Genomic DNA, 113,196 nt, shown 5'->3' on the forward strand with positions numbered 1-113,196 from the left:
GCCCCCCCCCCATCCCCGCACCCCACCCCGCCCCCCCGCCGCCGCTGCCCCCGGCGGTGGCCGCCGCCACCGTCCCCTGTGCGGGCGTCCCCATCGCGGCGATCACGCCGGCCGAGGGCGCGGCCGCGGTCGTCCGGCTCGCGGCGCAGGGCGCGGCCGCCGATGTGCACCTGTGCAACGCGTACACGCTCGCCCTCGCCGACACCGACCCGGAGCTGCACCGGCTCCTTCGCGCGGCCACCCTCAACCTGCCCGACGGACAAGGCGTGGTGTGGGCGAACCGGCTGCTGCACCGCGACCGCACGCTGCCCCGCGCGCGCGTCTACGGGCCCGACCTCTTCCTCGACGTCTTCGCCACGGGCCAGGCGGTGGGCCTTCGCCACTACCTCCTCGGCTCGACCCGAGAGGTCCTCGACGCCCTCACCGCGGAGCTGAAGGCGCGCTGTCCGCGCGCACGGATCGTCGGCACCGAGGCCCCGCCCTTCCGCGACCTCACCGACGAGGAACGTGCCGCGCAGAGCGCCCGTATCGCCGCGTCCGGCGCCCAGATCGTGTGGCTCGGCCTCGGCACCCCCAAGCAGGACCACGAGGCCGCCCGCCTCGCCGCACTGCACCCCGCCGTCTACGTCGCGGTCGGCGCCGCCTTCGACTTCGTCTCCGGGAACAAGCCGCAGGCGCCCGGGTGGATGCAACGCACCGGCCTGGAGTGGCTGTTCCGCCTGTGCAGCGAGCCGCGGCGGCTGTGGCGGCGGGTGCTGTGGGGGCATCCGCGGTTCCTGCTGGCGACATTCCGTACCCCGAGGAAGGGCCACCGGCCATGACCACGCTTCTGCACCGCACCCGCCGCGCCGTCCAGCGCTTCGGCATCGACATCTGCCGCTACCCCGGCAGCTGGTCGGGTCCTCAACTCGTGCAGCTCCTGCGCCGCTTCGAGATCGACACCGTGCTCGACGTCGGCGCCCACGCGGGCGGCTACGGCTCCATGCTGCGCGCGGCCGGTTTCGACGGCCGCATCGTGTCCTTCGAGCCGCTCACCGGACCGCGCACCGATCTCCTCGCCGCCTCCCAGGAGGACGACCGCTGGACGGTACTGCCGTACGCACTGGGGGACACCGACGGCACCACGGTCATGAACGTGGCGGGCAACTCCGGCGCCTCCAGCTCCGTCCTGCCGATGCTTCCGCGTCACCGCAACGCCGCCCCGCACGCCGCGTACACCGGCCGCCAGAACGCGGAGGTCCGGCGCCTGGACGGCCTGTGGGAACAGGTCACGGCCCCCGGCGAGCGGATCTTCCTCAAGCTGGACGTCCAGGGCTTCGAGGCCCATGTCCTGCGCGGTCTCGGCGATATCGCCGACGAGATCGCCGGCCTCCAGCTGGAAACCTCCCTCGTCCCGCTGTACGAGGGCGGCCTGCTCTTCAACGACGCGCTCGCGCACGCCCAGAAGAAGTTCGGCATGACCCTGATGTCGGTCGTCCCGGGCTTCACCGATCCGGCGAGCGGGCAGATGCTGCAGTGCGATCTGGTGCTCTTCAAGGAGCAGGAGGAGCGGTGAGGACCCCGCGGACCGCGGGAAGCCGCACCCGCAGGGTCGCGCTCGTCCTGCCGTATCTGACCGCATACCGCTTGCCGTTCCTGGCGCAACTGCGCCAGGAACTGTCCGCTGCGGAAGTCGAGTTGACCGTCGCGCACGGCCGCCCCACGGGATACGGGGCCACGCGCGGTGACGAGCTGGTGCTGCCCGGCGCCGCGCCGCTGCGGCAGCGGGTCCTGCGGGCCGCCGGGCGCGAACTGGTCTGGCACCAGGGTCTGGGCGGGCTCGTCCGAGGACATGACGCCGTTGTCCTTCCCCAGGCTCTCAACAACCTGCGCGTCTATCCGCTGCTCGCGCGCCGGCGGATTCCGGTCGGCCTGTGGGGCCACGGCCACACACATGTGTCGGCGCACGGCCGGGCCGAGCAGCGGGCGAAGGCCGCACTGACCCGCCGGGCCGACTGGTTCTTCGCGTACACGGAGGCCGGCGCCACATACGCGCGCGGGGCGGGCCTTGCGGCCGAGCGCATCACCGTCGTGCAGAACGCCTTGGACAGTACGACACTGGCGACCGCGCGGGACGCGGTCGGCGAAGGCGAGGTGCGGGAGCTGCGCGAGCGGTACGGGCTGCAGCCCGGGCGCACGGCTCTCTACATCGGCGCGGTCGACGAACTCAAGCGGATCCCCTTCCTGTTGGCGTGTGCCGAGGAGATCGCCGCACGGGTCCCCGGCTTCCGGCTCGTCGTCGCCGGGGACGGTCGGCAGCGGGACCTGGTGGAGTCCTCGCCGGTGGCCGTGTACGTCGGACCGGCGGACCCGGCACAGAAGGCCCGGCTCGGCGCGCTCGCGGACGTGATGCTCGTACCGGGGGCGGTCGGGCTCTGCGCCGTCGACTCCTTCGCCCTGCGCACCCCGCTGGTCACCACGCCCTGGCCGTATCACGGGCCGGAGTTCGGCTATCTGGAGCACGGCCGCAACGCCCTGGTCGTCCCCGACACCGCGTACGCCGAACAGGTCGCCGAACTCCTCGCCCGTCCCCGTCAGTTGGCCGCGCTGCGCCGAGCCTGCCGCTGCGACGCCCCCCGCTACACGACCGAGGGCATGGCCGCCCGTTTCGCCACCGGAATCGACGGGCTCCTGTCCGTCGGCCCAGGTCGCCGGGCCCGGAAAGCCGCCCCCGTCGACGGCCCGTGAAGAGGTGCTCGTACCGGAACAGTCGAGGGAGGCACACGTGCGGAGTGACGGAAGCACCTATGCGGAGTGAGGCAGGAGCACATGCGGAGTGAGGCAAGCACGAGAAGGCTGAAGCTGCTGCGCCGGATCGGCATCGCCGCCGGCGTCGTCCTGCTGGCCGTCGCCGGTGCGGGATGGCTGCTGTACGCCAAGCTGGACAGCAACATCCGCACCGACGAGGCCACCGACCGCGCGCTGCGCGCCGATCACGGATCGCGGCCGCACAAGCAGGTCGGCAAGGCGCAGAACATCCTGCTCATGGGCACCGACAGCCAGGCAGGCTGGGGTTCGACCCGCGCCGACACCACGATCCTGCTGCACTTGTCGGCGGACCGCCGCAGCGCCTCGATGACCAGCGTCCCGCGGGACCTCATGGTGGACATCCCGGCCTGTCTGACGCCCGAAGGCAACCGCACCGACGCCGAGTTCGCGCAGTTCAACTGGGCCTACGAGCGGGCCGGCGCGGGCTGCACGATCCGTACCTTCGAGAAGCTCAGCGGGGTGCGGGTCGACCACCATCTGGTCGTGGACTTCAGCGGGTTCATGGATGTGGTGGACGCGGTCGGGGGCGTCGAGGTGGATGTGCCGGAGACCATCAGCGAGCCCGAGTACGGCATCACGCTCAAGCCCGGGCGGCAGCTGGTGAAGGGCAGGGACGCGCTGGTGTTCGTGCGGACCCGGCTCGGTGTCAGCGACGGCAGCGATCTGCAGCGCATCGAGCGGCAGAAGGACTTTCTGCGCAACCTGGCCCAGAAGGTCGCGGCCGCGGGCACGCTCACCAGCCCCACGAAGGTCTATCCGGTGCTGGACGCGGTCACCGGCTCGCTCACCGCGGACTCCGGCATGGACTCACCCGCCGAGCTGTACTCACTGCTCAGCAGCGCACGGAATCTGCCACCGAGCGCCTTCAGAACCGTGACGCTGCCCACCACGGAACACCCGGACTACATCGGCCGCTACGAGCTGGTCGAGGACGAGGCCCGCGCCCTGTTCAAGGCCCTGCGCGCGGACAAGCCGCTGCCGGAGCACCTCTACAACGCGTACGACAAGGACGGCCGACGCGAGCGGCCCTACTTCGAGAAGTCGTAGTCGACCACTGATGCACGGCCGAGGAGAACGCTCGTGACCACCGCCGCCCCATCCCGCCCTGTCCCGACGACCCTGGTAGGACAGGACAGTTCGCGCCGAGAGCGCCGCCGCGTCGCGGGGTATGGGGTCACCGCCGGGGCCCTGATCCTCGCTTTTGTCTTCTCCCGGTTCACCGTCGACGATGCCTTCATCTCCTGGCGGTACGGGCAGACACTGGCCGAGAGCGGGGTATGGAACTGGAACGGGCCAGGCGCTCCGCTCGTCGAGGCCTACACCAACCCGCTCTTCACCGGCCTGTCTGTTCTTCCCGCGCTGCTCGGCCTGCCGCCTGAGCTGTTCTTCAAACTTGTTGCGGCTGGGCTGCTGATCGCCTACGCCCTGGTAGTACGGCGCTTGGGGCTGCCGCGCCCGCAGACCCTCGCGTTGTACGCACTTGCCGCACTCAACCCCGTATTCCACATCCACCTCTTCGGTGGTCTGGAAACGGCCTCGTTCGCGCTGCTGGTCGCCCTGCTCTTCGGCCTCGTGTACCGCCGGGGCTCGCTCGGGATCGTGGGGCACATGGCCGCGCTGGCCGTCGCACTCACCCGGCCCGAAGGCATGGTGTACGCGGCGGTGGCGGAGCTGTGGGCGCTCGGCGTGAGCCGTAGGCGGCGGGACGCCTACGGTGCCGCGCTCGTCGCGGTGATCCTCGCGGGGTACTGGGGAGCCAGAGCCTGGTACTTCGGCCGGTTCTTCCCGAACACCTTCTACGTGAAGTCCACGGGCAAGGACAACTGGATCGATGCCGTCAGGGCTCTGCCGTCCTGGGCGCTCGTCGCCGCCGCACTCGCGGTGTGCGTCATGGTCGTCCTGGCGCGTCCGCTCCTCGGCGGGCGAGGGTCCGGCAAGGCCGGGCGTCTCAGGGTGCGCTGTACACCGCAGGCGATGCAGAACGCCGTTCCGCTGCTCCTCGCGATGCTCTCCGCCGCTGTGGTCCTGGCCGTCTACCAGACGTCCTCCCTGGTGATGAACTACGCCGGTCGCGCCGGCTGGCAGGTGATGTTCCCCGTTGCCCTGGTCCTGCTGTGCAGACCCTTGCGACGCGGGTCCGCGACCCGACCGTTCGTATGCGCCGCGGCTCTCGCCGTCGCTCTGGAAGTCCTCACCGCCGGCGCGGGAACCGTGACACGGATGGCGGCCCTGGGGCTGATCGGCGCAGCGACCTGGCTGCTCGTCCGCCGGGTCCGTCGCCTCGGCCCCGGCATGCTGCTCGCCGTGGCCTGCACGGTGGCGCTCGCGGTCTCCGCCACGGCTCCCACCGAGCTGACATGGGCGTCGAGTTACCGCTATCGGCTCGAGAACGCCCATGGGGCCCTGGGCCGCGCTCTCGCGGCCGAGCCCTCCCTCTCCGGGACGCTGGCCGTGGGCGATGCCGGACTGCTGCCGCTGTGCCTGCGCGGCAACCAACAGGTCGTGGACCTCCTGGGGTTGGCGAATCCCCACCTCGACGGACGTCCCGCGCACCGTGCTCTGACATCCGTCGTGCTGTTCGCGCGCCCCGAAGACCCGGACGGCTGGCGCGCGGTTCATCCCGGCGCCCGGCCGTTCGTCGCCGCGGCCCAGGGCACGGACTACCACTCGGCCGGGCTTGTGCCGATCCAGCAAGGGGCCTGGTTCGACGTACGGGTGCGCCAGGACCTGGCGCCCGTCCTGCGGCAGCGGCTGCCCGAGGTGACCGAACGGGCCGCCGCCGAGAACCTGCGCTCCGACCTTGCGGTCCTCAGGTCGCACCTGCTGGATCTTCCGTACCTGCGGTCGGGGCAGTGCGGGCCGCGGTAGCCGGCCTTCGGCGGGGGAGCGTTACCTGACTCGGACCCGAGTGGAGCCCGACGCCTATGACAACGACGGCCGTCGCGAGCGGCGGTACCCGGAGAGGTCCTGAGCCGGGCGGGCCCCAGGCAGCGAAGCCGTGCTCCGCGTGCTCAGCGCCTGTACGAGGACCGGGACGCCGAGCGCCACCGGCACCCACGCGACGACCCACAGACGGTCGAGCTCCTCGAGCAGGGGGTGAGCGAAGGCGGTACCGAGTCCGGTGAGGCCGGTGGCCAGGGCGATCGGCAGCAGCTGGGGGCGGTGGTGCCACAGGGTCCACAGGCACAGACCCAGCAAGAGGGCGAAGCCGACGTTGTAGTGGAACCAGGTCGGCCAGTACGTCACTTCGAGTGTCAGAATCCCGCGGACTGGATCGGGGACGTCGGGACGGATGAAGTGGCGAGTGAGTGTGTCCTGCACGGTCTCGCTCGCTGCCGGAAGACCGAGCAGCGCGGTCACGGCCCCGATCCACAGGGCAGCCCCCGCCGATGCGAGGGTCAGTGCCGTCCACGCACGGTGCCGTTCGCTGGTCCGGGTCGTCAGCGCGAAGCGCCGTGGGACGTGCCGTGCCGTGCGCCATGCGTACAACGCGCTCGCGGCGGCCAGCGTCACCGCGAGCAGCAAGGCCGTCGAGTACTTGGTCAGCGCCAGGACAAGAAGCCCGCCCAGAAGCATCCCGAGCCCGGCCTTGCGCCGCCCGGCGAGCACGTACACCGAGCCGATGCCGCAGAGCAGCAGGCACGGGGTGACGAGGCTGTCGGCGAGCGCCCGGGTACCCCAGTAGCCGAGGCCGCCGGTCAGGAGCACGGCCTCGCCCGCGAGGGACGGCAGGCGGCTCAGCCCGCTGACGCGCAGCAACGTGTAGGTGAGGAGGCCGGAGGCCGCTGTCAGCAGGAAGGACAGCATCCAGAGGCCCTTGAGTGCCCCGAACACCGCGATGAAAGGTGCCGCGAGCAGCGGATAGCCGGGCCGGGTGTCGAAGATCCGCTCGTAGCGGGGGTGGTCGGGTTCGATGCCTCGCGGGTTGGCGGCAAGGCAGGCCGTGAGGTCGGGCCGGGAGGCGCAGTAGGCGTCCCGCGACTTCAACTGTGCTTCCTGCCGGGGGAGCCCGAGGAGCTCGAAGGCGGCCCGGCTGTAGCGGTAGCTGTCGTTGTTGAAGCCCCAGCTCTGCTGGGCGTTCGTGCTGTGGAAGCCGGTGAGGAGCAGGGCCAGGAGAAGGGGCGCGGCAAGGCGGCGGGCCGTGCTCATCATGCCTGCCCCAGGGGGGAGGGTCGGGCCGCGCGGACCCATGGAGCGGGTGGGGCCGCGATCCCCAGGTGCGGCGCGAGGATGTGGCGTAGGACGTGCGTCTCCGTGAGGTGCTCGCGTACCCAGGCGCGCCCTCGTGCCCCCCGCGCGAGCAGCTCCTCGGGCTCCTCCGCCAGCAACTGCCGTACGGTGTCGGCCGCTTCCTCCGGGGTGTCGGCCAGGTGCAGCCCGTCCTCGGGACCCGGCAGCCAGTCGAGACCGGGCTGGCGCGAGGTCACGTGGACGCGGCCCGCGCACAGGGAGATGGCCAGGCGGTCGGAGGCGTAGCCGGTGTAGCTGCGGTAGCGGGTCCAGCCCGTGGTCACCAACCCCCGTCGCATCGCGTCGAGTTGCTCGGTGAACGGCACGGGACCACGCGCGTACGGGCCCCGCCAGCCGCGCCCGTGCACGGCGAGTTCACAGCCATCGAGCCGGGCGAGCTGCCGTACGAGGGCGACGCGTTCACCGTCGTCGGGCAGCAGCTGGACGCCGCAGAAGGTGCGCCGGGTGCCCAGAAAGGTGACCTGTGACGAGACCGGCCCAGGATCCTGCCGGTCCGCGCAGAACCGTGCGGGCGCCGCGTTCGGGAGGTAGTGCACCGGCACACCCGTGGCGTCGTGCAGCATCTGCTGCTGCCGGCCGGCGGCCACGCTGAACACCGCTCCGGCGCGCCGCATCCACCGCAGATTGCTCTTCCGCAGCGGCTTGAAGAGCCCGCCCCACGCATCGCCGTCCCAGACGACCACTGGGGGGTCGCCGAGCACGCGGAGCGTCTCGTCGACCTGCCGGGAGGACCACGGGCGTGACTGCGGCGACAGCACGAGGACCAACGAGGGACGTTCCTCCCGCGCAAGGCGGCGCAGATCCAGGGGTGTCACGGCCGGGGCGAGAGAGCGATGCCGTACGAGTCCTTCGGCGGTGAGGGCGGCGAAGGCCCGGGCGAAGGAGCCGTCCGGGCCGTCGTCGCGTACGTCATTGCTGAGCTGAAGCACCAGCGGCGGTGCGGTCATCGGGCTTCCTCCACGGCGGGCAGGCGGAGCGTGCGGGCGAACCAGTCGGTGTACGCCCGGGCGGTGTCGTCCAGGCAGAAGTGGGTGCGCACACGTCTGCGGCCGAACTCGCCGAGTTCCCGCCGGTGTTCCTCGTCGAGCGCGAGCCGGAGCATCGCCTCGGCGATCAGGTCGGGGCGGTCGACGTCCACGAGGTGACCGGCCCGGTCGACCACCCAGGGCACGGCCCCGCTGCTGCGGCCCGCCACCACGGGGATGCCGAGGGCCATCGCCTCCGCGCAGATCATGGAGAAGGACTCGACCCGGGACGGGTGCACGAGGACATGCGCCTCGGCCGCGAGCCGTTCGAGCATGGCGGCGTGCGGCAGCCGGCCGGCGAACTCCACCCCGGCGGCGAACCCGCGGGCCCGCGCCCATGTCGCGGCCGGTCCGTCCGGTTCGTGTCCCGCCCCGAACATGACGAGACGGGCCGAGGGCAGCTGCTCGTGCACGAGATCGAACGCCCCCAGCGCGGCCGCGGTGTTCTTCCAGCGTCCCCAGCCCTGGGACGCGGTCGCGAACACTGGCGCCGTGCCGGGCTCGGGGGCCCGGGCCGAGGGAAGGGCGTCGGCGCGTACGGCGTTGGGGATGACCTCGATCGGGTGGCGGACGCCGAGGAACCGACGGAAGTGGGCGGCGGTGTAAGGGCTGTTGGCGCTCACGGCGGTCGCCCGCCATGTCGCGGGCACGGCCATCGTGTGCCGCCACCAGCGGTAGGCGCTGCGCATCTCCCAGGCGTACCGCCAGGGGGTGTCCCGTGCGGTGACGCAGGTCGGGTGTCCCGAGGCGAGGGCGCCCAGGGCGAATTCGTACGTCCAGTGCGCGCTGACCACGTCGACCGGCTGCTTCCGCAGCGCCGCGGCGAGCCCTTGGCGCTCTGCGCGGAACATGTCACGGGCGCGGCCACGCTCCCGCATCGGCACGACGACGAGGCGCAACGACCCGTCTCCGTACGTGCGTTGCTCGCCCACCTGAGAGCTGAGCGCCACGACGGTGACGTCATGCCCCTGCTCCCACCAGGTGCGCGCCAGCCAGCCGGTGGAAGGCCCGGGGTACACGTCGGGGAGGTCCGGAGGCAGGGCCTGCCGGAGCGGGCCGAGATCCACGGGTCCGGTCATGCCGATACGCATACGGCCTCCTCGGTGGGCCCGGCGGCGCGGAACGCTCCGCGGGCCCGTACGGCTCGGACGGCGGGCACCTGCCGTGCGAAGCACCCGCAGAGGGCGGCGACGGCGAGGACGGCCGCCGTGGACAGACAGGCGCGGACGAACTGGTCGCTCAGGCCGGTCGGAGCGGGCCCGAGGTGTGCGGCCCCGCGTCCGGCCGCGAACAGCGCGAGGCCGAGCGAGGCGTGCACCAGATGCGCGCGGAGCAGCGGGCCGGCGGCGAGCACCGATGCCAGCTGCCAACGGCGCAGTTGGACCGCGTGGCCCACCACGGGAGCCGCGGTGGCCAGCGCGAGGACCGTGAGGCTGCGGGTGGCGGCCGCCGCGACGACCGCCGCACCGGTCGCGGCGATCACGGCGGACTGCGAGACGAGGGAGGCGCGCGCCGCGTGGCGGATCTGGTCGAGCGAGTTCCCGGTGGAACACAGCAGGGCGCAGGCCGCGCCGAGCGCGAGCGCCGGGAGCAGCGCGGCCGCACCGTCCCAGCCGGGTCCGAGCAGCACGAGCAGCCAGTCGGGGCCGGTGGCGGCCACGGCACCGAAGCCGACGAAGGCCGCACCGGACGTCACGCACAGCAGATCGCTCGCGGCCCGGCGCGGCAGCACCCCGCCGTCGCGCACGCGGGCCTGCGCCAGCTCGGGTGCGCTCGCGCGCTGCACCCCTTGGGCCAGCGCGGTGAGCGGGATGCCGGTGGCGAGCGAGGCCCGCGAGAACCAGCCCGCGGCCACCGGCCCGAACAGAGCCCCGGCGCACCACAAGGGCGCGTTGTTGGTGGCCGACTGCACCATTCCGTATCCGGCGAAGAAGCCCGACTGGCCGAGCAGTTCGCGTACCGGTACGGGGGGTCCGGCGGGCAGCGCCCGCAGCGCCCCGGAGAGGACCACTCCGACGATCGCGGTCAGCGAGGCGACGGGTGCTGCCGCCACCAGGCCCCAGGGGCTCCAGCCGGCGGCGAGCAGTGCGATGCCGGCCGCGCAGCCGAGCACCTGCCCGGCGACTTCGAGGAGCGCCGCCTCCCGAGCCCGCCCCGCCCGCCTCAGGGCGGCGAGCAGGGCGCCGCCGAGCGGCTGCAACAGCAGTTGTACGCCGAGGAGTTGGACGAGGCGTGCAGTCTCCGCGTCGGTGAGGGGTGCGAGCGCCCAAGCAGCCCCCTGTACGACCGTCGCGCAGCCCGTGCCGGTGACCACGCCCGTGGTGAGTGCGCTGCGCACCAGCGGTCGCGTCAGGTGCTCGGCCCGCAGCAGACACGTGGCGAGGCCCGCATTGGCGACATGGCCGAAGAGGGCACCGACCGTGCAGGCCAGCGCGTACCGGCCGAAGGCCCCGGGGTCGACCAGCCGGGCCGTGGCGGCCGTATAGCCGAGCAGGACGACGACCGATGCCAGGGATCCGCCCGCCGACCAGGCGAAGCCGCCCAGGACGCGGCGGCTCATGCCGGCTGGGGCGCCCGCGCCGCGGTGTCCATGGCAGCGATGGCCTGCCATGGATCGGCCGGGGGTGCGGGCACGTCGAGGTACGAACTGAACATGTGGAGCAGTGCGTTGAGGTTGGTCAGCCGGCTGCGCACCCAGTCGTGCCCGGCGACCCCGGCCGTGTGCAGCTCGGCGGGGTCGGCCCGCAGCAGCTCGGTGACCCGTGCGACGGCTTGCGCGGGGGTGCCGACGAGGTGCAGTCCGCACTCGGGGCCGGGCAGCCATGACGTCTCCGCGGGCCGCGCGGCCACATGGGGGCGGCCCGCGAACATGCTGATCGGCAGGCGGTTGGAGAAGAAGCCCGCGTAGCCCCGGTAGTGGTCCCAGCCGACGCTCATCCGGGCCCCGCGCAGCGCACGGATCTGATCGTCGAAGCGCAGCGGACCGAGAGCCCCGGGCCCGCGCCAGCCGCTGCCATATGTGGCGAACCGGCAGCCGGGCAGCCGCCGCAGGGAGCGCACGAGGCGGTCGCGCTGCCGAGCGCCGTCGACGCGCTCGAGAAGGCCGAGGCGCAGATACCGGCCGCCGATGTGCAGGACGTCGTCCTCCGCGTGCTCCGGACCGGGCACGGGATCGTCGGTCCACAAACGTCCCGGGACCGTCTGAGCGATGTAGCGCACGGGCCGGCGGGTGTACCGGCCGAAGAGGCGGGCCTGCGCGCCGACGGCCACGCTGAACACCGCGTCCGCATGCCCCAGCCACGCGGCCAGCGACCGCGTCACCGGTTTGTGCCCGCCCCACGCGTCTCCCTCCCACAGCACCACCGTGGGCGAGCCGAGGCGCCGCAGCAGCGCCGCGACCTCCTCGCCGGTCCAGGGGAAGCGGCTGGGCGACTGCACGAACAGCAGGTCGGGGCGGGCCTCTTCGGCGATCCGCAGCATCTCGGCGTCGGCCTCTTCCCGTCCCGCGTTCAGCAGGGCGAGAGGCGCGAGTGGCACATGCGTGAGCAGGCCGTCGGCGGCCAGGGCGCGGAAGGCCTCGCAGAAGCTGAGGTGGACGTCCGGACGGGTGTCGTTGGTGAGGTGCAGGACGGTGGGGGGTGCCATGGCTCGCCTCGTGACGGTACGGATCTGCGACGGCCGGATCAGGCCTGTGCCTGTGGCGTCAGCGCGCCGTTCGCGGGAGCGGGCACCCGGCCGGCCAGTTCCGCGTCCGTCATGATCCCCGCCAGTTCCGGGGTGAGCACGGCCGGCTTCCAGCCCAGCTCGCGCTCGGCCTTGGAGGCGTCGCCGATCAGGTCCGGCACCTCGGCGGGCCGCAAGTACCGCTCGTCGAAGCGGACATGGCGCTCCCAGTCGAGGCCCGCGTGCTCGAAGCAGAACGTCAGGAAATCGCGGACGCTGTAACTGGTGCCGGTGGCGACCACGTAGTCGTCCGGGGTGTCCGTCTGCAGCATCCGCCACATGGCGTCCACGTACTCGGGCGCGTAGCCCCAGTCGCGGCGGGCCTCCAGGTTGCCCAGGTGCAGCAGCTCCTGCTCACCGCGCGCGATCCGGGCCGCGGCCCGGGCGATCTTGCGGGTCACGAAGGTCTCGCCGCGGCGCGGTGACTCGTGGTTGAAGAGGATCCCGTTGACCGCGTGGATCCCGTACGCCTCGCGGTAGTTGCGAGTGATCCAGTACGCGTACACCTTGGCCGCCGCGTAAGGCGAGCGCGGGTGGAAGGGCGTCGACTCCGACTGCGGGGGCGCCGTGATGCCGTACATCTCGGAACTGGACGCCTGGTAGAAGCGGCACGGCAGACCGGTCATCCGGATCGCTTCCAGGAGCCGGGTGGTGCCCAACCCCGTGGTCGTCCCCGTGAATTCGGGCTCGTCGAAGGAGACCCGCACATGCGACTGGGCGGCCAGGTGGTAGACCTCGTCGGGCTGGATCTGCTCCAGGAGCGTGGTGATACGGGAGCCGTCGGCGAGGTCGCCGTAGTGCAGCCGGAGCCGGGCGTCGCTCTCGTGCGGGTCCTGGTAGAGGTGCTCGATCCGGGTGGTCGAGAAGGTCGAGGAGCGGCGGATGAGGCCGTGCACCTCGTAGCCCTTCTCCAGGAGCAGTTCGGCCAGATACGAGCCGTCCTGGCCGGTGATTCCGGTGATCAGCGCGATACGGGACATGGGAGCTCCAGGGGCGGATCGGCGGGGCGGGGGAGTGCGGACCGCGCGGGACGCTGCCGTCCGCGGTCCTCGGACGGCGGGCGGCAGACGAGCACCGTCCAGATGACGACGGCGAACAGGACGCGGTCGGAGAGGCCGTTGAGGTTGCGCAGTGGTGACTCGGTGGCGCACTCCACGAGCAGCATCGCCACGAGAGCCGCGGAAAGCCCCTTGGTGGCCGCGGCCGTCCGGCGGGCCTGCACGATCAGAGCCGCCACGAGGGCGCACAGACCGAGGAGCCCGAACACACCGGCGGCACCCATGGTGTGCAGGAACTGGTTGTGCGCCTGGCCGATCCAGTGGTCGGCCGTGCCGAAGAGCTGGGTGCGGTGTTCAGGATCGAAGAGGCTGGGCCCGTATCCGAACAACGGCGCCTCGCGGAACTCTTCCCAGGCCAGCCGCCAGGCCAGGCCACGGGCTTGGTGCGCGGCGTCCTGCACGCCGGAGACGGCCGTGATCATCCGCAGGTGCAGCCAGGGCAAAAGCAGCAGGAGGGGGGCCGCGACCGATCCGAGGACGAGCAGCGTGCGCTTGGCCGGCCTGAGCCGCGGGCCCGTGTGCAGCAGGAGCACAGCGGCCGAGGCCAGCCAGGCCGTCCGTGACTGGGTGAGCACGAGGGCGGACAGGGCGGCGGCGGCGTGGAGGGGCCAGACCCTGGTGCGGGCGACCGCGCAGAGCTCCAGGGCGAGTGCGGCGGCCGCCAGCGGCCCGAGCACATTGGGGTTTCCGGACAGCCCCATGAACTGGCCCCAGCCCGTGCCCAGATAGTCGCGGGTGGTCGCGCCGCCCGGCGCGAGGAAGGTCCAGTCGGCCGGCATGACCGCGATGGACAGCAGCGATCCCCAGATGAAGCACCGCAGGATGACGCGCAGTTGGCCGAGCAGCCGGGGGAAGGACTGCTGCGAGCCCGTATAGAGCGCGGCGAGCAGCAGCACACCGAAGAGGTCCATCGGATCCATGGAGCCGTGCTCGCTCAGCGCCGCGGAAACGATCCCCGCCGCGACGAACAGCGCGGTGGCCAGGGCCACCTGGCCGGCCGGCCTCTGGACGCCCGGCTCGGGGAGCGCCGGAGCCGCCGACCGCAGCCGTCGTACCACCGGCCCGAGCAGCAGGGCCGCGGCGATCAGCAGGGTGGCGCCGGCCAGGGTCTGGGAGAGCAGCAGTTCGCTGCCCGACAGATACGCCTCGCGGTGCCGCTGCACCTGGCCGTGGTACCCGTGCGGCAGAAACGGCGCCACCGCCGTCGTACCGAGTCCGAACACCCACAGCAGGGTGCGCCCGTCCAGGCTCACCGCCCCATCCCCGCCCGCACCGCCGTCATCACATACGGCGACACCATCAGGACCGGCGCCCGCCGCCCCGCGTGCCGCAGGCAGTACACCCACCAGGCACGCGGCGGCAGTTCGCGGACCGATGTCACGCGCCGCAGCGCCTCGCGCACGCCGATGCCCGGCTCGCGGGAGCCGGTGCGCGGCGGGTTGCGGGGGCAGCGGCCCACGTGGCGGGGTGCGACCAGTGCCGGGACGCCGGCCTTGCGCGCGCGAAAGCCGTGGTCGTAGTCGCCCATCCCGTGGGGGAAACGCTTGTCGACGTCGCCGACGCGGTCCCGTGCCGCGCGCGGGATCAGGACGACATTGCCGTTGTACGTGTCGCAGGGTTCGAGCCGTCCGGTCGGCTCGACCAGCTCCAGCTGCCGGCCCCGGCGCCCGGAGTACGTGGTCGCGGCGCCGTCGTGCACGGCGCCCACCACGATGGCCTCCGGCTCCTTCTCGGCGGCCGCCAGGAGGTCGGCGAGCGCGTCGTCGTCGAGTACGACGTCGTCGTTGAGCCACAGCTGGTGCGTGAAGGCCGGGCCGCCCGCGGCCCGGCTGTTGCGGCTGGCGATCCGCATTCCGTGGCCCCAGAACACGCTGTCGTCGGCGTCCATGACGTGCACGTCCGGGTGCGCGCGCCGTACCGCCTGGCCGGTGCCGTCCGTGCTGCCCGCGTCGACCAGGAAGACCTGCACGTCCGTGCCGGGCGGAAGCCCGCGCTGCCGCTTCAGGGCGGCGAGGGCCGACAGGGTTGTCGTACAGCGGTTGTGACTGGTCATCAGAACGGCCACCAGCGGTTGCACCACTAGAGCTCCTCGGGTAGGGCGCTACCGGGAGAATGCCGCATACATGACTAATCTCATGGTTGGGACATACCGGGACGATCCGATAGGACGCATAGCGTGCAACTCCCTCGCAGCGCCCGAGTGCACCTCGCCGGCCACCGTGGACTCGTCGGGTCCGCGCTCGTCAGGCATTTCAGATCCGAGGGGTTCGAGGACCTGATGCTGTACGGATCCGACCGGGTCGACCTGCGCGAGCGGGACGCCGTGCGCAGGCTCTACGCCGATCAGCGGCCCCGTGTCGTGGTGCTCGCCGCGGCCCGCGTCGGCGGGATCGCCGCCAACTCCGCCCGGCCGGTGGACTTCCTCAGCGACAACCTGCGCATCCAGGTCAATGTCCTGGACGCCGCCCGCGAGTTCGGCGTCGAGCGGCTGCTCTTCCTCGGCTCCAGCTGCATCTACCCCAAGCTCGCCCCGCAGCCGATCCCCGAATCGGCCCTGCTCACGGGCGCTCTGGAGCCCACCAACGACGCGTACGCCATCGCCAAGATCGCCGGCCTGCTGCACGTCCAGGCGATGCGCCGGCAGTACGGACTTCCGTACATCTCGGCGATGCCGACCAACCTCTACGGGCCGAACGACAACCTCGACCTCGCCACGAGCCATGTCCTGCCGGCGATGCTGCAGCGCACCCATGAGGCGCATACGCGAGGGGACGCGACGCTCACGCACTGGGGCAGCGGCACCCCCCGCCGCGAGTTCCTGCACGTGGACGATCTGGCGCGGGCCTGTCTGTTCCTCCTGGAGAACTACGACGGTGACGCGCCGGTGAACGTCGGCTGCGGCGAGGACGTCGAACTGCGCGAACTCGCCGAGCTGATCGCCGAGACCGTCGGCTACCGCGGCGCCGTCGCGTGGGACACCACGCGGCCCGACGGCACGCCCCGCAAGCTGCTCGACACCTCCGTGATCAACGCACTCGGCTGGAAGCCCGAGATCGCCCTGCGCGACGGTGTGCGCCGCACCTACGACTGGCTGCGCACCCGCCTCTGACCTCGCCGCACCCGCCTCGACCTCGCGGCACCCGGCTGCGACGCCCCAGACACCGCCCGTCCTGCGCCTCGTCCCCCACCTGCAAGGAGCACCCCCGTGGACCTCCGCGGATTCTTGAAGATCGTCGCCAGACGGTGGCCCGTCGCCGTCACGGTCGTAGTCCTCGGCATCGCGGCCGGCTGGGCCGCCACCGCCGTCTCGACCCCGGTCTACGAAGCGCGTACGCAACTGTTCGTCGCGACCCGGCACGGCGGTGAGGACACCGCCCAGCTCAACCAGGGGCAGACCTTCTCGCAGGCCCGGGTCCAGTCGTACGCCGCGATCGTGGCGACCGACCAGGTCACCGAGTCCGTGGTGCGCAAGCTGCGGCTCGACATGGAGCCACGGCAGCTGGCCGAGCGGATCAAGGCGGAGGCCCCGCTCAACACGGTGCTCATCAACATCACGGTCTCCGACACGGAGCCGGAGCGCGCGGCGCAGATCGCCGACTCGGTCGCGGGCCGCTTCGCGCAGGTCGTCGAACAGCTGGAGAGCCCGCGCGGCGCCGCGGCCGCCGGTCCGGCCCGGGTGGGCGAGGCCGGCTACCCGCCGGTGGCCGCCGCCCCGCAGGCGCCCGTCCACCTCGGGGTGACCGAGCACGCCTCCGTGCCCGCCGCACCCGTCTCGCCGCACGCCCTGCTCAACCTGGCCGCCGGTCTGCTCGCCGGTCTGCTCGGCGCCGGGGCGCTCGTCGTCCTGCTCGAGACGCTCGACACCACGCTCAAGCACCACACGGACCTCGCCGAACTGACCGGTCACGCCGTACTCGGCACGATCCCCTTCGACCGCGAGGCCCCTCAGCACCCCCTGGCCAACTCGGACTCCGGTCACTCCGCCCGCGCCGAGGCCTTCCGCCGGCTGCGCACCAACCTGCAGTTCACGCAGGTGGACGACCCGCCCAAGGTGCTCGTCGTGACCAGCTCGCTGCCGGGTGAGGGCAAGACCAACACGGCGGCCAACCTGGCGCTCGCGCTCACCGAGGCCGGAGTGCGCACCTGCCTGGTCGACGCCGATCTGCGGCGCCCCTGCGTCGCGAAGACCTTCGGTCTCGTCCAGGACGCGGGTCTGACCACCGTGCTCATCGGGCGGGCCGGTATCGACGACGTGATGCAGCAGGGGCCCGGCGGGCTCTCGGTCCTGACGGGCGGCGCCGTACCGCCCAACCCGACCGAGCTGCTCGCCTCGACCCGTATGAGCGACGTCCTCGAGGAACTCGCGGACCGCTACGAGGCCGTGATCGTCGACACCGCCCCGCTGCTCCCGGTCGCCGACACGGTCGGTCTCGCGCCGCTCGCCGACGGCACCCTGCTCGTCGTACGCGCCGCGAAGACCACCCGCGACCAGATCAAGAGCGCCGCCGACGCGCTGCGCACAGTGGGGGTGCGCACGCTCGGGACGGTCTTCTCGATGACCCCGACCGCCAAGTCCAAGGGGTACGGGAGTTACGGGAGTTACGGCGACGCGGAGCCCCCGGTCACCGGCCGCCACCGGATGCCCACACCGCGGACCATCCGTGAGCGCAGCGGTGTGGCCCTGTCGTATCTCGCGGGTGAGAAGTGACCGGCGCTCGCGGGCGAGAAGTGACCGGCGGGCCGCTGTGGCACGGTTGAGGGTGCTGTTCGTCTGTACGGGGAACATCCACCGGTCCGTGCTCGCGGAGCGGCTGTTGGCGAAGTGGGCCCCGGACGCCGAGGTGTCCAGCGCGGGGACGCAGGCGCGGCACCTGGAGGGCATGGACGCCGCCACCCGGTCCGTGCTCGCCGGGCTCGGCGGCGAGGCCGGGGCCTTCGCCTCGCGGCCGCTGACCGCCGAGCTGGCCGGTGCCTCGGATCTGGTGCTCGGCATGGAGCGCGAGCACCGCGAGGCCGCCGTACGGCTCGAACCAAGGGCCATGCGCCGGTGCTTCACGCTCAAGGAGTTCCTGCGGCTTGCCGCCGACCTCGACGGTGCGGGAGCGACCCCGCAGGAGACCGTCGCCAAGGTCGCGGCGCTGCGCGGCCGGGTCGCCCCGGCCTCGCTGCGGGCCGACGCGATCCCCGATCCATGGGGTCAGGGCTATGACGTCCTGCGGGACTGTGCGGCCGGGATCGACGAGGCCGTACGGGACCTGAGTGACGTCCTGGGTGTGAGAGGCGGTGTCCTGGGCCGGGAGGTGAGATAAGCGCACAATAAAGTTGAGCGTGCTCCACTCAGGTCTGTTGCGTTAGCCCGACTGCCGTGTCATCCTTGAGCCAGTTCCACTCAAGTCGTATGGAGGATTCGAAATGGCACGTGCGGTCGGCATCGACCTGGGCACGACTAACTCTGTCGTCAGCGTTCTTGAAGGCGGCGAGCCCACCGTCATCACCAACGCCGAGGGCGCCAGGACCACGCCGTCCGTCGTCGCCTTCGCCAAGAACGGCGAGGTGCTCGTCGGCGAGGTCGCCAAGCGCCAGGCAGTGACCAACGTGGACCGGACCATCCGTTCGGTGAAGCGCCACATGGGCACGGACTGGAAGATCGAGCTCGACGGCAAGCCCTTCAACCCCCAGCAGATCAGCGCCTTCGTGCTGCAGAAGCTGAAGCGGGACGCCGAGGCCTACCTGGGCGAGAAGGTCACGGACGCGGTCATCACCGTGCCCGCGTACTTCAACGACTCCGAGCGCCAGGCGACGAAGGAGGCCGGCGAGATCGCGGGTCTCAACGTTCTGCGTATCGTCAACGAGCCGACGGCCGCCGCCCTGGCCTACGGTCTCGACAAGGACGACCAGACCATTCTCGTCTTCGACCTCGGTGGCGGCACCTTCGACGTCTCGCTGCTCGAGATCGGCGACGGCGTCGTCGAGGTGAAGGCCACCAACGGTGACAACCACCTCGGTGGTGACGACTGGGACCAGCGCGTCGTCGACTACCTGGTGAAGCAGTTCAACAACGGTCACGGTGTGGACCTCGGCAAGGACAAGATGGCGCTCCAGCGCCTGCGCGAGGCCGCCGAGAAGGCGAAGATCGAGCTCTCGTCCTCGACCGAGACCACGATCAACCTGCCGTACATCACGGCCTCCGCCGAGGGCCCGCTGCACCTGGACGAGAAGCTCACGCGCGCCCAGTTCCAGCAGCTCACGTCCGACCTGCTCGAGCGCTGCAAGACCCCGTTCCACAACGTGATCAAGGACGCCGGCATCCAGCTGTCCGAGATCGACCACGTGGTGCTGGTCGGTGGCTCCACCCGTATGCCCGCCGTGGCCGAGCTCGTCAAGGAGCTGACCGGTGGCAAGGACGCCAACAAGGGTGTGAACCCGGACGAGGTCGTCGCCATCGGCGCCGCCCTGCAGGCCGGTGTGCTCAAGGGTGAGGTCAAGGACGTCCTGCTCCTCGACGTGACCCCGCTGTCGCTTGGTATCGAGACCAAGGGCGGCATCATGACCAAGCTCATCGAGCGCAACACCACGATCCCGACCAAGCGGTCCGAGATCTTCACGACGGCCGAGGACAACCAGCCGTCGGTGCAGATCCAGGTCTACCAGGGCGAGCGCGAGATCGCGGCGTACAACAAGAAGCTCGGGATGTTCGAGCTGACCGGTCTGCCGCCGGCCCCGCGTGGTGTCCCGCAGATCGAGGTCTCCTTCGACATCGACGCCAACGGCATCATGCACGTGACCGCGAAGGACCTCGGCACGGGCAAGGAGCAGAAGATGACCGTCACCGGCGGCTCCTCGCTGCCGAAGGACGAGGTCGACCGCATGCGCCAGGAGGCCGAGCAGTACGCGGACGAGGACCAGCGCCGCAAGGAGGCCGCCGAGTCCCGTAACCAGGGCGAGCAGCTCGTCTACCAGACCGAGAAGTTCCTCAAGGACAACGAGGAGAAGGTCCCGGGCGAGGTGAAGACCGAGGTCGAGGAGGCGCTCACCGAGCTGAAGGAGAAGCTCAAGGGCGACGACTCCGCCGAGATCCGCACCGCGACCGAGAAGGTCCAGGTCGTCGCGCAGAAGCTGGGCCAGGCGATGTACGCCGACGCCCAGGCCGCGCAGGCCGCGGGTGGCGAGGCTCCGCAGGACCAGCCCGGTGAGGCCAAGGCCGACGACGACGTCGTGGACGCCGAGATCGTCGATGACGAGAAGACGGACTTCGACAAGAAGGACGGTGCCGCGTGACCGAGGAGACCCCCGGGTTCGACGAGCAGAACGAGCCCACTGACGTCTCCGAAGGCACCGCACCCGAGGCCGCCGAGCCGAAGGCCGCCCCCTCTCCCGAGAAGGAGGGGGCGGCCCCGGCCGGGGACGCGACAGTGGCTCTCACGGCCCAGCTCGACCAGGTCCGTACCGCGCTCGGTGAGCGCACCGCGGACCTCCAGCGACTGCAGGCCGAGTACCAGAACTACCGCCGCCGTGTGGAGCGGGACCGTGTCCAGGTCAAGGAGCTCGCCGTCGCGAAGCTGCTGACCGAGATGCTCCCGACCCTCGACGACATCGGCCGCGCCCGTGAACACGGCGAGCTGGTGGGCGGGTTCAAGTCGGTGGCCGAATCCCTGGAGACGGTCGCCGCGAAGATGGGTCTGCAGCAGTTCGGCAAGGAGGGCGAGCCCTTCGACCCGACGATCCACGAAGCTCTCATGCACAGTTACGCGCCGGACGTCACCGAGACGACCTGCGTTGCGATCCTGCAGCCCGGGTATCGCATCGGTGAGCGCACCATCCGCCCCGCGCGGGTGGCCGTGGCCGAGCCGCAGCCGGGTGCGCAGACCGTCAAGGAAGCCGATGCCGAAGAGGCGTCCGCCGCTTCCGCCGACGACAGCAAGGAGAGCGGTGGCCCGGACGAGGGCTGACGCGGACGGATCCATCGGTATACGTGAGGAGGGACGCCGGGGATGAGCACCAAGGACTTCATCGAGAAGGACTACTACAAGGTCCTCGGCGTCCCCAAGGACGCCACCGAGGCCGAGATCAAGAAGGCGTACCGCAAGCTCGCCCGCGAGTTCCACCCGGACGCCAACAAGGGCAACGCCAAGGCGGAGGAGCGCTTCAAGGAGATCTCCGAGGCGAATGACATCCTCGGCGACCCGAAGAAGCGCAAGGAGTACGACGAGGCGCGTGCCCTGTTCGGCAACGGAGGCTTCCGTGCCGGACCCGGCGCGGGCGGCACCGGCTCCTTCAACTTCGACCTGGGCGACCTCTTCGGAGGCGGCGCCCAGGGCCAGGGCGGCAGCGGCACGTTCGGCGGCGGCGGACTCGGGGACGTCTTCGGCGGACTGTTCAACCGGGGCGGCACGGGCGGTACGCGTACGCAGCCGCGCCGCGGCCAGGACATCGAGTCCGAGGTGACGCTCAGCTTCACCGAGGCCGTGGACGGCGCGACCGTTCCGCTGCGGATGTCCTCGCAGCAGCCCTGCAAGGCCTGTTCGGGCACCGGCGACAAGAACGGCACGCCCCGCGTGTGCCCGACCTGCGTCGGCACCGGTCAGGTCTCGCGCGGCGGCGGTGGCGGTTTCTCGCTCACCGACCCGTGCGTGGACTGCAAGGGCCGGGGCCTCATCGCCCAGGACCCGTGCGAGGTCTGCAAGGGTTCGGGCCGCGCCAAGTCCTCGCGCACCATGCAGGTGCGGATCCCCGCGGGCGTCTCGGACGGCCAGCGGATCCGGCTGCGCGGCAAGGGCGCACCCGGTGAACGGGGCGGTCCCGCGGGCGACTTGTACGTGGTCGTGCACGTGGACAAGCACCCCGTCTTCGGGCGCAGGGACGACAACCTCACGGTGACCGTCCCGGTGTCCTTCACCGAGGCGACGCTCGGCGGCGAGATCAGGGTCCCGACCCTGGGCGGCCCGCCGGTCAAGCTGAAGCTGCCCCCGGGCACCCCCAACGGCCGCACCATGCGCGCCCGCGGGAAGGGTGCGGTCCGCAAGGACGGCACCCGCGGCGATCTCCTCGTCACCGTGGAAGTCGCCGTACCCGCCGATCTGACCGACACCGCCCGTGAAGCCCTCGAGGCCTACGCGAAGGCGACTGAGGGGCACGATCCCCGGGCAGAACTGTTCCAGGCCGCGAAGGGAGCATGAAATGGAAGGCCGGCCAGGGCGCAGTCGCAATCCGTACGAACTGACCGAAGAGACACCGGTGTACGTGATCTCGGTCGCGGCCCAGCTCTCCGGTCTCCACCCGCAGACCCTGAGGCAGTACGACCGCCTCGGTCTGGTGTCCCCGGACCGCACGGCGGGCCGGGGCCGGCGTTACTCGGCCCGCGACATCGATCTGCTCCGCCAGGTGCAGGCGCTGTCGCAGGACGAGGGCATCAACCTGGCCGGTATCAAGCGCATCATCGAGCTGGAGAACCAGGTCGCAGCCCTCCAGGCCCGCGTGGCCGAGCTCTCCGCCGCGCTGGAAGGGGCCGCCGCCACGATGCAGCAACGTGAGGCGGCGGTGCATGCCTCGTACCGCCGCGATCTCGTGCCGTATCAGGAGGTCCAGCAGACCTCGGCGCTGGTGGTGTGGCGGCCGAAGCGGTCGTCGGACTGACCTGCGTCGCTTGCGGGGCAACCCGCTTGCGGGTCGACTCGCTCGTGGGGCAACTCGCTTTCAGGGCCGGGAGGTTGATGCCTCCCGGCCCTTCGCGTCGCCTGCCGCGTGCGGCCGGCCGAATCCCGTACGACCCGTCGTGCCGGGCACCCGCAGGAACCTAGAATTCCGGGCGGGGGCCGTGTCCACGGCCGGACGGACGGGGGCTCGGGTGGAGTTTCGGCTGCTGGGTGCGGTGCAGGCGTGGACGGATGCCGGCCCGGTCGAGCTGGGGCCCGCCCGGCAGCAGACGGTGCTCGCCGCGCTGCTCGTGCACGCCAACAGCCCTGTTTCGGTAGAGCAGTTGGTGGACCGCGTATGGGGCGAGAGGCCGCCTTCGCGTGCCACGCACACCCTGTACAGCTATGTGTCCCGGCTGCGCCGCCTGCTGCCGGAGGCGATCAACCGGGGTCCGGGCGGCGGTTACGTACTGACCGCCGACGAGGCGCGGATCGACGTGCACCGGTTCCGCCGGCTTCTGGGGCAGGCCAGGGAAGCCGAGGACGAGGCGCGGGCGGTGGCGCTGTTCCAGGAGGCGCTCGCGCTGTGGCGGGCGGAGCCGTTCGCCGGCGCCGACACCCCGTGGTTCAACGCCGTCCGCGAGACGCTCCGCAAGGAGCGGTGGGCCGCCGAACTGGACTGCACCGACCGGCGTCTGCGCCTCGGACAGCATGCCGAGCTCCTCTCCGTGCTCGCCGAACGCAGCACCCTGCACCGTCTGGACGAGCGGCTGGCCGCCCAGTACATGCTCGCCCTGTACCGCTGCGGCCGGCAGGCCGATGCGCTGGCCCACTACCGGAGCGTGCGCGGGGTCCTGGCCGGCGAACTCGGCATCGATCCGGGCCAGGACCTGCGCCGTCTGCACCAGGCCATCCTCGACGGTGGTGCGGAGCTCGGCGCGCCGGCCGCACGGACCCCGGCCGTCCCGCAGCCGTCCGCGGCGGCCTGGGTGGTGCAGAGCCAACTCCCGCCGGCCCCGCCCGATTTCGCCGGCCGTGACGGCCTCGTGGACCGCTTGGAGGGGCTCCTTGCGTCGCCCGCGACCGTACCCGTCGTCGTGTCCGGATCGCCGGGGGTGGGGAAGTCCGCGCTGGCCGTCCACCTCGGCCACCGGCTGCGGCCGCTCTTCCCCGACGGCCAGTGGTACGTACGGCTCCTGGGCACCACCGAACGGCCGCGGGATCCCGCCGAGGTGCTCTCCGGACTGCTGCGCGCCTGCGGCCTCGACGCGGACGCGATCCCGGAGACCCTCGACGACCGCGCGGCCGCGTTCCGCAGCAGGGTGGCCGACCGCAGGGTCCTGCTGATCCTCGACGACGCGGCCGACGCCGAGCAGGTACGGCCGCTGCTGCCGGGTACGGCGGGGGTCTCGGTGCTGGTGACGAGCAGGCCCGACATGCGAGGGCTGACCGCCAGCCACGGTGCCCACCCGGTGCCGCTGACGGTGCTCGAACAGGCCGAGGCGCAGGACCTGTTGGCGGGTGTGCTCGGTGAGCAGCGGGTGGCGGCGGAGCCTCAGGACGCCGCGCGGCTCGCCGAGCTGTGCGCCCGGCTGCCGCTCGCGCTGCGGATCGCCGCCGCCAACCTCGCTGCCAGGCCCGGCACTTCACTGGCCGCTTACGCTCAGGAGCTGTCCGAGGGGAGCCGTCGCCTGGCGAGGCTCTCCATCGCCGGTGACCGCCAGGCCGCCGTCCGTACCGCCTTCGACCACTCGCACGCCGCCCTGGCCAAGGGCGTGGCGCGGCTGTTCGCCCTCCTCGGGCTGCACCCGGGACCGGACTTCACCGCGGAGGCGGCCGCGGCCCTGTCCGGCGTCCCGGAGTCCGAGGCCGAGCAGCTCCTCGACGAACTCGCCACCGCCGGCCTCGTACAGCGCACCGCCACGGACCGGTTCCAGTTCCACGATCTGCTGCGCCTGTACGCGCAGGAGCTGGCCGAGGCCGACCCGGACCGTGCGGCTGCCTGGGAGCGCCTGTGCGCCTGGTACCTCGCGACGGCGGACGCGGCCACCGCGTTCGGCTACGTCGGGTCCGTCCAACTGCCCCGTACCCGTACGGAATCCGACCGCTTCGCCGACCGGCACCAGGCGCTCGCGTGGCTGGAGGGCGAACGCGCCCACCTCGTCGCGGTCATCACCCGCGCCGCCGAGTCCGGTCCGTATCCGATCGCCTGGCAGCTGGCCGACCAGCTGCGTCCGTACTTCTACCGCCGCAGGCACTACCCCGAGTGGGAGTCGGCCATGACGGCGGGGCTGCGCGCGGCACGGCGGCAGGATGACGCGGCGGCCCAGGCGGCGATGCACCACGGCTTCTTCCTGATGCGCCAGCACGCCGGGCACATCCAGGAGGCACTCGAAGCCGTGCACCTCGCCCTGAAGGGCTACCGGCGCGCCGGATTCGCGCCCGGCGAAACCGCCATCCTGACCAACCTTGCCCTGCACTACGGACAGCGTGGCCAGATGCGCCGCGCGCTCGTCTGGCAGGAGCAGGCCACCGCCCTCGCCCGCCCCCGGGGCCGGGCGATCTCGCTGGGGCGTGGGCTCAACATGGCGGGGCTGATCCACACCTACCTCGGCGAGTTCGACCTCGCGCTCGCGCGTACGACCGAGTCGATCGAGACCATGCGGTCGGCCGGGCAGGAGTCCCTCCTGATCAGCCCGTTCATCAACCGCGCCATCGCGCGGCACGGCCTCGGGCAGTACGAGGAGGCGCTGGCCGATATCACCGAGGCGCTGCGGCTGTGCGAGGAGCATCAGCAGCGGCACAGCGTGGCCGGCGCGCGTGAGGTCCTCGCGCGCATCCACCGCGACACCGGCCGGACCGACCTCGCCCGGACAGGCGCGGAAGCCGCTCTGGCCGTCGCCCGTGAAACCGGCGATCCGTCCAACCTGTCCGACTGCCTGACGACCCTCGCCGGGCTGCTCCTCCTGCACGGCCGCCCCGACACGGCCCGGGCGCACCTGACGGAGGCCCTCCACCTCACCCGCCGCTGCGACGCCCGCCACCAGCAGGCCGAGGTGCACATCGGCCTCGCCCACGTCCACCGTGACCTCGGCGACGCACCCCTCGCCACGGACCACGCGGAACTCGCGCTCGCCATCGCCCGGGAACTCGAGCTGCGCCCGACCGAGCTTCGGGCCCTGGCGGTGCTCGGGGCGGTGGGGTGGGTGACGGGCGACGTACAGGAGCCGACGGGTGGCGCTCAGGAGCGCGCGCGGAGATAGCCCGAGTGCGCCACCTGGCCGAGGAAGGTGAACCGGGTCTCCCCGGCCATGTGCTTCTCGAACGCTTCCTTGATCCCGGCCCACTTGGGGTGCCCGAAGTCGTCGAGTACGACGATCCCGCCGGGCGCGACGATCTGCTCGGCCCACTCCAGGTCGGCGGCGACCCCCTCGGCGGAGTGGTCACCGTCCACGATGATCAGGCCGTACGCGCGGTCGGAGACCTTGGCGCGCACCTCGGGGTCCTCGGAGAACCCTTGCTGGACACGGGCGGTGGCGCCGACGAGCTGCAGATTGGTGCGTACGGCGGCACCGTTCACGGGCGCGCCGGAGGCGTCGCCGCCCATGGTGGCGCCGGGTTGCAGCTGTGTTCCCGCCAGCGGATCGACGATGGTCAACTCCGGGGTGCGGCCGGTACGTTGCATCATCCTGCTGAGCCCGGCGCTGAACATGCCGTACAGCGTCCCGATCTCCAGGAACTCGTCATTGGGCGGGTCGAGCAGGGGTACGGCGGAGAGCTTGCCCACGATGTTCATCGTGCCGCCCGCGATCCGCCCGACACCGAGCGCCTCAAGCGCGATGAGCAGCCGGAACGCCTGCGCCGCGGTCCGCTCGGCGGCCTCGCGGTCGGCCCCTGTCACCTCGCTCAACTCACCGATGGTCCGGTTGAGATGAGGCGCGGAGGGCAGCCGGGAGGCCCCGCGCCCGGTGCCGTCGAAGAACAGCTCGAGCGGCCGCTGCCGGTTCCGCAACTGCTTGAGCTCCTGCTGCGTCACCTCGCCCCGCCCGGACTCCTCGATGAGCCGCCGCACCTGGCGCTCCACGCGCTGGTCGATGAGCTGGGCGATGGGCCGCAGGGCACGTCTGCCGGCCTTGCTGGTGATGAGCGCTCGCATGCTCGGGAACTTAGGGCTGCGCCTTCTGTCCCACAACCAATGCGATTTTCCGTACGGGCAAACCACGCATGGCAGTTGAGCGACGGAAGGGGGCGGTCCTTTTGTGGGAGGCACCCGTGATGTTCCGGTTCTCGTGGACGGATCGGCCCCTGTTGGGCTTGTCTGCTCTTTGTGGGGGAGGTGGGGGGATGGGTCAGGCGGCGTCAGTTCTACGTCGAGCCCCGGGATAATGGCTGCGGAGCACTGGACTTGGGGGTAGGGCGGTGGCCGAAGGCGATACGCATCGGCATGACGTACATGACGTAGAGGAATTGTGCGACGCCGGAGAGAAGGCCTATCAGGCGGCGCTGCAAGCCGGGCGGATCTCGCGGTCCAGGGTGACGGATGCGCGCTGCCTGGTCGAGTTGGGCCTCTTGCACCCGGATCCGTCGGACATGGAGTGGCTGCTGCCCACGAGTCCCGGTGTGGTAGTCGCTCGTTTGCTGCGGGAATTCGAGTCAGAGCTGGGGGAGATACGACGACGGTCGGGTGCACTGGCCGGAGTGGCTGAGCGATTTGCCGTACCCAGGGCCGTGAACGCTTCTCCGAGTGCGGCACTCAGAGTGCTCGAAGGCATGCCGCGCATCAACCTCGCCATCGACGAGGCGACAGCCGCCTGTGCCGCAGAGCTGCGCGCCATGCAGCCGTCCGGCATCCGTTCGGAGCGGGAGCTGAGCGGGGCGCTGCCGCGGGCGCTGGACCTGCAGGAGCGAGGGGTGCGCACCCGCAGCCTGTACACCCATGTCGCCCGGCACGGGCAGGGATTGCAGACCTACCTGGAACAACTCGAGGAGTCGGTGGAGGTCCGCACCCTCGACGAGGTGGGTGAACGTCTGCTGATCTTCGATCGAGCCGTGGCGTTCATTCCGGCCAGTCCGGACCGCTCGGTAGCGCTGGAGTTGAGGCATCCTGCCCTGATCGACTATCTGGTCGGAGTGTTCGACAGATTCTGGCACCGGGCCGTTCCGCTCACCGAGCACGTGCCTTCCACCAGTGTCGTCGAGGGCGTCAGTCACCGCGAACACGCCATCGCGGCCCTTCTCGCCGAGGGATATACCGATGCGGTCATCGCGGAGCGGCTCGGCATCAACGTCCGCACGTGCAGGCACCACATCGGCCGGCTCTCCGAGACGCTGGGCTGTACGACCCGCACCCAACTAGGCGTCCGTATCGCCCAGACCGGCCTGCACGTGCCGCCGGCCTAAGCGTCCTGTTCCAGGATTCCTGACTTCGCGATCAGATAGCCGAGTTGAGCCCGGCTGCCGCTGCCGAGGGAAGCGGCGATCTTGGCGATGTGGGCCCGGCAGGTGCGGACGTTCATGCCGAGTCGGCGGGCTATGGCTTCGTCTACGTGGCCCTCCACGAGAAGCTTGGCTATCGAGCGCTGCACGCCCGTGACGCCGTGGTGTTCGGCCTGGTAGTGGACTTCCTCCGACCAGTCGGTGCCGAGCAGCCAGAACTGCTCGAACACTCCGACCAGATAGCTGACCAGCCCTTCATGGCGCAGCTCGAGGGCCACCCGGCGGTCGCTCCGGGCGGGTACGAAGGCCACCTTGCGATCCACCAGGATCAACCGGTCGACGATCTCCTCGAGCGTGCGCACCTCGAGTCCGTACGGCCCCACGCGCTCGACGTATCCGATGGTGGCCGAATGATGTCGGGCGGTGTGCTGGTACAGCGTTCGCATGCGTACCTTGCGCTCGATCAGGGGCGCGACCCGACGCAGCCCTTCCTCCAGAACCTCGGGGGTACGTCCGCTTCCGGGCTGTATGGCGAGCAGTTCCTCGGTGCACTCGTCCATCGCACGGTCGAGTGCGGCGTTGATGGCCGTGAATCCGTCAAGCACCGTGATCGAGTGATCTGCCGTCGGTGCCGGCGTGGTGATCGTCATAAATGGCTCGAACGCGTCGGCGAGGGAGCTGGCTTGCTGTCTACGCTCGTGGATCTCCCGTTCCAGCGGGTGAATCAGCTGGTTCAGCGCGACCGACGGGGGAACCGGCCAGAGCCATTCAGTGTCCTCGGAATCGGGGCGCAACAGCGCCAGACGAAGCAGGCATGGCACATGTTGCACAGCAGATCGCCTGATGCGCCCCGCACGCAGCGCCTGGGCGTACAGGTCTTTGCCATTGGTGCACAGATCGGCACCGGTGCACGGCTCTTCTTCGCTCCCATGCCTTCCTGAATCGTCCCGCTTTAGCGTCATTTCCACCCCCCTCAGGGTCCTGAATTACAGGAACATGATGCCTGTATCTGCTGGTGGAAGGGTTCTGTCTGAGCCATCGTCTTAAACGCAGGAGTCAAGGAGTTTGATCAAACGAGGTGGAGAAACGGCCATGACCAGGATGGTTCGTGCACTCAGCGCTCTGGCCATCGCGGCGGCAGCCGCCCTCGGTGTGCTTGTCGCCAATGGTGAGCCGACGTGGGGCAGCGCTCCCGCGGGCAACGCCGCCGTCGGCGAACCGACGTGGGGCAGCGCGCCTGCAGGCAGCGTGCTCGCGGGTGAGCCGACGTGGGGCTTCGCCTCCCCGAGCGGGCGCGCATGACCACCCCTCCGGACGACAGAACCTTCCGACGCGAAATGGCCACCGCCTACCGCTCGGGCTGGCACTTCATCGATCTCGTCACGGCCATCCCCCGCCCTGGCGACTCGCTGATGGTCACCCTGTTCGGCGAACCCGTGGTGGTCGTGCGCGACGACGAGGACGACGACGTCCGGGCCTACCGGTGCTTGCGCCGGCCCCGTGGCGCGCCGCAGCCCGTGCGGTGTGCGGTGCGCTACGGAATGATCTTCGTCAATCTCGATCAGCGCGACCATCAACTGGTCGAACCCGAACCAATTTCCGCCACCCCCCGCAGTGCCTGACGCGATCCCCCGTCGTCAAACATCGCTCAGGCGCTTCCCCCCGCAGCGGCGTCACCGTGGACCTGAACACGGTGGCGCCGCTGTGTTTTTGCCTTGCGTGCCGCCGGGATTGCGCCCCGTGTGCCGCCGGGATTGCGCCTCGCGTGCCGCTCCGCTTCCGCCTCGCGCGCCCGCGGCCGGCTTCAGTCTCGCCGTACGGCGATGACCGTGGACGCGTACGGAGTGGTCAGCACCTCGGTCGCGGTGAGCGCCGGGTGCGTCAGGTAGAAGAGGCGCAGCTCATCCGTCTCGCCCTCGAAGCGCGGCGGCCAGTCGGCACAGGGCGTGAAGTCGTCGAGGATCAGGATGCCGCCGGGGGCCAGAAGGTCGACGACAAGGCCGGGGTCGTCCCGTTTGCCGCCGCCGTCGCAGAAGAAGACGTCGAACGGGGCGTGCGGGCCGAGCAGGCGCCAGTCACCGGCGAGCACCGTCACGTTCGGGTCGTCCGCGAAGGCATCGCGTGCGTGGACGGCCAGGGCCGTCTCGCGCTCCACCGTGACCAGGCGCGCCTGCGCGCCGAGACCGCTGTGCAGCCACGCCGTACCCACGCCCGCGCCCGTGCCGCTCTCGGCGAGGACCCCCTGCGGCTTCGCCGCGGCGGCCGAAGCGAGCAGGCGGCCGACCTCGCGGGTGCAGCTCTTCGCGAAGCCGGACGCCGCCGCGAAACGCTCCGCCGCCGCCACGCGCTCCGGCACGGGGCGGACCTTCGGCGCCGGCCCCGGGCGCGCCCCCACCGTCAGGCCCGCCCCATCGCCCGGGACAGCGCCACCTCGATCAGCACCCGGTCCGGGTTCGGTGCCGGCATCCGCGTGTAGCGCTCCGCGTACCGCTGGACCGCGTCCGCTATCCGCTCCGCGTCGGTACGGATGTACGCGATGCCCTCCAGCGTGGCCCAGCGGCCGCCGTCCACCTGGCACAGCGCCACCCGCGCCCCGGCCGGGCCCGCCGCGAGGATGTTCCCGACCTTGGCGCTGGACTTGTTGGTGATCACGCGGGCGACCCCGGCGTCAGGGTCGTACGTCACGCCGACCGGCACCACGTGCGGGGTGCCGTCGGGGCGCAGCGTCGTCAGGGTGCACATGTGCCGCTCGCGCCAGAAGCTGAGATAGGCGGCGTCGGGGTTGTGCGGATCGATGGCCATGAATCGGGAACTTAAGGCATGGGCATGACCCGCCGACCTCCGGGTGCCCTCCGGGTGCCCTGTGACGGGCTCAGCGCGCTCCAGCGGGCCTCGCCCGGGCCCTACCCGGGCTTCCGCCCCCACCTTGAGCGGAATAGACTCAACTTTGTGTACGTTGGATGAGTCAGAGTCCGACCCCGAGACAGAGACCAGACGCACCAGGAGGAACACCACACGTGGACGCCGAGCTGACCAACAGGAGCCGGGACGCGATCAATGCGGCCACCAGCCGCGCCGTGTCCGCCGGGCACCCCGATCTGACCCCCGCGCACTTGCTGCTCGCACTCCTCGAGGGTCAGGACAACGAGAACATCACCGACCTGCTCGCGGCCGTCGACGCCGACCAGGTCGCCGTACGGACCGGAGCCGAGCGCGCGCTCAGCGCCCTGCCCAGCGTGACCGGTTCGACGGTCTCGCCGCCGCAGCCCAACCGCGACATGCTCGCCGTGGTCGCGGAGGCCGCGAAACAGGCCAAGGAGCTGGACGACGAGTACCTGTCGACCGAGCACCTGCTGATCGGGATCGCCGAGAAGGGCGGCCAGGCCGGGGCCGTACTGTCCAAGGAGGGCGCCACCGCCAAGCGCCTGCTCGACGCTTTTCAGAAGACGAGGGGTGCGCGTCGCGTGACCACAGCTGATCCCGAAGGCTCGTACAAGGCACTGGAGAAGTTCGGGACCGACTTCACCGCCGCCGCGCGCGAGGGCAAGCTCGACCCGGTCATCGGCCGTGACCAGGAGATCCGACGCGTGGTGCAGGTCCTGAGCCGCCGTACCAAGAACAACCCCGTGCTCATCGGTGAGCCCGGCGTCGGCAAGACCGCCGTCGTCGAGGGCCTGGCCCAGCGCATCGTGAAGGGCGACGTCCCCGAGAGTCTCAGGGACAAGCGCCTGGTCTCCCTCGACCTCGGCGCGATGGTCGCGGGCGCCAAGTACCGCGGTGAGTTCGAGGAGCGGCTCAAGACCGTGCTCTCCGAGATCAAGGAGAGCGACGGGCAGATCATCACGTTCATCGACGAGCTGCACACCGTCGTCGGCGCGGGCGCCGGCGGCGACTCCGCCATGGACGCGGGCAACATGCTCAAGCCCATGCTCGCCCGCGGTGAGCTGCGCATGGTCGGCGCGACCACCCTCGACGAGTACCGCGAGCGCATCGAGAAGGACCCCGCCCTGGAGCGCCGTTTCCAGCAGGTCCTGGTCGCCGAGCCGTCCGTCGAGGACACCATCGCGATCCTGCGCGGACTCAAGGGCCGTTACGAGGCCCACCACAAGGTCGTCATCGCGGACGCCGCACTCGTGGCCGCGGCCACGCTCTCCGACCGCTACATCACCTCGCGCTTCCTGCCCGACAAGGCCATCGACCTCGTCGACGAGGCCGCGTCCCGGCTCCGTATGGAGATCGACTCCTCGCCCGTGGAGATCGACGAACTCCAGCGCGCCGTCGACCGGTTGCGGATGGAGGAGCTCGCGCTCGACAAGGAGACGGACCCCGCATCCCAGCAGCGCCTCGAGAAGCTGCGCCGCGACCTCGCCGACAAGGAGGAGGAGCTGCGCGGCCTGACCGCGCGCTGGGAGAAGGAGAAGACCTCCCTCAACCGCGTCGGTGAGCTCAAGGAGAAGCTGGACGCCCTGCGCGGCCAGGCCGAACGCGCCCAGCGCGACGGCGACTTCGACACCGCCTCCAAGCTCCTGTACGGCGAGATCCCCACCCTGGAGCGGGAGTTGGCCGAGGCCTCCGAGGCCGAGCAGGAGGTCACCAAGGACACGATGGTCAAGGAGGAGGTCGGCCCCGACGACATCGCGGACGTGGTCGGCTCCTGGACCGGCATCCCGGCGGGCCGCCTCCTCGAAGGCGAGACGCAGAAGCTCCTGCGCATGGAGCAGGAGCTGGGCAAGCGGCTGATCGGCCAGAGCGAGGCCGTACAGGCGGTCTCCGACGCCGTACGCCGCACCCGCGCCGGAATCGCCGACCCCGACCGACCCACCGGATCGTTCCTGTTCCTCGGTCCGACCGGTGTGGGCAAGACCGAGCTGGCGAAGGCGCTTGCGGACTTCCTCTTCGACGACGAGCGGGCGATGGTCCGTATCGACATGTCGGAGTACGGCGAGAAGCACAGCGTCGCCCGGCTCGTGGGTGCGCCTCCCGGCTACGTCGGATACGAGGAGGGCGGACAGCTGACGGAAGCGGTACGCCGGCGTCCGTACTCCGTCGTGCTGCTCGACGAGGTCGAGAAGGCGCATCCGGAGGTCTTCGACGTCCTGCTCCAGGTGCTCGACGACGGGCGCCTGACCGACGGGCAGGGCCGCACAGTCGACTTCCGCAACACGATCCTGGTGCTCACCTCGAACCTCGGCAGCCAGTATCTGGTCGAGCCGCTGACGTCCGAGGAGGAGAAGAAGCAGCAGGTCCTGGAGGTCGTACGGTCGTCCTTCAAGCCGGAGTTCCTGAACCGGCTCGACGATCTCGTGGTCTTCTCGGCCCTGACCAAGGACGAGCTCGCGCACATCGCCGAGCTGCAGATCGGCCGCCTCGCCAAGCGCCTGGCCGAGCGGCAGCTCACGCTCGACGTCACGCCCGCCGCGCTCGCGTGGCTGGCCGACGAGGGCAACGACCCGGCGTACGGCGCGCGCCCGCTGCGCCGCCTCATCCAGACCGCGATCGGCGACCGGCTCGCGAAGGAGATCCTCGCGGGCGAGGTCAAGGACGGGGACACGGTGCGGGTGGACCTCGCGGGTGACGGCCTACTGGTGGGCCCGGCGACGTAATACGTTTTGCGATACGCTGTCTCCATGGGAACGCTCAACGTCCGTACGGACGAGGCCATGGAGACAGCCATAAGGGAACTTGCCGAGGAGTACGGCTCGCGTACCGAGGCCGTGCGTTACGCGCTGCTGCGTACGTACAAGGAGAAGCTGCTCGCGCGGGCCAAGGCGGACGCCGAACGGCTGGCGGCTGATCCGGACGATCAGGCGGAGATGCTCGCGATCCAACGGTTCATGGGGGTCACCGAGTGATCTTCCGGGGGGCGGTTTACGAGCTCAAGGCCCTGCCTGGCACGCAGGGCCACGAGCAACAGGGCCCGCGTTACGCGGTCGTCATCCAGTCCGACCGCTTCGCGACGAGCACGATCACCGTGGCCCTCACTTCGACAAGTGCGGGCCACGCGGTCTACCGGCCCGAGATCGAACTGGACGGCAAGACCACGCGCATCCTGACCGACCAGATCCACACCGTCGCGCCCGCTCGGCTCGGCGACTTCACGGGCGGGCTCGAAGGGCACGAGCTCGCGGATCTCGACCGCGCCCTGATGCTGAAGCTCAGGCTGTTCTGAGCCGACCCGCCGGTCCGTACCCAGCTCACCGCGTCCGCCCGCAGCGGAACCCCCGGACCCGCCCGGGGCGGGCCTTTACAAGCCCCGCCCGGCATGGGAGAGGATGGGCCAATCCGTACGAAGGGAAATACACGGTGAGCATCGACCCGTCCTCGATTCCGAACTTCGGGGGCCAGCCCAAGCAGCAGCAGGGCCAAGGACCGGCGGGCGCCGTCGTCCCGGACCAGGACCTCGTCAAGCAGCTTCTGGACCAGATGGAGCTCAAGCACGGCGTGGACGAAGAGGGTGACCTCGTCGCGCCGTGGGAGGAGTTCCGTACGTACTTCATGTTCCGCGGCGAAGGCGACCAGGCCGTCTTCTCCGTGCGTACGTTCTACGACCGTCCGCACCCCATCGAGTCCAAGACCCAGATCCTCGACGCGATCGACGACTGGAACCGCCGCACCCTGTGGCCCAAGGTCTACAGCCACACCCACGAGGACGAGGACGGCACCGCCACCCTCCGCCTCATCGGTGAGGCCCAGACCCTGATCGGCACCGGCGTGCTCCTCGAGCACTTCGTGTCGTCCACGGTCAGCTGGGTGCGCGCCGCGATCGAGTTCGACCGCTGGTTGGTCGAGCACCTCGGCCTGGTCGAGGAAGTCGACTCGGCGGAGAAGCCCGAAGACGACGCGTAGCGCTCAGAGCGGCGTCTTGGCCACGGCCACGAGATACGCCCCATAGCCCATCGAGAGCCCGGCCAGGGCCGCGATCACCACGGTCGCGTGCCAGGGCCGGGCTTTCGCCGTACGGGCCAGGGCGCGGGCGAGCGGGATCAGGAGCGGGAACGCGGGCAGCAGGAAACGGGCCTTGGACTCGAAGAATCCCGAGCCGCCCACCACGATCAGCAGCAGCACCCCGCTGTACGCGATGAGCGCGAGCGGCGCCCGGTCCGCGACGAGCAGCGCGAAGAGCAGCACGCCGGCGGCCACGATCACCAGCGTCATCGGGAACACGAAGCGCTCCCCGTCGACCAGCATGTGCCGCGTGAACCGCAGGGACGCGAGCCCGAGGTCGAAGCGCGAACCCCAGCCGTCCTGCACCCCGAAGTACCCGCCGAGCAGGTCGCCCTCGCGCCGGCCGACCCAGAGCACGTAGGCGCACCAGCCGGTGGGCGCGAGCAGCGCGCCGAGCCAGAGGCGCGGACGCCTCTGCGCCCGACCCCGTCCCTGCCGTCCCCGTCCCCATCCCCGTCCCCGCCCCCGTCCCCGTCCCCATCCTCGTCCTCGTACGACCTCGAAGGCCGCCGCCAGGATCACCGCCGCGGCGACCGCGAACCCGTTGGGCCGGGAAAGCCCGGCGAGCGAGGCCAGGGCGCCGGCCCACACCCACCGGCCGGTCAGGAGCGCGTACAGGGACCAGGCCGCGCAGGCCGTGAGCACCGGTTCGGTGTACGCCATCGACAGCACGACCGAGTGCGGCAGCAGACCCCACAGGACCACCAGGAGCGTGGCGGTGCGCCGGTCGTACAGGTGCGCGCCGATCGCGTAGATCCCCCAGGCCGCGAGCGCGGCGGCGAGCCAGGCCACGAGGATGCCGGCCGCGGGGGTGCTCACGGGGAGCACGGTGGCGGCCGCGCGGATCAGGCCCGGATACAGCGGGAAGAAGGCCAGGTCGCTGTGGACGACGTCCGGGCCGAAGTGCAGGGTGCGGCCGTAGCCGTGGGCCGCGATGCCGGTGTACCAGCGGGCGTCCCACGAGGCGCCGAGCAGCGCGAACGTGTCCTGTCCGGTGCGCCGGGCGACCGCCGCGAGCACGGCGACACCGGCGCACCGCGCGGCGGCGAACGCCCCGAGCGCGACGACCGGCGCGGGCAGGCGCGCGACTCGGCCGCTGAGCTGCGGCCAGGCGAGGGTCTGAGTCACATGCGTACGATGCGCCGTTTGTCCCGATTATTCGCCTGCACGCGCCCGGACGGCCCCCAATCCGTTACCAGGACTTCAGCCGCTGTACGGCCTCTTCGAGGACCTCGGTCTTCTTGCAGAAGGCGAAGCGCACCAGCGAGCGCCCGGCCTCCTTGTCGTCGTAGAACACCGAGGTCGGGATCGCGACGACGCCCGCGCGCTCGGGCAGCGCGAGGCAGAACTCCACGCCGTCGCGGGCGCCGAGCGGGGTGATGTCGGTGGTGATGAAGTACGTGCCGGCCGGGCGGTAGACCTTGAAGCCCACGTCCTCCAGACCGGCCGCGAGCAGGTCGCGCTTGGCGCGCAGTTCGTCGCGCAGGCCCTCGAAGTACGCGGCGGGCAGGGCGAGGCCTTCGGCGATCGCGTACTGGAAGGGGCCGGAGGCCACGTACGTGAGGAACTGCTTGGCCGTACGGACCGCCGTGACCAGCTCGGGCGTGGCGGTGATCCAGCCGACCTTCCAGCCGGTGAACGAGAGGCTCTTGCCCGAGGACGAGATGGTGACCGTGCGCTCGCGCATCCCCGGCAGCGAGGCCAGCGGGATGTGCTCGCCGTCGAAGACCAGATGCTCGTAGACCTCGTCCGTGATCACCAGGAGGTCGCGCTCGACGGCGAGTTCGGCGATCGCGGTGAGCTCGGCGCGGGTCAGGACCGTGCCGGTGGGGTTGTGCGGGGTGTTGAGCAGGATCAGGCGGGTGCGGTCGGTGACGGCGGCCCGCAGCTCGTCCAGGTCCAGGTGGAAGCCGCTCTCGTCGGGGCGCAGGGTGACCGGGACGCGCTTGCCGCCGGCCATCGCGATGCACGCGGCATACGAGTCGTAGTACGGCTCCAGGGCCACCACCTCGTCCCCGGGCGCCACCAGGGCGAGCAGCGAGGCGGCGATCGCCTCGGTCGCCCCGGCCGTGACGAGCACTTCGCGGTCCGGGTCGTACGAAAGCCCGTACCGCGTCTGCTGATGCACCGCGATCGCGTGGCGCAGCTCGGGCACGCCGGGACCCGGCGGGTACTGGTTGCCGCGCCCGTCCCTGAGCGCCCGCACCGCCGCCTCCCGCACGGCCTCGGGGCCGTCGGTGTCCGGGAAGCCCTGGCCGAGGTTGATCGCCCCGGTCCTGACGGCGAGCGCGGACATCTCGGCGAAGATCGTGGTGCCGAATTCGGCGAGATGGACATTGAGAAGCGGGCGGGCTGCGGCAGCGGTCATGGCGGCCATCCTGCGCTGCGGCGGGGGTGTCGCTCAAGCGGGCTGCGTGTCCGGCCGGTCATCGTCGAGCACTCCTCCACGGCCCGGGAGGGCGGCCCAGGGTGTGGGGCATATCGAGTTGAGCCGGCTGTCAGCCTCCGCTTTGATCGCAGCATGAGCGCTGGGGGAGTCATCGGTATCGCGGACGATGAGATTGTTGCGGGCCGGATCCTCCTGGGCATCAAGGCGATCCGGGACCACCTCGGCTGCTCGCTGCACGAGGCCCTCGACGCATATGTGTCCCGCTACCAGGCACTACGCCTCGAACGGCCGACCGACTTCTCCGTGAGCCACGAGCAGTACTGGGCCAACTTCTACTCGTGAGCCTTGCGGCTGGAAGGGGTCGCCGCATGAGGTCGTGACCCTTCGTGTCAGTGGTGTGTGGGAATGTGCCGGCATGGCCGAGACCGCGGGCGTTGAGCGTCGTCTCACAGCTCAGAGACGGCCCGGGGGCGAAATCAGGGCGGGCGAAATCCGATCGTCAAGGCGGGTGGAGTCTTCTAGCGTTTCGGCATGCAGATCGTCGTGACGCTGGACTGTGTGGACATCGAAGCGCAGGCGGGGTTCTGGCTTGCGGCGCTCGCCCCGCTGGACTACCGGCGCGGCTTCGACGGGCCGCCCTATCTGAGTTTGGTCGGCCCGGCTTCCGCGCCCACGCTTCTCCTGCAGCAGGTGCCGGAATCCAAGGCGGGCAAGAACCGGATGCACCTTGACCTCGACTTCGGTACCGAGGATCTGGACACCGAGGTCGAGCGTCTTGGGCGGCTCGGCGCCCAGAGGATCTCTCAAGAGCAGAGCGAACACGGCTTCCGCTGGATCGTCGTTGCCGATCCGGAAGGCAACGAGTTCTGCGTATTCGTTCCGCCGGCCAAAGTGACGGGCTCTCCACAGGGGCGACCCCGTATGCGGTCTTGAGAACCGTCGTGGCGCAGGTGTGCCCGCTCCCCGGAAGCGGCCGGCGTCCCCCCGAAGGTCATGTTCCGGAGGAGTCCTTGGAGTTGGCGGTGGAGGCCTTGCCTGCGGCTCCTGGCCGGGTGACGCCGTCGACGGATACGCAGATGCCGAAGACACGGTCGTGGCCGGTCCATCCGTTGATGTGGCCACGGTTGTTGCTGATCTGCACCCGCTTCCTGGCGGCGTCCACCGACGACACCAGATGCAGGTAGACCGTCCCCGCGACCCGGGCGAGCACGATGTCGCCGACCTCCAGCTTCGACGGATTCACCGGCGCGACGACCACTTCCTGGCGACTGCGTATCAGCGGGATCATCGAGGAACCGCTGGGCCGGAAGGTCACTGTGGCTCCACCGGCGACCCTGCCTGCCACTGCGTCCAATGCACCCATCCGATGAGCGTGGCAGATTCTCCTGCAGCACCCCAGTGATTTACGCCTCCGCACAGAGCCGCACGTCAGGGGTTTTCGCATAACGGGAAACCTCTGAAGTTGCTCAACTCCGCTTTGGCGTGGTGTGCGTGCGGGCATTTCCCTCGCACATGAGAAGCGGGCACCGCTTCGGGGGACAGAGAGACGGGGGTGGTCTCCGTGGGGATCGTCATCGTGTTGGGCATCGTGTTCGTCGTTCTGGTGGTGGTGGGCTCCAGCCTCGGCAGCCAGTCGCACAGCGGGCCGAAGAAGCGCCGGCGCAGCGGCTGGGCCGGCGGCGGAGGCGGGAGCGGCAGCTCGGGCGGGGGTTGCGGGGGCAGCTCGTCGTGCGGCGGAGGGTCGTCGTGCGGCGGTGGCGGTGGATGCGGCGGAGGAGGCAGCTGACCCGGCCTTCGGGGAGGTCCGCGAGCGACGGGGGCCCGCGGACACCCCCAACTGCCACGGCGGAGGCGGCTGACACGGGGCAGCCGGTCCGAAGGTGGCATCTGCCAGGGGGAATGCATCCGGCATAGTCGCCACAAGAAGGTGCCCGGCGGAAGGGAACTCCTGCCGGGCACCTTCTTGTTGAACTGTGGAGAACAGTTGAACTGTGGGGCCCTCGGGGGGATGGAAACCCCACGAAGTTGGGTAAAAACGCTGTGGCGGCGCTCCCCTTCATGATTCCCTTCACCTGATTGACGCAGCCACGGACCGCTCGAGCCAGCTGATGTGCCAGCCCATGTGTCAGGTCCCCCCACTTCCCACTGCGTGTTTGCGGAGCCGACCCATGCTCACGACCCTTGAGACCACCTACACCGACACGCGCGCGGCCGACCTCGCCTGGGCGCTCGGCCGCGAGCCGTTGCCGGCGCTCGCGGTCCTCGATCTCGAACTGGCGGACGCCAAAGTGCAGTTGCGCCTGCTCGGTGCCTCGCATCAGGTGCTCCTCGATCAGGAGGAGGGCACCTGTTCGGAGACCGTCGCGTGCATGCCGGGCAGCAGCACCCCGCTGCCGCTGGGGGTCGCCAAACGGGTGGGGGACTGGGAGTACGAGTTCGCCGCGCGCGTCGAGACGCTCACGCGCGGCTCGTTCGCCGGGCGCGCGCAGGAACTGCTCGCGCTGGTCGCCGACCATCCCAACGGCCTCGCGGGCGTCTTCCCCGGCAGCCCGCATGCGTTCACCGCGATGCTCGTGCAGCGGCACCCGGACAACCCCGCGCAGGTGCACTGGCGCACCTGGCACGCATATCCCCAGGAAGGCCAGCTGGTCGCGACCCGTACCACGGTCGGAGTGCGGCAGCCGGCGGTCGTCTGAGCGGCCGGATCGGCACGGTCCGAGAGCCCGGACGGGCAACTCAACCCTCAGGGCGCCGAGTTAAGCCGTGTGGGTGACAGGCTGTCCACCCTTCGTGACGTAGCGTTCGCAACGTGATCGAACCGCCCCTGCCCGCGCCACCCGGTGTTCCGCCACCCCGGGAGGCCGCCGTCGACGCCCGGCTCCCGGTGTCCGCGCGCACCGGCCGGTTCCTGGTGCTCCTGGGCGTCTTCATCTGCGCGGCCTGCGGACTCGTGTACGAGCTCGAACTGGTGGCCCTCGGTTCGTACTTGATCGGGGACTCCGTCACCCAGGCCTCCGTCGTCCTGTCCGTGATGGTCTTCGCCATGGGCATCGGCTCGCTCGCCGCGAAACGGCTGCGCTGCCGGGCCGCGGCCGGTTTCGGCATGGTCGAGGCCCTGCTCGCGCTGGTCGGCGGCTGCAGTGCGATGGCCCTGTACGCGGGTTTCGTCTGGGGCGGTGAGGCGCGCGCCCTGCTGGTGACGTTCTCCCTGGCCATCGGGATCCTGATCGGCGCCGAAGTCCCCTTGCTGATGACCCTGATCCAGCGCATCCGCCGCCAGGACGCGGGCGGTGCGGTCGCGGATCTGTTCGCGGCGGACTATGTGGGCGCCCTCGTCGGGGGGCTGGCCTTTCCCTTCCTCCTGCTGCCGCTGTTCGGGCAGTTGACAGGGGCGCTGCTCACCGGCGCGGTGAACGCGGTCGCGGGCGGCGCGCTGGTGCTCTGGCTGTTCCGGCGCGATCTGACCCGCCGCAGCCGCCGGCTGCTGCTGTTCGTCAATGTCACCGTGCTCGCGCTGCTCGCCGCAGCGGCCGTCCTCGTCGACGACTTCGAACGGGCCGCGCGGCGTGCGGTGTACGGGGCCGACGTCCGCGTCGCCGTCCAGACCGACGTACAAGAAGTCGTCCTCACCGGACCGCCCGCGGGACCGCTGAACCTCTTCCTCGACGGCCGGCTGCGGGTCAGCGGACGCGACGAGCACCGCTACCACGAGGCGCTGGTCCAGCCGGCGATGGCGGGCCGGCACGGGCGCGTGCTCGTCCTCGGGGGCGGGGACGGTCTGGCGTTACGGGAGGTGCTTCGGCATCCCGGAGTGCGGCGCGTCGACGTGGTCGAACTGGACGCGGCCGTCGTGGAGTTGGCGCGCCGTGATCCGGCGCTTGCCGCGCTGAACCGGAAGGCGTTCGACGATCCGAGGGTGCGGGTGGTGCACGCGGACGCGTTCCAGTGGCTGCGCGGGGCCGCGCGGGGCGCGTACGACGTGGTGATCTCCGATCTGCCGGATCCGGGGATCACGGCCTCCACGAAGCTCTACTCGCAGGAGTTCTTCGGGCTCGCCGGTCAGGCGCTTGCGCCGGGCGGCCGGTTCGCGGTGCACGCGGGGTCGGCGAGTACGCGGCCGAGGGCGTTCTGGACGGTGGACGCGAGTGTGCGGGCGGCCGGCCTTGCGACCGTGCCGTACAGCGCGGGTGGCCGGCTCGCGGGTTTCGCGGCCGGGCCCGACCGGGGGGCGGCGGCTCCGGCGCCGCGGGACTGGGGGTTCGTGCTTGCGGGGCGTTCGCGGCCGGGGCTCGGCCTCGACCCCTCGTACCGGTACCGGTCCCTGAGCGAGGGGGTGCTGCGGGCGGGAGCTCGGGCGGTGGAGCGGACGCGGGTCGCGGTGGGGCCGTCGACGTTGGTGCATCCGCGGTTCTAGGGGGAGCGGGGTGCGGGTCCGGCTGGGGTGGCCGAGGGGCCGGAGTGCCCCCGAACGCCCAGAACCACTGCCCCCGCGCGAACCACCCGGGTAGGCTCGCGAGGCATGGAGCTCGAGGTGTTCGTACCAGTGCCCGAAGCCGAACTGCGGCGCGCGCTGGGGGACCCCGGACAAGTCGCCCGGAGCGTCCCCGGCCTCCAACGCGCGGCGGACGGTGAGCCGCTCGAAGGCCGCCTCAAGGTGCGGATCGGCGGCCACACCATCACCTATCGCGGCTCGGCGAAGGTCGTCAGACGCGGTGGCTCGTACGCGCTCGAGGGCCAGGCGGCCGAGGTGCGCGGCTCGGGATCCGTACAACTCGCCCTGAAGCTGCGGCTCGTGGCGGCCGAGGGCGGCACGACGCTGGCGTTCAGTGGCGGGGCCAAGGCCGAGGGCCGGGCCGCGGAGGCGGACGACGCCGCGGTGGACTCGGCGGCGCGACGGCTGCTGACCCGGTTCGCCGAGCGGCTCGGCGAGGTGGCCCAGGCTTCCCGCGCCCCGGAGGCGGTGGAGACCGAGCCCGTGATCGCTCCCGATGCCGAGCCCACGGAGGCCCCCGGCATCGACCCCGCCATCGACGCGCCGGCCGATGAGGCCCCGGCTGATGCGGCCCCGGCCGCCGAAGCACCGGCAGACGAATCCCCGGCCGCCGAAGCGCCCGCGGACGAACCCCCGGCCGCCGAAGCGCCCGCGGACGAACCCCCGGCCGCCGAGTCCGACACCCCCGCCTCCGTCTTCGAGACCGAGGTCCCGCCCCCGTCCCTCGACGCCCCCTACGACGAGGCAGCCCTTGCCGAGGAGGTGGACGAGGTGTTCGGGGAGGCGCCGAGCGAGGCCGCGCACGCACGCCGCACGATGATCGGCCGCAGCGCCGAAGAGGTCGACCACGCCCCGCCGCGCGGCCGTTACGCCCCGACGCCCGCACCCGACAGCAGCTCCGCGTCCGACACCCTGCGCTGGGCCGCACCCGCCGCCGCGCTGATCGTGGCCTCGGCCATCGTCGTGGGCCGGGTACTGCGCCGCCGCCGCTGACACGGGAGTACTAGGGTCGAGGCGTGACGACTAAGGACGACATCAGGCTGGTCGCGGGCGGCACGGAGCTCACCGTCCAGGGCGGGAACGGCTGCCGGATCGGCTCGCTGCGGATCGACGGCACCGAGGTGCTGCGGCAGGGCGACCACTACGGCTCCTTCCCGATGGTGCCCTGGTGCGGGCGCACCGACAACGGGCGGTTCCTGAGCGGCGGCGAGAGCTACCAGCTGCCGATCACCGATCCGCCGCACGCCATCCACGGCACCGTGCGCGACGCGGCCTGGCGTCTGGCGCGCTCGACGGCGAACGAAGCGGCCTTCACGTACGACCTGACCGAGCCCTGGCCCTGGAACGGGCGCGTCACGCAGCTCTTCGACCTGTCCGAGGACAGCGTCACGATCACGATGGGGATCGAGACGTACGGGGATTCCTTCCCGGCGCAGATCGGCTGGCACCCGTGGTTCAAGCGCCACCTGCGCGAGGGCGGCGCCGAGGCGCGGATCGACTTCGACGCGGCCTGGCAGGAGGAGCGCGGCGAGAACTATCTGCCCACCGGCAAGCGCATCGATCCGCGGCCGAGCCCCTGGGACGACTGCTTCGGGATGCCGGACGGCGTGGATGTCACGGTGACCTGGGCCGATGAGCTCGAGCTGCGTGTGCAGAGCCGCGAGCAGTGGGTCGTGATCTTCGACCACCAGCAGGAGGGCGTCTGCGTCGAGCCCCAGACGGGCCCGCCCAACGGTCTGAACACCCACCCGCGCCTGGTCACGCCGATCGATCCGCTCGAGGCCTCGACGACCTGGAGCTGGCGCAGGCTCTGACCGGCCCCCGGATACGCTGGCCCCATGAGTGACGTACGCGCGGCTCTGCTGCAGCAGATCAAGGACAAGGCCGTCGTGCACGGCAAGGTGACCCTCTCCTCCGGGATCGAGGCCGACTACTACGTCGACCTGCGCCGGATCACCCTCGACGGCGAGGCCGCCCCGCTGGTCGGCCAGGTGCTCCTGGACCTCACCAAGGACCTCGACTTCGACGCCGTCGGCGGTCTGACGATGGGCGCCGACCCCGTGGCCGGCGCGATGCTGCACGCCGCCGCCGCCCGGGGCGAGCGCCTTGACGCGTTCGTCGTGCGCAAGGCCGCCAAGGCGCACGGTCTGCAGCGCCGCGTCGAGGGCCCGGACATCAAGGGCCGCCGTGTCCTGGTCGTCGAGGACACCTCCACCACCGGCGGCTCCCCGCTGGAGGCCGTGCAGGCGGTACGTGAGGCAGGCGCCGAGGTCGTCGGTGTCGCCACGATCGTGGACCGTGCCACGGGTGCGGCCGAGAAGATCCAGGACGGCGCCGGGGTGCCGTACCTCTTCGCGTTCGGCAAGGACGAGCTCGGGCTCGCCTAGCCGCGGGCGAAACGGGGGACCTTGGTCCCCCGTTTCACGTTTCCCCGTGGACTGGAGCAATCCCTCAAGTCTGGAAAGATGGGGGCGACGATGACGTCATCCCCTCGGTGACCCTCAGTTACCTCTCGTACTTCCAAGGAGCGGACAGATGCCCATCGCAACCCCCGAGGTCTACAACGAGATGCTCGACCGGGCGAAGGCAGGCAAGTTCGCCTACCCGGCCATCAACGTGACCTCGTCCCAGACGCTGCACGCTGCCCTGCGCGGCCTCGCGGAGGCGGAGAGCGACGGCATCATCCAGATGTCCACCGGCGGCGCCGAGTTCCTGGGCGGCCAGCACAACAAGGACATGGTCACGGGCGCCGTCGCGCTCGCCGAGTTCGCGCATGTCGTCGCCAAGAAGTACGACATCACCATCGCGCTGCACACCGACCACTGCCCCAAGGGCAAGCTGGACACCTACGTCCGCCCGCTGCTCGACATCTCCGCCGAGCGCGTGGCCAAGGGTGAGAACCCGCTGTTCCAGTCGCACATGTGGGACGGCTCGGCCGAGACCCTCGCCGACAACCTGGCCATCGGCCAGGAGCTGCTCGCGAAGGCCGCCGCCGCGAAGATCATCCTCGAGGTCGAGATCACCCCGACCGGTGGCGAGGAGGACGGCGTCTCGCACGAGATCAACGACAACCTCTACACCACGGTCGACGACGCGATCCGCACCGCCGAGGCCCTCGGCCTGGGCGAGAAGGGCCGCTACCTGCTCGCCGCCTCGTTCGGCAACGTGCACGGCGTCTACAAGCCGGGCAACGTCGTCCTCAAGCCCGAGCTGCTCAAGGAGCTGCAGGACGGCGTGGGCGCGAAGTTCGGCAAGCAGTCCCCGTTCGACTTCGTCTTCCACGGCGGCTCGGGCTCCACGCTCGAGGAGATCCACACCGCGCTCGAGTACGGCGTCGTGAAGCAGAACCTCGACACCGACATGCAGTACGCGTTCTCGCGTCCGGTCGTGGACCACATGTTCAAGAACTACGACGGCGTCCTGAAGGTCGACGGCGAGGTCGGCACCAAGTCCCTCTACGACCCCCGTACGTGGGGCAAGGCGGCCGAGGCCGGTATGGCCGCGCGCGTCGTCGAGGCCGCGAAGGCGCTGCGCTCGGCGGGCACCAAGATCAAGTAAGCCGTAGCGCCCCGGCTCTGGCAGCCGAGGGCGTCAAGCTCGAACAACCCTTTGCGCAAAGGGTGTTGCGAAGGCCCGGGTTCCTCGTCGGAATCCGGGCCTTTCGGCATGTGAGACGCGGCCGCAGGTCACTTATGTGGTCTATACCTCCTGATGCAGGATGGGCCGTATGAAGAAGACCAAGGCCGCGCTCTGGGAGTTCCTCCAGGGCCTGGGCAAGACATTCATGCTCCCTGTGGCGCTGCTCGCGTTCTGCGGCATCATGCTGGGCGTCGGCTCTTCGCTGTCCAGTGAGCGGGTCGGGGAACAAATACCGTTCCTCAAGGCTGAGGTGTTCCATGTGGTCTTCACGTGGATGGCCAACACGGGCGGGGTCGCCTTCACGTTCCTGCCCGTGCTGTTTGCGATGGCCATCGCGCTGGGTCTTGCGCGCGAGGACAAGGGGGTCGCCGCCTTCTCGGGCTTTGTGGGCTTCGCGGCCATGCACCTGGCGACCAACTTCTACCTCACGACCCGTGGTGTGGATCTGGCGGCCAAGGTCGAGCAGAGGGGCTCCGGTTACGCCAGGGTCCTCGGTATCGAGTCAATGGACACCGGCCTGCTCGGTGGTGTGGCGGTCGGCATCATCGTCGCGGTGCTGCACAACCGGTACCGCACCAAGCGCATGCCGGACGCGCTCGCCTTCTTCGGCGGTCTGCGCTTCGTGCCGATCGTCTCCGCGCTCGCGCTGAGCGTTCTCGGTCTGCTGATCCCGCTGATCTGGCCGACCGTGAACAGCGGGATCACCGCGCTTGGCAAGGGAATCGGGCACGCCGGCGTCTTCGGACCCTTCTTCTTCGGCATGGGCGAGGTGCTGCTCCGCCCGATCGGCCTGCACCACATCCTCGTGGCGATGTTCCGCTTCACCGACGTCGGCGGCTCCGGCATGGTCTGTGGCAACGATGTCAGCGGTGCGCTGAATCTCTTCTACGCCCAGCTCAACTGCGCCAGCCCGTCGGACGCCGCCCACACGGCGACCGGCTTCCTCGCTCAGGGCAAGATGGCCGTCTACCTCGGCGGCCTCCCCGGCGCCGCTCTCGCGATGTACCACTGCGCGAACAAGAAGATGCGGCCCGAGATCAAGGCGCTGCTCATCTCCGGTGTCGTCGCCTGTGTGGTCGGCGGTATCACCGAACCCCTGGAATTCCTCTTCCTGTTCATCGCGCCCTGGCTCTACCTGATCCACGCGGTCCTGGTCGGCCTCGGCTTCCTGGTGGCCGCCGTGCTCGGCATCTTCATCGGCAACACCGACGGCAACGTCATCGACTGGCTCGTCTTCGGTGTCCTGCAAGGCACGACCACCAAGTGGTACTTGGTCCCGGTCATCGCCGCGATCTGGTTCGCCGGCTACTACTTCCTCTTCCGCTGGGCGATCACCCGGTTCAACCTGAAGACGCCCGGCCGGGAGGAGCCGTCCGCGGAGGAGGACGAGCCCGTCGAAGCGCCCAAGGGCGAGCTCGTCGCCGGCAAGTACGACCCGGTCGCGATCCTCGCCGCGATCGGCGGCCACGCCAACATCACGTCCCTCGACAACTGCATCACCCGCCTCCGGATGACCGTCGAGGACGCCGAACTCGTCGACGAGGCACGGCTCAAGAAGCTCGGCGCGGTCGGTGTGGTGAAGCTCGACGTGCACAACGTGCAGGTGATCATCGGCCCGCAGGTGCAGTCGGTGAAGGACGCGATCGCCGGGCTGAGCACGGTGGGGGGACCTCGATGACCTCGTACGACTTCGACCGCTTCGTCGACCGGCACGGCACCTGGTGCACGCAGTGGGACTACGTGGAGGACCGGTTCGGCGTCCCCGGGCTGCTCCCGTTCACCATCTCCGACATGGACTTCGAGACGGCGCCCGAGGTGCTCACCGCCCTGCGCGGGCGACTCGAGCACGGGGTGCTCGGGTACTCGCGGTGGCGGCACTCCGACTTCCTGTCCGCGGTCGTCGACTGGTTCGGCAAGCGGTACGCGACCGTCGTCGACCCCGAGTCGATCGCCTACGCGCCCTCGGTGCTCTACCAGGCCGGGGTGCTGATCGACCTGTGGTCGAAGCCAGGGGACGGCGTGGTCGTGCACACCCCCGCGTACGACGCCTTCCCGCGCCTGATCGAGGCGCACGGGCGACAGTTGCGGGGCTGCGGGCTCGACGACTGGGCGGAGTTCGAGCGGCTGCTCGCGCTGCCCGACACCTCCGTGCTGCTGCTCTGCTCGCCGCACAACCCGACCGGGCGGGTGTGGACCGAGGACGAGCTGACGCGCATGGCCGGGCTGTGCGCGCGGCACGGGGTCGCGGTGATCAGCGACGAGATCCACGCGGACCTGGCGCACCGGGAGTTCACCACATGGGCCGGGTTCGGGGCCGGACGGTGGGCCGTCGTCACCTCCGCGTCCAAGTCCTTCAACATCCCGGCCCTGACCGGGAGTTACGGCATCATCGGCGACCCCGAGTCACACGGCGCGTATCTGCGCAGGCTCAAGGACGCGGACGGCCTGTCGTCGCCGGCGGTCCTGTCCCTCGTCGGTCATATCGCCGCCTATCGCGAGGGCGAGGGCTGGCTCGACGCGCTGCGGGCGTACGTGGCGGGCAATCTGGAGATGGTCGCGGAACGCCTCGAGGCGGCCGGCCTGAACTGGCAGCCTCCGCAAGCCGGTTACCTGGCCTGGATCGATCTGCGCCCGCTCGGCATCAAGACCGATGAGCCCCTGCAGCGCGAGCTGATCGAGGGCGAAAAGGTCGCGATCATGCCGGGCGGCGCCTATGGCGCACCGGGCTTCGTCCGCCTCAACGTGGGCTGTCCGCGCGCCAAGGCCGAGGCGGGCACGGACGCGCTGGTGCGGGCGGTCTCGCGCTTGTGAGCAAACTCGGCGGGGGTGGTTGGACAGTCCCCGCCCTCCCGGGGAGGGGGTGGCTGGACAGTCCCCGCCCTCCCGGGGGCCGAGCCCCTTTGAGGCTATCGGCCCGCACTGACAACGCCGGGCGCACACCGCCCGTGGAGGGGGCCGGACGGCGCCCGGCCCCCGACAGGCTCAGCCCTTGAGCTGCTCGTAAAGCTCAGCCCTTGAGCTGCTCGTAAAGTTCAGCCCTTGAGCTGCTCATACGCCTCGTCGCTGCTGTCGCGCAGGAACTGCCAGCAGCGCTCGTGCTCCTCCTTCTCACCGATCTCGCCGGCGGCGCGGGCGAGTGCGGCCAGGCAGCGCAGGAAACCCTGGTTGGCCTCGTGGCTCCACGGCACCGGGCCGTGGCCCTTCCAGCCGGAGCGGCGCAGGGCGTCGAGGCCGCGGTGGTAGCCGGTGCGGGCATAGGCGTACGACTCGATCACCCGGCCGCCCGCGAACGCGTCCTCGGCGAGCAGCGCCCAGGCCAGCGAGTACGTCGGGTGCGCGGCCGCGATCTGGGCCGGGGTGGACGTGCCGACCATGGCCCGTGCCGCTTCGTTCTCCGGCAGCTGAGTGGGGGCGGGACCGCCGAGCAGGTTCTTGTGCGTCTCCATGGCCGCCAGTCTGCCACCCGCGCCGAACGAGTGGTTTCCTCGGTAGGGGAGGTCCCGTGTCGACCCGACGTCCGCGCATCCGGCTCGCCGCCGTCGCCCTGGCGGGAGTGCTGACCTCGGCCCTGCTGCTGCCCTGGGCGCTGCCACTCGGCTGGGACGAACTCGTCTACGCCACCCGCTACTCCCCGTTCGGCAACGGCCTCGACGTCGACTTCAGCGCACCGCGCACCCGGGGCGTCCCGCTGCTCATCGCCCCGGTCGCCCTGTGGTCGGACTCGGTCGTGCTGCTGCGGCTTTGGCTGATGCTGCTCTGGGCCGTGGCCCTGTACCTGGGCTTCCTGCCGTGGCTGCGCACGGCCCTGCGTCCGCGGGCCGTGGTCCTGGCCGCGGCCTGCTACACCAGCGTCTGGTCGGTGCTCTTCTACGTGGGCCACGCGATGCCCAACCACTACACGGCGATGGGAGCGGTCGCGGCCGCCGGCTCCTTGGTGCGGCGCCCCGTCTCGTACCCGGGTCTCGTCATCGGCCTCGCGACGGCGACGCTGATGCGGCCCAACGACGGGGTGTGGGTGGCCCTTCCGCTGTGCGCCGCGGCGCTGTTGTGGCGTCGGCGCCGGGCGGCTCTCGCGGTCGCCGGGGGTGTGGCGGCGGGTCTGGTGCCCTGGGTGGTGGAGGCCGAACTGCGCTTCGGCGGCCTGGGCGCACGCCTTGACGCGGCCGGCGAGATCCAGGGCGGTCTGCGCCCGGTGTTCTCGGTCCCCGCCCATGTCTCGGCGCTCGACGGCCGGCTCCTGTGCCGCCCGTGCGACGGAGACTCACCGAGTCCGCCGGGCGTCATGATCTGGCTGCTCCTGATCCCGCTGGCCGTCATCGGGGCCCGGCATGCCACGAGGGCCGGTCCCGGTCCTGTCGATGCCGGGCCCCGGCGCGCCATGGCGCTCGTCCTCGCCACCGCCGCCTGCTCGGCGGCCCCGTACTTCTTCCTCGTCCCGTACGCGGCGCCCCGCTTCCTCTTCCCCGCCTACGCCCTGCTCGCCCTGCCCGCCGCGCTGGGTCTGCCGGCCGTACGGGAAGCAGTGCGCGGCTCCCGCGCCCGGACCGTGCTCGCGGTCGGCGTGCTCGTGGCGCATCTGACCGGCCAGTTTCTGCTCGTCGACCGGCACGGGAGCATTCAGGCGGGGGCGCGCGGCGACTGGGAGCGGGTGGCGCGGGTACTCAGGGCCCAGGGCCTCGAAGCCCCCTGCACGATCGGCGGCAACGCGATGCTCCAGCCCGTCGCGTACACCTCGGGCTGTGTGCCGCGGCGGACCGGCATCCCCGACGCCCTGGTCCTCGTCCACCGCGCACCGCCCCGCTGGGCCCGCGGCTGGGAGCGGCACCCCGTGCCGGATACGTACAACACGGGCTGGTCGGTCCTGGTCAGGCCGGGGCCCAAGGGCCCGTGAGGGGCCTGTGACCAGGCAGGTCTTGCCGATACGGGGGAGGATTGCGGAGGATGCGGGTGGGGACCGGGGCCCCCGTGCCGGCATCGGCAGGGGCGGACCGCTACCCGAAGTACCGAGGAGACAGTGATGTCCCACGAGACCGCAGATACGGGAACCGTCCAGAGCCCGGAGACCCCGGAGACCCCGCATCTCGACTTCGCCGGCACCACGCCGTACGAGGACTACGTCCAGGCCGATGTCCTCACCCACCTGCAGAAGACCCTCTCGGACGATCCCGGGGAAATGGTCTTCCTGGTGACCACGCAGGTCATGGAACTCTGGTTCACGGTGATCGTGCACGAGTGGGAGACCGCGGCCCGCGCCCTGCGCGAGGACGATCTCACCGTCGCGAAGGACGCCCTGAAGCGTTCCGTACGCGAGCTCGAAGCGCTCAACGCGTCCTGGACGCCGCTCGCCGGCCTGACCCCCGCCCAGTTCAACTCCTACCGCGCCGCGCTCGGCGAGGGCTCCGGCTTCCAGTCGGCGATGTACCGGCGGATGGAGTTCCTGCTCGGCGACAAGTCCGCCTCGATGCTGGTGCCGCACCGGGGTGCGCCGCGCGTCCACCGGGAGCTGGAGAAGGCGCTGCACGAGCCCTCGCTCTACGACGAGGTGCTCCGGCTGCTCTCCCGCCGCGGATACGCGGTCCCGCAGTCCGTCCTCGACCGCGACCTGTCCCAGCGTTACGAGCCTTCGGCCGAGGTCGAGCGGGTATGGGCCGAGGTGTACCAGGGCGACCAGGACGGTGAACTGGTGCGCCTCGGCGAGGCGTTGACCGATGTCGGCGAGCTGGTGTGGCGCTGGCGCAACGATCACCTGGTGGCGACGCGGCGCGCGATGGGCTCGAAGACCGGGACCGGCGGTTCGGCCGGTGTGGCGTGGCTGGAGAAGCGGGCGCGCAAGAACGTCTTCCCCGAGCTGTGGACGGCGCGGTCCTATGTCTGAGTCTGCCGGGTCCGAATCTGCAATGTCCGGGTCTGCTCTCGCGATACGGGCCGCCGAGCTCGACGCCGCCGACGAACTGGGCAAGATACGCGAGCAGTTCGTGCTCGACACTGTGTCCGATCATGCGGCTGACGCCGCGGGCGTGTACTTGGACGGCAACTCGCTCGGCGCGTTGCCGGCCGCCGTCCCCGCGCATGTCGCGGATGTCGTCGCACGTGAGTGGGGCGAGCTGCGGATCCGGTCCTGGACCGAGTCCGGCTGGTGGGAGGCGCCCGAGCGGATCGGCGATCTGATCGCGCCGCTCGTCGGGGCGGCCGCCGGGCAGATCGTGGTCGGCGACTCCACAAGTGTCAACGTGTTCAAGGCGGTTGTCGGCGCGGTGCGCCTGGCCGGCGAGGGGCGCGACGAGATCCTCGTCGACGAGGGGACCTTCCCCACGGACGGGTACATCGCCACGTCGGCGGCCCGGCTGACCGGGTGCACGGTGCGGCCGGTCCCGCTGGACTCGCTGGCCGGCGCGGTCGGTCCCCGTACGGCGGCCGTGCTCATCAACCACGTGGACTACCGGTCCGGGCGGCTGCACGATCTGCCCGGTCTGACCGCCGCCGTACAGGCGGCGGGCGCCCTGGTGGTCTGGGACCTGTGCCACAGCGCGGGTGCGCTGCCGGTGGGGCTCGACGCCCACGGGGTCGACCTGGCTGTCGGCTGCACGTACAAGTTCCTGAACGGCGGCCCGGGTTCGCCCGCCTACCTGTACGTGGCCGAGCGCCACCAGGCGGCCTTCGACTCGCCGCTTCCCGGCTGGAACTCGCACGTCGAACCCTTCGGGATGCGGCCGGAGTTCGTGCCCGTGGACGGTGCGCGCCGCGGCCGGGTCGGTACGCCGGACATCTTGTCCATGGCGGCGCTCGAGGCGGCACTGGGTGTGTGGGACGGGGTGTCGGTCGAGGCGGTCCGCGCCAAGTCCCTTGCCCTGACGGACTTCTTCCTGGAGTGCGTCGCGGCATACGTCCCCGAGGGGCGGGTGTCGGTCCTGACGCCGCTCGATCATGACGCCCGGGGCAGCCAGGTCGCGCTCCGGTGCGAGGACGCCTCCGAGGTCATGGCCGCGCTGATCGCCCGGGGCGTCGTCGGCGACTTCCGCGCCCCCGACGTCCTGCGCTTCGGCTTCACACCGCTCTATCTGGGCTTCGCCGATGTGGAGCGCGCGGCCCGGGTGCTTGCCGAGGTCCTTTAGTCCTCGCCCGGACTCGCCCGCCCGTATCCGCCCGCCGTGCCGACCCGCCCGTATCCCGCCCTGCCGAGCGGGATACGGGCGCAATCCCGGGTACTCCTGTCTGATTGGGGGCGAAGCGAAAGGAGGCCCCCATGAGTGATCAGGTGTGGACGCTGGTGCTGCTCGCGGCCGTGGTGCTCGCGGTGGCGGCGGGCTTCGCCCTCTGGCTGCTCGTCCGCCTGGTGCGGACCAGGCGGCTCCTGCGCAGGGCCGGAGTTCCCGTGGAGAACACCCTCGCCTTCTGGGGCGCCCTGATCTACGTGATCTCTCCCGTGGATCTGCTGCCGGACCCGGTCTATCTGGACGACATCGGCGTACTGCTGCTCGGGCTGCGCTCGCTGCACGCGGCCGCCGAGCGTTCCGGTCTCCGTACGGGCACGGGTGCCGGTCTCCGTAAGCGCACCGTGGCACGGGACGGCTGAGGCGGGGGCGGACCCCGGTTTCGGGACGGGGTGGCGGTGGGGAAAAATTCAGCCACCCGCACCACCACGAACCCGCCACCGGCACCACGACGAACCCGCCACCGGCACCACCACGAACCCGCCACCGGCACCACGACGAACCCGCCACCGGCACCACCACGAACCCGCCACCGGACCGCACGCACCACCCACCGAAGCGAACCGCCACCGAACCACCCTGGAAAGGCCGGACATGTCCGAAGACGCCACCGCCCGAGCCGCCGCCGAAGAGCAGTCGGCGTTCTCGCACCCACCGGTGGAACCGGACGCAACGGCCGCGTACGGCGACCACCCGGACCAGGTCGTCGACTTCTACGCACCCCGGGACAACCCGCTGACCGCCCCCCTCGTCGTCGTCCTGCACGGCGGCGCCTGGCGGGCCCCGTACGACCGGGGGCACCTCACCCCGTTCGCGGACTTCCTCGCCAGGCAGGGCTTCGCCGTGGCCAACGTCGAGTACCGGCGCGGCAGTTCGATCCCCGCGCAGGGCGGCACCGGACCGGTCGCGGGGCGATGGCCGGAGACGTTCGACGATGTCGCGGCCGCCCTCGACGCTCTGCCCGGGCTCGTCGCCACGCATCTGCCGGTGGCGGACCCGAGGCGCACCGTCCTCACCGGGCACTCCGCCGGCGGCCAGCTCGCCCTCTGGGCCGCGTCGCGGCACGTCCTGCCCGAGGACTCCCCGTGGCACGCCCCGTACCCCACCCATCTGCGCGGCGTCGTCGCCCTCGCCCCGATCGCCGACTTCACGCTCTCCCGCGAGCTGAAGGTCTGCAACGACGCGGTCGTCCAACTGCTCGGCGGGGACGCCAAGTTCGAGGAGCGGGCGGCCCAGTCCGACCCGGCAGCCCTGCTGCCCACCGGAATCGCCACCGTCCTGGTCCAGGGCCGAGACGACGCGGACGTGCCGTATACCGTCGCCGAGGCGTACGCCGACGCCGCCGCGAAGGCAGGCGAGGTGGTGGGTCTGACGCTGCTCGAAGGCGTCGGGCACTTCCCGCCGATCGACCCGGCGGCCGATGCCTGCGCCGTGGTCGCGGAAGAGATCGCCCAACTGGCCTTCTGAATCCACTCGAAAGCCCGACCGATAGGATCCGGGCATGCCGCTGACGATGACCGACGTGGACCGCTTCGAGGCCGCCCGCCCGCGCCTGGAGGCCATCGCCTACCGGATGCTGGGCTCTTCGGCCGAGGCCGAGGACCTCGTACAGGAAACGTATCTGCGCTGGCAGGCGGCAGACGTCGAGCGGATCGAGGTTCCCGAGGCCTGGCTGACCAAGGTCCTCACCAACCTCTGTCTGAACCAGCTGACTTCGGCCCGTGCGCGCCGCGAGACCTACGTCGGCCAGTGGCTGCCCGAGCCTCTGCTCGAAGGCGACCCGATGCTCGGTCCGGCCGACACCGCCGAGCAGCGCGAGTCCGTCTCGTACGCCGTGCTGACCCTGATGGAACGGCTCTCGCCCAACGAGCGTGCGGTGTACGTCCTGAAGGAGGCCTTCGCGTACGGGCATCGCGAGATCGCCGAGATCCTGGATGTCAGCGAGGCGGCCAGCCAGCAGACGTTCAGCCGGGCCAAGAAGCACATCGCCGAGGGCAAGGCGCGCACCGAGATCTCCGAGGCGGCGGCGAAGCGCATCGTCGAGGAGTTCCTAGCGGCCGCGACCAGCGGTGAGACCGAACCGCTGGTGAAACTGCTCACCTCGGACGCGATCGCCGTGGGCGACGGCGGCGGGAAGATCCCGGCGAAGGCCACGCCGTTCGAGGGTGCGATCGCGGTGGCCAAGTTCCTGCGCGGGATGTTCAAGCCGGCCGAGAGCAAGCGCCGCATGCTCGGCGGCGGCACCCCGGAGGTCTACGCGACGACGGCCAACGGCTCCCCGGCCCTCGTCATCGTGGTCGACGGACGGGTCTTCGGCGTCATGTGCCTGGAGCGGTCCGACGAGGGCATCGTCGCGGTCCGCAGCCAGGTCAACCCGGACAAGCTGCAGCGGGCCACCGAGCTCTGGGCCACGGCCGACCGCGGAGAACCGCTGTTCCTGGCCGATTGGTAGGCCTCCCAGCGCCCTGTGACTCAGGTCACATCCCGCACCTGTCAGGAATCCGGGGGCTGCCCGGTTCAAGGGGCGTAACCGCGAAAGAGCGGACCCGGAGAGCGGCTCGGCCGCGCTAGACAGGAGCAGGAACATGACTGCTGGAAACGTCACCAAGCACCGCATCCTCGTCCTGGGCGCGGGCTACGCCGGAGCCGGTGCGGCCGGCCGTCTCGCCAAGCGGCTGAACCGCGACGACGTGGCCATCACGCTCGTCAACGACGAGCCGGACTTCGTCGAGCGGGTACGCAACCACCAGCTGGCCGTCGGCCAGGAGCTCAAGCACCGCCCGTTCGACGCGATGTTCGCGGGCAGCGGCATGGAGCTGAAGATCGCGAAGGTGGCCGCGGTCGATGTGGACCGCAAGACCGTGCGGGTCGTCTCCACCGCCGGCGAGGAGGAGCTCGCGTACGACACCCTCGTCTACGCGCTCGGCAGCCGCTGGAACGACCACGGGGTCCAGGGCGCCGTCGAGCACGCTCACGAGGTGGCCAGCCGGGCCGGGGCGCTGCGGCTGCGCTCGCGTCTGGAGTCGCTCGAGCCCGGGCAGAAGGTCCTGGTCGTCGGCGGCGGGCTCACCGGGGTCGAGGCCGTGACCGAGATCGCCGAGACCCACCCCGGCCTCGACGTGGCGCTCGCCGCCCGCGGTGAGCTGGGCGACTGGCTCAGCACCAAGGGTGCGCAGCACCTGCGCAAGGTCTTCGGCAAGCTCGGCATCACCACGTACGAGCACACCTCGGTCGCCGCCGTCGAGGCGGACCAGGTGAAGACCGCGGACGGCGAGGCTGTCGCGGCCGATGTGACCGTGTGGACCACCGGGTTCGCCACCCACCCGATCGCCGAGGCCAGCGGCCTCCAGGTAACCGAGGGCGGCCAGATCGTGGTCGACGCCATGATGCGCTCGGTCTCGCACCCGGACGTGTACGCGGTCGGCGACGCCGGCTACGCGATGGGCGACACCGGCAAGCCGCTGCGGATGTCCTGCGCGACGGGCACGCCGATGGCGTGGCAGGCGGCGGACGCGATCACGGCGGAGCTGACGGGTCTCAAGCAGCCGAAGATGCCGCTGCGCTACTTCCAGCAGTGTGTCTCGCTCGGCCGCAAGGAAGGCCTGATCCAGTTCGTCACCGCCGACGACACCTCCAAGGAGCGGGTCCTGACCGGCCGCACGGCCGCGGTCTACAAGGAGCTGATCTGCAAGGGCGCCGCCTGGGGCGTGGCCAACCCGGGAGCCCTGGTGTTCTCGAAGGGGCGGCGCGTGGTGGGCGAGCCGGCGGCCGCCATGGCGACGGCCTGATGCGGCACCGGAGACGGGCGTTCCCCCTCGGTCCTACGAGGCGGGGGCGCCCGTTCCCCTGTGGCGGACCGTTCCCAGGTCGGCGCCCGTTCCCGCGTAGTACCTGAGACGGACCCCGAAGGATCCCGCCAGGAGGTGACGACGCCGTGACCTGGGGCGCATACCGTCATCTGCGTGAACGAGACAGCTCAGAACCCTCATGGCGCGAACCACCATGGCGTCCACACCGAGGCCCGGCTCATCCGGGGCGGTCTGGGTGCGCTGCGCGCCGACCTGTTCAGCGGTGCGTTCGCGTTCCGGCCGCTGCCTCCGCTGCCGGCCGGCCACCGGGCGATCCGCCGGATACCGAAGCGGCTGCGTCCGTACGGCACGTGGCTGCCGCACGGCCTGATCGTCCTGGCGGCCGCGTTCGTCTTCTTCCTCGGTGTCGCGGAGGGCGGCTCGTACGGCGATGACTTCGTGGGCCTGGTCCAGGGCCTGGCCGGCGCCGCTCCGGTGCTGCTCACCCTGTCCCGGCCCATCGCGGCGTTCTGGCTGTCCATGGCCTTCGGCGTCTTCGGGGTGGTGCTCGGCGGGGTCAGCTATGACGGCGCCTATCCCTGGACGGTCGCCGGATTCCTCGCCCATCTCGTCGTCATGACGCAGGTCGCCCTGCGCAACAGGCCACGGGTGGCGGCCGAGATGTGGCTGATCACCCTGGCCTTCGGCACCACGGTCGTCGGATACGAGGGCAACGGCGACGACGCCCTGATGGCCATGCTGGTCCTGTCCGCCTTCTCGCTCTCGGCCGCCGTGGCCCTCGGGGGCTGGAACTCGGCCAGGCAGGAAGTCGCCGTCAAGGAGGCCGAGGTGGCCGCCAAGGAGGAGGACACCCTGGCAGAGCGCTCCAAGCGCACCCGCCTCGAGGAGCGCACCAACATCGCCCGCGAGCTGCACGATGTGGTCGCCCACCACATGAGCGTCGTCGCGATCCAGGCCGAGGCGGCCCCGTACCGCGTGGAGAACGCTCCACCCGAACTGGTGCAGGCCTTCGTCACCATCCGCGAGAACGCGGTGGCCGCGCTCACCGAGCTGCGCCGCGTGCTCGGTGTCGTACGGGCGGAGGACTACGAGGCGCCGGACGCGCCCCAGCCGACGCTCGCCGACCTGGACGCGCTCGTGCGCAATGTGCGCGAGGCGGGCCTCACCGTCGACAAGACGGTCACGGGCGCCGTGCGCGAACTGCCGCCGGGCGTCGAGCTCTCCGCGTACCGGATCGTGCAGGAAGCCCTGAGCAACACACTCCGCCACGCGCCGGGGGCGGAGGCGAAGGTCGAAGTGGCGTACGTCCTGGGCGGATTGGGCCTGCGGATCGTCAACGGACCGCCCACCGGCCTGATCAAGACCTCACCCGGCGCCGGACACGGCATCACGGGCATGCGGGAGCGGGTGGCGATGCTGAGCGGGGTGATGACGGCGGGCGAGAGCGCGGACGGGGGCTACGAGGTGAGCGTGTTCCTGCCGGTGGCGCAGGCCGAGTCCGAGGAGGACGAGTCGTGACCATCCGCGTCGTCATCGTGGACGACCAGATGATGGTCCGCGAGGGCTTCTCCGTCCTCCTCAACGCGATGCCCGACATCGAGGTGGTCGGCGAGGCGGTCAACGGCCGCGACGCCATCGCCAAGGTGGCCGAACTGCGCCCGGACGTCGCGCTCATGGACATCCGTATGCCGGAACTCAACGGCATCGAGGCGACACGAGAGATCGTCGCCTCGTCCGCCGACACGAAGGTCCTGGTCCTGACCACCTTCGACCTCGACGAGTACGTCTACGAGGCCTTGCGCGCCGGCGCCTCGGGTTTCCTTCTGAAGGACGCCTCCGCCCGCCAACTCGCCGAAGGCGTACGGGTGGTGGCGGCGGGCGAGGCGCTCCTGGCCCCGGCCGTCACCAAGCGCCTGATCGCCGAGTTCACGAGACTGGGCAGCAGCTCCGCCCTCAAACCCCCGGCCCAGGACCAGATCGGCGACCTCACCGAACGCGAGACGGAGGTCCTGGTCCTCATCGCCCAGGGCCTCTCCAACCACGAGATCGCCTCCCACCTGGTCGTCGCGGAGTCCACCATCAAGACCCACGTCTCCCGCATCCTGGTCAAACTCGGCCTGCGCGACCGCACCCAGGCGGCGGTCTTCGCTTACGAGGCGCGGCTGGTGACGCCGGGTTAGCCCAGCTCAATTGGGTGTTGGCCCCGGGCAGGCCGGTGCTAGGGTCCCCGCAGTTCGTGCATGGGGGGATGGGCCCGGGGGGGCTTCGGACTTCGCGCGCTGCAACGGCCGACTGCCGTGTCCTCGCCATGCCTTCATCGCGGTTCTCGGAGGATGCATGCGAAGAATGCTCGTCACGGCGCTGGTGCCTGTGCTGGTTCTGGGGGGCGTGGGGGCGGCGGAGCTTGCAGCCGCGTCGGCTGTCGTGGCCGCTCCCGCCGCGGACGTGAAGGTGTGGGACACGCCGAAGGAGTTCGCGGTGGCCGAGGGGATGAGCACCCCTCTGGAGATGGTCACCACGAAGGACGGGGCCACGGTCGCAGTCTGGAACAGGGAGATCAACAGCACGCTGGAACTGAAGGTCGCCGTACGCCCTGCGGGCAGCGCGACGTGGGGTGCCGCGTATCAGCTGGCGACCCTGCCGGTCGGCCGTGAGGCCGTGAAGATGGTGTCGGGCACCGACGGTTCCGTGACCGTCGCGTGGGTGCACGACGAGGGGGCGACGTCGGTGCTGCGCACGTCCGTTCTGGCGCCGGGTGCGACTTCCTGGACTGCGCCGGAGGACGTGGCCTCGGGAACCTACGTGGGAGATGTCCGTCTTGCTGCCGGCCCTTCGGGCAGGACCGCGATCACGTGGTCGATTCAGGCCTCGCCTGCGTCCAACGTGTACTCGGCCGAGCGAACGGAAGCCGGCGGAACTTGGTCGGCCGGTACGCGGCTGGACACCACGGACGGTCGCGAGTTCATCGACTACTGGATCGATGTCGTGGTCTCCGGCGATGGATCCACGACTGCGGTTTGGATCGAGGAGACTGCCGAGACAGCTGTCCTCAAGGAGGCCACCAAGCCGGCAGGTTCCGGTACGTGGAGTGCTCCGAGGACCATTTCCGACGTCACGCGCGGGGTTTCCATGCCCCGACTGGCTCCCCTGCCTGACGGCTCTGTGATGTTGGTGTGGAAGTCCTGGTCCGCGCCGCACAGCGGCACGAAGTCCCTTGTGGCCACGCGCAAGGCCCAGGGCGCTGACACATGGGACGCTCCCGAGACGGTCAGTGTCACCATGCAGGATGCCCCCGAGACACCGCGGCCCTTGGTCGGTCCGAACGGTGAGGTCACTCTGGTCTGGATGCATCGGACTGACGAGGACGGGCTGCGGATGCGAGCAAGTACTCGTTCCGCGTCGGGCAGTTGGTTGCCGGTGGCGACTGTGTCAACTCAGGCCCCGATGGACTTCCTCGAAACCGACGCCGAGATCGGCGCGGACGGCACGATCCGGGCGGGATGGTCGCAGGAGCTCAGTGACGGCAAGCGAGTCTTCGCCACGGCAGCTCGCGTCAACGGTGTCTGGAGTGCCCCGAAGGTCCTCAGCGCGACGTCCGACTACGCGCAGGGCGTGGTCACCGCCGCGGCCGACGGCAACGCCACTGCCCTGTGGACCGTCAACATGGGCTCCTCGCACCAGCTGTGGAGTTCGGACACGTCCGCGGTCGACCCGACGCTCCCCGTGGAAGCGCACCACCGCGACTACGTCGGCAAAGACAAGATCGCCGACCTCTACACCGTCAAGACCACCGGCGAACTCGGCATCTACGGCGGCACCGCCAACGGCCGTGTCTCCACGCCCGTCAAGCGTGTGGCCTGGCCGACCTCCTCCACGCTGGTCCCGTTCGGCGATGTGAACGGGGACGGCTGCAACGACACCTTGGTGCGCAACAGCGCGGGCGAGCTGTACTCCTACCGCGCCGTCTGCGGGGCGGTGGTCGAGCCGACCGACCCGTCCGCCCGTATCGGCTCCGGCTGGAACGTGTACAACGCGTTCACCTCGCCGGGCGACCTCGACAAGGACGGCACCACCGACCTGCTGGCCCGCGAGACGTCCACCGGCCGGCTGTGGTTCTACGGCGGTGACGGCAAGGGCGCCTTCAAGCCGCGGACCCTCATCGGCGCCGGCTGGGGCCCCTACACCGTGACCGGCACGGGCGACCTCAACGGAGACGGCATCGGTGACCTGGTGGCCAGGGACTCCGACGGAATCCTCTGGAACTACCCCGGCAACGGCCAGGGTGCCTTCGGGACGCGCGTCCGCATCGGCGGCGGCTGGAACGTCTACAAGTCCGTCGTCGGCGTCGGCGACCTGACCGGCGACGGCAAGGAGGACCTGGTCGCCGCCGACGGGCAGGGCGCTCTCTGGCGGTACGACGGACTGGGTGACGGCACCTTCAAGACCCGGTTCCAGATCGGCACCAGCGGCTGGCAGAACTTCAAGTCCCTGAGCTGACATCACGTTTGACCGAGGCGGCCCCGGACCTGCACCGTCCGGGGCCGTCCCGCTACCTTCGGGAGATGCTGCCCTTCAGGCCCGGATCACCGGACTTCGCCGCCGACCCCTACCCCGCGTACGCCGAACTCCGTGCCGCAGGACGGGCGTTGTGGTTCGAGAGCTCGCGCCAGTGGCTGATTCCGCATCATGCCGATGTGTCCGCGCTGCTCAGGGACCGGCGGCTGGGGCGGACCTACCTGCACCGGTATACGCACGAGGAGTTCGGGCGGACGCCGCCGGCGCCCGAGCACGAGCCGTTTCACACGCTCAACGACAACGGGCTGCTCGATCTGGAGGCCCCGCGGCACACCCGGATCCGGCGGCTGGTCTCCAAGGCGTTCACGCCTCGTACGGTGCAGCGGCTTCAGCCGTACGTGGAGGAGCTGGCCGGCGAGCTGGTGGCACGGATCGTGGCCCAGGGCGGGGGCGATCTCGTGACGGAGCTCGCCGAACCGCTGCCCGTGGCCGTGATCGCCCAGATGCTGGGCATTCCGGAGGGCGATCGTGCGCTGTTGCGGCCCTGGTCCGCGGATATCTGCGGGATGTACGAGCTGAATCCGGATGAGGAGACGGCGCGGAAGGCCGTGGCCGCGTCGGTCGAGTTCTCCGCGTATCTGCGCGAGTTGATCGCCGAGCGCCGCAAGGAGCCGGGGGAGGATCTCATCTCCGGGCTGATCGCCGCGTATGACGAAGGTGAGCGGCTCAGCGAGCAGGAGATGATCTCCACCTGTGTGCTGCTGCTCAACGCCGGTCATGAGGCGACGGTGAATACGACCGGGAATGGGTGGCTTGCGCTGTTCCGGAATCCGGAGCAGATGGAGCTGATGGCCCGGATCGCGCAGATTGCGGTGATCGGGGGCGCCGGTTCCGAAAAGTTGTCCACAGCTGTGGATGAACTGATGCGCTACGACACCCCGCTGCATCTCTTCGAGCGCTGGGTCCTCGAGGACATCGAGGTGGGCGGCGTACGGATCCCGAAGGGCTCGGAGGTCGCACTGCTCTTCGGGTCCGCGAATCGCGATCCGGCGGTCTTCCGGGACCCGGACCGGCTCGACCTGACCCGCCGGGAGAACCCGCATGTCTCGCTGGGGGCGGGGATCCACTACTGCCTGGGCGCACCGCTCGCCCGTATCGAACTCGCCGCGTCCTTCGGCCAGTTGCTGCGGCAGGCGCCTGCGCTGCGGCTCGCGGGGGAGCCGCAGCGCAAGGACGGTTTCGTGATCCGGGGGCTGGCGACCCTTCCGGTCGAGGTGTGAGTCAGTTCTGCATGTCCCTGCGCCGCAGCCCCACCAGGCCGGCGACGGTGAACACGGCCGCGAGCGCGAGCTGGACGAGGACCGGGGTCCACTGCATCTCGTTGCCCGGCAGCTTCGGCAGGTGCTCGAACGGGGACAGGTTCATCACCGCGGACGGCAGGTTGAGCGCCGCGCCCAGCCAGCCGAGGCCCAGGGACAGGCCCGCGTACGCCCAGCCGAGGGCGGCGACGCGGGGCAGCAGCCCGTAGACGAGCACCGCGAACGAGCCGAGCAGCCAGACCGCCGCGGTCTGGACGAGGACCGCGCCCAGGACCGGACCGAAGTCCTTGCCGTAGCCGAGGGCCAGGCCCAGGCCGCCGAGCAGCATGATCAGGGCCGCGCCGCCGAACGCCACGTACAGGTGGCCGACGGCCCACTGGACGCGGCCGACCGCGCCCGCGAGGATCGGCTCCGCGCGCTGGGAGGTCTCCTCGCCGTTGAGCCGGAGCACCGACTGCACCGCGTACAGCGCGGCGAGCATCGCCAGCATGCCGATCATCGCGGCCAGGAAGGAGTTGGTGACGCCGGCCTGGCCGCCCATGCGCTCCAGGATCTCCTTGGTCTGCTCGTTGTCGCCGACCAGATCCGCCGCACCCTCGGTCATCGTGCCGAACATCAGCCCGGCGAGCAGGAACCCGATGCCCCAGCCGAGCAGCGAACCGCGCTGCAGCCGCCAGGCCAGCGAAGTGGCCGTGGACAGGCTCCCGTCGGCCGGTCCGGGGCGGGCCGGCAGGAAGCTCATCCCGACGTCGCGGCGGCCCGCGAGGTTGTACGCGACGGCGCCCTGGACCACGATCACGGCCGCGAACAGGAGCACCACCCACCAGCGTTCACCGGCGAAGGCGCGCATGTTCTCGGCCCAGCCGATGGGAGAGAGCCAGGTCAGGACGTGCGAGCCGTCGGTCGAGGCCGCGTCGCCCGCCGCCTTGAGCGCCCACGCCACACCGAGTACGGCGGCGGTCAGGCCCTTCGCGAGCCGCGCGGTCTCGGTGAGTTGGGCCATCACGGCCGCCATGGTCGCGAAGACCATGCCCACCCCGCCGATCGCGAGGCCGAGTGCCAGGGCGCCCGCGGCGCCTTCACCCGCGAGGCCGAGGGTGGTGAGCAGCGCGATACCGGCGTTGGCGATCAGCGCCACGAGCAGCGCCGCGGTGAGCGGCGCGCGCCGGCCCACCATCGCCGAGGACAGCATCTCCTGCCGCCCGGTCTCCTCCTCCTCGCGCGTATGCCGTACGACGATCAGCAGGCTCATCACGGCGGCGAACGCGGCCATGAACGCCACGTACCGCCACGAGACCAGCGCCCCGAGCGAGTCGTCGAAGACCGGACCGTACAGGGAGCGCAGTGAACTGTTCGTCGTCATCGAGGAGATGACGCTCGCCCGCTCCTCGGGGGTGCCGTAGACGGCGCCGAGCGAACCCGCTGCGCTCGCCGTGGTCCCGCCGATCGCGAGCACCCACAGCGGCAGCATGATCCGGTCGCGGCGCAGGGCGAGGCGCAACAGGGCGCCCGTTCCCGCGAGATGGCGGTTCCCGCCGGTGCGTGGAGCGAAGGTGGTGTCGGCCACGGCAGTCATCGCGCCATCGCCTCTTCCGTACGGACCTCGTCCTGGTAGTGCCGCATGAACAGCTCTTCCAGGGTGGGCGGCGTGCTGGTCAGCGTCCGTACACCGGAGTCGGTGAGCGACCTGAGCACCGCGTCGAGCTTGTCCGAGTCGACCTGGAGGCGGACCCGGTTGCCCTGGATGTCGAGGTCGTGCACACCGGGCAGTTCGCTCAACCCGTTGGGCGGGCCCGCGAGTTCGGCGGATACGGCGGTACGGGTCAGATGGCGCAGATCGGCGAGCGAACCGGTCTCCACCGTCGCGCCCTTGCGGATGATCGAGACGCGGTCGCAGAGCTCCTCGACCTCGCTGAGGATGTGGCTCGACAGGAGCACGGTCCGGCCGCGGGACTGCTCCTCGCGCACGCACTCCTGGAAGACCTCCTCCATGAGCGGGTCGAGCCCGGAGGTCGGCTCGTCGAGGATCAGCAGGTCGACGTCCGAGGCGAAGGCCGCGACCAGGGCGACCTTCTGCCGGTTGCCCTTGGAGTACGTACGGCCCTTCTTGGTCGGGTCCAGCTCGAAGCGCTCGATCAGATCCGCGCGCCGCGCCTTGTCGAGGCCGCCGCGGAGCCTGCCGTACAGGTCGATGACCTCGCCGCCGCTGAGGTTGCGCCACAGGGTCACGTCACCGGGGACGTAGGCGATACGGCGGTGGAGCTCCACGGCGTCGTTCCACGGGTCCTTGCCGAGCAACTGGGCGGCGCCGGAGTCGGCGCGCAGGAGACCGAGCAGCACGCGGATGGTCGTGGACTTGCCGGCCCCGTTCGGGCCGAGGAAGCCGTGCACCTCGCCGGTCTCGACTTCGAGGTCGAGTCCGTCCAGAGCGTGTGTCTTGCCGAACGACTTGTGCAGTCCGGAGACGGTGATTGCCTTCGTCATGTTTTTGAACGTACGGTACTTTCAGAAATTTGTGAAGTTAAGGAAGCGTATAAACTCGGGGTCGCGCCGGTGAGCAGGGGAGATGATCGGGACATGGCCGCAGAGAACGACCGCGAGAACGTGGGGGACGAGCGGGACGAGCGGGACGAGCGGGTGGACCAGTTCGTGGAGACCTTCGCCGCGCAGCTGGCGGAGGCCGGCATGCAGCGGATGCCGGCGCGCGTCTTCGGAGCCCTGCTCTCCTCCGAGTCCGGCGCCATGAGCTCGGCCGAGCTCAGCCGGCGGCTCAAGGTCAGCCCGGCGGCGATCTCCGGCGCGGTGCGGTATCTGGCGCAGGTGCACATGGTCTCGCGCGAGCGTGAACCCGGTTCGCGCCGTGAGCGCTACCGGGTCCACGCCTCCTCCTGGTACGAGGCGCTGACCAACCGCGATCAGGTCCTGAAGCGCTGGGAGGGCACCCTCAGGGAGGGCGTCGACAGCGTCGGCGCCGATACGGCGGCGGGCCGGCGGATGTCGGAGACGCTGGAGTTCTTCGAGTTCCTGGAGCGCGAGCTGGCGGGGCTCCTGTCCCGGTGGCGGGCGCACCGGGACGAGGTGTTCGGCCAGGCGCCGTAGCCCCACCGGTCAGCCGAAGCGCCTCACCACTCAGCCGGACTCACCGGGGCAGCGTCAGCGCCCACGCCCCCGCCCGCACCGTCCACGTCCGCGTGCGTACCGGGCCCGCCGTGAGCGCGTCCGCCCGGTAGCGGAAGTCGGGTCCGGACACCGTGACCGTGCGGGCCCGCGCCCGCAGTGCCGGCGCCGCGGCGCCCACCGACGTCGGGCGGACCTCGATCCGCGCGAAACCTCCCCACGATGTCGCCACACAGACGTCCTCGACCGGCTGGTCCAGATCGACGAGCGTGACCCCGTCCACCTCGACCCGCAGCCGCGAAGGCCCCGGTGAGGCGGCCGGGGACGGCCGTACGAGGGTGCGTACGAGCGACTGGCAGGTCCTCAGCGGCGGCGCCCACCAGGGATCCGGACCGTGCGCGGCGGCCGGCAGCGCGGGGATCCGCAGGTCGCCGAGGACCACGCCGTCGCTGTCGTCGACCAGGAGGTCGAGCTGCCGGGCCTCACCGTCCAGGACCGCCGAGGCGGCGGCGACCGTGCCGGAAGGCACTCCGAGCGCCTGCGCGAGCTGGTTCAGCGTGCCGACGGGGATCAGCGAGAGGACCGACGAGGCGAGCTCGCGCTCCCGGTGGAGCACGGAGACCGCCCGCAGCAGGGCCCGGTCGTCGCCGACGACCACCGGTCTGCGCGAGCCCCGGCGCTGCAGCGCCCGGGCGAATTCCTCCGGACCGTCCGGGAGACAGATCTTCACCGACCCGCAGGACCGTGCGCACAGCACGTCCTTGGCGATACGGACGGACTCGCCGTCCATGCGTCTGGCGGCGGGATCGATGACGACAAGGAGCGGCTGGTGGCCCTTCTCAGCGGGTGCTGGAGCCGACACCTCGGTCCTTCCTCAAGGTACGGGGTAGCATCTTTGTGCAAGAGCCCCTTGCGCTATTGCGCCAGGGGTTTCGTCTATTCCGGGGCACCGGTCCGACGTATGCGGTCAATGGAGTCCGCCAGGTGTACGTAGCGCGTACGCCCCTGACCTTGGACATGCCCCGCCCGGAAGGGGTGTACGCCTGTGCCCGCACTTGTGCTGCTCGGTGCTCAGTGGGGTGACGAGGGCAAGGGAAAGGCCACCGACCTGCTCGGCGGCTCAGTTGACTATGTGGTGCGTTACCAGGGCGGCAACAATGCCGGTCACACGGTTGTCGTAGGCGACCAGAAGTATGCGCTCCACCTGCTCCCCTCCGGCATCCTCTCGCCCGGATGTACCCCGGTCATCGGCAACGGTGTCGTCGTCGACCCGGCCGTCCTGCTCTCCGAGCTGAGCGGGCTGAACGACCGCGGTGTCGACACGTCCAAGCTCCTGATCAGCGGCAACGCCCACCTGATCACGCCGTACAACGTCACCGTCGACAAGGTGACGGAACGGTTCCTCGGCAAGCGGAAGATCGGCACCACCGGTCGCGGCATCGGCCCGACGTACGCGGACAAGATCAACCGCGTCGGCATCCGCGTGCAGGACCTGTACGACGAGTCGATCCTCACCCAGAAGGTCGAAGCGGCTCTCGAGGTCAAGAACCAGCTGCTCACCAAGCTGTACAACCGGCGCGCGATCGAGTCCGGCAAGATCGTCGAGGAGATGCTCCAGTACGCGGAGCAGATCAAGCCCTTCGTCGCGGACACCACGCTGATCCTGAACAACGCCATCGACGAGGGCAAGGTCGTCCTCTTCGAGGGCGGCCAGGGCACGCTGCTCGACGTGGACCACGGCACGTACCCCTTCGTCACGTCCTCGAACCCGACCTCGGGCGGCGCGTGCACGGGTGCCGGTGTCGGCCCGACGAAGATCTCGCGGGTCATCGGCATCCTCAAGGCGTACACGACCCGTGTCGGTGCGGGCCCGTTCCCGACCGAGCTCTTCGACAAGGACGGCGAGGACCTGCGCCGGATCGGCGGCGAGCGTGGTGTGACCACCGGCCGTGACCGCCGCTGCGGCTGGTTCGACGCCGTGATCGCCCGCTACGCCACCCGCGTCAACGGCCTCACGGACTTCTTCCTCACCAAGCTGGACGTGCTGACCGGCTGGGAGCAGATCCCGGTCTGCGTCGCGTACGAGATCGACGGCAAGCGCGTCGAGGAACTCCCGTACTCCCAGACGGACTTCCACCACGCGAAGCCCATCTACGAGTACCTGCCGGGCTGGTCCGAGGACATCACCAAGGCCCAGACCTTCGCGGACCTGCCGAAGAACGCGCAGGCGTACGTGAAGGCCCTGGAGGAGATGTCGGGCGCGCCGATCTCGGCGATCGGTGTGGGCCCGGGCCGGACCGAGACGATCGAGATCAACTCGTTCCTGTAGGCCGCGTTCCGCGCGCAGAGCGCCCCGGCCCCGGGTCATTACGGGGCCGGGGCGCTCTCGCGCTCACAAGGCGATCAGCCGCACGCGGTTCCCGCACAGCTTGGTCATGTCGTCGATGTCCGAGGTCAGCAGGGCCACCGGTCCGGGCTGGCGCAGAGCCATCTCGGCGACTGTCGCATCGATCGCGTACTTGTGACCGTGCAGTCCGCTTGCCTTCAACAGTTCCGCGGCCGCCTTCGCGGTCTGCTCCGTCACGGGCTCGACGCGCACGCGGGACAGCGCCCAGCGCAGCCGCGGCAGGTTCACCCGGGTGTGGCTGACCTCCACGATGGTGTTTGCGCAGATCGCGAAGTCGGCGCCGGTCGACTGGAACAGCTGGACCATGGCAAGGAACTTGCGGTCCTGAGCGATCCAGGCCGACAGGCCCTCGGAGTCCAGGACCACGGTCTCGACGTGCTGCTTCATGCTGCTCCCGGAGCCCCCTCGGCGGGGCCGGAAATCCTGGCCTCCGCCTCGGCCAGTTCCTCCTCGGTGAACGCCCCGTGTTCCTCCTGGTAGCGCTGCAGGTCGGCGCCGATGAGCTGGTGGCGCAGCTGACGGGCGACGGCCTCGGCGACGTAGCCGGAGACGTTGTCCGTGAGCTTCTTGAGCTCCCTTACCTGCTCGGCAGGAAGGGTCACCGTGATCCGTGTCGTGTCGGCCATGCGGGAAGCATACTGCGGTATGCACCTGTCGGGGGCAGGTTTGCCGGGTGGGCCCGCCGAAGCAGGTTTGCCGGGGTGGGCCCACCGCGCCCATGAGCCTCACGCGTCGAACGTCGTCTCCCGCCCCACCTTGTCCCACGCCGTGAGGTCCGCGCGGACCTGGTCCAGGTGGCCGAGGATCGTGTCGATCGAGTCGCCGCCCAGGGCCAGACGCAGCGGGGTCTCCTCGGCGTTCAGGGCGGCGAGGACCGCTGCCGCCGCCTTCGCCGGGTCGCCCGCCTGGGTTCCGCCGCCGGTCTCCACGTAGGTACGGGTCGCGCCGACCGTCGCCTCGTAATCCTCGATCTCGCCCTTGCTCAGCGAGTGGTTGCCGAACAGGCTGGTGCGGAAGGCGCCGGGTTCGACGATCAGGACGTCGATGCCGAGCGGTTTCACCTCCGCATGAAGCGCCTCGGACAGACCCTCGAGGGCGAACTTCGTCGCGCTGTACGCCCCGAAGCCGGCCATCGACATCTGCCCGCCCACGCTGCTGAGCTGCACGATCGCGCCCGAGCGCCGGGCCCGCATGTGCGGCAGGACCGCGCGCGTCAGGGCCGCGGGGCCGAAGAAGTGCACATCGAAGAGCGAGCGGAGGTCCGCGTCGCTGTTCTCCTCGACCGAACCGACGTGCGTACGGCCCGCGTTGTTGACCAGGACGTCGATGCGGCCGTGCCGCGCCACGATGTCCGCGACCACCTGGTCGATCGCGTCCGTGTCGGTCACGTCCAAGGTGACGGCCTCGACCTGGTCCGGGTGGGCCGCGACCAGATCGTCCAGGGTGCCGGTGCGGCGGGCCGCGGCCACGACCACGTCGCCCGCGCCGACCGCCGCCTCGGTGAACGCCCGTCCGAAACCGCTGTTCGCTCCCGTGATCAGCCAGACCTTGCTCATGTTCCCCAACCCCTTCAAGTGGCTTTGCTGCTTACGGAGTTCAGCATCTGCTTACGGAGTTCAGCATCTGCTTACGGGGTTCAGCCTCTCCCGGCCGCCCCTTCCCCGTCCAAGACCCACCGTGATAACCATCGGTTATGGATGTACACGGACGGGACCTGCGCTACTTCGTGACGGTCGCCGAAGAGCTGCACTTCACGCGGGCCGCCGAGCTGCTCTACGTATCGCAGCCCGCGCTGAGCAAGCAGATACGGGCCCTTGAACGGCAGTTGGGCGTCCCGCTCTTCGACCGCGACCGGCACGGGGCCCGGCTGACGCCGGCCGGTGCAGCACTTCTGCCGCACGCACGGCGGGTACTCGCGGAGTGGGACGCCGCCTCGGAAGCGGTCGAGTCGGCTAAGCGGCGGCAACGGGCCACGCTCGTCGTCGGGATGAGCCACAGCCCGGCGCGCGGCGGGCTGCGGCCTGCGATCAGGTCGCGGTTCACCGAGGCGTGCCCCGCGGCCGAGGTGCGGATGCGGCAGGTCAGGTGGGAGGACCCGACGGCGGGGCTCGCGGACGGTTCCAGTGATGTCGCCTTCGTGTGGCTGCCGTTGGCGGATGCGGAGCGCTACCGGTGGGTGGTGCTCGCCACGGAGGCGCGGCAGGTGGCGCTCCCGGAGGACCACCCGCTGGCGGCGCGCGAGCGGATCGCTTTCGCCGACCTCCTCGACGAACCCTTCCTCGCACTGCCGCCCGAGGCCGCCGAACTACGGGACTACTGGCTGGCGTTGGACGAGCGCGGTGGCCGGCCGGCGAAGATCGGCGCGGAGATCGCGAGCGTCGACGAGACGTACGAGGCGCTGGTGGACGGGCGCGGGGTGTGCCTTGTGGCCTCGGGCAATGTGCCGTTGGTCGCCCGTGGCGGCGTGGTCACGCGCCCGGTCGACGGCGTGACGCCGAGCCGGTTCGCGCTGGCCTGGCGGGCGGATGACACAGGGCCGCTCGTACGGGCTTATGCGGAGGCGGCGCGGTTGGCGGTGGCGGGGCCCGAGGCGGCTTCGGTGGCTCGGGCCTGAAGCGGTGCGGCCCGCGGCCCTGAGCACCGCAGGGAGCGGCCCCGGTTCCGGCCGCCTCAGGCGCGTGGCCGCGCCTTGATCAGTGCACCCGCCAGGGCCGCGAGCAGCATGAGGCCCGCGGACCAGGTGAGCGCCGAGGTGTAGAGGGTCTCCCCTTTCCGTACGGAGTCGGAGACGGTGCCGAGCAGGACGCCGCCGAACACGACACCGATCTGCTGTGCGGTGAGCGCCGCCGCCCCGCCGGCCGCCGAGTCCTGTGCCGCGAGCCCGCTCGTGGCGAGGCTGAGCAGCGGCGCGAGCGCGAGCCCGAGCCCGAATCCGGTGAGTGTCAGGGTGGGCAGCGCGTCCAGGACGTAGGAGCTGTGCGCGGGGAGAACCCCCGGCAGGAACAGCCCGAGCACCGCGAGGAGCAGCCCCGACAGGATGAGGGCGCGCGGCGCCACCGTCGGCTGCAGCCGGGTGGCGGCCAGGAGGGAGCCGAGGGCGACGGAGGCGGCGAAGGGCAGCATCGCGGCGCCGGCCGGGAGCGGGGCGTACCCGAAGGCGTCCCGCAGCTGGTGGCTCAGCCCCGGCACCAGGGAGTACAGGGCACAGGCCGCGAGGAGCAGCGCGAGCAGGGCGGCCACGTGGTCGCGGTCACGCAGCAGCGATGACGGCAGCAGAGTGCCGGAGCGGCGCAGCTGCGACCAGACGAAGGCGCCCAGGAGCACCGCACCACAGCAGAACGCGGCCGTCACGGACAGCGGGCTCCCGCCGAGGCCGGGGCGCCCGCCGAACGCGAACATGGCCCCGGCCAGAGCGGCGAGCAGGACACCCGGCAGGTCGAACCGGGCGCCGCGCCGCAGCGGCAGGTCCCGCGTCCCGGCGGCCGCGCCGGCCAAGGTCAGCAGGGCGAGCAGCGCGAAAGCGTACAAGGACAAACGCCACACCAGGTACTCGTGCAGCGCGCCGGCCGGCAGCTGGACGAACGCCTCGCCGCCGACGGCCACCAGGACGTACACGCCGAAGGCCCGTGCGCGCTCGCGTACTTCGGTGAAGTGGCCGGCCACCAGTCCGAGCGCCGAGGCCGAGATCAGCGCCGCGGCGGCGCCTCGCAGCCCCATGCACACGGCGAAGGCCGTCGCAGAGGGCGTGAGGCCGCTCAGCACGGCGGCCGCGGACATGGTGGCGAGTCCCGTGACCAGCATCCGCTTGCGCCCGACCAGATCCGCGAGGTGTCCGGCGCCGAACAGGAGGCCGGCGAAGCAGGCCACGTAGGCGAAGAAGCTCCAGTTCAGGTCGTCGTGGGAGGCGTTCAAATCGGACATGACGTCCGATGTCGTCATCGCGGCGAGCGTGAGGTCGAGCAGGACGAGGAGCTGGGCCGACGCCGCCCAGGCCAGCGTCGTCCAGCGTTTCGAGTGCCGTCCCGGTAGGTCGGGGGTGGTGGACGGCGGCCCGACGGGCACCGGCGGCGGACCGAACCCCTGGGCAGGACCGAAGCCCTGCGGCACACCGTCCGAGGGCGTCGTCGGGCTGTACGCGGGCGACTGGTGCGCCGGAGCCGGTGCCTGGGCCGGGACTTGGGGCTGAGGGGCCGGGACCTGCGGCTGAGCAGTCGGCACTTGCGGCTGCGCGGCCGGGCCCTGCGGCGTGGGACCGGCAGGTACCCGTGTCTGCGGCGCGAAATCCAGCAACTGCGCTGCATGCCGCCCTAGTTGGGCGAGCACCGCCCCCGGCAGCCACTCCCCGGCACCCATCGCCGCCGTCCGTTCCATGACCTGGGCGGGCGCGGGCCGCTGCGACGGGTCCTTGTGCAGACAGTCCCGTACGAGCGGGAGAATCCCTTCCGGTACGCCGGTGAGGTCCGGCTCCTCCTCCGCGATACGGAACAGGTGGGCGTTGAGCCCCGTGGTCCCCGCGCCGAACAGCAACCGCCCCGTCGCCGCGTACACCAGCACCGCGCCGAGGCAGAACACATCGCTGGCGGGCGTGAGTTCGAGCCCTCGCACCTGCTCGGGCGACATGAACCCGGGCGAGCCGATCAGCATCCCCGTGTGCGTGAGCAGACTGTCGGCGGTCAGGCTGTCCATCGCGCGCGCGATGCCGAAGTCGATGACCCGCGGGCCGTCCACTGTGACCAGGACATTGGACGGCTTCAGGTCGCGGTGGATCAGACCCGCCGCGTGCACGGCCGTCAGGGCCTCGGCGAGACGGTGCGCCAGGACCCGTACGGACGACTCCGGCAGCGGACCGAAGTCCTTGGCCACCACGGTCGTCAGGTCGGGCCCGGGGATGTACTGCGTGGCGACCCAGGGCACCGACGCGTCCGTGTCCGCGTCGAGCACATCGGCCGTCCACGCACCCCCGACCCGCCGCGCCGCGGCCACCTCGCGCGCGAACCGCCGCCGGAACTCGGGGTGCGCCGCATGCTCGGCCTGCACCACCTTCACGGCGACGGTGCGGCCGGCTTCCGAGCGGCCCAGATAGACCAGGCCCATGCCGCCGGCGCCGAGGCGGGCGATCAGGCGATACGGGCCGATGCGGGTCGGGTCTTCCGTGATCAGCTGGTCCACAGCAGGAAGGTAGACCAGGTGGCCACGCCAAGTAACCGCTATGGCAGAAGAGTTGAGGACCGTGACACGCGTGACATGGCCATCACATTCACGGCGCCGTTCACCGCGGCGCTCACTCCGCCCGCACCAGCTCCGCCGGCTCGCTCCCCAATCCCCGCCAGTCCTCCACGAGCAGCTTGCCGCCCGCGTACGGAGTGACCCGCTCGCTGCCGCGTGCCCCGCAGTCACCGCCCGAGGGCTTCGACGAAGGCCCGTACACCAGGCCCTTGTCGACCGAGGCGAGCACCTGGGTGGTCGTGCACGGTGTCCCGTACCGCTTGTCGACCACCGTGATCTTCGCCGTGCCGACCGCGCCCGCCTCGACGGTGAACCAGATCTTGTTCCGGTTCCCCTCCATGTCCAGGGCCTGCCACTTGCCGATGTACGAGTCCGGCACGGAGGTCCCCGCGCGGCTGAGCCGCACGGCGCCCGCGGACGACTTCAGGTTCAGCACATCTGCCGAGCCGATGGTCAGCGACATCTCGGTGGGGAACTCGCACTTGGCGGGGTTGCGCTGGAGCGGCTGGTCCCCGCCGTTCAGCTCCAGGGTGGAGGCGTCGGCGGAGACGGCGACCGACTTGCGTACGCACATCCAGTCGTTGCCGACGTCCACCGAGGTCGCGACCGTCTCGCCTTCGCGGCCCGCGCCGATGTCGATACGGAGGATGCCGCCGCCCCCGGGCAGCTCGCCCTCCCAGCCGCCGACGAAACCGTCGGCGACCCGGCCGTCGCCGCCCGAGCCTCCGGACGCGCCGCCGTCCTGGCCGGAGCGGGAGGCCGAAGGGCCGGGCGACTTCTTGCCCTTCCCCTTGTCCTGCGACGGCTTGGGCGAGGGCGGCGCGGATCCGCTGGGGGACTGGCTCGCCCCGCCCGCGCCGGACGTCCCCTTCGCGTCCGTGCGGTCCTTGCCGTCGTCGCCCGGGTTCAGTACGTACGCCAGTGACGCGGCCGCGCAGACGGCAAGGACCGCACCCGTCGCGATCAGACCGGTGCGCTTCTTGCGCCTGTCGGCCGGTTCCGGCGACGGCCCGGCGGCCGCCGGCTCCCGTACGGGCACCTCCGCCGCGAGGAGTGCCGAGGCGTGCCGGGCGAGCAGCGCCAGTACGGGCTCCGGCAGCCAGGGCCCGAGCGGATCGGGGTTGGTGAGCTCCAACAGCCGTTCGGCATCCGGCCGTTCACCGGGCTCTTTCCTCAGACACTCCCGTACGAGCTCGAGAATCCCCTCCGGTACGCCCTCCAGCTCCGGCTCCTCGAAGGCGACCCGGAACATCAGCGCGTGCGCCCCGCTCTCCCCGCCTTCGAAGGGCCCGCGCCCGGTCGCCGCGAAGACCAGCGCGCACCCGAGCGAGAACACATCGCTCGCGGGCGTGAGCCGCTCGCCCCGCACCTGCTCGGGGCTCATGAAGCCGGGCGAACCGAGCACCGCACCGGTCTGCGTCAACTGCCCGCCGGTGACCGTGTCCAGGGCGCGGGCGACACCGAAGTCGATGACGCGGGGGCCGTCGGCGGTGACGAGGATGTTGGAGGGTTTCAGGTCGCGGTGGATCAGGCCGGCGTCGTGGATGGCGTGCAGGGCCTGGACGAGCCGGTTGGCGAGGATCCGCAGCGAATCCTCCGGCAGCGGCCCGAACTCCCTTGCCACCAGCGCCTGCAGCGACATTCCCGGGATGTACCCGGTGGCGACCCACGGGACCGCCGCGTCCGTATCGGCGTCGATGACGGGCGCGGTCCACTCCCCGCTCACCCGCCGCGCGGCGGTCACCTCCCGCGCGAACCGCTCCCGGAACTCGCTCTGCCCGGCCAGCTCACTGTGCACCAGCTTCACGGCGACGGTCCGCCCGGCACCGGCCCGCGCGAGAAACACCCGCCCCATGCCACCGCTCCCGAGCCGCCCGATCAGCGTGTACGGACCGATACGGCCCGGCTCGTCGGGCGCGAGGGATTCGAGGCCGTCCATGGATTGCTTCGCCTCTCCTGCCAACTGCTCGGTGAACTCAGGGGACTTGCCGCGCCCAAGGGCTCGCGCTCGGATCCTCGCACACCGTTGCGAACGCCCGCGCGCCCTTGCCCGGCCTTGCTCCGGCAGGCTCTCGTCCTGCACTGGTGGAGAGACGAGTTGCGCATGGTCCGCGGTTTCAGGCAGCGCGATGTGTGGGCGCGAGCCGCGCCCGACGCCCGTACGACACCGCCGCGATGAGCAGACCGGCCCCCCACACCACGAACTGCGGGATCCCGTAGACGGTGATCCAGCGGCTGAAGATGCCGGGGTCGTTCCACTGGGCGACGGTCTGGAAGGTGGCGAAGGCGGTGTAGGCGAGGAGGAAGACCGCGACCGTGACGGCCGTGGTGGTCAGGGTGCGGCGCGGGACCCTGCGGCCGTGGACCAGGGGGACCCAGGCCGGGAACACCAGGCCCCAGGGGCGGACCAGACTCAGGGCGAGGACGCCGGCCAGGGCGGCAAGGGAGTTGAGGAGGAAGAGGTAGGGGCCGCCGCCGGCCGCGTACCAGTCACGGAACTTGTTCGCGTCGGCCCAGAGCGGAACGCCGCATGCCCACACGGCATGCAGGGGGATGAAGCCGACGGTCGCGGAGAGCGCGGAGGCGTACGCGGCGCGGACGGCGCGACGCGGTGGCGGCGGGAGGGTGGGGACTGCTGCGGGTGCGGAGTCCGACGTGGTGGTTCTGGGCATGGCGGGGCCCCCGGAAGTAGTGGAGTGTGGAGTGGCGAGCGCGATGTGCGCTCGCCACTGACTGTTCCAGCGGCGGCGGGCCGGCACATCCGCGCTCAGGGCGGTGATCGCTCATCCCCGGGAGCGACTCCGGTGCGGGCCTCCCGCCCACGTGGGGGAGGCCGCGTGCGACCGGGTCACGCCGACGGGCTCTCGGCCCGACCGGGTCACGCCGACGGGCTCTCGGCCCGACCGGTTCACGCCGACGTGCTCCCGGCCCGACCGGTTCACGCCGACGGGCTCCCGGCCCGACCGGTTCACGACCCGCAGATCTTCAGGCCCTCCGGCGTATAGCAGGGCAGATGCCCATGGGTGCGGACCACGTCCTGGCCGCTGCCGCGCATCGCGTAGTTGAGGAAGCTCGACGCCAAGGAGTCGGCCGGCGGACGGCCGTACGTATGGGCGTACTCGATCTCGCGGAAGGGATAGGCGCCGTCGATGGCCGGTCGGTGGCCGTCCAGGGTGAGGTGGCGGACGCCCTTGGTCGGAGTGCCCGTGCGGAGCTCGCTGTAGCCGATCGCGCCCGGGAGGTCGGCGACCGTGGCCAACACCTGGTCCGTGGAGTCGAGTTCGCAGCGGAACACCTTGGCCCGTGGGTCGCTCTTCTCGTGGCAGTCCGCGGAGGACTCGGCCGGCTCGAAGCCGTGCAGGATGCGGCGCTGGAAGACGCCGCGCGTACCGGAGTTGGAGTTGCGGCTGGCCAGGATGACCGGGAGGTCGGCGCCGCCCAGCTGCGACCACCTGCGGATCTCGCCCGTGTAGAGGCGGCGGACGTCGCGCAGGGAGAGGTTCTTCACGCCCACCTTGTCGTTGACGACCAGCGCGAACGCCGAGACCGCGACCCGGTTCTCCGTCAGCTGCTCGTCCTCGGCGGACTTGGGCCCGTCGGACAGGGTGACGAGGGCCGGTGAACCGGTCTTCTGCGACTCCCCGGCCTCCTTCAGTTCGCGGATGCCCGCCGCGCTGCCTCGGGCGTCCACGGTGATCTGCGAACCGGGGCAGTCCTGCTCGTACTTGGCGGCGAGCTCCTCGGCCACCGGCTTGAACGCCGTCGAGCCGACGACCTTGAGCGAGCCCTTCTCGCAGCCTATGGGCGGCGGCGTCTCGCCGCGCACCATCACCAGCGTGGAGAGCGTGATGACGCAGGCGGTGAGGAGGACGGTCAGCACGCGGGCCGGTCTGCTGAACAGGGGCGGGGTGTCGTCGAGGGTCGTGGACTGCGTCTCCACCACATCGCCGTCCACCAGATCACCGATGATGCGCACCGGGCTGTCCGTGGCACCGCCGCCGAGCAGGACGAGCAGCTTGAAGTGCTTGCCCTTGTTGAGCGGTACGCGCGGGATGTACAGGCGGTTGCCGTCATGGCGCAGTCCGGTGGCCGCCGAGAAGTGGCCCATCATGTGCTCGGTGCGGGGCGGCAGGGTCACCGCTATACCGCGGACGGTGCGGCCCTCGAACTCCGCGATCAGACCGTGCAGTTCGGCGCTGTCGTAGTCCTCGCGGCCGATCGCCTGCGAGCCGTCGTTCTCGAAGCGCAGGAGGACGAGGGTGGCGTCCGCCATGCCGCGGGTCTCGTTGAACAGGCCCAGGCGTACGTTCGCCTGGCCCGCCGAGCTGTTGCTGCCGATCGGGGTGTCGAGCTGGACCCGGTAGCCGATGCGTTTGCGCCGCGGCACCCGCCGCTCGTACCAGAGCACACCGGCCGAGGCGAGCACCCCGAGCACGGCGGTCCCGACGGCGATGACGTTCTCGGTGCTCAGCCACTCCATGCTGCCCTGCCTCGGCTCCTCGCACGTGCGTCCGTACGGCGGACGGGGTCACACCGTACGAAGGCAGGGCAGGCGATGGGGGCGGGGATCCGGAGCTTCGGCTGATGTTTGTCGCGCGTTCAACTACGCGGAGTCCAGGGCCGGTTGGCGACTGTGGCCGGTCACTCCGTACGCGTATACGTGAGAGGTTCCCCGCCGCTGCCGATCAGCTCGCGTGAGAGATGGGTGTCGTCCGTCAGACGCAGCTCGCTGGTCTCGCCCGGCTTGCACTCCGTTTCCTTGCCGAACGTCACCTTGGACGGGCTGAGGACCAGCGCATTGCCCGCCGAACGCAGCGTGGCGGTCCAGCGGCAGTCGTGGCCGGGGCCCTTTCCGGTGAGACTCATGACCGTGTCGCCCGCGTTGCCCTGCTGGATCTTCATCACGCGGGTGTTGACGCCGCCCCCGGACTCGAACTCGGCCTCCCACGTGCCCAGGAACTCCGTGGGGATCTCACCGTCCGCGGGCGGCGTCTGCGTGGTCGGAGCCTGTGACGTGGGCGGCGCGTCGGTGGTCGGAGGCGGGGTGCTCGCGCCCGAAGTCCCCGGCGTGGTGGGGGCGGTCGGGGTGGAGGCGCCCCGGTCCTTGCGGTTGCCCTCGTCGCCCTTCATCACGGCGTACACCGTCCCGCCGGCCCCGATCGCCACGATCACGGCCACGGCGACGAGCAGCACGGTGGCCCGGCTGCTGCGGCGCGGCGGGGGGCCCGGCGGACCGTACGGCGGGGTGCCGCCACCGCCCGAGTTCCAGCCGTCGTGCGGGGCGAAGGGCGGGCCAGGAGGGGTGTACGGCTGCCCGGCGCCGACCTGGTACGGGTGCCCCTGGGCGGGAGGCTGCGGATATCCGTACGCGGGCGCGTGGTTGTGCGGGGGCGGCGCGGCGGGCGCGGGGGCGTGGCCGTGCTGGGGTGGCGCGGTGGGTGTGGGTGTGGGTGTGGGTGCGGGTGCGGCGTTCTGGCCGACGATCACGGTGGGCAGGTGGTCGACGCCCGCCTCGCCGGGAGCCCCGGGAGCGCTTGGAGCGCCGGGGATGGGCGGTACGGGGGCGGCCGGTGTGGGCTCACCGGAAGCCGCGGGCTCACCGTCGGTCACGGGCTCCCCATCCGGCCCGGACCCTCCGGGCCCCTCCGGATCCTCCGAGTCCAGCAACTCCACCGCGTGCCGACCCAGTTGGGCCACCAGGATCCCCGGCAGCCACGGCTCGAGCGTGCGTCCGCCGCTCACCGTGTCCTCGGCGCCGGCCTGCTCGAGTACCTGGTCGAGCGTGGGCCGGGACGCCGGGTCCTTGCGCAGACACGCGGCGATCAAGTCATGGAGCCGCTCCGGGAGTTCGGAGAGGTCGGGCTCCTCCTGCGCGATACGGAACATCAGCGCGTGCACCCCGCTGTTCTCGCCGCCGAACGGCAGCGCCCCGGTCGCCGCGTACGCGAGCACCGAGCCGAGGCAGAACACATCGCACGCGGGCGTGATCCGGTCACCGCGCACCTGCTCGGGCGCCATGAACCCGGGCGACCCGATCAGCGCGCCGGTCCGGGTGAGCCCGCCGTCGGTGACCGTCTCCAGGGCGCGGGCGATACCGAAGTCGATGACGCGCGGCCCGTCGATCGTGACCAGGACGTTGGACGGCTTGAGGTCGCGGTGGATCAGCCCGGCGGCATGGATGTCCTTCAGTGCGTACGCGAGTCCGGTGGCGAGCACGCGGACCGACCGCTCGGGCAGCGGACCGTGCTCGACGGTCACGACCTGCTGAAGCGAGGGGCCGGCGACATAGCCGGTGGCGACCCAGGGGATCGCGGCCTCCGTGTCCGCGTCGAGGACCGGCGCCGTCCACTGGCCGCCGACCCGCCGGGCGGCCTGCACCTCCTGGCGGAACCGCGCCCGGAACTCCTCCTGTTCGTCCAGCTCCTGCCGCACCAGCTTGACCGCGACGGTGCGCCCCCGCTCGGAGCGGGCCAGATACACCTGCCCCATCCCGCCGGCGCCGAGCCGGCCGAGAATCCGATACGCACCGATCCGCTGCGGATCGCCCGCCCCGAGTGACTCCATGGCCGCCGCCCTCCCCCGTACTGGCCCGACATGTCGAGGATAGTGCGGGGGAGTTGAGGCTTCTGCTACTGCTCCGCAACCGTTTCCAACGCTTGGGACAAGCGGTCGAGTACGGCGACGGTCTCGGCGAAGGCCTCGGGTCCCAGCTCGCGGGCGAGTTGCCGCGCCAACTCGGAGTGGCCCGGCTCCAGTTGGGTGATGGCCTTCCGCCCCTCGGCCGTGGGTGCGAGCAGCTTCGCGCGGCGGTGGGCGGGATTCGGCTCGTACGCGGCGAGGCCCTTGTCGACGAGAAGGTCCGCGATCCGCTGCACGCTCTGCCGGGTGATGCCCATGGTGCGGGCGATCCCGGCGACGGGCAGCGGCTCGTGCAGTACGGCGCCCAGGACCTGCCACCATGCGGCGGTCAGGCCCGCGGGGGCGGCCAACTTCTCGCTGACGGCGAGGAATTGACCGTTCAGCCGGAAGACGCCGAGCGCGGTCCGGCTGAGCAGGTCCTGTTCGGCGCGGCTCACGCCCGGCCCGCCTGATCCGCCTGCTCCGGCTGCTCCGCCTGCTCCGGCTGTCCCGCCGCCTGTTCCGCGGCCTCGAGGATCTCGTACGCGGACGAGTCCGAGTCGTGGAACAGCCGGTACCAGGCGTCGAGCACCTCGCCCTCGTACACCTTGAGCAGCGCGAACACCTCGCGCGCGAAGGCGACGGGCTCGGTCGGTCCCGCGGTGATGAGCGCCCCGTCGGCCACCGCGTCGGCCTCGACGTACCGTTCGCCGCCCTTGTACCCGGTCGCGGCCAGGTAGAAGGAGATGGCACTGGTGTGCGCGCGGTCGTCGAGCAGCCCTTCGCGGGCAAGTCCCGCGGTGGCGCCGCAGATCGCCGCGACGGGTACGCCGGCGTCGAGGAACTCCCGTGCCTTGCGGGCGAAGGGCGCGAGCTCGTCCCCGGAGTCCCAGAGGTCGGCGCCGGTCAGGATCAGCAGCGAGCTGTCCTCGGGCCGCAGCTCGTCGAGGGCCAGATCGGGCGTGACGCGCAGCCCGCCCATGGTGGTGATGGGCTCCAGGTCCGGTCCCACGGTCCGCGTCTCGTATCCGACCCGGACGAGACCGGTGGTCGCGTACCCCGTCTCCCAGTCGGCGAAGGTGTCGTAGACGGCGATGTGCACGGGCTTGCGGGTCATCTCGGCCTCCCGGTGGTGGCGGCTCGCTGCCGGTCACTTGACAGCATCTTGTCGTAATGACAGCAAGCTGTCAATAGCCTCCGCGTGACCGCGTGACCGCGTGACCGCGCGACCGTACGGCCTCTGCCGACCCCCGCGCGGCCGCGGCGCCTCGACGCCCTGTCGAGACCGACACCCGGACGCCGGACAGGACGCCGATGGAATGTCCGCATCGCGGACACTTACCCTCCCCCCATGACCCCTCACGAAGCTGCTGACCTCGCGAAAGGCCAGGCCGTCAAGGCCGCCGACCGCGCGCATGTGTTCCACTCCTGGTCCGCCCAGGAGCTCATCGACCCGCTCGCCGTGGCCGGAGCCGAGGGCGTGCACTTCTGGGACTACGAGGGCAACCGGTACCTCGACTTCACCAGCGCGCTCGTCTACACCAACGTCGGCTATCAGCACCCGAAGGTCGTCGCCGCGATCCAGGAGCAGGCCGCGACGATGACCACGTTCGCGCCCGCCTTCGCGGTGGAGGCCCGCAGCGAGGCCGCGCGGCTGATCGCCGAGCGCACCCCTGGTGACCTCGACAAGATCTTCTTCACCAACGCCGGCGCCGAAGCCGTCGAGCACGCCGCCCGCATGGCCCGTATCCACACCGGCCGCCCGAAGATCCTGAGCGCCTACCGCTCGTACCACGGCGCCACCGCCACCGGGATCAACTTGACCGGGGATCCCCGGCGTTGGGCCTCCGACACGGGCTCCGCGGGTGTCGTGCGCTTCTGGGCGCCGTTCCTGTACCGCTCGCCGTTCCACGCCGAGACCGAGGAGCAGGAGTGCGCCCGCGCGCTCCAGCACCTCGAGGACACCATCGCCTTCGAGGGCCCGGGGTCCATCGCCGCGATCATCCTGGAGACCGTGCCGGGTACGGCCGGGATCATGGTGCCGCCGCCGGGCTATCTCCCGGGCGTACGGGAGATCTGCGACCGGTACGGCATCGTGCTCGTCTTCGACGAGGTGATGGCCGGGTTCGGGCGGACCGGCAAGTGGTTCGCCGCCGACCACTTCGGCGTCGCGCCCGACCTGCTGACCTTCGCCAAGGGCGTCACGTCCGGATACGTGCCGCTGGGCGGCGTCGCCATCAACGGGGCGATCGCGGAGACCTTCGCGCGCAAGGCGTACCCGGGCGGACTCACCTACTCCGGCCATCCGCTCGCGTGCGCCGCCGCCGTCGCGACCATCAACGTGATGGAGGAGGAGGGCATCGTCGAGCACGCCGCGAAGATCGGCGCGGACGTGATCGGCCCGGCGCTGCACGAGCTCGCCGCCCGGCACCCGTCGGTCGGCGAGGTGCGCGGACTCGGCGTCTTCTGGGCCCTCGAGCTCGTACGGGACAAGGCGACGCGCGAGCCGCTCGTGCCGTACAACGCGAGTGGCCAGGACGCCGCGCCCATGGGCGCGTTCGCGGCCGCGTGCAAGAAGGAGGGCCTGTGGCCCTTCGTCAACATGAACCGTACGCACGTGGTGCCGGCCTGCACGATCACCGAGGCCGAGGTCAAGGAGGGCCTGGCGGCCCTTGATGTGGCGCTGTCGGTGGCCGACGAGTACGTCACCGGCTGAGCCACCGGGAGCTTTGCGGACACCGGGGCGCCCCCGCACGGGCGCCCCGGTGTTCTATTTGCATAAACGTGCAAGTATCTGCCATGGTGTCGGAGGCCGGTAAACGGGCGCATGCCCATACATGCCGACATACCAGTGAATCCCCGGCATATCAGGTGAGAGGAGGCAGTCATGACGGACGACGACGCGCACAGTACGAATCGCGACCCCAGTACTGACCGCCTTCCCTTCGCCTCCCGCAGGGGGTTCCACCATGTCCACCGTCGCCACCCGGGCGCCTCGCCGCGGCCTGACCTGGGTTGATTTCGCCGTCGCCGCGGCCGTCCTCGTCCTCGGCTATCTGATCCTCCAGGTCGGCAAGGGCACCACCGTCAACGTCGACCCGGCCGATGTCTCCGGCGTCGACACCGACCCCGCGCGACTGCCGTATTACGGCGCCCGCAGCCTCCTGAGGATGTTCGTCGCGCTCGGCGCCTCGGTCCTGTTCACCTTCGTCTACGCGTACGCCGCGGCCCGCAGCCGGCGCCTCGAGCGCATCCTCATCCCCGCGCTCGACATCCTGCAGTCCGTACCCGTGCTCGGCTTCCTCGCCATCACCACCACCGGCTTCATCGCGCTCTTCCCCGGCTCGATGCTCGGCCTCGAACTGGCCTCGATCTTCGCGATCTTCACCTCGCAGGCCTGGAACATGACCTTCGGGTTCTACGCCTCGCTCACCAGCCTGCCGCGCGAACTCGACGAAGTGTCAAGGTCGTTCGGCTTCACCCGCTGGATGCGCTTCTGGCGGATCGAGCTGCCCTCCGGTGCGATCGACCTCATCTGGAACGGGATGATGAGCTTCGCCGGCGGCTGGTTCTTCCTCGTCGCCTCCGAGGCCATCTCCGTCGCCAACCACAACTACACGCTGCCCGGCGTGGGTTCATACGCGGGCGCCGCGATCGGCGACGGCGACCTCGGCAAGGTCGGCTGGGCCATCCTCACCATGGCCGTGATGGTGATCAGCGTCAACTTCCTGTTCTGGCGGCCGCTGACCGCCTGGGCCGAGAAGTTCAAGAACGAGCAGTCCGAGGCCACCCACGTCCAGCGCTCCCTCGTCCTGGACTTCCTGCGCCGCTCGCACTGGCCCGCGCTCCTGGGCCGCTTCCTCGCCCCCGTCCGTGAGGCGGTCAACCGCGCCGGCCGGATCTTCGGCCGCGACGACCGTCCGCTCAGCGTCGACCCGGCGAAGAGGCGCGTCGGCGACATCGTCTTCGGCGCCATCGCCACCGCCCTGATCGCCTGGGGTCTCTTCGACCTCCTGCGTTATCTGAACGACAACACCGGACTCGGCGTCTTCGGCGAACCGCTCGTCCTCGGCCTGGTCACCCTGCTGCGGGTCGTGGTCCTGGTCGCGGTCGCGACGGTCATCTGGGTACCGGTCGGCGTGAAGATCGGCTTCTCGCCGAAGCTCGCGAAGATCGCCCAGCCGATCGTCCAGGTCCTGGCCAGCTTCCCGGCCAACTTCCTCTTCCCGCTGGCCATGTGGTTCTTCCTGCGCACCGGCCTCGATATCAACATCGGCTGCATCTTCCTGATGGCGCTCGGCGCCCAGTGGTACATCCTCTTCAACACCATCGCCGGCGCCATGGCCATCCCCTCCGATCTCAAGGAGGCGATGGACGACCTCGGGGTGCGCGGCCTGCAGCGCTGGAAGCGCCTGATCATCCCGGGTGTCTTCCCCTCGTACGTCACCGGCGGCATCACCGCGTCGGGCGGTGCCTGGAACGCCTCGATCGTCGCCGAGGTGGTCACCTTCAGCGGGACGACGCTGAGCGCCACCGGCCTGGGCGCGTACATCTTCAAGGCCACCGAGGAAGGCGACTTCCCGCGGCTGCTCGCCGGCGTCGCCGTGATGAGCCTCTACGTGGTGGGCCTCAACCGCCTCTTCTGGCGCCGCCTCTACCGCCTGGCGGAGACCCGCTACAGCCTCTGACCCCTCTCTTCCGACCTCTGATACGACCCCGAGGAGGGGCCATGACCACCGCAACCCCCACCCGCGACACCCGTGAAGTCCTGCTCGCCGCGGACAACGTCACCAAGTCCTACGCCGGCGCCGACGGCGAACTGCCCGTGCTCGGCGGGATCGACCTGGAGATCCACGAGGGCGAGATCGTCGCCCTGCTCGGCAAGTCGGGCTCCGGCAAGTCCACGCTCCTGCGCTGCCTCGCCGGTCTGATCCCGGCCAGCTCCGGCTCGGTCACGTACCGGGGAGAAGAGCTGCACGGCGCCAACCCCGGTACGGCGATGGTCTTCCAGACCTTCGCGCTGCTGCCCTGGCTCACCGTGCAGCAGAACGTCGAACTCGGCCTGGAGGCCAAGGGAGTCGGGCCGAAGGAGCGCGCCGAGGCCGCCGTCCAGGCCATCGACCTGATCGGCCTCGACGGCTTCGAGTCCGCGTACCCGAAGGAGCTCTCCGGCGGTATGCGCCAACGCGTGGGCTTCGCACGGGCGTTGGTCGTCGAGCCTGACGTCCTGATGATGGACGAGCCCTTCTCCGCGCTCGACGTCCTGACCGCGGAGAACCTGCGCGGTGAGCTGATGGAGCTGTGGGAGTCGGGCCAGTTCCCCACGAAGGCCGTCGTGCTCGTGACGCACAACATCGAGGAGGCCGTCCTGATGGCCGACCGTGTGGTGGTGCTCGGCTCGCGTCCGTACGGCACGATCCGCGAGACCTTCGACGTCTCCCTGGTACGCCCGCGCGACCGGCAGTCCGCCGAGTTCGAACAGATCGTGGACGCCGTCTACCAGGTCATGACGGGGCGCCCGAAGGACGGCCCGAAGCTCTCCGAACCGGCCCCCGCCCGCCGCACCCCGGCCTCGACCCCGCTGCCGGCGGCGTCCGTGGACGGCCTCTCGGGACTCGCGGAGATCGTCGCCCAGCATGAGGGCGGGGCGAGCGAACTCGCCGATCTGGCCGATGATCTGGGTCTCGAGGTCGACGACATGCTGCCCCAGGTCGACGCCCTCGAACTGCTCGGCCTCGCCGAGGTGGAGGGCGGCGAGCTGCGGCTGACCGGTACGGGCGCGGCCTTCGCGCGCGCGGACGTCCAGGCCTCCAAGAAGCTGTTCGCGGAGGCGGCCCTCGAAGCGGCCCCGCTGGTCCACCTCATCACCTCGACGCTGCTTCGCTCGGCCGAGGGCGTCCAGCGGGCGGGCTTCTTCCGCGATCTGCTCGCGCACCACTACACGAGCGAGCAGATCGACCGTCAGCTGGAGACGGCCACGGACTGGGGCCGGTACGCGGAGCTCTACTCCTACAACGCGGACAGCGAGGAGTACCGGCTCGACGAGGACGCGCAGTTGAGGGTGGATCCCGGGGCGTCCGACGTTGAGTAGCGGGGGCGAGCGGGGTGAGTACGCGTACTCATCCCGGCCGCCTTGCCCGCTTCCAGACTGACGGACATGAGAAGACTTCCTGTCCTGGTCATCACCGCCGTCAGCGCGTTGACGCTCGCGGCGTGCGGTTCGCAGAGTGCGGATGGGGCGCGTACGGAGGTGCGTGCGGACGCGGCGTCGAAGCCGAAGGCTTCCGCTCCTGCGCCTGGCTCGCTCGACGAGGTGAAGGAGGCCTTCACGCTCCCCGAGGCCCTGCGCGCGATCGAGACGGGCTGCGGCGGCCAGGATCCGGCGGAGCTGCTCGGCGACCTTGACGAGGTGCCCGAGGACGGCGCGGGCGCGCCGCATGCGGACGCCCCGGCCGGCCAGGAGCCGCCGCGGGAACCGGTGCCGCTGCCGGACGGACAGGGCAGCGCGTCGCCCGATCCCGAGGACTTCGGGCCGCCGCAGAAGGGCGAACCGGAGCAGTGGGAGAAGGACATCGAGAAGGTGGAGACCTGTGTCTTCGAGGCGCACACCGAGCGTGTCACGAAGGCCCTGAAGTCCCGCGCTGGTCTGACGCCGGACGACGTCTCCGCCGTTCTGAAGGACCTCGGCTACCCGGCCGAGCGCGTGGTGGCCCCCAAGTCATCGGCCGGAGCGGTCCAGTTCACGCTCGACCTGAGCGTGCCGTTCGGTCCGCGGTGCCTGTCGATGGGGGTCGCGGACGGGAAGGTGGCGGCTGTTCCGCACCACGACGTCCTTGCGGGAGACGGGATCCCGGAGTCCGAGGAACGCTGCGAGCAGCGCAAGGCGGTGCCGTAGGGCCTGTCTTGTGGATCAGGCCCTGACCCCGGCTATCCGGCGGGCTCCAGATCCCACACCCACACCCCGCCCACGAACTCCGGCTGCTGCCCCCCGAGCAGCCGGACCACCGTCTCGCGCAGCGCGTCCTGATGGTGCTGCGGGGCCAGGACCAGCGCGCCCGCCTTCCAGTACGCGAGGTCCGCGCGGGCCTGGGTCTGCCAGGCCTCGCCGAGCGCGGGGACCTCACCGCTGCCGCGCACCTCGGCGAGGAGGTTGGAGGTGTGCCGGGGCACCGCTCCGTAGATGCCCTGGCGCTCCGGGCCCCAGGGCCCGTTGAAGTAGCCGCCGGGGAGCTTGAAGCCGAGGTCGGCGACCGTCTGCCAGTGCAGGGGCTCGGCGATCCCCGGGTCGGGGAGCGGCACCGGGACGAGGGTCTCGCCGGGGCCGACGTACGAGCGGTACGTGCCGTCCGCGAGGAAGGCGGGGACCGGGACCCGGTCCACGGCCTTCAGCGGGAGCGGGACGATCGGGATCAGGGCCGCCGCGACCGCCGCGTACCCCCAGCTCCGGTGGGCGGCGCGGGCCGTGCGCAGCCGGGTGAGGGCCAGCGCGATGAGCATGCCGAGGACCGGGGCGCAGATCATCGCGATACGGGACTCGATCACCGCGGAGAGCAGCGGCTGGTTGGCGAGCGCCCGCCAAGGGCCCGTGACGGTGATCGCCGTACCGGGGAGGTCGAAGCGCGGGCCCATGGAAAGGAGCGCCGCGCCCGCCGCCGTGAACGCGAGCGCCTTGACGAGCGGACGCTCCCACAGGCGGACCACGATGCCCACCGCGAGCGCGGCCAGCGGCCAGCCGTAGAAGGCGTTCTGCTCGGTGATGTTCATCGCCAGGGACTGGGAGTTCTCGCGGTCGCCGGCAAGGGAGCGCTCCGCGAAGGAGACCAGGGCGAGCGGGCTGTTGGCGGTGTTCGGTGCGTGCATCACGCCCGAGTAGCTCTGCGGCCCGAAGAACTGCCACCACAGCGGGACCGCGACCAGCGGGACGGAGACCGCCGCCGCGATGCCCAGGCCCCGCAGGACCGGTCGCCAGGCGGCCGCGAAGACATCCCTGCGTACGAGCGAATAGCCCGCCGCGAACAGCAGCAGCCCCATCACGGCGAGCAGCAGCGGCTCCTCACCGAGGAAGATCTGATACGCGGCGAACAGACCGAGCACGACCCCGTCCCGTACGACGTGCTCTCCGTCGACCAGGCGCAGGGCGCGGTCGATGATCAGCGGGATCATGAAGAGCACGATGAAATTGGGATGCGCGTGCGCATGGCTGATCATCGGGGGCGCGAAGGCCGCGAGTGCCCCGCCGATCGCGGCCGGAACACGGGCGCTCACGACATGGCGGCGGATCAGCCAGTACCAGGCGTACGCGGTCGCGGCGAGCCCCAGCGTCATCACCAGCTGCAGCGAGAGCGCCGGGCCGAAGAGCGCCGTGACGGGCGTGAAGGGGACGGAGAGGCCCAGCATCACCGTGTTCGCCATCAGGTTCACCCCGTCGGGGAAGCCCTGGAGATCGGTGAACAGCGGGTTGTTGAGGTTCAGGACGTTGTGCGCGGTGACGTCGAAGAACCACTCCCACTGGTTCTGGTCCTGCAGCGCGTCCGGCAGATAGCGGCCGTCCGGATCCGTCCAGCGGTTCTTGTACAGCAGGAAGGACGCGAGGACGAAGAGCCCGAGCACCGCGAGCGAACCGCGGTCCAGGGACCGGGCCTTGAGCACGGTGAGCTCGCGCAGCGTGGAGAGGTAGTCGCGGGGGCGTACCTTCGAGCCGTCCTGGTGGGACCAGCGCACCGGGACCTCCGCCACGGGCAGATGATGACGTCGGAAGAACTGCAGCACCTCGACGTCGATCGCCCAGCCGTCGAGGCGGGACGCGGCGAAGGCGGCGCGGGCGCGCTCGCCGTCGAAGAGCTTGAAGCCGCACTGGGTGTCGCGGATGCCGGGCACCGCGAGCAGCCGGATCAGGAGATTGCCGGCGCGGCCGAGGGTCTCGCGCAGCGGGTGCTGGTGCTTCTCGATCCGGGCGCCGGTGGCGGCGCGGGAGCCGATCGCGGCGGCGTGGCCGTCGGCGAGCGCCTTGTCGAGGCGGTCGATCTCGCTGATCGGGGCGGCGAGATCGGCGTCCGTGACCAGGATGCGCTCGCCGCGCGAGGCGGCCACACCGCGGCGCAGGGCGTGACCCTTGCCGTGGTTGGTGTCGCCGGGCAGGACGCGGATCCGCGGCTCGGCTATGGACGCTTCGATGGCTATGCGGCGGGTGTCGTCGCTCGAACCGTCGTCGACGACGATCAGTTCCCAGCCGCGGGTGTCGCCGAGGTGGGCGGTGATCGCGTCCAGGGTGGGCCGCAGCCGTTCCTGTTCGTTGTAGGCGGGGACGACGACCGTCAGCTCAAGGGCCAACGGGGCTCACCCGACCAGCTTGTCGACGAGGTCGAGGGAGTGCCGGTTGTACGCGGTGATGATCTCGTACGCGGCCTGGGCGTCGCGCCGGCCGACCGCGTCCACCAGCTCGGTGTGCCCGTTCCACAGGCGCCCCTCGAGGGGGCCGGCCGAGCGCAGCAGCGGTACGGCGAAGACCCAGGCCTGCACGCGAAGGCGGTGCAGGAAGTCGGTCAGATACGCATTGCCGAACAGCGAGCTCAGCTCGCGCCAGAAACGCAGGTCGTAGCCGATGAGCACATTGAGATCGCCGCTGGTGGCGGCCCGGGCCGACTCCTCGGCGCGCCGGCGCACCGAGAGGAAGGAGTCCTCGGGCTCCTGGATCCCGTGTGCGGCGATCCCGCGGAAGATGGCCTCGGCGACCAGGGCGCGCGCCTCGACCATGCCCTGGTAGTCGGCCACCGAGTACTCGTGGACCTTGAAGCCACGGTGCTGTGCGCTGTCGAGGAGCCCCTGGGCGGAGAGGTCGACGAGTGCCTCGCGCACGGGCGTCGCGGAGACCCCGTACTGCTCGGCGATCTCCTTGACGGTGAACTCCTGGCCCGGAGCGAGACGCCCCGCGAGCACCTCGTCACGCAGCGCGTCCGCGATCTGCTGGCGCAGCGTGCTGCGGGTGACCGCAGAGCTGCCGGTGCCGCGCATCGTGGGCTTCCCTCCCCTGGGTGACGCTATGGGTGCGCGGTCACCTTACGCGCCCGCCGCCGGGCGGGGTGCCCCCGATGCCTTGCGGACTGCGGCTCCACGGGAGCGGGCGGGGGCCTTCGCGGCCGCTTCCGCGGTACGGGTCCGCGCGGGCGCTTGGGCGTCGGAGCCCTTGGCGCCGGTCTCGTCGGCGGTGGCCCGTGCGGTGAGGAAGGCGTCCTCGAGCAGGGCGCGGACGTGGTCGCCCGCGGCCCGGTAGTAGATACGGGTGCCCTCGCGCCGGGAGGTGACGAGGCCCGCGGTACGCAGCCGCGCCAGGTGCTGGGAGACGGCGGCCACGTGGGCACCGGTCAGCTCGGCGAGCTGACCGACCGGGCGCTCACCCTGCGAGAGGTCCCACAGGATGGTGAACCTGGTCGGGTCGGCGACCGCCTTCAGGACGGCCACGGCTCGGCTCACATCGGGGTGCGTTTCTTGCGTGTCCACGCAAACAGGGTACGACGCTCGGGTGACTCGTACGACGCTCGCGCGAGTCAGCTGAAGACGATCATCGAACCCTGTCCGAGACTCCGGGTCGCGGCCGCGTGCAGCCCCAGCCACACATGCCGTTCCCGTGCGAAGGGGCTGGCGTCGAAGGGGGCCGGAGCCGCGGGTTCCTCCAGCTCCGTGGGGCCCGGGGGCGGCGCGGGCGCCGCCGGCGGGTTGGCGGGGTCTATGCCGATCGCGGGCGCCACGAACTCCAGCTCCCTGAGCAGCGCCTGGGCGGAGCCCAGCGGCCCGCCGGACTCCAGAAGTTCATCGCTCACGAGCGGCGCCGGGAAGTCGACCGGGACATAGGCTCCGGCGTGGTCGTAGTGCCACACCAGATGTGACTGCTGAGCGGTCGCCTCGAACATCTCCAGCAACTGCTCGTAGTCCCCGCCGAGTTCGTCGACGGGCGTCACGGCGAGGCCGCACAGCTGCAGCAGATAGGCCCGCCGCAGAAAGTGCAGCGCGTCGTAGTCGAACCCGGCGACCGGGGCGACGTCCCCGCTCAGGCCCGGCATGTACGCGAACACCGGTACCGGTGGCAATCCCGCCTCGGCGAGGACCTTGTCGTAGAGCGCGAGCTCCTCGGAGAAGGGGTTGTCAGGGCTGTGACACAGCACGTCGACGAGGGGGACAAGCCACAGGTCACACGCCAAGAGACGCTCCTCGGATCAGCGTTCAGGTCCGGGCAGCGTAGTCCTTGTCGGCTGCCGTGTGCAGGGGATACGTCGGGCCCGTCCCTCGCAGGGACGGGCCCGGGCGAACTCGGGTGGTACCGCGGATCAGCTGCCGACGTACCAGGTGAAGCCGCCGCTCTGGCTGGCCACCACCATGAGGACGACGAACAGCAGCACGTCGATCACGCCGAGCACGATCGCGGCGGTGGCCATCCCGCGGCCCTTCGAGGAGTTACGGCGACCGACGGCACCGAAGATGATCGCGAGCGGGCCCAGGATGAACTGGAAGAAGAACACACCGATGATTCCGCACGTGAGCCCCGCGACCGCCAGACCGTTGGTCTGCGACTTCCCACGGGTCGATGCGTACTGACTAGTCATGATTCCTCTCCTGATTCCGGGGTTGTCCGGAACCAGCGAGTACCCCTGCCCGGTCGCTGCAAGCACACCGGTTCGTCGCAAGTCCTTTACGTGGCAGGGGACTTGACGAAGTAGGGGACTTGACGGAGCAGAGAACTCGACGGAGCAGAGAACTCGACGGAGCGAAGGCTCACCGCGCCTCGGGCGGCCGCTGTCTCGGCATGTTCGGCCGTGGCAGCGGGAAGCGCGCCGGGGCCGGACCCTCGGCGCGCGACGGGCCGACGCCCGCCGACTGCATCACCAGCGGAGCCGGACCCGAGCGGAACTCGACCATCCAGTCCGCCGTCTCCGAGCGCACCAGCTCCGTCACGTCCTCCGAGAAGCGGCGCAGAATGCCCAGACACCGCTCGGCCGCCTCACCGGCCGTCCCCTCAGTCGGGCCGAGGACCTCCCGTACCGACTCCGAGGCCCAGTCGAACTGCAGGGTTCCGAGGCGGCGCTGCACGGCCTGCGCGGTGGCCACGTCCCTTATCCAGCCGGACGTGAGGCCGAAGTACCGGTCGCAGCCGATGCACGCCACCGACAGAAGCAGCGCGAGGTAGCCCCAGGGCGCCGCACCCTCGACCGCCGAGGTCAGGTCGAGCAGCGGCAGGGCCGCGCCCGCGACCGCGCCGAGTGCGGAGCCGAGCCGCAGGGCCCGGGCGCCGCGGCGCTTGAAGCCGCGGTCGGTCAGATACCAGGCGGCGGTCTCCCGCGCCCCGTCCTCCACCCACCGGTACAGCTCGTCGAGCCGCTCGGCCGGTTCGCCCCAGTCGCCGAGCGGAAACGGCCGTGCGGTGAGATCCTTCGCGCCCGACTCCCGCTCGCCCCGCGCCTCGGACACGCCCCCTGCGTTCACGGCCTCGCCGGCCCCGCCTTCAGGCGGCACCTCGGGCTGCATCCCCGGCTGGCTCACCCGGCACTCCCTTGCTGGTACGGCTGGGACAGATGTGCAGGCATCTTCCTACCGCCCAATGGGTGGCCATGGTGCCGTTCCGGCGGGTTTTCCGCCCGTACGTGGCTGTTCATCAGGTATAGGACCCTGTCCCCATCACTCGAAAGAGTGCTGGGGCGTGGCGTCCGGGGAGCACGTAGGCTCGTTCCAGGCGGAAACCCCCGCCTGCCGATACGCGAAACCGTCTTACGAGCCAGGAGCTGATCGTGATTCCCGGTGGTGGCCAGCCCAATATGCAGCAGCTGCTCCAGCAGGCCCAGAAGATGCAGCAGGACCTCGCCCAGGCGCAGGAAGAGCTCGCGCAGACCGAGGTCGACGGGCAGGCGGGCGGCGGCCTGGTGAAGGCCACCGTCACCGGCTCCGGCGAGCTGCGCGGCCTCGTGATCGACCCCAAGGCGGTGGACCCGGAGGACACCGAGACCCTCGCCGACCTGATCGTCGCGGCGGTCCAGGCCGCGAACGAGAACGCGCAGGCCCTCCAGCAGCAGAAGCTCGGCCCGCTCGCGCAGGGCCTGGGCGGCGGCAGCGGCATCCCCGGACTGCCGTTCTAGGAAGTGCCGGGTGCGCCCGTACAAGTGACATGAGGAGCCAGCTCTTCTGCGGGCCCCGCGCACCAACTACCGTACGTAGCAATCGAATGTCGAAGAGAGCCGCAGGAAGGCAATCCGTTGTACGAAGGCGTGGTCCAGGACCTCATCGACGAGTTGGGCAGGCTGCCCGGCGTCGGTCCCAAGAGCGCGCAGCGGATCGCCTTCCACATCCTGCAGGCCGAGCCGACGGATGTGCGCCGGCTCGCGCACGCCCTGCTCGAGGTCAAGGACAAGGTCCGTTTCTGCAGCGTGTGCGGCAATGTCGCGCAGCAGGAGCAGTGCGGGATCTGCCGCGACCAGCGGCGCGACCCCGCGGTCATCTGCGTGGTCGAGGAGCCCAAGGACGTCGTGGCGATCGAGCGGACCCGTGAGTTCCGCGGCAAGTACCACGTCCTGGGCGGGGCGATCAGCCCGATCGAGGGCGTCGGCCCGGACGACCTCAGGATCAGGGAGCTGCTCGCACGGCTCGCGGACGGCACGGTCACCGAGCTGATCCTCGCCACGGACCCCAACCTCGAGGGCGAAGCCACGGCCACGTATCTGGCCCGCATGATCAAGCCGATGGGCCTGAAGGTCACCCGGCTCGCGAGCGGTCTTCCGGTCGGCGGCGACCTCGAATACGCGGATGAGGTCACGCTCGGCCGCGCCTTCGAAGGAAGGCGGCTCCTCGATGTCTGAGCTGTCCGATGACGTTACGGCGCCCCAGCACGGCGCACCCACGGGAGGTCGAGACGCCATGTCCACTGCGAATGACGCCACGCTGCACGCGACGGCTCAGGACCCGGACGACTTCGCGGTCCAGATCGCCGATCAGGTCGAGTCGTTCATCGTCGCCGTGACCGAGGTGGCCAAGGGCGACGAGCCGGACTCGGCGGTGCCGTTCCTGCTGCTCGAGGTCTCCCAGCTGCTCCTGGCCGGCGGCCGGCTCGGCGCGCACGAGGACATCGTGCCCGACGAGCGCTATGAGCCGGATCTGGGCCCGGAGCCGGATGTCGACGATCTGCGCGAGCGGCTCGCCGAGATGCTCGACCCGGTCGACGTCTACTCCGAGGTCTTCGACCCGTACGAGCCGCGCAAGGCCCCGGTGCCCTGCCGTATCTCCGACGACCTCGCGGACGTCATCACCGATCTGCGCCACGGCATGGCCCACTACCGCGCGGGACGCACCACCGAGGCGCTGTGGTGGTGGCAGTTCTCCTACTTCTCCAACTGGGGCTCCACGGCCTCGGCTTCGCTGCGTGCCCTGCAGTCCCTGGTCGCCCATGTCCGCCTCAACCAGCCCCTGGAGGAGCTGGACGGCCTCGACACCGACCAGGACCTCGGCGAGGACGCGCTCGCGGAGGAGGCCGGCAAGGTGATGGTCGAGGAGATCGCCGGGCCCCTGGGGCTTCGGCCCGTCAAGTAGCGCTTCGGACACGGGAGTACGGCCGGTGAGGGTGACCCTCACCGGCCGTACTCATGTCCGGGTCGTCACCACATCACGGGCAGGCGCTCCGGCAGCCGCTTCATGAACCCCGTACGCCACACCAGCTGCTCGATCGGTACGGCCAGGCGCAGCTCGGGCGTGTGCTCCACGAGCGCCTCGATGGCGATCTCGGCGTGCTTCTTGCCGAGGGCGGTCGCCGGGCAGTAGTGCTGGCCGCCGCCGAACGACAGGTGCTGCGCGTTGTTCGGCCGCTCCAGGTCGATCTTCTGCGGGTCGGCGAAGGCCTCCGGGTCGAAGTTCCCGCCCTCGGGCAGCACGAGGACCAGCTCACCCTTCTTGACCAGCACCTCGCCGACCTGAATGTCCTCGGTCGCGAGCCGTGGCAGCCCGTCCGCGATCGAGAGGTTGATCCGAAGGAGCTCGTCCACGGCCGCGGGGATCTTCGAGCGGTCCTCGCGCAGCTCCGTCCACAGCTGTGGATGCTGGAACAGGGAGACGAGCGCCATGGTGAGGAAGCCCGCGGTCGAGATGACCCCCGCGCCGAACATGGTGACGCCGACGGTGGCCAGCATCTCGTCCGTGAGGTGCGCGTACTCGGGGTCCTCGCGCAGCGCCGCGAGCTCCGCCATCAGACCCGTGGTCGCCGGGTCGTCGAGGCGCTCGACCATGTACGCCATATCGCGGTCCCAGTTGAGCTTGGCGCCCGTGATGGGGCAGGCCGAGTTCATGAACGCGATGTGCAGGCTGCGCATCAGCTTCGCGCCGTCCGCGGTCGGGATGCCGAGGATGCGGCAGTGCATGCCCGAGGAGTACGGGTCCGTGAACTGCTCGCGCAGATCGGCCGGCGCACCGTCCGCCGTGAAGGAGCCGATGAGCTCGGCCGCGTACGACCGCAGGAAGTCCTGCAGTCCGGGCGCCTTCGGGTTGAGCGCCTTGAGCACGGCCTTGCGCAGCCCTGCGCCGGTGATGTTGCCCATGTTGTTGACGACCTCGGGCGGGATCGTCAGGGCGTACTGCCGCGGTACGCCGGGCGCCGAGGTGTCCTTGAGGCTGAACCGGCGGTCCTCCAGGACCTGCTTGCACAGCGCGTACGAGGAGACCAGCCAGGCCTCGTCGCCGGCGATGGTGCGCACCCGGCGGACCGGGGTCTTCTCGCGCAACTCCTCGACCTGCCGGGGCAGCTGATCACCGCGCCAGGAGAACGGGAAGTCGATCACGGGCGGTGCGAGGGCTTCAGGTGCCAGGGTTTCAGCGGTCATCGGAGTCGGCTCCTTCGGCGGGCGTGACGATCGCATGGCCCTGGTTGCGTGAGGCGCGCAGACCGTGGCCGCGCGAGTAGAGCAGCTCGGCCATCGGCAGCAGCTGGTGGTAGCAGTTGAGCGAGGACGGGACGCCGAGGATGGCGGGCGTGTCCAGGAACAGCGGCGCCTCGGCGCACACGTACTGCAGACACACCTCGCGCTGCTGCTCGGTGGCCTTCTTGCCGTCCAGGACCTTGGACGACAGGAAGGAGTCCACGAGCGCGTCACAGGTGGCCCGGAAATCCTCGTCGTGCGCGAGGCGGCCCTGCAGATGGCTGTGGATCTCCTTGTACGCGGGGTTGTCCACGAAGGAGGACATGGGCTGGGCCCGCAGGCGCCGGCCTTCGGGGTCGAGTGCTTCGACGGCGTTGTTCACCTTGGCCCGTACACCCCGCAGGTTCTTCACGGACTTGCGGCGGGCGTCGTCGGGCGGATAGCCGAAGGCCTCGTACATCTCGGCCACGTACAGGTCGGTATAGACGAAGTCGACCTGCCGGAAGAGGGCGAGTCCCCACAGCGCCAGATCGTTGATGCGCTGGGCGGAGAAGTAGCTGTTGCCGGGGGAGACCCCGATGACGGCATGATCGCCGTCCTCGCAGATCACCTGGCAGTGCGGGGTGTAGGGATCGGCCCGGAATTTTCGCGCCGCCGGGCTGTGCGGCGATCGGGTCGTGAACGGCTGGAGCTCGATAACGGTCGCAGCTGTCAACTGAGCTGATTCCTTTGGCCGTTGCTAGTCCCATGGGGCCTTGTGCCCCTGGTGTGGCAGCGACGACGGACAGTTATATCCGCGCTACGGAGAGGCGTCAACGGATACTGACCGGCTGGTGAGTCGGTGGGTCCGGCGCTTGTGACGCCCTTGTGAACCAGGACACTTTCGGAGTGTTCCGCTCCCGCCCGGGGCAGGCGCCTCCCCGGAGCGGACGGCAGCCCAGGTGGTCACTGAGTGAGCGGGACATCTCACGATGTGATTGGTCCGGGGCAAGGGCTGTCCGCTCGTTAAACTGAGCCGACCCACTAGTGGACTGAGCGAGGAGCGCACGTGAGCCTTGTCGTGCAGAAGTACGGAGGCTCCTCCGTAGCCGATGCCGAGGGCATCAAGCGCGTCGCCAAGCGGATCGTGGAAGCCAAGAGGAACGGCCATCAGGTCGTCGCCGTGGTTTCCGCGATGGGCGACACGACGGACGAGCTGATCGATCTCGCCGAGCAGGTATCCCCGATCCCTGCCGGCCGCGAGCTCGACATGCTGTTGACCGCGGGAGAGCGGATCTCCATGGCCCTTCTTGCCATGGCGATCAAAAACCTGGGCCACGAGGCCCAGTCGTTCACCGGCAGCCAGGCAGGTGTCATCACCGACTCGGTCCACAACAAAGCCCGCATCATCGATGTCACACCGGGCCGCCTTCGCGCCTCCCTCGAAGAGGGCAACATCGCGATCGTCGCCGGCTTCCAGGGTGTCTCGCAGGACAGCAAGGACATCACCACGCTCGGCCGCGGCGGCTCCGACACCACCGCCGTCGCGCTTGCCGCCGCGCTCGACGCGGACGTCTGCGAGATCTACACGGACGTCGACGGTGTGTTCACCGCCGACCCGCGCGTGGTCAAGAAGGCGAAGAAGATCGACTGGATCTCCTTCGAGGACATGCTGGAGCTCGCCGCGTCGGGCTCCAAGGTCCTGCTTCACCGCTGCGTCGAGTACGCACGCCGTTACAACATTCCGATCCACGTACGCAGTTCGTTCTCCGGTCTTCCGGGTACGTGGGTCAGCAACGAGCCGCAAGGGGATCAGAACGTGGAGCACGCGATCATCTCGGGCGTCGCCCATGACGTCTCCGAGGCGAAGGTCACCGTCGTCGGCGTACCGGACAAGCCGGGCGAGGCCGCGCATATCTTCCGCGCCGTCGCCGAGGCCGAGATCAACATCGACATGATCGTGCAGAACGTGTCGGCGGCCTCGACCGGTCTGACCGACATCTCCTTCACGCTGCCGAAGGCCGAGGGCAAGAAGGCCACCGCCGCCCTCGAGAAGATCAAGGCGACGGTCGGCTACGACTCGCTGCGCTACGACGACCAGATCGCCAAGATCTCCCTCGTCGGCGCCGGCATGAAGACCAACCCGGGCGTCACCGCGCAGTTCTTCGAGGCGCTCTCCGACGCGGGCGTGAACATCGAGCTGATCTCCACCTCGGAGATCCGTATCTCGGTCGTCACCCGTGCCGACGACGTCAACGAGGCCGTGCGCGCCGTGCACACCTCCTTCGGCCTGGACAGCGACTCCGACGAGGCCGTGGTCTACGGGGGCACCGGCCGATGAACCGGCTCGACGGGGGCTCCGTCCGATGACCCGTCCCGCCCCGACCCTCGCCGTGGTCGGGGCCACGGGGGCCGTCGGCACGGTCATGCTCCAGATCCTGTCCCAGCACGCGGACATCTGGGGCGAGATCCGTCTGATCGCCTCCTCGCGCTCGGCCGGCCGCAAGCTGGCCGTGCGCGGCGAGGAGGTCGAGGTCCACGCCCTCTCGGAGGAAGCCTTCGAGGGCGTGGACATCGCGCTGTTCGACGTGCCCGACGAGGTCTCCGCCCAGTGGGCGCCGATCGCCGCCGCCAAGGGCGCGGTGGTCGTGGACAATTCGGCGGCCTTCCGGATGGACCCGGATGTGCCGCTCGTGGTGCCCGAGGTCAATCCCCATGCGGTACGGGTACGGCCGCGCGGCATCGTCTCGGTGCCCAACTGCACCACGCTCTCGATGATCGTCTCGGTCGGTGCGCTGCACGCCGAGTTCGGCCTTGCCGAGCTGGTGGTCTCCTCGTACCAGGCCGTGAGCGGCGCCGGGCTCGCCGGTATCGCGGCCCTGCGCGAGCAGCTGAAGCTGGTCGCGGGCACGGAGCTCGGCACGACGCCGGGCGATGTGCGCCGGGCCGTCGGTGACGCCACGGGGCCGTTCCCCGAGCCTGTGGCGCTCAACGTGGTGCCCTGGGTGGGCTCGCCCGCGGACGACGGCTGGTCGTCCGAGGAGATGAAGATCCGCAACGAGTCCCGCAAGATCCTGGACCGCCCCGACCTCAGGATCAGCGCCACCTGCGTACGGGTGCCCGTGGTGACCACGCACTCGCTGGCCGTCCATGCGCGGTTCGAGAACGAGATCACGGTGGAGCGTGCGTACGAGATCCTCTCGACCTCGCCCGGAGTGGTGCTCTTCGACAACCCGGCGGCCGGTGAATTCCCCACACCCGCCGATGTGGTGGGCACCGACCCGACCTGGGTGGGACGGGTGCGGCGTTCACTGGACGATCCCTTCGGGCTCGAGTTCTTTGTGTGCGGGGACAATTTGCGCAAGGGCTCGGCTTTGAACGCGGCGCAGATCGCTGAACTGATCGCCGCTGAATGGTCCACTTAGGGGCGGTTTCACCTGCTTCAGGCGCCCGAATTCTCCGTTTGCTTCGGTGAATCCGAAAGTTCAGCGGCTGAGCAGGTATCAGACCAAAATGCCCGTTTTAAACGGCACTTCGGCCACCCTCCACCCTCCTCGTCCGGCGTAACTTCTGTGTAAGTTGTGTGTGCGGACCGCAGGTCCAGTCCAGTGCGACTGACCTGCCCGGGGGCGTCCGGAATTCCTCCCCGTCGATGTGCAACCGAGCACATGGCGGGGAGCGTCTATGCGGTCGCCCTCTTCAAGCGCCGCAGCAAAATGGGGCATAGGGGAAGAGCTGGTACGTATGACGGCATCCGACACCACGGCAGGGGCGAAATCCGCCACAAACGTGATGCCACACACGTACAACCCTGACGGGGGGAAGCGTGTCCAACAGGCGTGGCAGAGGTACTCGAGTTCTCCATGGCCCTCGCGGGACCGCGGACGCAGCGGCGTCCACGGCCTGCCGTGGCCGGCGGTCCGCCAAGGAACCGCTCCAACGACAGCGGCATGCCGGTGATCGCCCCCATGCCGGCGACGCAGCCTGCCCGCATACCCAGCGCGCGCGACGGCGCTGACGACGTCATGGCTGCGGGCACCGACGCCACCGCTGCTGCGGGCACCACCGTCGACCACCTCACCGAGACTTACCGACAGCACTACCGCTCCCTGCTCGGACTCGCGGCGCTGCTCCTCGACGACACGGCCTCCTGCGAGGACGTGGTCCAGGAGGCGTTCATCCGTGTGCACTCCGCGCGCAAGCGCGTGCGCGAACCCGAGAAGACGCTCGCGTATCTGCGGCAGACCGTGGTGAACCTTTCGCGGTCCGCCCTGCGCCGCCGCATCCTCGGCCTGAAGCTTCTGTCGAAGCCGATGCCCGACATGGCGAGCGCGGAGGAGGGGGCGTACGACCAGCTGGAGCGCGACGCCCTGATCAAGGCGATGCGGGGCCTGCAGCGCCGCCAGCGCGAGGTCCTGGTGCTCCGCTACTTCGCGGACATGACCGAGGCGCAGGTCGCCGAGACGCTCGGCCTCTCGCTCGGCTCGGTCAAGGCCTACGGCTCACGCGGGATCGCGGCGCTGCGCGTCGCCATGGAGGCACCCGCATGAGCGAGCACCGAGACGGCCACGGACCGGGCGGGCGCCCCGATGAGGCGCGGGGCCCGGACAGCCGGTACGGTCGGGGCCGCACCGGCCGGGGCCGCGAGGAACGTGGCGCGTCCTGGGCGGGGCGCGGCGAACGCGATGCGCCCTGGGCGGGGCGCGACGAACGAGGCGCGTCCTGGGCGGGGCGCGACCACGAGCACGGGCAGCACGGACAGCATCAACAGCATGGTGGGTACGGAACGGTGAACGGCGCGAGCGGCCCCGAGAACGACCCGAACCAGCGAGGGCAGGACGCACAGGACCTGCCCCAGGACTTTCCGCAGCACAAGGCGCAGCACTCCCCGCAGGCGGAGCTCGGTCCCGACGAGCTCGCTCTGCGCCGGATGATGCGCGGCGCGGTGCAGGACATCGCACCCTCGGACGACGCGCTCGCCCATCTGCGCCGTGCCGTCCCCGCCCGCCGGGCCCGCAAGCGGCAGGCCGTCGTGGGGATGGCGGCGGCGGCCCTTCTGATCGGCACCGCGGTGCCGGCTCTCTTCCACGTCGCGAGCTCACCGGCGTCCGACGACAACCTCACCAGCGCCGGCGACTCCTCCGCCGTGCCGGGCGAGGACGGCTCCGACGAGGGCGCCGGGTCCGTGGGCGGCGGGAGCGACAAGGAGCCGGGCCAGGACGGCGAGAAGGAGAAGGACGAGAAGGAGAAGGACGAGAAGGAGAAGGGCGAGACCGAGTCCGGCGGCGCCACCGTCGGCACCAGCCCCTCCGGTGAGGTGATCGCCAACGCTCCGGTGTGCGATGCGTCGATGCTGGGATCGCCCACCGCGACCACCGGTGCCGCGCACCCCGACGGGACGGTCTACGGAGCCTTCACGGTCTCCAACCAGTCCACCGTCGACTGCACGGTCGGCGGCTCCGGCAGCGTGACCCGCACTGCGCAGGGCGCGGCCTCGGACTCCAGGATCAGCGTCGCGGACCATGCGGCGGGTGACCCGGCGAGCGGTCTGCCCGCGCCGTCCACCGAGCCCTCCGCGGTCGTGCTCAAGCCCGGCCAGGCCTACCAGGTGCAGTTCGCCTGGGTGCCCTCCGACTCCTGTCCCAGCGTGGAGCCCTCGCCCGACCCCTCACCGAGCGAGAACAACGGGGATACGGGCGGCTCGGGCCAGACCGGCTCGGAGCTCGAGACGCAGCTCGCCACCGAGGAGGGCGGCACCCAGGACGGCAGCGTCCTGCTCACGCACACCGCCGAGCCGGGTGCGCCGACCGTCGATGTGACGATCCCCAACGCGTGCGCGGGCACGATCTACAAGACCGGGGCGATGCCGGCGTCGTAGGCGCGATCCGCCCGGTGTGCTCGGGGAGCCGTGCTCTCCGCTCGATGGGCCGGTGCTCCTCGCCACTCGACCGGCCCGTGCTCCTCGCCCGAAGGTCGGGGAGCCGTGCCGCGGCCGGTCTTAGTACCGCTCCGTCAAGTGCTCCCGGCCGGCCGGCGGCTCGTACGGCTCCGGCCAGAAGTCGGTGATCGCCACGATGCGTCCCTCCGCGTCGGCCGTGAACAGGTTGACCGCGTAACTCTCCTTGATGCCCTCCCGCATCAGGATCCAGCTCACCGCCTCATCGCCCTCGGCCACGATGCGCAGGACCTGGGCATGCCAGTCGCCCGGGTACTCCCGGTTGAACTGCAGATAGCGCTCCTTGCCGCGGATCCGCTCACGGGACTGCGGCATCTCGTACACCACATCGTCCGCGAGCGTCTCCCCGAACGCCGTCCAGTCACGGGCCTCGGCCGCGGCCCAGTACGTCTCAACTGCCTTGCGCAGTCCGGTGGATGAGGTCATGCCCGCAGTCTGCACGCCGCCACTGACAACGCCACCCCACCTGCGAGTATCCGCGTGAGGCGGCGGTGGGTCGGGAGTTATCCACAGGCCGCACGGGAATCGCCGCGATCGGCTTTGATGGGGGCATGAACGACGACGCCCGCACCCCCGCCGAGTCCTCCTCCGACCTGCCCGTCTGGGAGCAGCGCTTCCGCGCCCCGCGCGTCTCCCTGCCCGACTGGGCCGAGGATGCACCGCAGCGCGCGCTGTTCGTGTCCAATGCGACCGGGACGTATGAGCTCTACGCCTGGGACCGGGACAGCGGTGAGCAGCGCCAGGTGACGGACCGGCCCAACGGCACGACGGATGGCGTGCTCACCCCGGACGGGCGGGCGGTCTGGTGGTTCGCGGACACCGACGGCGACGAGTTCGGGGTGTGGATGCGCCAGCCTTTCGAAGGCGGCGCGGACGAGCCGGCCGTCCCCGGGCTCGACCCTTCCTACCCGGCGGGCCTCGCCCTCGGCCGCGACGGCTCGGTGGTGGTCGTGGGCCGGTCGACGGACGACGAAGGCACGACGATCCACGTCGTACGGGACGGGGGAGCGCCCGTCGAGATCTACCGGCATCAGGAGTCGGCCGGAGTCGGCGACCTCTCCCACGACGGCACGCTGATCGCCGTCGAGCACACCGAGCACGGCGACGCGATGCACGCGGCGCTGCGGATCGTGCGCCTCGACGGATCCGCGGTCGCGGAGCTGGACGACTCCAAGGGCGGCACCGAGGAGCTGGGCCTCGAGGTTCTCGGCTTCGCGCCGGTGGACGGCGACACCCGGCTCCTCGTCGGGCATCAGCGCCGGGGCCGCTGGGAGCCCCTGATCTGGGACGTGACCACGGGCGAGCAGACCGATCTGACCCTCGACCTGCCGGGCGACGTGAGCGCCGAGTGGTATCCGGACGGCTCAGGACTGCTCGTCGGCCACAGCTTCGAGGCGCGCAGCGAGCTGTACCGCTTCGACCTCTCCTCGCGCGAGCTGATCCGGATCGACACCCCGCCCGGCTCGGTGGGCGGCGCCACGGCGCGCCCCGACGGGACCGTCGAGTACCTCTGGTCGTCGGCGGCGGTCCCGCCCGCGGTCCGCTCCACGACGGGCAGGGTCGTGCTCGACCCGCCCGGTATGAAGGCGCCCGGGTCGGTGCCGGTGGAGGACGTCTGGGTCGACGGCCCCGGCGGCAGGGTCCACGCCCTGGTCCAGCGCCCGGCCGGCGACGGCCCGTTCCCCACGGTATTCGACATCCACGGCGGTCCGACCTGGCACGACAGCGACGAGTTCGCCGCGGGCCCGGCGGCCTGGGTGGACCACGGCTATGCGGTCGTCCGGATCAACTACCGCGGCTCGACCGGCTACGGCAGGGAGTGGACCGACGCCCTGAAGCACCGGGTGGGCCTGATCGAGCTCGAGGACATCGCGGCCGTACGGGAATGGGCGGTGGACTCCGGTCTGGCCGACCCCTCCCGCCTGGTCCTCGCGGGCGCGTCCTGGGGCGGCTACCTCACGCTTCTGGGCCTCGGCACCCAGCCGGGCGCCTGGTCCCTGGGCCTGGCCTCGGTCCCGGTCGCGGACTATGTGACGGCGTACCACGACGAGATGGAGAACCTGAAGGCGATGGACCGCACGCTCCTCGGCGGCACGCCGGAGGAGGTCCCGGAGCGGTACGAGGCCTCGTCACCGCTCACGTACGTGGACGCGGTGAAGGCCCCGGTCTACATCGCGGCGGGCGTCAACGACCCACGCTGCCCGATCCGCCAGATCGACAACTACGTGAACCGCCTCGCATCCCGCGGAGCGATCCACGAGGTCTACCGCTACGACGCGGGCCACGGCTCCCTGGTGGTGGAGGAACGCATCAAGCAGGTTCGACTGGAGATCGAGTTCGCGCAGCGGCATCTGAACTAGCTCGTCCGGCAATCCCGGCCGGTCCGGCAATCCGAGCCCTCTGCGGCGATTGAGGAGATCCGGATCGCCGGGGTCCGGGGGCGGAGCCCCCGCGGGCCACCCACGCACTGGGTGCCTTGTGATGGGGGTCCGGGGGCGAGCCCCCGGTTTCGGGAAGGGGCGGGGCGGGGGAGAAGGCCCGCCGCAGGCGCCGCCCCACCCCGAGACCGCAGAGGAAGACGCCGGACCCGAGGCAGGAGCCACCCCCGGGGCGGGACCCGGAGACGGGGGCCCGGGCCCGGAGGCGAGGGCGGAACCCGGAGACGAGGGCCGGGGCCCGGAGGCGAGGGCGGGACCCGGAGAAGGGGCGGGGTCCGGGACCCGGGACCGAACGCACGCACAGAGGGCCGTACCGTGGAGGACGTGTACCGCTTCCTGCTGACGCCACGCTGGTGGGGCATCAACGTCTTCGTCCTCCTCGCCATCCCCTTCTGCATCTTCATGGGTTCATGGCAGCTCGGCCGCTTCGAGGACCGCGTCGAGGGCCACCGCACCGCGGAGAAGCAGAGCGAGCAGGCGGGCAAGGGCGCGGCCACCCCCCTCACCGAACTGCTCCCGGTCACCGGGGAGACCTCCGGCAAGCGCGCCGAGGTGACCGGCGTCTGGGCCGACCAGTTCACCGTGCCCGACCGCGAGCTCGACGGAAAGCGCGGCTTCTACGTCCTGGGTCTGCTCAAGACGGACGGCGGCAAGGCGGTCCCCGTGGTCCGCGGCTGGCTCCCGGCCGGCGAGAAGGCACCGTCCGCACCGACCGGCGAGGCCACGCTGACCGGTTCGCTCCAGGCATCGGAGAGCGCGGGCGGCGCGGGAGTGAGCGCCGCCGGCGGTCTGCCCTCCGGCCAGCTCGGCATGATCAGCGCGGCCTCGCTCGTGAACCTGGTCCCGTACGACGTCTACGACGCGTGGATCACCGCCGACCAGGCCTCCGACGGCCTGCGCACGGTCCCCCCGAAGGCACCTCAGGGCACGGGCCTCGACCTCAAGGCCTTCCAGAACCTCGGCTACACCGGCGAGTGGTTCATCTTCGCGGGCTTCGTGCTCTTCATGTGGTTCCGGCTGCTGCGCCGGGAGATCGAGTTCGCACGGGACGCGGAGCTGGGCCTGGCGGACCCGGCCGCGCAGCCGGACGGTTCGCCGGTCGGGTAAGGCGGCCCGTCGGACGGACGCCCACGCGCGCCCGACAGACGGACCCCGCGCACACCGGAGCCCCGGCCGGAAAGGGCCGGGGCTCCGGTGTGCGCGGGCGACGCCGGGATCAGCGGTTGCCCTGACGGCGGGACTGGGCCTTCTGCTGCAGCCCTCTGGTCTTCGCGCTGATCGACTGCACATCGGGCTTGGTGCTCTTGGAGCGCGCCTGTGCCGCGGAGATCTTCGAGTGCTGGGGGTCCTTGGGGTGGTCGTGGGCATGCTTGGCCATGATCCACTCTCCTCCTTGCGCCGGACTGGCATACGTCCTCCACTTTCCCCCCGCTCCAGGGGTTCGGCCACTTGGCGCAACAGGAGACACTGGCCCCATGGGATTCGTCGTGATGGTGACGCTGCCGGGCCTCGTCATGCTGCTCATCGTGATCGCGTTCGTGGATCAGCTGCTGCTCCGGGCCGGCCGTGCGGGCATGCTCCCGTGGCGCAACGGAGCGCGGACCGGGCAGGTGTCGGCCACCGGCTTCGAGCAGCTGCACGGCGCTCTGTCCCCGGGCAAGCAGAACGAGCTCAAGGAGCGCGAGACCGCCCTGGTGCTGCCGGACGACGAGGACGACGGCGCACCGCCGAACCGGAGCATCGTGGACCTCGACGGCGGCACGGCAGTGATCCGGCGCCCGGCGCTCTGAGGCACGAGCCGCTCCCCAGGCCCCGTCCAGCGGCACGAGCCGCCCCCTCCCCAGGCCCCGTCCAGCGGCACGAGCCGCACCCCCTCCCAGGCGCTGCCCACCGGACGAACACCGGACGAACACTGGACGGACACCGGACGACCCTCCTAGGCCCGCACCAGCTCCGCAGCCCCGAAGGACACATCGAACCGGTCGCACCAGATCGCCACGCTCCCGAACTCCTCCAGGTCCACCCCGGCCGGGATCGCGTAGTTCTGGCTGCCCTTGTTCCCCTTGAGCTTGCCGAGGCCCACATGCTCACCGTCGTCGAAGACCCGCCAGCCGCCGACGCCCTCCTTGACCGGTGCGTCGCTGATCCAAACGTGCAGATCCGGACCGTTGCTGGTCTCCAGATCGGTCAGCCGCAGCACCCGTGAACCGTCGGCGAGTTCGAGCACCTGCACCGAGCCGCTCGTCCCGTGCTCGTGGCTGATGAACTCGCCCCGCGCCAGCGTCCTCGGCGCGGCGGGCGCACTCGCGGACGGCGAACTCTCCCCGGGCGCCCGCGTGGCAGGCGCACTCGCCACGGGGGAGCTCACGCCCCCCGGCAGCGCCTCGTTCACCGTTTCGTCCTGGAACAGTTTCCACGGCTGGAACCAGTAAAGACCGAACCCGGCAAGGACCGCGCCGAGCACCAGTCCGCTCACCACGACCTTCGGCGTCAGGATCTTCCGTATACGAGACATCGCGACCTCCCAGCCATACACGACCGAACCGGCCGCCCTTGCCGTATCCAACGGCAGGAGCGGCCGGCCCGGTCCCCGTGCTGCGGTGACGTAAGACTTCCGTCACCGCTTGGTGGTCTTGTTGTACGCCCGCAGCGCCCACCAGTACCCGAAGAGGGTGAGCCCGGTGCACCAGGCGAGCGCGATCCAGCCGTTGCTGCCGATCTCGCCGCCCATGAGCAGCCCGCGCACGGTCTCGTTGATCGAGGTGAAGGGCTGGTACTCGGCGAACCAGCGCAGTCCGACCGGCATCGAATCGGGGTCCACGACCGCGCTGCCCATGAGCGGCAGCAGCGTCAGCGGCAGCGGTCCGTTGGACGCGGACTCCACGGTCTTGGCGTTCATGCCCATGCCGGCGCACAGCCAGCTCAGGCCGAGGGCCAGGAAGATCAGCAGTCCGGCGGCGGCGATCCACTCGACGAGCGAGGCGTTCGGACGGAAGCCGATCGCGACGGAGACACCGGTGATCAGGGCGAGCACGGCCGTGACCTGGATCGTGCTGCCGAGCACATGCCCGCTGAGCATGGCGCCCCGGGAGATCGACATCGTACGGAAGCGGTTGATGATGCCTTCCGTCTTGTCGGTGCAGACCGACACCGCGGTGGCCACGGCCCCTGAGGTCGCGGTCATCACGATGATGCCGGGCACCAGATAGTTGATGTAGTCCCCGCGCGTGGTGCCCGGGCCGAGGGTGCCCGTGCCGATCGCGCCGCCGAAGACGTACACGAAGAGCAGCAGGAACAGCAGCGGCATCACGAGGATCGAGACCGTCATCGCCGGATAGCGCTGCATGTGCTTGAGGTTGCGGCGCAGCATCGTCATCGAGTCGCGCACGGCGGTCGAGCGGGCGGGCGCCGGCTCGGCGGGGGCGAGGGTCGCGGTGCTCATCGGGCCGACTCCTTCGACTGCGACGGGTGGGGGAGGGTGGCGCCGTCGTCCTTGGGGCGGCCCGTGAGGGTCAGGAAGACGTCGTCCAGATCGGGGGTGTGCACGGTCAGCGACTCGGCGTGCACCTGGGTGGTGTCGAGGACGTCGAGGATGGAGCGCAGATTGGCGGTCGAGCCGTCGCTGGGGATCTGCAGCGTGAGCGACTCCTCGTCGCTGGTGGCGACCCCGAACACATCCGCCGCGGCGGCGAGTTGGGCCGCGTCCGTGAACTGCAGCCTGACGTGTCCGCCGGGGATCAGCCGCTTGAGCTCCTCGGCGGTGCCCTCGGCGACCAGCCGCCCGTGGTCCAACAGCGCGATGCGGTCGGCGAGTTGATCGGCCTCCTCCAGATACTGCGTGGTGAGGAAGATCGTGGTGCCCTGGCCGACGAGGTCGCGGATGAGCTGCCACATGGTGCGCCGGCTGCGCGGGTCGAGCCCGGTGGTCGGCTCGTCGAGGAAGATGATGCCGGGGCTCGCGACCAGGGTCATCGCCAGATCCAGCTTGCGCCGCATACCGCCGGAGAACGTGGCCGCCGTCTTGTGCGTGGCCTCGGTGAGGTCGAAGCGCGCGAGCAGATCGGCAGCGCGCCGCTTGCCCTCGGCCCTGGGCAGATGGCTGAGGTCGGCCATCAGCATCAGGTTCTCCTCGGCGGTGAGGAGGTTGTCCACGGCCGAGAACTGCCCGGTGACACCGATCGACCGGCGTACCTTCGCGGCCTGGCGGACCATGTCGTATCCGGCGATCTGCGCCTCGCCGCCGTCCGCGGCGATCAGGGTGGAGAGGATCTCCACGGTGGTGGTCTTGCCGGCGCCGTTCGGACCGAGCAGGGCGAAGATGCTGCCCTCCGGGATCGTCAGATCGATCCCGTCGAGCACGATCTTGTCTCCGTACGACTTCCGTAGACCGATGGCGGTGATGGCGGCGGGAGCAACAGTGGATGTGCTCATGACAGCCTGCCTCCTGTGCTGGGGTAAGGGGGTGGTGGTGAAGTGGCTTGTTGTCTAAGTCGGTCGGTGCCGCTGGGTGCTGGTTGGTTCCGGTCGCTGCCGGTCGGAGTGTCCGGGTCGTACGGGGATCAGGCGCGGCGGATGATCACGTCGCCGACCGAGGTGCGGCCGCGCACCTCGACGGTCTGCTTGGAGGCGTCCGGTCCGGTGCCCGTGCCGAGCGAGTTGCGTACGGCGCCGCCCTTGGTGCTCACGTCGAGCCAGGCGGCCGTGCCCTCGGCGATACCGATCTCCAGCTGGCCGACCGAGGTCTCGAACCGGACCTGGCCGCGCTCGACCCGTCCGATCCGGATGCCGCCGGTCGCCGAGGTCGCCTGCACATCGGCGTGCGCACTGCCCACGGAGATCCGGCCGTTGGCGGACTTGACCTGCAGATTGCCGGTGATGTCGCCGACGGCGCTGTCGCCGTTGCTGTTCTTCACGGTCGCGGAGCCGTCGATCTCACCGAGGTCGATCCGGCCCGTGCCGGAGATGAACTGGTGGTCGCTGCCGCTCGCCCGGTCGACGCGGATATCGCCGAAGCCGGTCTTGATGTTCGCGTTGCCGACCTCGTCGAGCTGGATGTTGCCCATCGAGGTCTTGACCGTGATGTCCCCGAAGCGGCCCTGGCCGTCGATGTAGATCATCGAGGCGTTGCTGCCCAGGGCGGAGCCGGCCGGGAGCTCGACGACCACGTCGATGCCGCCGGACTTGTTGAACACGGACCGCGACTTGGGGGCCTTCACGAGCAGCCGGCCGCCGGAGAAGGTGACCTGGGTGTTCTGTGCGGTGCGTACGTCGCGGTCGTTGGCGTCGTTGGTCGGCGTCACCTCGACGGTGGTGTCGGTGCGCTCGCTCGCGGTGATCCGCAGGTTCACCATGTCGCCCTCGACGGAGAGGGTGATGGGGCCGGGGGTCTCGTAACTGGTCATCTCGGGTCCGTCCTTACGGTGCGAAGTCGGTGGGAAGCGGGGTGTGAAGCCGTGCGAAGTCTGTGGGGTGGCCGCGGCGCGGTGCGGGCGCTCTAGCCGGCCCAGCCGGTGAAGTCCCGCGGGTGGTCGGGATGGTGCGGGACGGGCGGCGGCGGGGCCAGGGCGGCGGCCACGGCGCGGCCGAGCCAGGCGTTGAGCGAGAGTCCGTCGCGGGTGGCGGCCCCTTCCGCCTGCGCCTTGAGGTGGGCGGGCAGCCGGAGGTTGATCCGGGCGGTGCCGCTGTCGTCGCCGTCCAGGAGGGCGGCCGGGTCGGGCGAGACGGGCGGCGCGTGCGTCGTCGGTGCGGTGGGGCGCTCGGCCTCGTACGGCTGGGGCGTGCTCACCACGAACTCGGGGTCGGTCCCCCGCAGCCGTACACCGACGGAGCCCGGCGCCAGCTCGCGGGTGACCTCGGCCATGGCGTCCGACAGCGCGTTGAGCAGCGCGAGCCGGGCCGCGGACTCGAGCGGCCAGGTGAGCCGCTCGGCCATGGCGCGGGCCTCGGGCCCGGCCGTCTCGGCGGCGGTCGCCAGCTCCTGGCGGAGGGTGTCGACGTACGGCGTGAGGTTCATGACGCCACTATGGCGCCATGTGTGGCGCCATGTCAAGCGGTCGTGGCGCGGGATGGCGCTATGTGGTGCCAGCTGGGGGCGTCTGTGCAGGTCATGCGCCGTGCGCAGGAAACAAAAAAGCCCCCGGCCGCCGCATTGAATGCGGCGGCCGGGGGCTTTGGATGCGTGCTCGGCCGATCCTTCGCTGACTGCTCGGCCGTCCCGCGGACTGCTAGCCGACCCACCCCGTGAACCCCTGGCCGACCCCGCGCGAGTGGTGCGTGGCGGGCTGTTCCTGGCGAGGTGCCGGGCTGATGGCCTGGGATGCGGCGCGGACGAGCCAGGCGTTGACCGACAGGCTGTCGCGCGCCGCGGCCTCCTCGACCCGGGTCTTGAGGTGCGCCGGAAGCCGGAAGTTGATGCGCGCCATCGAACCGTCGTCGGCCTCGGGCGCGACCGGCGGCGCCGGGGGCAGCGGGGCCTGCGGCGGCGCGGGCACCTGGGATGCCGGCTCCGACGAGGGCGGGGCCGTCACCACGAACTCGGGGTCGAGCCCGCGCAGCCGTACGTCCACCGAACCGGGCGCGAGCTCACGGGTGACCTCGTCCATCGCCGCCGACAGGGCGTGCAGGAGGGTCAGCCGGGTCGCCGACTCCAGCGGTGCGGACAGCCGCTCGGCCAGATCGCGCGCCTCGGGGCCTGCGGCGTCGGCGGCGGTCGCGAGCTCCTGGCGGAGGGTGTCCACATACGGCGTGAGGTCCATGACGCCAATTATGGCGCGTGTGGCGCCATGGCGGGCGCGAGGGTGCCACCGGACCGGCCTGCCCGGGGGCCTTTTCTCGTACGGGAGTCAAGTCCCGGTCCCGGGAAGGGACTTCGGCCACCGGTGCGCGAGAACGCACGGACGGTTGGTCAGCCGCCCCACTGCAGGGCCGGTCCCTGGGGTCCCCCGGGCCTCTTGGCGGACACGAGCACGGCGGACAGGGCGGAGGTCACGGCGAGGCTGCCGGCCAGGATCATCGTCACGCCGACCATGAACAGGCCGCTGGCGTCGTCCGACCAGTCGTAGAAGGCGGCGGCGGTCAGCCCCGCGGTGATGCCGACGACGGGAACGGCGGGGTGGCGGCGCGTTGCCGCCCAGTACAGCGGCGCGAGCAGGGTCAGCACCAGACCGACCACCTGCCATGCCTCGTACGGCCCGGTCGTCGAGCCGTCGGGGTGCACATCGCGCCGCTGGTCCCAGCCGAGCCAGGCGGCCCAGGCGCCTGCGGTCAGCGCGGCAAGGGCGAGCGTGGCGATCACCTGGCGGGCGGGGGCGGAGAGGTTCTTGTGCATGTCCCCAGCGTCCCCGCCGGCGGTGCGCGCGACCACCGTACGGATACTCATCCGGGCTCTCTGCGCAGGTACTCAGAACGACGGCCGGACGTGGACAGACCTCAGGCCGATACCCGGGCAGTCGGCAGCCCCCGCCTCACCGCATGCCGGCCCGCTCCCTCAGCACCTCCACCCCGTCCCCCGCCAGCTCGTCGCAGTAGGCGACCCGGCCGGTCATCGCCATCACCAGCGCCAGGGTGCTGCCCGTGACCAGCCGCCCTGTTCCCGTCGCGAAGGGACCGTCGTCGGCCACCAGGCGCAGTCCGCCGAGCCGGCCCTTCGCGAGCACCACGAGATCCGTGCCCCGGTAGTACTCGGCCACCGCCGTGAGCGTGGCGATGGGATAGCCGTGACGGATGCCCAGCGGCCGCCGGATGTCCTCGCCGTGCACGACCGTCTCGCCGAGGATCGCGATCGCCGGAAGCGGCGGCTTGCGCGTACTGGTGACCGACCGCCGGAACCGCTCCAGTGTCTCCACCGGATCCGCCCCGAGCTGCCGCTCCAGCTGCATCGCCACCTGCTTGTCGAAGTCGAACCGGCAGCGCAGCACGCCCGCCAGCCAGCTCACCGGCGTCAGCCGCGCGGAGGCGGTCAGATGCGCCAGGACCTCCCGTACCGTCAGCTCGGTGCAGAGCGAGTGCGTGGCCCATCCCTCGGCGTCCAGGCCTGCGAGGTCATCGGCCAGCGCGGCCCGTTCGGCATGGATCAACGGCCATACGTCACGGCTCGGCGGCCGCTTCTGCTCCGTCATCCGGGCACCTTCCGTCATCCGGGACCTTCCGTGAGGACCGGTCTCGCGCTCACCTGCCTCGGCCGGCAGGCGAGCTCACAGGCCGGACCGCCGCCGCACCGGAAAATCATCGACGTCGGGCCCGGGATCCCTGCGCCCATGCGCTTCTTTGCGATTCCTTTACAGTAGGTGGAGAAGTGTCCGCACAAAGAGTCTCCGCAGAGAGAAGGAGCCAAGAGCCCGCGATGGGTGAGCCTCCCAGTACCAACCCCCGCCCCCGTGGCGGTGACCGATGCTGAGCTCCGTGCTCGGCCTGCTCGCCGTGCTCGTCCTGACGGCCGGCACCGGCTATTTCGTCGCCCAGGAATTCGCCTACGTGGCAGCCGACCGTCTCGCCCTGGCCCGCGAGGCCGAGGCGGGCGACAAGCGCGCGGCCCGGGCGGTGAAGGTCCTCGGGAAGCTGTCGTTCATGCTGTCCGGCGCGCAGCTGGGCATCACCGTCACGGGTCTGGTCGTCGGCTTCCTCGCCGAACCGTCCGTGTCCGGCCTCCTGGGTCCGGCTCTCGAGGGCACGGGGCTCTCCGGCGGAGCGGTCTCCGTGATCTCCGTCGTGGCCGGCTTCGTGGTCGCCACCGTGCTCCAGATGGTCATCGGCGAGCTGGCCCCCAAGAACCTGGCCCTCGCCGTCCCCGAACGCCTCGCCAAGTCCCTTTCCGCCTCGACCCTCGCGTATCTGAAGGTCGTCGGACCGATCGTGCGGATCTTCGACGGCGCGGCCAACCGGATCCTGCGCAGGATCGGCATCGAACCGGTCGAGGAGCTCCACCACGGCGCCACCCTCGAGGAGCTGAGCCACCTCATCGGCGAGTCCCATGAGCACGGCCATCTGCCGGAGGCGACCGCCGAACTCCTCGACCACGCCCTGGACTTCTCCGAGCGCACCGTGGACGAGGTGATGGTGCCGCGCGCGGACGCCGTCTTCGTCCGCAGGGACGCGACCGCGGCCGAGGCGGTGGCCCTGATCGGCAAGTACGGGCACTCCAACTACCCCGTGCTGGGCGACCACCCCGACGACGTGGCCGGGGTGCTCGGCGTACGGGAGCTGATGCGGCTGCCCGCCGCGCGCTTCGAGCGCACCACCGCGGGCGAACTGGCCCGCCGCCCCCTGCTGCTGCCCGACACGCTGCCCCTGCCGGGCGCGGTCGCGCAGATGAGGGAGCGGGACG

Annotated in this window: 106 protein-coding genes (1 of these 106 only partly in view); 59 read left to right on the plus strand and 47 right to left on the minus strand. The window is 70.8% G+C overall.

The window, feature by feature from the left end; all coding sequences use genetic code 11:
• The 5 genes from ABT367_RS00820 to ABT367_RS00840 all read left to right on the plus strand — a co-directional run.
• Nucleotides 1-821: WecB/TagA/CpsF family glycosyltransferase (locus ABT367_RS00820; RefSeq protein ID WP_352248127.1), on the plus strand; the 821-nt coding region annotated here is incomplete at its 5' end.
• Nucleotides 818-1,555 (plus strand): FkbM family methyltransferase, encoded by a 738-nt coding sequence (locus tag ABT367_RS00825; RefSeq protein WP_352248128.1) that lies wholly within the window; start codon nt 818-820, stop codon nt 1,553-1,555. The genes ABT367_RS00820 and ABT367_RS00825, both read left to right, overlap by 4 nt.
• On the plus strand, nt 1,552-2,727 hold the full coding sequence (locus tag ABT367_RS00830) for a glycosyltransferase family 4 protein (protein WP_352248130.1): 1,176 nt from the start codon (nt 1,552-1,554) through the stop codon (nt 2,725-2,727). The genes ABT367_RS00825 and ABT367_RS00830 overlap by 4 nt, the downstream gene beginning before the upstream one ends.
• 81 nt (nt 2,728-2,808) lie before the next feature.
• Nucleotides 2,809-3,855, plus strand: a complete 1,047-nt coding sequence (locus ABT367_RS00835; RefSeq protein WP_352248132.1) for an LCP family protein — start codon at nt 2,809-2,811, stop codon at nt 3,853-3,855.
• Nucleotides 3,856-3,888: 33 nt separating this feature from the next.
• The gene (locus ABT367_RS00840) at nt 3,889-5,676 is read left to right on the plus strand and encodes a hypothetical protein (protein WP_352248134.1); all 1,788 of its coding nucleotides are present in this window, start codon (nt 3,889-3,891) and stop codon (nt 5,674-5,676) included.
• 54 nt (nt 5,677-5,730) lie between these two features.
• Here ABT367_RS00840 and ABT367_RS00845 read toward each other — a convergent pair whose 3' ends face one another.
• From ABT367_RS00845 to ABT367_RS00880, 8 genes are read right to left on the minus strand one after another with little or no spacing between them, the layout of a single operon-like run.
• Nucleotides 5,731-6,960: a hypothetical protein gene (locus ABT367_RS00845; RefSeq protein WP_352248136.1), complete on the minus strand. Its 1,230-nt coding sequence runs from the start codon at nt 6,958-6,960 to the stop codon at nt 5,731-5,733.
• Nucleotides 6,957-8,006, minus strand: coding sequence for a glycosyltransferase family protein (locus ABT367_RS00850; RefSeq protein ID WP_352248138.1), 1,050 nt, complete (start codon nt 8,004-8,006; stop codon nt 6,957-6,959). The genes ABT367_RS00845 and ABT367_RS00850 overlap by 4 nt, the downstream gene beginning before the upstream one ends.
• Complete coding sequence (locus ABT367_RS00855; RefSeq protein ID WP_352248140.1) at nt 8,003-9,175, minus strand: glycosyltransferase family 4 protein; 1,173 nt, start codon at nt 9,173-9,175, stop codon at nt 8,003-8,005. Before ABT367_RS00855 ends, ABT367_RS00850 begins: the two co-directional genes overlap by 4 nt.
• Nucleotides 9,160-10,644, minus strand: coding sequence for an oligosaccharide flippase family protein (locus ABT367_RS00860; RefSeq protein ID WP_352248142.1), 1,485 nt, complete (start codon nt 10,642-10,644; stop codon nt 9,160-9,162). Before ABT367_RS00860 ends, ABT367_RS00855 begins: the two co-directional genes overlap by 16 nt.
• Complete coding sequence (locus tag ABT367_RS00865; protein ID WP_352248145.1) at nt 10,641-11,729, minus strand: glycosyltransferase family protein; 1,089 nt, start codon at nt 11,727-11,729, stop codon at nt 10,641-10,643. The genes ABT367_RS00860 and ABT367_RS00865 overlap by 4 nt, the downstream gene beginning before the upstream one ends.
• A gap of 38 nt (nt 11,730-11,767) precedes the next feature.
• Nucleotides 11,768-12,787: a GDP-mannose 4,6-dehydratase gene (gene gmd, locus ABT367_RS00870; protein WP_352248147.1), complete on the minus strand. Its 1,020-nt coding sequence runs from the start codon at nt 12,785-12,787 to the stop codon at nt 11,768-11,770.
• Nucleotides 12,769-14,118 (minus strand): O-antigen ligase family protein, encoded by a 1,350-nt coding sequence (locus ABT367_RS00875; RefSeq protein ID WP_352248149.1) that lies wholly within the window; start codon nt 14,116-14,118, stop codon nt 12,769-12,771. The genes gmd and ABT367_RS00875 overlap by 19 nt, the downstream gene beginning before the upstream one ends.
• Nucleotides 14,115-14,918: a glycosyltransferase family 2 protein gene (locus ABT367_RS00880; protein WP_352248442.1), complete on the minus strand. Its 804-nt coding sequence runs from the start codon at nt 14,916-14,918 to the stop codon at nt 14,115-14,117. The genes ABT367_RS00875 and ABT367_RS00880 overlap by 4 nt, the downstream gene beginning before the upstream one ends.
• 123 nt (nt 14,919-15,041) lie before the next feature.
• Between ABT367_RS00880 and ABT367_RS00885 the strand changes: the two genes are divergently transcribed.
• From ABT367_RS00885 to ABT367_RS00920, 8 genes are all read left to right on the plus strand, one after another.
• Entirely contained in the window at nt 15,042-15,974 is a 933-nt protein-coding gene (locus ABT367_RS00885) for a GDP-L-fucose synthase family protein (protein ID WP_352248150.1), read from the plus strand.
• A 96-nt stretch (nt 15,975-16,070) separates the two neighbouring features.
• A complete protein-coding gene (locus ABT367_RS00890; RefSeq protein ID WP_352248152.1) occupies nt 16,071-17,573 on the plus strand; it encodes a polysaccharide biosynthesis tyrosine autokinase in 1,503 nt (500 codons plus the stop codon).
• 37 nt (nt 17,574-17,610) lie between these two features.
• On the plus strand, nt 17,611-18,174 hold the full coding sequence (locus tag ABT367_RS00895) for a low molecular weight phosphatase family protein (protein ID WP_352248154.1): 564 nt from the start codon (nt 17,611-17,613) through the stop codon (nt 18,172-18,174).
• A gap of 103 nt (nt 18,175-18,277) precedes the next feature.
• Nucleotides 18,278-20,143, plus strand: coding sequence for a molecular chaperone DnaK (gene dnaK, locus ABT367_RS00900; RefSeq protein WP_352248156.1), 1,866 nt, complete (start codon nt 18,278-18,280; stop codon nt 20,141-20,143).
• Nucleotides 20,140-20,814 carry a nucleotide exchange factor GrpE gene (gene grpE / locus ABT367_RS00905; RefSeq protein WP_352248158.1) on the plus strand — a complete coding sequence of 225 codons (675 nt, stop codon included), beginning with the start codon at nt 20,140-20,142 and terminating at the stop codon, nt 20,812-20,814. Before dnaK ends, grpE begins: the two co-directional genes overlap by 4 nt.
• 42 nt (nt 20,815-20,856) lie before the next feature.
• On the plus strand, nt 20,857-22,041 hold the full coding sequence (gene dnaJ / locus ABT367_RS00910; protein WP_352248160.1) for a molecular chaperone DnaJ: 1,185 nt from the start codon (nt 20,857-20,859) through the stop codon (nt 22,039-22,041).
• Between the two features lies 1 nt (nt 22,042).
• On the plus strand, nt 22,043-22,498 hold the full coding sequence (locus tag ABT367_RS00915) for a heat shock protein transcriptional repressor HspR (RefSeq protein WP_352248162.1): 456 nt from the start codon (nt 22,043-22,045) through the stop codon (nt 22,496-22,498).
• 211 nt (nt 22,499-22,709) lie between these two features.
• Nucleotides 22,710-25,760, plus strand: a complete 3,051-nt coding sequence (locus ABT367_RS00920) for an AfsR/SARP family transcriptional regulator (protein ID WP_352248164.1) — start codon at nt 22,710-22,712, stop codon at nt 25,758-25,760.
• Here the strand turns inward: ABT367_RS00920 and ABT367_RS00925 are convergent.
• Nucleotides 25,739-26,653, minus strand: a complete 915-nt coding sequence (locus tag ABT367_RS00925) for a class I SAM-dependent methyltransferase (RefSeq protein WP_352248166.1) — start codon at nt 26,651-26,653, stop codon at nt 25,739-25,741. The genes ABT367_RS00920 and ABT367_RS00925 overlap by 22 nt on opposite strands.
• Nucleotides 26,654-27,267: 614 nt before the next feature.
• Here ABT367_RS00925 and ABT367_RS00930 point away from each other — a divergent pair.
• Nucleotides 27,268-27,897, plus strand: coding sequence for a helix-turn-helix transcriptional regulator (locus tag ABT367_RS00930; protein WP_352248167.1), 630 nt, complete (start codon nt 27,268-27,270; stop codon nt 27,895-27,897).
• Here the strand turns inward: ABT367_RS00930 and ABT367_RS00935 are convergent.
• Nucleotides 27,894-28,895, minus strand: coding sequence for a helix-turn-helix transcriptional regulator (locus ABT367_RS00935; RefSeq protein ID WP_352248169.1), 1,002 nt, complete (start codon nt 28,893-28,895; stop codon nt 27,894-27,896). The genes ABT367_RS00930 and ABT367_RS00935 overlap by 4 nt on opposite strands.
• A gap of 130 nt (nt 28,896-29,025) precedes the next feature.
• Here ABT367_RS00935 and ABT367_RS00940 point away from each other — a divergent pair, with 130 nt between their 5' ends.
• Together ABT367_RS00940 and ABT367_RS00945 are read left to right on the plus strand one after the other, a co-directional pair.
• Nucleotides 29,026-29,235 (plus strand): hypothetical protein, encoded by a 210-nt coding sequence (locus ABT367_RS00940; protein ID WP_352248171.1) that lies wholly within the window; start codon nt 29,026-29,028, stop codon nt 29,233-29,235.
• Complete coding sequence (locus ABT367_RS00945; protein WP_165331752.1) at nt 29,232-29,555, plus strand: (2Fe-2S)-binding protein; 324 nt, start codon at nt 29,232-29,234, stop codon at nt 29,553-29,555. Before ABT367_RS00940 ends, ABT367_RS00945 begins: the two co-directional genes overlap by 4 nt.
• A gap of 182 nt (nt 29,556-29,737) precedes the next feature.
• Here the strand turns inward: ABT367_RS00945 and ABT367_RS00950 are convergent, their stop codons facing one another.
• A complete protein-coding gene (locus tag ABT367_RS00950; RefSeq protein ID WP_352248173.1) occupies nt 29,738-30,289 on the minus strand; it encodes an O-methyltransferase in 552 nt (183 codons plus the stop codon).
• Between the two features lie 41 nt (nt 30,290-30,330).
• Nucleotides 30,331-30,735, minus strand: a complete 405-nt coding sequence (locus tag ABT367_RS00955; protein ID WP_352248175.1) for a pyridoxamine 5'-phosphate oxidase family protein — start codon at nt 30,733-30,735, stop codon at nt 30,331-30,333.
• Nucleotides 30,736-30,950: 215 nt separating this feature from the next.
• Here ABT367_RS00955 and clpB point away from each other — a divergent pair, with 215 nt between their 5' ends.
• The 4 genes from clpB (at nt 30,951) to ABT367_RS00975 (ending at nt 34,779) form a co-directional block, all read left to right on the plus strand.
• A complete protein-coding gene (gene clpB, locus ABT367_RS00960; protein ID WP_352248178.1) occupies nt 30,951-33,536 on the plus strand; it encodes an ATP-dependent chaperone ClpB in 2,586 nt (861 codons plus the stop codon).
• A 24-nt stretch (nt 33,537-33,560) separates the two neighbouring features.
• A complete protein-coding gene (locus ABT367_RS00965) occupies nt 33,561-33,785 on the plus strand; it encodes a hypothetical protein (protein ID WP_352248180.1) in 225 nt (74 codons plus the stop codon).
• On the plus strand, nt 33,782-34,102 hold the full coding sequence (locus tag ABT367_RS00970; RefSeq protein ID WP_352248182.1) for a type II toxin-antitoxin system PemK/MazF family toxin: 321 nt from the start codon (nt 33,782-33,784) through the stop codon (nt 34,100-34,102). The genes ABT367_RS00965 and ABT367_RS00970 overlap by 4 nt, the downstream gene beginning before the upstream one ends.
• A gap of 134 nt (nt 34,103-34,236) precedes the next feature.
• Nucleotides 34,237-34,779, plus strand: coding sequence for a YbjN domain-containing protein (locus ABT367_RS00975; RefSeq protein WP_352248183.1), 543 nt, complete (start codon nt 34,237-34,239; stop codon nt 34,777-34,779).
• Between the two features lie 3 nt (nt 34,780-34,782).
• Here the strand turns inward: ABT367_RS00975 and ABT367_RS00980 are convergent, their stop codons facing one another.
• Nucleotides 34,783-36,006 carry a glycosyltransferase family 39 protein gene (locus ABT367_RS00980; RefSeq protein ID WP_434975368.1) on the minus strand — a complete coding sequence of 408 codons (1,224 nt, stop codon included), beginning with the start codon at nt 36,004-36,006 and terminating at the stop codon, nt 34,783-34,785.
• A gap of 64 nt (nt 36,007-36,070) precedes the next feature.
• Nucleotides 36,071-37,255, minus strand: coding sequence for a pyridoxal phosphate-dependent aminotransferase (locus ABT367_RS00985; protein ID WP_352248185.1), 1,185 nt, complete (start codon nt 37,253-37,255; stop codon nt 36,071-36,073).
• 144 nt (nt 37,256-37,399) lie between these two features.
• Between ABT367_RS00985 and ABT367_RS00990 the strand changes: the two genes are divergently transcribed.
• Together ABT367_RS00990 and ABT367_RS00995 are read left to right on the plus strand one after the other, a co-directional pair.
• A complete protein-coding gene (locus ABT367_RS00990; protein ID WP_352248186.1) occupies nt 37,400-37,609 on the plus strand; it encodes a hypothetical protein in 210 nt (69 codons plus the stop codon).
• Between the two features lie 189 nt (nt 37,610-37,798).
• Nucleotides 37,799-38,200, plus strand: a complete 402-nt coding sequence (locus ABT367_RS00995) for a VOC family protein (protein WP_352248188.1) — start codon at nt 37,799-37,801, stop codon at nt 38,198-38,200.
• A gap of 58 nt (nt 38,201-38,258) precedes the next feature.
• On the opposite strand, the gene ABT367_RS01000 is transcribed toward ABT367_RS00995, so the two are convergent.
• Complete coding sequence (locus ABT367_RS01000; protein ID WP_352248190.1) at nt 38,259-38,582, minus strand: S24/S26 family peptidase; 324 nt, start codon at nt 38,580-38,582, stop codon at nt 38,259-38,261.
• 853 nt (nt 38,583-39,435) lie between these two features.
• On the opposite strand from ABT367_RS01000, the gene ABT367_RS01005 reads away from it, so the two are divergent.
• From ABT367_RS01005 to ABT367_RS01040, 8 genes are all read left to right on the plus strand, one after another.
• Nucleotides 39,436-39,963 carry a DUF2617 family protein gene (locus tag ABT367_RS01005; RefSeq protein ID WP_352248192.1) on the plus strand — a complete coding sequence of 176 codons (528 nt, stop codon included), beginning with the start codon at nt 39,436-39,438 and terminating at the stop codon, nt 39,961-39,963.
• A 113-nt stretch (nt 39,964-40,076) separates the two neighbouring features.
• The gene (locus tag ABT367_RS01010) at nt 40,077-41,681 is read left to right on the plus strand and encodes a polyamine aminopropyltransferase (protein ID WP_352248194.1); all 1,605 of its coding nucleotides are present in this window, start codon (nt 40,077-40,079) and stop codon (nt 41,679-41,681) included.
• Nucleotides 41,682-41,786: 105 nt separating this feature from the next.
• The gene (locus ABT367_RS01015) at nt 41,787-42,752 is read left to right on the plus strand and encodes an SRPBCC domain-containing protein (protein ID WP_352248196.1); all 966 of its coding nucleotides are present in this window, start codon (nt 41,787-41,789) and stop codon (nt 42,750-42,752) included.
• Nucleotides 42,753-42,775: 23 nt separating this feature from the next.
• Nucleotides 42,776-43,573 (plus strand): aldose 1-epimerase, encoded by a 798-nt coding sequence (locus ABT367_RS01020; RefSeq protein WP_352248198.1) that lies wholly within the window; start codon nt 42,776-42,778, stop codon nt 43,571-43,573.
• A 24-nt stretch (nt 43,574-43,597) separates the two neighbouring features.
• Nucleotides 43,598-44,146 carry an orotate phosphoribosyltransferase gene (gene pyrE / locus ABT367_RS01025; protein WP_352248200.1) on the plus strand — a complete coding sequence of 183 codons (549 nt, stop codon included), beginning with the start codon at nt 43,598-43,600 and terminating at the stop codon, nt 44,144-44,146.
• Nucleotides 44,147-44,294: 148 nt separating this feature from the next.
• Nucleotides 44,295-45,317, plus strand: a complete 1,023-nt coding sequence (fbaA, locus tag ABT367_RS01030) for a class II fructose-bisphosphate aldolase (protein WP_352248202.1) — start codon at nt 44,295-44,297, stop codon at nt 45,315-45,317.
• Between the two features lie 169 nt (nt 45,318-45,486).
• Nucleotides 45,487-47,076, plus strand: a complete 1,590-nt coding sequence (gene malX / locus ABT367_RS01035) for a maltose/glucose-specific PTS transporter subunit IIBC (protein ID WP_352248205.1) — start codon at nt 45,487-45,489, stop codon at nt 47,074-47,076.
• Nucleotides 47,073-48,209, plus strand: a complete 1,137-nt coding sequence (locus tag ABT367_RS01040; protein WP_352248207.1) for a MalY/PatB family protein — start codon at nt 47,073-47,075, stop codon at nt 48,207-48,209. The genes malX and ABT367_RS01040 overlap by 4 nt, the downstream gene beginning before the upstream one ends.
• Nucleotides 48,210-48,430: 221 nt before the next feature.
• Here the strand turns inward: ABT367_RS01040 and ABT367_RS01045 are convergent, their stop codons facing one another.
• Entirely contained in the window at nt 48,431-48,844 is a 414-nt protein-coding gene (locus ABT367_RS01045) for a DUF3151 domain-containing protein (RefSeq protein ID WP_352248209.1), read from the minus strand.
• A 56-nt stretch (nt 48,845-48,900) separates the two neighbouring features.
• Here ABT367_RS01045 and ABT367_RS01050 point away from each other — a divergent pair, with 56 nt between their 5' ends.
• The 11 genes from ABT367_RS01050 (at nt 48,901) to ABT367_RS01100 (ending at nt 62,213) form a co-directional block, all read left to right on the plus strand.
• A complete protein-coding gene (locus ABT367_RS01050) occupies nt 48,901-50,289 on the plus strand; it encodes a hypothetical protein (protein ID WP_352248211.1) in 1,389 nt (462 codons plus the stop codon).
• Nucleotides 50,290-50,415: 126 nt separating this feature from the next.
• Entirely contained in the window at nt 50,416-51,273 is an 858-nt protein-coding gene (locus ABT367_RS01055) for a tryptophan 2,3-dioxygenase family protein (RefSeq protein ID WP_352248213.1), read from the plus strand.
• 22 nt (nt 51,274-51,295) lie between these two features.
• Nucleotides 51,296-52,510 (plus strand): kynureninase, encoded by a 1,215-nt coding sequence (kynU, locus tag ABT367_RS01060; protein ID WP_434975369.1) that lies wholly within the window; start codon nt 51,296-51,298, stop codon nt 52,508-52,510.
• Between the two features lie 131 nt (nt 52,511-52,641).
• The gene (locus tag ABT367_RS01065) at nt 52,642-52,971 is read left to right on the plus strand and encodes a YkvA family protein (protein WP_352248217.1); all 330 of its coding nucleotides are present in this window, start codon (nt 52,642-52,644) and stop codon (nt 52,969-52,971) included.
• 232 nt (nt 52,972-53,203) lie between these two features.
• Entirely contained in the window at nt 53,204-54,076 is an 873-nt protein-coding gene (locus ABT367_RS01070; protein WP_352248219.1) for an alpha/beta hydrolase family protein, read from the plus strand.
• Between the two features lie 34 nt (nt 54,077-54,110).
• On the plus strand, nt 54,111-55,061 hold the full coding sequence (locus ABT367_RS01075) for an RNA polymerase sigma-70 factor (RefSeq protein WP_352248221.1): 951 nt from the start codon (nt 54,111-54,113) through the stop codon (nt 55,059-55,061).
• Between the two features lie 133 nt (nt 55,062-55,194).
• Entirely contained in the window at nt 55,195-56,397 is a 1,203-nt protein-coding gene (locus ABT367_RS01080) for an NAD(P)/FAD-dependent oxidoreductase (RefSeq protein WP_352248223.1), read from the plus strand.
• 168 nt (nt 56,398-56,565) lie between these two features.
• A complete protein-coding gene (locus ABT367_RS01085; protein ID WP_434975377.1) occupies nt 56,566-57,936 on the plus strand; it encodes a sensor histidine kinase in 1,371 nt (456 codons plus the stop codon).
• Nucleotides 57,933-58,598: a response regulator gene (locus ABT367_RS01090; RefSeq protein WP_165333238.1), complete on the plus strand. Its 666-nt coding sequence runs from the start codon at nt 57,933-57,935 to the stop codon at nt 58,596-58,598. Before ABT367_RS01085 ends, ABT367_RS01090 begins: the two co-directional genes overlap by 4 nt.
• A gap of 157 nt (nt 58,599-58,755) precedes the next feature.
• Nucleotides 58,756-60,915, plus strand: coding sequence for an FG-GAP-like repeat-containing protein (locus ABT367_RS01095; RefSeq protein WP_352248225.1), 2,160 nt, complete (start codon nt 58,756-58,758; stop codon nt 60,913-60,915).
• A 65-nt stretch (nt 60,916-60,980) separates the two neighbouring features.
• Nucleotides 60,981-62,213 carry a cytochrome P450 gene (locus tag ABT367_RS01100; RefSeq protein ID WP_352248227.1) on the plus strand — a complete coding sequence of 411 codons (1,233 nt, stop codon included), beginning with the start codon at nt 60,981-60,983 and terminating at the stop codon, nt 62,211-62,213.
• A 1-nt stretch (nt 62,214) separates the two neighbouring features.
• Here ABT367_RS01100 and ABT367_RS01105 read toward each other — a convergent pair whose 3' ends face one another.
• Together ABT367_RS01105 and ABT367_RS01110 are read right to left on the minus strand one after the other, a co-directional pair.
• On the minus strand, nt 62,215-63,828 hold the full coding sequence (locus ABT367_RS01105) for an ABC transporter permease (protein WP_352248229.1): 1,614 nt from the start codon (nt 63,826-63,828) through the stop codon (nt 62,215-62,217).
• Nucleotides 63,825-64,736 carry an ABC transporter ATP-binding protein gene (locus tag ABT367_RS01110; RefSeq protein WP_352248231.1) on the minus strand — a complete coding sequence of 304 codons (912 nt, stop codon included), beginning with the start codon at nt 64,734-64,736 and terminating at the stop codon, nt 63,825-63,827. Before ABT367_RS01110 ends, ABT367_RS01105 begins: the two co-directional genes overlap by 4 nt.
• 93 nt (nt 64,737-64,829) lie before the next feature.
• On the opposite strand from ABT367_RS01110, the gene ABT367_RS01115 reads away from it, so the two are divergent.
• Complete coding sequence (locus ABT367_RS01115; protein ID WP_352248233.1) at nt 64,830-65,351, plus strand: GbsR/MarR family transcriptional regulator; 522 nt, start codon at nt 64,830-64,832, stop codon at nt 65,349-65,351.
• Between the two features lie 40 nt (nt 65,352-65,391).
• Here the strand turns inward: ABT367_RS01115 and ABT367_RS01120 are convergent, their stop codons facing one another.
• Nucleotides 65,392-66,159 (minus strand): diacylglycerol kinase family protein, encoded by a 768-nt coding sequence (locus ABT367_RS01120; protein WP_352248448.1) that lies wholly within the window; start codon nt 66,157-66,159, stop codon nt 65,392-65,394.
• A gap of 255 nt (nt 66,160-66,414) precedes the next feature.
• Between ABT367_RS01120 and ABT367_RS01125 the strand changes: the two genes are divergently transcribed.
• Nucleotides 66,415-67,698, plus strand: coding sequence for an adenylosuccinate synthase (locus ABT367_RS01125; RefSeq protein WP_165333245.1), 1,284 nt, complete (start codon nt 66,415-66,417; stop codon nt 67,696-67,698).
• 63 nt (nt 67,699-67,761) lie between these two features.
• Here the strand turns inward: ABT367_RS01125 and ABT367_RS01130 are convergent, their stop codons facing one another.
• The 3 genes from ABT367_RS01130 to ABT367_RS01140 form a co-directional block, all read right to left on the minus strand.
• A complete protein-coding gene (locus ABT367_RS01130; protein ID WP_352248235.1) occupies nt 67,762-68,163 on the minus strand; it encodes a PIN domain-containing protein in 402 nt (133 codons plus the stop codon).
• Entirely contained in the window at nt 68,160-68,402 is a 243-nt protein-coding gene (locus ABT367_RS01135; RefSeq protein WP_352248237.1) for a hypothetical protein, read from the minus strand. Before ABT367_RS01135 ends, ABT367_RS01130 begins: the two co-directional genes overlap by 4 nt.
• A gap of 99 nt (nt 68,403-68,501) precedes the next feature.
• Nucleotides 68,502-69,332 (minus strand): oxidoreductase, encoded by an 831-nt coding sequence (locus ABT367_RS01140; protein WP_352248239.1) that lies wholly within the window; start codon nt 69,330-69,332, stop codon nt 68,502-68,504.
• A gap of 137 nt (nt 69,333-69,469) precedes the next feature.
• Here ABT367_RS01140 and ABT367_RS01145 point away from each other — a divergent pair, with 137 nt between their 5' ends.
• Nucleotides 69,470-70,390, plus strand: coding sequence for a LysR family transcriptional regulator (locus ABT367_RS01145; RefSeq protein WP_352248241.1), 921 nt, complete (start codon nt 69,470-69,472; stop codon nt 70,388-70,390).
• Between the two features lie 56 nt (nt 70,391-70,446).
• Here ABT367_RS01145 and ABT367_RS01150 read toward each other — a convergent pair whose 3' ends face one another.
• The 7 genes from ABT367_RS01150 to ABT367_RS01180 form a co-directional block, all read right to left on the minus strand.
• On the minus strand, nt 70,447-72,945 hold the full coding sequence (locus ABT367_RS01150; RefSeq protein WP_352248243.1) for an MFS transporter: 2,499 nt from the start codon (nt 72,943-72,945) through the stop codon (nt 70,447-70,449).
• Nucleotides 72,946-73,057: 112 nt separating this feature from the next.
• Nucleotides 73,058-74,941 (minus strand): serine/threonine-protein kinase, encoded by a 1,884-nt coding sequence (locus ABT367_RS01155; RefSeq protein ID WP_352248246.1) that lies wholly within the window; start codon nt 74,939-74,941, stop codon nt 73,058-73,060.
• A 178-nt stretch (nt 74,942-75,119) separates the two neighbouring features.
• The gene (locus ABT367_RS01160; RefSeq protein WP_352248248.1) at nt 75,120-75,674 is read right to left on the minus strand and encodes a hypothetical protein; all 555 of its coding nucleotides are present in this window, start codon (nt 75,672-75,674) and stop codon (nt 75,120-75,122) included.
• Between the two features lie 296 nt (nt 75,675-75,970).
• Nucleotides 75,971-77,482, minus strand: a complete 1,512-nt coding sequence (locus ABT367_RS01165) for a substrate-binding domain-containing protein (RefSeq protein ID WP_352248250.1) — start codon at nt 77,480-77,482, stop codon at nt 75,971-75,973.
• A 161-nt stretch (nt 77,483-77,643) separates the two neighbouring features.
• Nucleotides 77,644-79,566, minus strand: coding sequence for a serine/threonine-protein kinase (locus tag ABT367_RS01170; RefSeq protein ID WP_352248252.1), 1,923 nt, complete (start codon nt 79,564-79,566; stop codon nt 77,644-77,646).
• Nucleotides 79,567-79,631: 65 nt separating this feature from the next.
• Entirely contained in the window at nt 79,632-80,078 is a 447-nt protein-coding gene (locus ABT367_RS01175) for a MarR family winged helix-turn-helix transcriptional regulator (protein ID WP_352248254.1), read from the minus strand.
• Nucleotides 80,075-80,737 (minus strand): type 1 glutamine amidotransferase family protein, encoded by a 663-nt coding sequence (locus tag ABT367_RS01180; RefSeq protein ID WP_352248256.1) that lies wholly within the window; start codon nt 80,735-80,737, stop codon nt 80,075-80,077. The genes ABT367_RS01175 and ABT367_RS01180 overlap by 4 nt, the downstream gene beginning before the upstream one ends.
• 234 nt (nt 80,738-80,971) lie before the next feature.
• On the opposite strand from ABT367_RS01180, the gene ABT367_RS01185 reads away from it, so the two are divergent.
• The 4 genes from ABT367_RS01185 to ABT367_RS01200 all read left to right on the plus strand — a co-directional run bounded on the left by ABT367_RS01185 (nt 80,972) and on the right by ABT367_RS01200 (nt 86,515).
• Nucleotides 80,972-82,336, plus strand: a complete 1,365-nt coding sequence (locus ABT367_RS01185; RefSeq protein WP_352248258.1) for an aspartate aminotransferase family protein — start codon at nt 80,972-80,974, stop codon at nt 82,334-82,336.
• 253 nt (nt 82,337-82,589) lie between these two features.
• On the plus strand, nt 82,590-84,308 hold the full coding sequence (locus ABT367_RS01190; RefSeq protein WP_352248260.1) for an ABC transporter permease: 1,719 nt from the start codon (nt 82,590-82,592) through the stop codon (nt 84,306-84,308).
• A 41-nt stretch (nt 84,309-84,349) separates the two neighbouring features.
• A complete protein-coding gene (locus tag ABT367_RS01195) occupies nt 84,350-85,711 on the plus strand; it encodes an ABC transporter ATP-binding protein (RefSeq protein WP_352248262.1) in 1,362 nt (453 codons plus the stop codon).
• A 66-nt stretch (nt 85,712-85,777) separates the two neighbouring features.
• Nucleotides 85,778-86,515, plus strand: a complete 738-nt coding sequence (locus ABT367_RS01200; protein WP_352248264.1) for a hypothetical protein — start codon at nt 85,778-85,780, stop codon at nt 86,513-86,515.
• A 32-nt stretch (nt 86,516-86,547) separates the two neighbouring features.
• Here the strand turns inward: ABT367_RS01200 and ABT367_RS01205 are convergent, their stop codons facing one another.
• The 6 genes from ABT367_RS01205 to ABT367_RS01230 all read right to left on the minus strand — a co-directional run bounded on the left by ABT367_RS01205 (nt 86,548) and on the right by ABT367_RS01230 (nt 92,136).
• Nucleotides 86,548-88,950, minus strand: coding sequence for a dolichyl-phosphate beta-glucosyltransferase (locus tag ABT367_RS01205; protein ID WP_352248266.1), 2,403 nt, complete (start codon nt 88,948-88,950; stop codon nt 86,548-86,550).
• A 6-nt stretch (nt 88,951-88,956) separates the two neighbouring features.
• Entirely contained in the window at nt 88,957-89,631 is a 675-nt protein-coding gene (locus tag ABT367_RS01210; RefSeq protein ID WP_352248268.1) for a GntR family transcriptional regulator, read from the minus strand.
• Nucleotides 89,632-89,676: 45 nt separating this feature from the next.
• Nucleotides 89,677-90,117: an ArsR/SmtB family transcription factor gene (locus ABT367_RS01215; protein ID WP_352248270.1), complete on the minus strand. Its 441-nt coding sequence runs from the start codon at nt 90,115-90,117 to the stop codon at nt 89,677-89,679.
• 47 nt (nt 90,118-90,164) lie between these two features.
• Nucleotides 90,165-90,815, minus strand: a complete 651-nt coding sequence (locus tag ABT367_RS01220; RefSeq protein ID WP_352248272.1) for a hypothetical protein — start codon at nt 90,813-90,815, stop codon at nt 90,165-90,167.
• A 126-nt stretch (nt 90,816-90,941) separates the two neighbouring features.
• The gene (locus ABT367_RS01225) at nt 90,942-91,217 is read right to left on the minus strand and encodes a DUF4190 domain-containing protein (RefSeq protein ID WP_352248274.1); all 276 of its coding nucleotides are present in this window, start codon (nt 91,215-91,217) and stop codon (nt 90,942-90,944) included.
• A 169-nt stretch (nt 91,218-91,386) separates the two neighbouring features.
• Nucleotides 91,387-92,136, minus strand: coding sequence for an SLATT domain-containing protein (locus ABT367_RS01230; RefSeq protein WP_434975378.1), 750 nt, complete (start codon nt 92,134-92,136; stop codon nt 91,387-91,389).
• 260 nt (nt 92,137-92,396) lie between these two features.
• Here ABT367_RS01230 and ABT367_RS01235 point away from each other — a divergent pair, with 260 nt between their 5' ends.
• The 3 genes from ABT367_RS01235 to ABT367_RS01245 all read left to right on the plus strand — a co-directional run bounded on the left by ABT367_RS01235 (nt 92,397) and on the right by ABT367_RS01245 (nt 94,185).
• Nucleotides 92,397-92,741 (plus strand): YbaB/EbfC family nucleoid-associated protein, encoded by a 345-nt coding sequence (locus ABT367_RS01235; RefSeq protein ID WP_352248278.1) that lies wholly within the window; start codon nt 92,397-92,399, stop codon nt 92,739-92,741.
• A gap of 117 nt (nt 92,742-92,858) precedes the next feature.
• Nucleotides 92,859-93,458, plus strand: coding sequence for a recombination mediator RecR (recR, locus tag ABT367_RS01240; protein ID WP_352248280.1), 600 nt, complete (start codon nt 92,859-92,861; stop codon nt 93,456-93,458).
• Between the two features lie 58 nt (nt 93,459-93,516).
• Nucleotides 93,517-94,185, plus strand: a complete 669-nt coding sequence (locus ABT367_RS01245) for a DUF5063 domain-containing protein (protein ID WP_199548600.1) — start codon at nt 93,517-93,519, stop codon at nt 94,183-94,185.
• Nucleotides 94,186-94,250: 65 nt separating this feature from the next.
• Here the strand turns inward: ABT367_RS01245 and ABT367_RS01250 are convergent, their stop codons facing one another.
• Together ABT367_RS01250 and ABT367_RS01255 are read right to left on the minus strand one after the other, a co-directional pair.
• Nucleotides 94,251-95,465, minus strand: a complete 1,215-nt coding sequence (locus tag ABT367_RS01250) for a cytochrome P450 (RefSeq protein ID WP_352248282.1) — start codon at nt 95,463-95,465, stop codon at nt 94,251-94,253.
• Nucleotides 95,455-96,216, minus strand: a complete 762-nt coding sequence (locus ABT367_RS01255; RefSeq protein WP_352248284.1) for a tRNA-dependent cyclodipeptide synthase — start codon at nt 96,214-96,216, stop codon at nt 95,455-95,457. Before ABT367_RS01255 ends, ABT367_RS01250 begins: the two co-directional genes overlap by 11 nt.
• Nucleotides 96,217-96,549: 333 nt before the next feature.
• Here ABT367_RS01255 and ABT367_RS01260 point away from each other — a divergent pair, with 333 nt between their 5' ends.
• The 4 genes from ABT367_RS01260 to ABT367_RS01275 all read left to right on the plus strand — a co-directional run bounded on the left by ABT367_RS01260 (nt 96,550) and on the right by ABT367_RS01275 (nt 101,358).
• On the plus strand, nt 96,550-97,821 hold the full coding sequence (locus ABT367_RS01260) for an aspartate kinase (protein WP_165335914.1): 1,272 nt from the start codon (nt 96,550-96,552) through the stop codon (nt 97,819-97,821).
• Between the two features lie 25 nt (nt 97,822-97,846).
• Nucleotides 97,847-98,905: an aspartate-semialdehyde dehydrogenase gene (locus ABT367_RS01265; protein ID WP_352248286.1), complete on the plus strand. Its 1,059-nt coding sequence runs from the start codon at nt 97,847-97,849 to the stop codon at nt 98,903-98,905.
• A gap of 414 nt (nt 98,906-99,319) precedes the next feature.
• Nucleotides 99,320-100,030: a SigE family RNA polymerase sigma factor gene (locus ABT367_RS01270; protein WP_434975370.1), complete on the plus strand. Its 711-nt coding sequence runs from the start codon at nt 99,320-99,322 to the stop codon at nt 100,028-100,030.
• Nucleotides 100,027-101,358, plus strand: a complete 1,332-nt coding sequence (locus ABT367_RS01275) for a hypothetical protein (RefSeq protein ID WP_352248288.1) — start codon at nt 100,027-100,029, stop codon at nt 101,356-101,358. The genes ABT367_RS01270 and ABT367_RS01275 overlap by 4 nt, the downstream gene beginning before the upstream one ends.
• Nucleotides 101,359-101,478: 120 nt before the next feature.
• Here the strand turns inward: ABT367_RS01275 and ABT367_RS01280 are convergent, their stop codons facing one another.
• On the minus strand, nt 101,479-101,862 hold the full coding sequence (locus tag ABT367_RS01280; protein ID WP_352248290.1) for a nuclear transport factor 2 family protein: 384 nt from the start codon (nt 101,860-101,862) through the stop codon (nt 101,479-101,481).
• Between the two features lie 125 nt (nt 101,863-101,987).
• Here ABT367_RS01280 and ABT367_RS01285 point away from each other — a divergent pair, with 125 nt between their 5' ends.
• Nucleotides 101,988-103,796, plus strand: coding sequence for a S9 family peptidase (locus ABT367_RS01285; protein ID WP_352248292.1), 1,809 nt, complete (start codon nt 101,988-101,990; stop codon nt 103,794-103,796).
• A 402-nt stretch (nt 103,797-104,198) separates the two neighbouring features.
• Nucleotides 104,199-104,981 (plus strand): SURF1 family protein, encoded by a 783-nt coding sequence (locus ABT367_RS01290; RefSeq protein WP_352248294.1) that lies wholly within the window; start codon nt 104,199-104,201, stop codon nt 104,979-104,981.
• Nucleotides 104,982-105,090: 109 nt separating this feature from the next.
• Here the strand turns inward: ABT367_RS01290 and ABT367_RS01295 are convergent, their stop codons facing one another.
• Complete coding sequence (locus ABT367_RS01295) at nt 105,091-105,252, minus strand: hypothetical protein (protein ID WP_165335970.1); 162 nt, start codon at nt 105,250-105,252, stop codon at nt 105,091-105,093.
• A gap of 97 nt (nt 105,253-105,349) precedes the next feature.
• Here ABT367_RS01295 and ABT367_RS01300 point away from each other — a divergent pair, with 97 nt between their 5' ends.
• A complete protein-coding gene (locus ABT367_RS01300; RefSeq protein WP_352248297.1) occupies nt 105,350-105,664 on the plus strand; it encodes a DUF6191 domain-containing protein in 315 nt (104 codons plus the stop codon).
• Between the two features lie 146 nt (nt 105,665-105,810).
• Here ABT367_RS01300 and ABT367_RS01305 read toward each other — a convergent pair whose 3' ends face one another.
• The 8 genes from ABT367_RS01305 to ABT367_RS01340 form a co-directional block, all read right to left on the minus strand.
• A complete protein-coding gene (locus tag ABT367_RS01305; protein WP_352248299.1) occupies nt 105,811-106,389 on the minus strand; it encodes a DM13 domain-containing protein in 579 nt (192 codons plus the stop codon).
• Between the two features lie 102 nt (nt 106,390-106,491).
• Nucleotides 106,492-107,316, minus strand: a complete 825-nt coding sequence (locus ABT367_RS01310; protein WP_352248301.1) for an ABC transporter permease — start codon at nt 107,314-107,316, stop codon at nt 106,492-106,494.
• Nucleotides 107,313-108,305: an ATP-binding cassette domain-containing protein gene (locus tag ABT367_RS01315; RefSeq protein WP_352248303.1), complete on the minus strand. Its 993-nt coding sequence runs from the start codon at nt 108,303-108,305 to the stop codon at nt 107,313-107,315. The genes ABT367_RS01310 and ABT367_RS01315 overlap by 4 nt, the downstream gene beginning before the upstream one ends.
• A gap of 128 nt (nt 108,306-108,433) precedes the next feature.
• Complete coding sequence (locus tag ABT367_RS01320; protein ID WP_352248305.1) at nt 108,434-109,276, minus strand: DUF4097 family beta strand repeat-containing protein; 843 nt, start codon at nt 109,274-109,276, stop codon at nt 108,434-108,436.
• A 92-nt stretch (nt 109,277-109,368) separates the two neighbouring features.
• Nucleotides 109,369-109,887 (minus strand): hypothetical protein, encoded by a 519-nt coding sequence (locus tag ABT367_RS01325; protein WP_352248307.1) that lies wholly within the window; start codon nt 109,885-109,887, stop codon nt 109,369-109,371.
• A gap of 211 nt (nt 109,888-110,098) precedes the next feature.
• Nucleotides 110,099-110,629 (minus strand): hypothetical protein, encoded by a 531-nt coding sequence (locus tag ABT367_RS01330; protein ID WP_352248308.1) that lies wholly within the window; start codon nt 110,627-110,629, stop codon nt 110,099-110,101.
• Nucleotides 110,630-110,778: 149 nt separating this feature from the next.
• Nucleotides 110,779-111,252, minus strand: a complete 474-nt coding sequence (locus ABT367_RS01335) for a hypothetical protein (RefSeq protein ID WP_434975371.1) — start codon at nt 111,250-111,252, stop codon at nt 110,779-110,781.
• Nucleotides 111,253-111,337: 85 nt separating this feature from the next.
• Nucleotides 111,338-111,991, minus strand: coding sequence for a maleylpyruvate isomerase family mycothiol-dependent enzyme (locus ABT367_RS01340; RefSeq protein ID WP_352248310.1), 654 nt, complete (start codon nt 111,989-111,991; stop codon nt 111,338-111,340).
• Between the two features lie 271 nt (nt 111,992-112,262).
• On the opposite strand from ABT367_RS01340, the gene ABT367_RS01345 reads away from it, so the two are divergent.
• Nucleotides 112,263-113,196, plus strand: partial view of a hemolysin family protein gene (locus ABT367_RS01345; protein ID WP_434975372.1) — the 5' portion only. The gene runs 413 nt beyond the window's last position; only the first 934 of its 1,347 coding nucleotides appear in the window; the start codon lies at nt 112,263-112,265; the stop codon falls past the right edge of the window.

Source organism: Streptomyces mesophilus (assembly GCF_040300965.1).
Taxonomy (GTDB): domain Bacteria; phylum Actinomycetota; class Actinomycetes; order Streptomycetales; family Streptomycetaceae; genus Streptomyces; species Streptomyces mesophilus_A.

What these genes read in the sequence shown, in the direction of transcription:
- ABT367_RS00825 (WP_352248128.1), top strand. Translation starts at nt 818, where the DNA reads ATGACCACGCTTCTGCACCGCACCCGCCGCGCCGTCCAGCGCTTCGGC.
- ABT367_RS00835 (WP_352248132.1), top strand. Translation starts at nt 2,809, where the DNA reads ATGCGGAGTGAGGCAAGCACGAGAAGGCTGAAGCTGCTGCGCCGGATC.
- ABT367_RS00845 (WP_352248136.1), bottom strand. Translation starts at nt 6,960, where the DNA reads ATGATGAGCACGGCCCGCCGCCTTGCCGCGCCCCTTCTCCTGGCCCTG.
- ABT367_RS00850 (WP_352248138.1), bottom strand. Translation starts at nt 8,006, where the DNA reads ATGACCGCACCGCCGCTGGTGCTTCAGCTCAGCAATGACGTACGCGAC.
- ABT367_RS00855 (WP_352248140.1), bottom strand. Translation starts at nt 9,175, where the DNA reads ATGCGTATCGGCATGACCGGACCCGTGGATCTCGGCCCGCTCCGGCAG.
- ABT367_RS00860 (WP_352248142.1), bottom strand. Translation starts at nt 10,644, where the DNA reads ATGAGCCGCCGCGTCCTGGGCGGCTTCGCCTGGTCGGCGGGCGGATCC.
- ABT367_RS00865 (WP_352248145.1), bottom strand. Translation starts at nt 11,729, where the DNA reads ATGGCACCCCCCACCGTCCTGCACCTCACCAACGACACCCGTCCGGAC.
- gmd (WP_352248147.1), bottom strand. Translation starts at nt 12,787, where the DNA reads ATGTCCCGTATCGCGCTGATCACCGGAATCACCGGCCAGGACGGCTCG.
- ABT367_RS00880 (WP_352248442.1), bottom strand. Translation starts at nt 14,918, where the DNA reads ATGACCAGTCACAACCGCTGTACGACAACCCTGTCGGCCCTCGCCGCC.
- dnaK (WP_352248156.1), top strand. Translation starts at nt 18,278, where the DNA reads ATGGCACGTGCGGTCGGCATCGACCTGGGCACGACTAACTCTGTCGTC.
- dnaJ (WP_352248160.1), top strand. Translation starts at nt 20,857, where the DNA reads ATGAGCACCAAGGACTTCATCGAGAAGGACTACTACAAGGTCCTCGGC.
- ABT367_RS00915 (WP_352248162.1), top strand. Translation starts at nt 22,043, where the DNA reads ATGGAAGGCCGGCCAGGGCGCAGTCGCAATCCGTACGAACTGACCGAA.
- ABT367_RS00925 (WP_352248166.1), bottom strand. Translation starts at nt 26,653, where the DNA reads ATGCGAGCGCTCATCACCAGCAAGGCCGGCAGACGTGCCCTGCGGCCC.
- ABT367_RS00930 (WP_352248167.1), top strand. Translation starts at nt 27,268, where the DNA reads ATGCCGCGCATCAACCTCGCCATCGACGAGGCGACAGCCGCCTGTGCC.
- ABT367_RS00935 (WP_352248169.1), bottom strand. Translation starts at nt 28,895, where the DNA reads ATGACGCTAAAGCGGGACGATTCAGGAAGGCATGGGAGCGAAGAAGAG.
- ABT367_RS00940 (WP_352248171.1), top strand. Translation starts at nt 29,026, where the DNA reads ATGACCAGGATGGTTCGTGCACTCAGCGCTCTGGCCATCGCGGCGGCA.
- ABT367_RS00945 (WP_165331752.1), top strand. Translation starts at nt 29,232, where the DNA reads ATGACCACCCCTCCGGACGACAGAACCTTCCGACGCGAAATGGCCACC.
- ABT367_RS00955 (WP_352248175.1), bottom strand. Translation starts at nt 30,735, where the DNA reads ATGGCCATCGATCCGCACAACCCCGACGCCGCCTATCTCAGCTTCTGG.
- ABT367_RS00965 (WP_352248180.1), top strand. Translation starts at nt 33,561, where the DNA reads ATGGGAACGCTCAACGTCCGTACGGACGAGGCCATGGAGACAGCCATA.
- ABT367_RS00985 (WP_352248185.1), bottom strand. Translation starts at nt 37,255, where the DNA reads ATGGCCGCCATGACCGCTGCCGCAGCCCGCCCGCTTCTCAATGTCCAT.
- ABT367_RS00990 (WP_352248186.1), top strand. Translation starts at nt 37,400, where the DNA reads ATGAGCGCTGGGGGAGTCATCGGTATCGCGGACGATGAGATTGTTGCG.
- ABT367_RS00995 (WP_352248188.1), top strand. Translation starts at nt 37,799, where the DNA reads ATGCAGATCGTCGTGACGCTGGACTGTGTGGACATCGAAGCGCAGGCG.
- ABT367_RS01005 (WP_352248192.1), top strand. Translation starts at nt 39,436, where the DNA reads ATGCTCACGACCCTTGAGACCACCTACACCGACACGCGCGCGGCCGAC.
- ABT367_RS01015 (WP_352248196.1), top strand. Translation starts at nt 41,787, where the DNA reads ATGGAGCTCGAGGTGTTCGTACCAGTGCCCGAAGCCGAACTGCGGCGC.
- pyrE (WP_352248200.1), top strand. Translation starts at nt 43,598, where the DNA reads ATGAGTGACGTACGCGCGGCTCTGCTGCAGCAGATCAAGGACAAGGCC.
- fbaA (WP_352248202.1), top strand. Translation starts at nt 44,295, where the DNA reads ATGCCCATCGCAACCCCCGAGGTCTACAACGAGATGCTCGACCGGGCG.
- malX (WP_352248205.1), top strand. Translation starts at nt 45,487, where the DNA reads ATGAAGAAGACCAAGGCCGCGCTCTGGGAGTTCCTCCAGGGCCTGGGC.
- ABT367_RS01040 (WP_352248207.1), top strand. Translation starts at nt 47,073, where the DNA reads ATGACCTCGTACGACTTCGACCGCTTCGTCGACCGGCACGGCACCTGG.
- ABT367_RS01045 (WP_352248209.1), bottom strand. Translation starts at nt 48,844, where the DNA reads ATGGAGACGCACAAGAACCTGCTCGGCGGTCCCGCCCCCACTCAGCTG.
- ABT367_RS01055 (WP_352248213.1), top strand. Translation starts at nt 50,416, where the DNA reads ATGTCCCACGAGACCGCAGATACGGGAACCGTCCAGAGCCCGGAGACC.
- kynU (WP_434975369.1), top strand. Translation starts at nt 51,296, where the DNA reads ATGTCCGGGTCTGCTCTCGCGATACGGGCCGCCGAGCTCGACGCCGCC.
- ABT367_RS01065 (WP_352248217.1), top strand. Translation starts at nt 52,642, where the DNA reads ATGAGTGATCAGGTGTGGACGCTGGTGCTGCTCGCGGCCGTGGTGCTC.
- ABT367_RS01070 (WP_352248219.1), top strand. Translation starts at nt 53,204, where the DNA reads ATGTCCGAAGACGCCACCGCCCGAGCCGCCGCCGAAGAGCAGTCGGCG.
- ABT367_RS01075 (WP_352248221.1), top strand. Translation starts at nt 54,111, where the DNA reads ATGCCGCTGACGATGACCGACGTGGACCGCTTCGAGGCCGCCCGCCCG.
- ABT367_RS01080 (WP_352248223.1), top strand. Translation starts at nt 55,195, where the DNA reads ATGACTGCTGGAAACGTCACCAAGCACCGCATCCTCGTCCTGGGCGCG.
- ABT367_RS01095 (WP_352248225.1), top strand. Translation starts at nt 58,756, where the DNA reads ATGCGAAGAATGCTCGTCACGGCGCTGGTGCCTGTGCTGGTTCTGGGG.
- ABT367_RS01100 (WP_352248227.1), top strand. Translation starts at nt 60,981, where the DNA reads ATGCTGCCCTTCAGGCCCGGATCACCGGACTTCGCCGCCGACCCCTAC.
- ABT367_RS01105 (WP_352248229.1), bottom strand. Translation starts at nt 63,828, where the DNA reads ATGACTGCCGTGGCCGACACCACCTTCGCTCCACGCACCGGCGGGAAC.
- ABT367_RS01110 (WP_352248231.1), bottom strand. Translation starts at nt 64,736, where the DNA reads ATGACGAAGGCAATCACCGTCTCCGGACTGCACAAGTCGTTCGGCAAG.
- ABT367_RS01115 (WP_352248233.1), top strand. Translation starts at nt 64,830, where the DNA reads ATGGCCGCAGAGAACGACCGCGAGAACGTGGGGGACGAGCGGGACGAG.
- ABT367_RS01120 (WP_352248448.1), bottom strand. Translation starts at nt 66,159, where the DNA reads ATGGACGGCGAGTCCGTCCGTATCGCCAAGGACGTGCTGTGCGCACGG.
- ABT367_RS01130 (WP_352248235.1), bottom strand. Translation starts at nt 68,163, where the DNA reads ATGAAGCAGCACGTCGAGACCGTGGTCCTGGACTCCGAGGGCCTGTCG.
- ABT367_RS01135 (WP_352248237.1), bottom strand. Translation starts at nt 68,402, where the DNA reads ATGGCCGACACGACACGGATCACGGTGACCCTTCCTGCCGAGCAGGTA.
- ABT367_RS01140 (WP_352248239.1), bottom strand. Translation starts at nt 69,332, where the DNA reads ATGAGCAAGGTCTGGCTGATCACGGGAGCGAACAGCGGTTTCGGACGG.
- ABT367_RS01145 (WP_352248241.1), top strand. Translation starts at nt 69,470, where the DNA reads ATGGATGTACACGGACGGGACCTGCGCTACTTCGTGACGGTCGCCGAA.
- ABT367_RS01155 (WP_352248246.1), bottom strand. Translation starts at nt 74,941, where the DNA reads ATGGACGGCCTCGAATCCCTCGCGCCCGACGAGCCGGGCCGTATCGGT.
- ABT367_RS01160 (WP_352248248.1), bottom strand. Translation starts at nt 75,674, where the DNA reads ATGCCCAGAACCACCACGTCGGACTCCGCACCCGCAGCAGTCCCCACC.
- ABT367_RS01165 (WP_352248250.1), bottom strand. Translation starts at nt 77,482, where the DNA reads ATGGAGTGGCTGAGCACCGAGAACGTCATCGCCGTCGGGACCGCCGTG.
- ABT367_RS01170 (WP_352248252.1), bottom strand. Translation starts at nt 79,566, where the DNA reads ATGGAGTCACTCGGGGCGGGCGATCCGCAGCGGATCGGTGCGTATCGG.
- ABT367_RS01180 (WP_352248256.1), bottom strand. Translation starts at nt 80,737, where the DNA reads ATGACCCGCAAGCCCGTGCACATCGCCGTCTACGACACCTTCGCCGAC.
- ABT367_RS01185 (WP_352248258.1), top strand. Translation starts at nt 80,972, where the DNA reads ATGACCCCTCACGAAGCTGCTGACCTCGCGAAAGGCCAGGCCGTCAAG.
- ABT367_RS01190 (WP_352248260.1), top strand. Translation starts at nt 82,590, where the DNA reads ATGTCCACCGTCGCCACCCGGGCGCCTCGCCGCGGCCTGACCTGGGTT.
- ABT367_RS01195 (WP_352248262.1), top strand. Translation starts at nt 84,350, where the DNA reads ATGACCACCGCAACCCCCACCCGCGACACCCGTGAAGTCCTGCTCGCC.
- ABT367_RS01200 (WP_352248264.1), top strand. Translation starts at nt 85,778, where the DNA reads ATGAGAAGACTTCCTGTCCTGGTCATCACCGCCGTCAGCGCGTTGACG.
- ABT367_RS01210 (WP_352248268.1), bottom strand. Translation starts at nt 89,631, where the DNA reads ATGCGCGGCACCGGCAGCTCTGCGGTCACCCGCAGCACGCTGCGCCAG.
- ABT367_RS01225 (WP_352248274.1), bottom strand. Translation starts at nt 91,217, where the DNA reads ATGACTAGTCAGTACGCATCGACCCGTGGGAAGTCGCAGACCAACGGT.
- ABT367_RS01230 (WP_434975378.1), bottom strand. Translation starts at nt 92,136, where the DNA reads ATGCAGCCCGAGGTGCCGCCTGAAGGCGGGGCCGGCGAGGCCGTGAAC.
- ABT367_RS01245 (WP_199548600.1), top strand. Translation starts at nt 93,517, where the DNA reads ATGTCCACTGCGAATGACGCCACGCTGCACGCGACGGCTCAGGACCCG.
- ABT367_RS01250 (WP_352248282.1), bottom strand. Translation starts at nt 95,465, where the DNA reads ATGACCGCTGAAACCCTGGCACCTGAAGCCCTCGCACCGCCCGTGATC.
- ABT367_RS01265 (WP_352248286.1), top strand. Translation starts at nt 97,847, where the DNA reads ATGACCCGTCCCGCCCCGACCCTCGCCGTGGTCGGGGCCACGGGGGCC.
- ABT367_RS01275 (WP_352248288.1), top strand. Translation starts at nt 100,027, where the DNA reads ATGAGCGAGCACCGAGACGGCCACGGACCGGGCGGGCGCCCCGATGAG.
- ABT367_RS01280 (WP_352248290.1), bottom strand. Translation starts at nt 101,862, where the DNA reads ATGACCTCATCCACCGGACTGCGCAAGGCAGTTGAGACGTACTGGGCC.
- ABT367_RS01285 (WP_352248292.1), top strand. Translation starts at nt 101,988, where the DNA reads ATGAACGACGACGCCCGCACCCCCGCCGAGTCCTCCTCCGACCTGCCC.
- ABT367_RS01295 (WP_165335970.1), bottom strand. Translation starts at nt 105,252, where the DNA reads ATGGCCAAGCATGCCCACGACCACCCCAAGGACCCCCAGCACTCGAAG.
- ABT367_RS01300 (WP_352248297.1), top strand. Translation starts at nt 105,350, where the DNA reads ATGGGATTCGTCGTGATGGTGACGCTGCCGGGCCTCGTCATGCTGCTC.
- ABT367_RS01305 (WP_352248299.1), bottom strand. Translation starts at nt 106,389, where the DNA reads ATGTCTCGTATACGGAAGATCCTGACGCCGAAGGTCGTGGTGAGCGGA.
- ABT367_RS01310 (WP_352248301.1), bottom strand. Translation starts at nt 107,316, where the DNA reads ATGAGCACCGCGACCCTCGCCCCCGCCGAGCCGGCGCCCGCCCGCTCG.
- ABT367_RS01315 (WP_352248303.1), bottom strand. Translation starts at nt 108,305, where the DNA reads ATGAGCACATCCACTGTTGCTCCCGCCGCCATCACCGCCATCGGTCTA.
- ABT367_RS01320 (WP_352248305.1), bottom strand. Translation starts at nt 109,276, where the DNA reads ATGACCAGTTACGAGACCCCCGGCCCCATCACCCTCTCCGTCGAGGGC.
- ABT367_RS01325 (WP_352248307.1), bottom strand. Translation starts at nt 109,887, where the DNA reads ATGAACCTCACGCCGTACGTCGACACCCTCCGCCAGGAGCTGGCGACC.
- ABT367_RS01330 (WP_352248308.1), bottom strand. Translation starts at nt 110,629, where the DNA reads ATGGACCTCACGCCGTATGTGGACACCCTCCGCCAGGAGCTCGCGACC.
- ABT367_RS01335 (WP_434975371.1), bottom strand. Translation starts at nt 111,252, where the DNA reads ATGAGTATCCGTACGGTGGTCGCGCGCACCGCCGGCGGGGACGCTGGG.
- ABT367_RS01340 (WP_352248310.1), bottom strand. Translation starts at nt 111,991, where the DNA reads ATGACGGAGCAGAAGCGGCCGCCGAGCCGTGACGTATGGCCGTTGATC.